This is a genomic window from Enterobacter sp. ENT03 (assembly GCF_019218745.1).
Lineage (GTDB): Bacteria > Pseudomonadota > Gammaproteobacteria > Enterobacterales > Enterobacteriaceae > Enterobacter_D.
The window spans coordinates 57,672-161,805 of the sequence record NZ_JAHUXA010000010.1; the positions used below are offsets into that span (position 1 = coordinate 57,672).

Below are 104,134 nucleotides of genomic sequence, written 5' to 3' on the forward strand. Positions count from 1 at the left end.
GAACGCGTCCTGCTCACTGACATAATTCGCCGTCCCCTCAGTCAGCGTGGCGTAAATCGCATCGTACACCCGGCCATAATCACCCTTCACAGCGGGAAGCTGTTCGGTATGGCTGTGGCCTTCGTCGTCGATATAGTCCAGTAACGCGCACTGCTGATCCGCGGCAAAATCAGGATGGTCAGGCATGATGCCGTTTTTCAGGCAGGTCTCCTGCTGATCGATCTGATAGCACACCACGCTTCCTTTGGTGCCATGCACAATAAACCGCGGATACGGTACTTTTACGAGGTGGCTGGTTTTAATGATGGCTTTCAGATCGCCATAAAATAGCTGTGCTTCGAAGGTATCGTCCGGGTTGCCCGGCTGTCGTAAATGGCGCAGATGATAAGCCACCTGCTGCGGGCGGCCAAAAAGCGAGAGGATCTGATCCAACGTATGGACGCCAAGGCCATAAAATGCGCCTTCAAACACCGATCCAGGCTGTGGCGCAGCGTCCGGGCGGAAATAATCAAAGTGGCTTTCAACTTCAATAATTTTCCCCAGTTTGCCGCTTTCAATAGCCTGTTTTATGGTCAAAAAACAGCTGTCAAAACGGCGGTTTTGATAGGGCGTCACCAGCAGGTTTTTCTCCCGCGCCAACGCGAATAAGATTTTTGCTTCTTCCAGCGTGGGCGTAAATGGCTTTTCTACCAGAACGTTTTTGCCGTGCTCCAGGCAGAGCTTCGCATAATAAAAGTGGCTGTCTGGCGGTGTGCAGACGGTGACTAACGTGACCTGCGGATCGTTTAAAATCGTCTCTACACAATCGGTAAATTCAATGCCCTGATATTGCGTGAGCTTTTCTTTTTGCGGATCACGAACGTTGTCAAAAATATAGCTGACCTTAAATTTATCTTTTCGTGCCAGCACATAGGGTAAATGATAACGGGTGGCACTTTTGCCAAAACCAATAAATGCATTATTTATCACAATAATTCTCCATTACATTTTAAAATATTGCAGCGTATCCAGCACCGCAGATTTGCCATCCAGCTTGCTGAAATAACCTTTATCCAGTAATCCAACGGCACAATGCTGATTAATCTGCTGGCAAATACTCTCCTGCATATAAGCCAGTTGCGGGCCTAACAGGATCAGATCGGCTTTCTGATATTCGTCCTGTAAACGCCCCATGTTGATGGCAAAAATAGTGAACGGATAATTTTCTGCCTGCGCATACTGGCTCATTTTTTTCGCCATAATGGAGGTGGACATTCCCTCATTGCACATCAGGATAATCGTTTTAGGCTGTGAAAATACCGGAGCCGATAAATCCGCCTCCACGACAGGATTTATCATTTCATCCACCTGTTTTTTTGTTTGTGCCGCCATAAGCGTTTTTTCATAGGCGACGAGGAATGGCAAATAGATCATTACCCCCAGAACAAGTAAACCAATTTGCAAAATAACATTACGCAGATCGCCGCCAGAACCCAGCCATCCAGAAATCAGGGGTGGAACCGACCAGGGAACAAAAGCCACAATCTTTGAAACCATCCCCCATTGCGTGGCGAAATAAGCAATGACAAAACTGATCTGCGGGTAAATGACAAAGGGGATCATCATTAACGGGTTATACAGCACCGGAAAACCGAAAATGACCGGTTCATTGATATTGAAAATACCCGGCGCAAGTACGGTTCTGGCGAACTTCTTATGACTGGACATTTTGCTGCGCAGTAACAGCGCAATCAGTAACGCCAGCGTGGTGCCGGTGCCGCCCATATGTCCGTACAGATCGCGAAACGGCAGCACAATAATATGCGGGGGAATATCGCCTTTCGCGAAGGCTGCCATATTCTCCTGCATCGCCACCAACAGCGGCGGTTCCAGTATCGGATTAATAATGCCGGAAGGATGAATGCCGAGAGAAAACAGCAGATTAGTCAGGGTGGTCAGCACCAGAAAGCCGGGCAGATTAGTGGTTAAATGTACCAGCGGTGCCTGAATCGCGTCCTGAATAATCTCGTTGATCTCTTTATGAAAAATACCCTGTACAGCCACAGCAAGAACCGCAAAGGCGAGTACCGTCAGGATGATGGAAAACATTGACTGAAAGGATTGCGCCACCATCGGTGGAACATCATCGCCTAATCTGATCTGCAAGCGCTTATTATGCGAGATCCATAAAAACAGGTTGGTGGATAATACAGCGGTCAGAATCGCGACAAATACCCCGCCAGCATTGGTGGCAGCAAACGAGATAACGCCGTTAATGGCGACCGGCGTTTCACCGTTTACGGGCAGGAGTGATAATTGCAACGGCATAAGCACCAGGAATGCCGCCAGCGATACCATCGCGGGAATGATCGGCGTCATAAACTTACGTTTGGTCGCAATATTCCAGGAAATAAGCACTACCAGCATCAATGATAAAATATTCATCGTACCATTGAGGATGCGATCACCAATATGCCGTATAGAGATCAGGGTATCGCCAGATAACCAGGAGGCTAACATTCCCTTCGGATCTAAAAAAACATAGTTCACCATAATGAACAGCCCGGCGAGCACCAGAAAAGGCACGGTGATAATAAAGCTATCCCGTAAACTTCGCAGGTGAATTTCGGATGCCAGTTTCTGCGACACGCGGGTAATGCGCGCCAGGAGATGTTCTCCACGCATAATATTTTCCTTATTTGAACTATGAAATAAGGGACAGCGCATGCTCAATAACCGCCAGCGCATTTACTCTGCCAAAATCTACAGGGCGGATCGCCGCCACCGGCACAGTCCCTTGCGTTCGCGTGCGGATGGAATCCAGTAAATAACCAATTTGCGGTCCCACCATAATAACATCGGCTTCATGGTAACGGCCTTCCAGCGCGGATTCGGGTATTGCCCATGCGTGAATAGCCAGGCCCTGTTTTTTAGCCAGCTCATTCATTTTATTACACAGAAAACCCGTAGACATACCTTCATTACAAACCAGCAGTATTTCTTTCATCAGTAGCATCCTTACTCAGGTTTTTATATTTTACTTTCCTGCATCGCAAGTAATCGCTCATAAAACATCAGGAACGGGAGATACAGTAAAACGCCTAAGACGATTAATATAAGTTGTAAAATCACATTGCGATAATCACCGCCGCTGGCAAGGTAGCCAGAAATCAGCGGCGGCACGGACCAGGGAATATAAACCACAATTTTACTCACCCATCCCAGCACGGTGGCGTAGTAAGCAATGATATAGAGAATCGCCGGTACAAAAGTAAAAGGCAGCATCAATAACGGACTGAAGATAATCGGGAAGCCAAAGATCACTGGCTCGTTAATATTAAACAGCGTTGTCGGGATCACGGTCCGCGAAAAAGAGCGATGTTCACTGCGGCGGCTTTTGATAAACACGGCGATGAGAAGGCAAAGCGTCATTCCCGTGCCGCCCATACGACCATATAAATCGCTGAAGGGTCGTACAATGATATTCGGGATGTCCCGGCCCGCCGCCCACGCATCCATATTTTGCTGCATGGCGACCAGTAAAGGGGGATCCAGCACAGCGCCAGTAATACCGCCGGGGTTTATCCCCAGCGAGAACAAAAAGTTGTTAATAATATCCAGTACCAGAAAGCCCGGTAGACTGGTGGTTAAGCCAAGCAGGGGCTTCTGGATCAAGGTGTTGATTAAATCCTGCAGTTCCAGGCCAAACATCTGCACCATTGCCCATGACGCGAAGGCAAAAACCAGTACCGTGATCATAACGGCAAACAGGGTGTTAAACGACTGAATAACGGCGGGAGGTACGTTACCCTCAATGCGTATTTGCAGACGTCGGTTCTTACTGATCCCGATAAAAAGCTCGGTGGCCAGTGCACCGCCAATCAGCGCCACAAATGTACCGCTCGTTCCCAGTAAAGCATAAGGTGCCGCGCCTTTAATACTCATCAGTTCGCCGCCGTCCAGCACAGGAAATGTATTAATAACGGGCAGTAAAACAAATACGCAACTCACGGTAACTAATGAAGCCATCAGGGGATTAATAAACTGGCGATTACGCGCCAGATTAAAGCTAAAAAGAATACCAATCAGTAATCCCAGGATATTCATGGTCCCATTAACGACTTTCTCGCCAATGCCCTGCCAGTTACGCAGCACGGCATCCTCTGTAAACCCTGACAGGATGCCGCCCGGATTAATAATGACGTTATTAATAAGTATCATCATGCCGGATAACACAAGGAAAGGTATTAATGTAATAAATGAATCGCGCATGGAACGCAGATGAACTTGCGAGCCCATCCACTGCGCCAGGAACATCATTTTCTTAAGGGCAACCTCTTTCATATTATTTTCCCTGCCAGATATGAAATAGCTCGTCGTTAATATATTCATACAATGTATATATAAAAAGTACGAGCGAAAACGTATTGCCCATGCAGAATCAAACTCCGCCAAAATAAAGTCAAGATCTTTAATTTAAAAGTAGTCTACTTTTAAATTAAATGAGATCTGGATATTGATTTCGCCAGCGGGATATAATGCCCGCCACCGCGGGAAAGGAGATTGGTTTTGCGTAGATACATTCAAATAGCAAATATAATTAAAGAAAGAATAATGTCTCGTGAATATATTGTGGGGGAGAAAATCCCCTATGGACACCAGCTTTGCGAAGAGTTCTCATGCAGTAAAATCACACTGAATAACGCGCTCGATATTCTGGTCAGCGAGGGGTTTATCACCCGCCAGCGGGGGCTGGGCACCATCGTAAAAACCGCGTCCCCGCAACATCTGCCGGTTCCGGGTAAACTTAGCCCGCCGATTCAGGGGGTGAGCCGCTTACATGAATCGCAGGGAATTGAAGTTCGCAGTCATCTTCTGGAATTTGAAATCGCACTGCCGCCCACAACGGTAGCAACACAGCTCGCCATGACGGTCGATCAATATGCGTGGCATTTCAAACGGGTGCGGTATGTTGATAATAATCCGCTTTCAATAGAAGAAACCTGGATACCAGTGAGGATCTTACCCGACTTCACCCGGCAGGATGCGCTGGGCTCGGTGTATCAGTTTGTGGAAAAATCACTGCGCAAGGTGCCGTGCAGTTCTCATACACAGTTCTATTCCCTGCCTAGTGATGATGAAGCGCAGGCGTGGCTGGCCCTTGAAGCAAACGAACCTATCAGCGTCACGCTCTCCGTGACTTATCTGAATGACGGTCAGCCGTTCGAGTATTGCACCAGCCACTACCATTATCAGCGTTTTAACTACAACGCCATTGTGCAGCGCAGTTAGTCGCGCTTACTGATCTGGTCGAAGGTCCCGCCGTTAGAGAAGTGTTCTTTCTGCGCTTTCGCCCAGCCGCCGAACTCTTCATCAATGGTGAACAGTTTCAGTTTCGGGAACACGCTGTCGTATTTCTTCGCCACCTCGGCGTTACGCGGACGGTAGAAATTTTTCGCTGCGATCTCCTGACCTTCCGGTGAGTAGAGATACTTCAGATAGGCTTCGGCCACCGTTTTGGTGTCTTTCTTCTCGACCACTTTGTCGACCACGGAAACGGTCGGCTCGGCCAGAATGGATTCGCTCGGGGTGACGATTTCAAACTTGTCTTTGCCCAGCTCATTGGTCGCCAGCAGCGCTTCGTTTTCCCAGGCAATCAGCACGTCGCCGATACCGCGCTCCACAAAGGTGTTGGTCGCGCCGCGTGCGCCGGAATCCAGCACTTCAACGTTTTTAAACAGCGACTTTACGAAGTCCTGCGCTTTAGCCTGATCGTTGTTGTTGTGATGCAGAGCGTAGCCCCATGCCGCCAGATAGTTCCAGCGTGCGCCGCCGGAGCTTTTCGGGTTCGGCGTGATCACCGACACGCCTGGTTTGATCAGATCATTCCAGTCGTGAATTTGTTTCGGGTTGCCTTTACGCACCAGGAAAACAATGGTGGAGGTGTACGGCGCGGAGTTATCCGGCAGGCGCTTGATCCAGTTTTTGTCGATACGACCACGTTCCGCAATCGCATCCACGTCATAAGCCAGTGCCAGCGTCACCACATCGGCTTCAATGCCGTTGATCACGGATGTGGCCTGTTTACCCGACCCGCCGTGCGACTGGCGGATCACGACGTTATCGCCGGTTTCCTGTTTCCAGTGAGCACTGAACGCTTTGTTGTACTGATCGTACAACTCACGCGTTGGATCGTAAGACACGTTTAATAACTGAATATCCTTCGCCAGAACACTGCCGGATGCCAGCAGTAAAGTTAATCCCACGCCCCATTTGTTCATTGCTCACTCTCATATGCTGTTGTGTTGTGATGAAAGCAGCGTGCCAGAAAGCGAACCAATGATTAAAGAATAAAAAAAGATTGGCTATAACTATCCAGAATATAACAGGGGCTGAAAGCGCGTTGCCCGCGCCTGTTAGTCCATTATCTCCGGCGGGTTATCGTGAATAAAGGCGACGGCGTCCTGCAACAAGATGGAGGTGTGCGGCAAGATGCCCACTTTATCCATAAAGGCATGCACCATGCCGTTGTAGCGGATGAACGTCACCTCGCCGCCTGCCTGGCGCGTTTTATCGACAAAGGCTTCCACTTGCAGGCGTAAAGGATCAAATTCACCGCAGCAAATCAGTAATGGCGGCAACTGAGCCAGCAGTGCAGGCGCGGCGAAAAGAGGTGAAATAAAGGGCTGACAGCACGCGTTGTCCCCGGCATACCACTGCGCGACCTGCCCCATTGAGCCATAAAAATCATTGAGATAAGCGTCTATAAGCGCTTTATGTTCACGCGCCGGATACTGCGAGGTATCCGCCAGCGTCGCATCACGGCTTAGCGAGGTTGCCGGATAAAACCCGATGAGGCGCGAGAGATATTTCGTTCCCAGCGTGACATCCAGCAAACCGGTCGCGAGGCTCAGGTTGCCGCCTGCGGAATCGCCGGCAATGGTAATATTCGTCCGATCAATACCATATTCGTCTCCCTGCTGATGCACCCAGCGCAGGGCGGTGTAGCAGTCCAGCAAAGCCCCCGGCCAGGGGATTTCGGGGGCCAGCGCATAATCAACCGAAACCACCACGACATCGCCAAGATCCGCCAGTGCGCGGCAGGGATACTCGACATTATCCAGCGAGCCGCCAAAAAAACCGCCACCATGCAGGAACAGCACCACGGGTAGCGGCCCCTGGCTATCGGTGCAGCGATAAATACGCACATTGACATGACCGTCGATAATTTTATTGCTCACGGTCAGAGGGCGGGTACGAATGTCCTTTGCGGGCCAGCCCATGGCGTCCCGCAACGACAGCAAATCCCCGCCTGCTGGCGTGTGGCCTGCCATCGCCTGAAGTTCTTCTACTGCCTGTGGATGTAAGGTTTGCGCCAGTGAAGCGTACTGTACATAGTCACGCATAATTTTTAACGCCTTTTAAATAACGGTTAGCGAGATACCCGGCATGAAGTAATGCCGTGGCGATAAACAGCCAGCCATACACGTTAATCGGAAATAACAGATCGCTGCGGCTTCCCTGCGCCTGGATCATACGAATGATCCAGGGATGGAGAAATACGCCAAAGTTAATGCCGATGAGCAGAATGGAAGAGGCCACTGTTTGCGTCGCTGGCGTACTGATGGCCGCGGCACAATTAAAGAAATGCGGAATAATAAAGGCGAAAACAAACCCGGCCGCCAGGATCAGGATGGCTGTCAGCGCGAGGCTGGAAGAAAGCGTTAACAGGATCAGTGCGATGCCAATAACCAGTAACGACAGCGGCAGAATAGCCGGTCCAAGCTTTTTGCTGGCTTTACCAAAAAGTAATCCGCCAGGAAACGAAATAACCGTGGATAGCGTGATCAGCAGGCTGGCCCATGCCGCATCACCATAACCAATAAAGGTCATAACCGTCGCCAGTTTGAAAATCAAAATCATATAACCGGCGAAGATGTAAAACAGATACAGCGCATAGGCGGGAATGCGCCAGTTAATACGCCACGTCGTCGCCACCGCGTCCGCCTGCGGTGCATTACAGGTTGCCGGAATATGAATGCTAAATAATATGAGCGGGATCAGCGCCATAAAATAAATGATGAAAACACTGTGCCAGCCATAATGAATCAGCACGCTGATTAGCAGCGTCATAAGCGCGCTGCCGAAGGCGGAAACCGCCCCCTGGAAGCCTAATAACGTGCTCCGTTCATCGCCAGAAAAATACTGGCAAATCAGGCTGTAGGAGAGCGAATTGAACAGCCCAATCCCGCATCCCAGCGCAAAACGCGAACTCAGTAGTAGCCAGTAACTGTTGCTGAATATCGGCATACACCCCGCCACCAGCGCCAGCAGTAGCCCGGCGATCACCGTTTTTTTATCGCCAAAACGGCGGACAAAAAATGGCGCCAGAATGACCAACAGCAGAATACCGAAATTCGTCACCGAGACGGTCAGTTCAATATCGGCGAGCGTACGTTGCGGAAATGCCTGGGCCATCAGCGGGATCGCCGCGGCGACTGCCGGGCCAGACATATTAATTAGTGAGACAGATAAGAGTGATGTTTTAAAAAGCCTGCGCTGTTGCTGCTGCATATTTCCGCCCTGAGCCTGTGCCCGAATTCATTGGCGGCAGAATAATTGGCCTGTGGAAGTGCAGAAAGGCGATTTTTTAGCGAAAAAAAGGGCAAATAATACTTTTGATGGCGCGCTCACATCTCCGGCTGACGTCGCGATTTGCGGTACTGCAACGGCGTCATACCAAACGCCTGCTTAAAATAGTTTACGAAAGATTTGAAGTTCGGAAATCCGCTGCGCTCAGCCACAATTTGCACACGCAGATTGCTGTCAAACAGCATCGTCATCGCCGCATTCAGTCTTACGGATACCAGATATTGATGGAACGTTTTGCCGACATGCTGCTTAAACAGGTGGGAAAACCAGGTTTCTGAAATATAAAAATGTCGCGCAACCGCCGCGCTGGTAAGCCGTTCATGGAAATGACTGTCGATCCACGCCGTCACCCTGACAATTTTCTCGCAAGGATTACTGTTCTGATACTGGTATTTATTTTTGTCATCAGAAAAGGCGTACACCAGCCAGTACAGGAGTTGATAAACCATCGAACTGAGCAGGAGCGTGTCGCAGGCTGAGGGAGGTGCAGAGGCGGTAATCTCCGCTGCGCGGTTAAGCAGATGCTGTAACTTGCGATAGGCTTTGCGCTGAAGCGGCGTAAAGTGCGCCGGACTATTCAGATCGAAAATTAGCGTGTCCAGCCCTGGCACCACATTTTGCAAAAACTGATACGGAAAAATGACCGTCAGCCCCTGCGCCTGCCGCTCCGGAGAGGTTTCTACCGCATGAACTTCATTAGGATTTACGATCAGGATTTGACCGGATGACGTCGCATACGCGCGGCCATTGATCTCAAAGCGGGCAATGGAACCACTGAGGGTATAACTCAGCTCAAGGGATTTGTGCCAGTGACGGGCGACCGGGTCGGATTTACCCGCGTGCCAGATAAAATGCGCAAGCGTCTGGGCATCGGTGGCAATTATTTCGTGTCGATAGGGCGCAGACATTCGCAGTCCTCGCGTTAATTAACAAAACGGGCACGTGAGCGCGCCCGTTTCGTCTCTGCGCCATTAATACAGTTTTTTCGCGCAGTCCAGCCAGTCGCCTTTGAACGGACGCTTCATGTTCTCGATAGCGTCAACGATGTCGTGGTGCACCATTTTTTCGTTCTGGATACCGACGCAACGTCCGCCGTGGCCCTGCAACAGCAGCTCGATGGCGTAGCTGCCCATACGGGAAGCAAGGATACGGTCGTAAGGCACCGGTGAACCGCCACGCTGAATGTGACCCAGCACCGTAGCGCGGGTTTCACGCTGCGTTTCTTCTTCGATGTATTTCGCCAGTTCATCGATGTCGCAGATGTGCTCGGTGATCGCCACGATGGCGTGTTTTTTACCTTTCGCGATACCGGCTTTGATTTCGTTCACCAGGTCTTCACGATTGAATTCCACTTCCGGCAGCACGATGAACTCGCAGCCGCCTGCGATAGCCGCAGCCAGCGTCAGGTCGCCGCAGTAACGGCCCATGACTTCAACGATAGAGATACGCTGGTGAGAAGAAGAGGTGTCACGCAGACGGTCGATCGCTTCTACGACCGTATGCAGCGCGGTGAAGTAACCGATGGTGTAGTCAGTACCCGCCACGTCGTTATCGATGGTGCCTGGCAGACCGATGCACGGGAAGCCCATTTCAGTCAGGCGTTTCGCGCCCATGTAAGAGCCGTCGCCGCCGATAACGACCAGTGCGTCGATACCGCGTTTTTTCATGTTTTCGATAGCCACCGCGCGGATGTGCTCTTCACGGAATTCCGGGAAGCGTGCGGAGCCCAGGAAAGTGCCGCCACGGTTGATCATGTCGGACACGCTGTAACGGTCGAGCTGCACCATACGATCTTCGTAAAGACCCAGGTAACCGTCATAAATACCACAAACTTCCAGGCCTTCTGTTAATGCCGCACGGACGACGCCACGAATTGCAGCGTTCATGCCCGGCGCATCACCGCCACTTGTCAACACACCGATTTTCTTAATCATGACTACCTCTGAACTTTGGAATGCAAAATGAATTCTGTTGCCCGAAGCGACTCCCCCGAAGGAGTGAACAACGATGTTGCGAATAGTATATCAATATCTCTGTGCTGAATTGATTCAGGTCAGGCGAAATGGCGCTAACTTCTGTACAAAAAAGTGGCCTGACTCACTCTTTTACAACCGATCACAAAGCATTGATTGACGTACCCTTTTCCTGGGGCACTACCGAACAAGGATCCTGATGGATGATGACATCTGAGCCTGGGAAGCGTTGCAAAATCGCCTGCTCAACCTGTTCAGCCACCAAATGCGCCTGAACAAGGGGAAGATTGTCATCCATTTCCAAATGAATCTGTATAAAGCGGGTCGGCCCTGACTGCCGCGTGCGAAGGTCGTGCGCGCCGCTGACCCCAGGCCAGCGAGTGACGATTTCGAATATTTCCTGACGTTCGATGTCAGGCAACGCCCGATCCAGCAATGACTGGACCGCTTCATAGCCCATGCGTAGCGCGCTGTACAATATATAAACACCAATACCTAATGCAAATAACGCATCGGCACGATGCCAGCCATACCAGGACAGGCCAAGGGCAATGAGAATAGCGCCATTCATCATAACATCAGACTGATAATGAAGCATATCCGCCCGTACCGCCTGGCTTTGGGTTTTTCTTACTACCCAGCGCTGAAAGGTGACGAGAATAATCGTACTCAGCAACGCAATCACCGTGACGATCACCCCAATCCCTGGCGCATTCAGCGGTTCCGGGCGCGCCAGATGCTGTATGCCGGTCAAAAACAGGAACAGCGCCGAGCCGGAAATAAACATACTTTGCGCCAGCGCGGCCAGCGATTCGGCCTTACCGTGACCAAATGTGTGCTCGTCATCCGCAGGTTGTAAGGAGTAACGCACCACCAGCAGGTTAGTAAGAGAGGCCGCAATATCGACCAGCGAATCCACCAGCGCCGCCAGAATACTGACCGAACCGGTGTGCCACCACGCGACGATTTTGATCAGTAATAACAGGCTGGCGAGGATCGTCGCCGCGACCGCCGCCCGGCTAACCAGCCTTCCATAAGATTGATTCATAGAGACTCCTGCAGAATGCAGAAACCAGTATAACGGATGTAAAAAGCCTCATTGTGATGAAAAGGCACATCGTAAAGCGTGAAATTGCCGGTTCAGCGGGGATCGGGGGGTAAATTTCAGGCAAAAAAAACCCCCACATCATGTGGGGGAAGACAGGGATGGTGTCTATGGCAAGGAAAACAGGGTGTTACTGATTACTACTGTGACTGCTGCTACTCGATAACTTCAGCGACGAACTTTGCTGCATTCGCGCGACATCGCGCAGTTGTTCCATTCGCTGATCGTGTTTCTTGTGTAAAACCGCTTGCTGCTCCGGCGTTAGCAGGTGGTACATCTGGTTACGAACCCTGGCCATTTCGACCTGGCGAGCAACCTGTTCCTGCGCCATTTTTTCTGCCTGAGCGCGTACAGCGCTTTCATCAAATTTTTGTGCGGTGACAAGGTCATGCATTGTCTCCACGTCGCTCACATTCACCGGCGGCTGATCGTGCCGTGCCCGCTGCATGAGATCGCGTAACTGCTGTCGCTGATGTTCGGTTAAACTAATTCCATCAAACATGGTGCTCTGGCTGCTACGCTGAGTAAGTCCCTCTGTCGGATGCCAGTTGCCGCCTGTTACATCTGCAGTTGCCTGGCTGGCTGCACTGAATGCCAGGCTTGAGGCCATGACGGCAGCGGTAACATTGCGCATCACTTACTCCCAAAATCTTTTGTTTCGCGATTCAACGAGAGCCAGTGTACGGTTCAGGCTGAAAACTAGCGTCAGGGGGTGTAAAACAACGTAAAGTCATGGATTAGCGCGCCTTGATGACGTAATTTCTGCCTCGGAGGTATTTAAACAATGAATAAAATCCTGTTAGTTGATGATGACCGAGAGCTTACATCCCTGTTGAAGGAACTGCTCGACATGGAAGGTTTTGACGTGTTGGTTGCCCATGACGGGGAACAAGCGCTTGACCTCCTTGACGACAGTATCGATTTACTTTTGCTCGACGTGATGATGCCGAAGAAAAACGGTATTGATACACTTAAAGAGCTTCGTCAGACACACCAGACGCCCGTTATTATGTTGACTGCACGCGGCAGCGAACTCGATCGCGTACTCGGCCTTGAGCTGGGCGCAGACGATTATCTGCCTAAACCTTTCAATGACCGCGAGCTGGTTGCGCGCATCCGCGCCATCCTGCGCCGTTCACACTGGAGCGAGCAGCAGCAAAACAGCGATAACGGTTCCCCTACTTTAGAAGTCGACGCCTTAAGCCTCAATCCAGGCCGTCAGGAAGCCAGCTTTGATGGTCAGTCGCTGGAACTTACCGGCACCGAATTCACGCTGCTTTATCTGCTGGCGCAACATCTGGGCCAGGTCGTTTCCCGTGAACATCTGAGCCAGGAAGTGCTGGGTAAGCGCTTAACGCCGTTCGATCGCGCCATCGATATGCACATTTCCAACCTGCGCCGTAAATTGCCGGAACGCAAAGACGGACACCCGTGGTTTAAAACCCTGCGCGGTCGCGGCTATCTGATGGTTTCCGCTTCATGATTGGAAGTTTGACTGCACGCATCTTTGCCATTTTTTGGTTAACGCTGGCACTGGTGTTGATGCTGGTACTGATGGTGCCGAAGCTGGACTCCCGTCAGATGACGGAGTTGCTCGACAGCGAACAGCGCCAGGGCGTGATGATCGAACAGCATGTCGAAGCGGAACTGGCCAATGACCCGCCGAACGACCTGATGTGGTGGCGCAGATTATTCCGCGCGATCGACAAATGGGCGCCGCCGGGACAACGCCTGTTGCTGGTGACCAGCGAAGGCCGCGTGATTGGCGCAGAACGTAGCGAAATGCAGATCATCCGTAACTTCATCGGGCAGGCGGATAATGCCGACCACCCGCAGAAGAAAAAGTACGGTCGGGTAGAGCTGGTAGGGCCATTTTCCATCAGGGATGGGGAAGATAATTACCAGCTCTATCTCATTCGTCCGGCCAGCAGCTCGCAGTCAGACTTTATTAACCTGCTTTTTGACCGCCCGTTATTACTGCTGATTGTCACCATGCTGATCAGCTCGCCGTTGCTGTTATGGCTGGCGTGGAGTCTCGCCAAACCGGCACGTAAGCTGAAGAACGCCGCAGATGAAGTAGCACAGGGTAACCTGCGCCAGCATCCGGAACTGGAAGCCGGGCCGCAGGAATTTCTCGCCGCCGGGGCCAGCTTTAACCAGATGGTGACGGCCCTTGAACGCATGATGACCTCGCAGCAACGTCTGCTTTCTGATATTTCGCACGAGCTGCGTACCCCACTGACGCGCCTGCAACTGGGCACCGCCCTGCTGCGCCGCCGTAGCGGTGAAAGCAAAGAACTGGAGCGCATCGAAACCGAAGCGCAGCGGCTCGACAGCATGATCAACGACCTGCTGGTGATGTCGCGCAATCAGCAGAAAAACGCGCTGGTCAGCGAAACCATGAAAGCGAATCAGCTGTGGAGCGAGGTGCTGGACAACGCCGCCTTTGAAGCCGAACAGATGGGTAAGACGCTGACGGTGACATTCCCGCCGGGGCCATGGCCGTTGTACGGTAACCCGAACGCGCTGGAAAGCGCGCTGGAAAACATCGTGCGCAATGCGCTGCGGTATTCTCACACGCAGATTGAAGTCGGATTTGCCGTGGATAAAGACGGCATCACCATTAACGTGGATGATGACGGTCCGGGCGTCAGCCCGGCAGATCGCGAGCAGATTTTCCGGCCGTTCTACCGTACTGACGAGGCCCGCGACCGCGAGTCCGGCGGCACGGGGCTGGGGCTGGCAATTGTTGAAACCGCCATCCAACAGCATCGCGGCTGGGTGAAGGCGGACGACAGTCCGTTAGGCGGCCTGCGCCTGACCATCTGGCTGCCGCTGTATAGCAAACGGGCCTGACCCCTCACCCCGGCCCTCTCCCCACTCACCGGGAGAGGGTTTGGCTGAGGGGGCAACGCCTGCTACCCGCGCAAACGCCGCGAACTGTCTTCGATCCTGCCGCTAATACGCCGTTTCTGCATCGTTCTTGCCCAGCTTACCGACAGCCCTGCCGCTGACAGCAAACGATGATACTGCTCATCATCGAACGGAGTATGCCAGGCAATCACCCCTGCCTCGTGGACGCTAATATCGCTGCAACGGGATACCAGCTCCAGCGGCGCATCGCTAAACACCTGCCCGCCCGCCACAATACGGTACAGCCAGCCGGTGTGACCGCGATCCTGCATCAGCGTCGCCATATTCGGGATGCCGAAGTGGAAGTTAAGTTTGAAGCACGGCGAGCGCGGCTGCGTCACCTGGATCAGCGCGTCGCCCCAGCGGAAGATGTCGCCGATGTACACGTTCTTTTCCGTCAGCCCGACGGTCGACAGATTCTCGCCAAACGCCGGGGCGACAAACAGCGCCGCCTGCTCCGGGAAATCCCGCGCCCACTGGGCGTAATGCTCGCGCGGATAGTGGCATAACGCCCGGTCCGGGCCGCCGTGGATCTTTTTCTCCGCCTGCTGGTCATCCTTCAGACCGCGATCTGTCAGCGTCAGTTCGCCATCTACCTGCACTTTCGCAATGGCGCTCGGGCGGCTGCCCGGATAATCGCGCACCTTGCCGGAAAACACCTCCATCGGATATTGCATATCGTCTCCCTTTGTCATGATCCCACAGCTGTTCAGGCTCGCCGGAAAAGCCGCGAAATACAATATTTTTGCGGCGTCAGCGCGCAAAAAAAGTACATCACCGGCGTGAAAGGGATCAAGCCGTGCTATCACTTAGCTAACTTCTGAAACACCATTTCACATTCAAGGAGCCAACAACATGTCCAGTGCAGCGCGTTTTACCGGCGTCTGGTGCCCGGCCATTACGCCGATGGAAACCGACGGCAAGATCGATCTCAACGGGCTACGCCAGCATCTCGCCCGCCTGACCGACGCCAAACTCGATGTCATTTTACTGATGGGCAGCATCGGCGAATTCGCTTCTTTTACGCTGGAGGAGCGGTTGCTCCTGATCCGCGAAGCGCGGGCCATGTCGTCATTGCCGATGGTGGTGAATGTCTCCTCCACCTGCGTGAGCGACATACTGCGCCTGGCGCAGGCGTCATATGTAGCGGGTTACGAGGCGGTGATGATCCTGCCGCCCTACTACTACGGCCAGACATCTGCGCAACTGCTTAGCTACTACCGCGCACTCGGGCAGCAGCTGGCGGGCAAATGGTTCGCCTATAACTTTCCGGCGCGTACCGGCTGCGATCTGACGCCGGAACTTATCGCCACGCTGGCGGCGGAATTCCCGGACTTCGCGGGCATTAAAGACACGGTGGATTGCCAGTCGCACACCCGCACGATGATCCTCGCCACCCAGGCGGTGAGGGATGATTTCGCCGTACTTTCCGGCTATGACGAGTATTTTATTCCCAACAAACTGGCGGGCGGTGCCGGGGTGATTTCCGGGCTGAATAACATTGTGCCGGAACTGTTTGTGCAGGCCCGCGAGGCTTTTGCTTACGGCGATCTGCAAAGATTACAGCAAGTTCAGCAGGAAATAGGTCGACTGTCGGCGATCTACGCCATCGGCGATGATTTCGTCACCACCATCAAAACCGTGGTGTCCCGCAAGTTTGGTTACTGCGGGACGACATCCCGTAACGCAGGCGGCACGCTGAGCGACGCGCAGACGCGGGCGATCGACGAGGTTTTCGGTCTGTAGCGGGCAAAAAAAAGCCCCCGTCGGCTGACCGACAGGGGCTGGATACGTTCACCAGGCGGTGATCAGGACTTATTTTTTAGCTGCGAAACGTGCCGCGGCTTCGTCCCAGTTAACCACTTCCCAGAACGCCTTGATGTAATCCGGGCGTTTGTTCTGGTATTTCAGGTAGTAAGCATGTTCCCACACGTCCAGGCCGATGATCGGGAAGCCGGATACGCCAGAGATCGCTTCACCCATCAGCGGGCTGTCCTGGTTGGCAGTAGACACTACAGCCAGTTTGTCGCCTTTCAGTACCAGCCACGCCCAGCCGGAGCCGAAACGGGTGGCAGCAGCTTTCTCGAACTCTTCTTTGAATTTCTCAACAGAGCCGAAATCACGTTCGATAGCCGCTTTCAGGTCGCCCTGCAGGGTGGTACCGGTTTTCAGGCCTTTCCAGAACAGGCTGTGGTTAGCGTGACCACCTGCGTTGTTACGCAGTACGGTTTTTTTGTCTGCTGGCAGCTGATCCAGTTTGGTGATCAGCTCTTCAACCGGCAGGTTAGCGAATTCAGGCAGACTTTCCAGCGCTGCGTTAGCGTTGTTTACATAGGTCTGGTGGTGTTTGGTGTGATGGATTTCCATCGTCTGCTTATCGAAATGCGGTTCTAAAGCGTCGTATGCGTATGGCAGGGATGGCAGTGTATAACTCATATTCATCTCCATTATTGTCGGGCGGCTGAAGTGTTAACGCCGCGTAAGCAGTTGGTTCATTATAGTTAATTAAGTGGTATTGAAAATGTTTATCAATGCCGTACTTTCCGTGTGGTTATAACTTTTCGTTATGACACTGTCAATTTTTGCGCTAAGCGCTGCCGCCACTGGCTCGGCGTCGCGCCCGTTTCGCGGGTGAAAACCACCGAGAAATAGTTGCTGTCTTCGAAGCCGCAGCACATGGCGATTTCGCCGATCAGCAGCTCCGTGTGTTGCAGCAGATACTGGGCGTGGCAGATGCGCAGCTGCCGCAGATAGTTGTTGATGGTCATGCCGGTCTGGGTGCGGAACTGCTGGCGCAGTGCGCGTTCGCTGCACTGGTTTTGCTCGCAGAACGCCTCCAGCGCAAAGGCCCGGTTCAGGCTGCCTGCCAGCGCCGTGAGGAGCCTGTCGAGCAGCGCCTCGCTGGCGGTGGCCGACAGATTATCCGTGGCGTAGCGATGCCGTCTGAGCGTCAGGATCAGCTGCGCGAACAGCGCCTCCGCCAGCGGGTTCGCCAGCTCATCGGTTCGGGCGCTCTCCTGCTCCAGTTGCGTGATCACCTGTCGCGCCTGCGTCATACCCGTGCTGCCAAGCCGCCAGTGGGGCGATGCCGCACCGCCCTGCAACCCCGGAATATGCGCCGACCAGTCGAGCGCCAGCGTCAGGCGTTCCGGGCAGTAGATGATGTTTTGCAGCACGAGGTCATTGACCGAGGCGTACGAATGACGATCTTCCGCGCGAATATAAAACAGATCGCCGCGGGTGATGCGATAAGGCCGGTCGTTCAGAATGTGCAGCCCGTTGCCGCGCCACACCAGCACCAGTTCATTAAACTCGTGGGAGTGTTCCGCAAAGACGTTTTGCGGGTAGCGATCTGCCACCGCCACCGCTTGTGCGGTACGGGCAAAAAAGTCGGCTTTACGGAGAATTAGCTGGCCTGCCACAGGGTCACCTCAACAGCGATTAACCTTTCATTAGTAGCTGTTTTCTGGCGAAAATACGGTGATAAGACTCTCGTTACGGGCAGCTACTGCAACAGGGTATCGCGTCCCTGGCGAATATCACGCGGCGACCAGTCAAATTCGCGGCGGAAAAGCGTCGAAAAGTGGTTACTGTCGCCGAAACCGCAGCGAAAGGCGATGTCGGTAACGCTGTGGTCACTGTGGCGCAGCAAATGACGCGCTTTGATCAGCCGCAGGCGGTTCAGATAGCGCTGCGGCGTCATGCCGGTGTACTGCTTAAGCTGACGGTGCAGGGTGCGCAGCGACAGCGAGAACTGATCCGCCAGCGACTCCCAGCATACGTCCTCCGCAAAGTGATCTTCCAGCCATGACATCAGCTGATTCAGGCGCGCGTCATTATTCGCCGCCCCTTCCATCTGACTGCTGCGGCGCAGCAGGACCAGCAACTGCATAAAGAGGATCTCACGGTTCGCCAGCGACGCCATGTCGTTACCCTCCTCCGCCGTTTCCATCTGCCCGACAATCTGCCGTATCTGTTGCAGCACGCCCTGATTCACGCGCCAGTGTGACGGGTAGTGGCCGTCCTGCTCCTGAGGCAACAACTGGTTTAAGCCGGATAAGAACTGGAAAGCGTCCGGCGAACGATACAGCACATTGGTCAGGCACAGATTATCGGTGTGCTCATAGAGATGCCGATCATGATCGGCGCACAAAGCATACCGTACCGCCGCTGATGGTGTAGGGCTGACCATTGAAGACATGAATGCCGGTGCCGTGCTCAACGATCACAATCTCATGAAAATCATGATGATGTTCCGGGAACGCCGCCTGGGGCAGCCGGGGTTCGATAGCAACAGGCGTATAACCTGATGGAAAAAAGTCCACGCTGTGTAATACGGTCATAGTTACCCCTGTCGATGAGAAACGTTCTCAATATAGTAATTAACGCCCTCGGTTCTCACCTTGAATTTTTGACAGCAAAGCGCGCAAAGCCTGTCGATTTTTCAAGAAACTGTCGGAAAGTTCAGGAAATGCGGCGGCGGTCACAGCCCCTGAAAAGTCGCTGATAAACGCAAACTGTGAACTCTCTCACGTTCATCTTTGGTTTCTTGCCAGCGGCGGTTTGGGCCTGTCACTGGCAAGAAGGTGATCCTGCTGGCCCTTTTTTAGACTGACGGCAATGACTCACCAGAGGATCGCTCCATGACTTTTCGCCATTGCGTCGCTGTCGATTTAGGCGCATCAAGCGGCCGCGTAATGCTCGCCCGCTTCGACGTTGAGCCGCGCACCCTTACGCTTCGCGAAATCCATCGCTTCAGTAACTGCCTGCAAAAAATTGACGGCGTCGAGTGCTGGGACATCGACAGCCTGGAAGCGGAAATCCGCTGCGGGCTGGATAAAGTCTGTCAGCAGGGCATCGCCATCGACAGTATCGGCATTGATACCTGGGGCGTGGATTACGTGCTGATTGATGCGCAGGGCGAGCGCGTCGGCCAGCCGGTTTCCTACCGCGACGGCCGTACCGATGGCGTGATGGCGCAGGCCATAGCGCAACGGGGTAAAGCCGATATTTATCGCCGCAGCGGCATTCAGTTTTTACCCTTTAACACGCTTTACCAGTTTAAAGCGCTTGGTGAACAGCAGCCGGACCTGACGGCGCGCGTCGCCCATGCCCTGCTGATCCCCGACTATTTCAGCTTCCGGCTGACCGGCAAGCTCAACTGGGAATACACCAACGCCACCACCACGCAACTGGTGAACATTCACACCGACAACTGGGACGAGACGCTGCTCGACTGGGCGGGCGTGCCCGCCGCCTGGTTCGGCACGCCAACGCATCCGGGTAATGTGATCGGTCACTGGGCTGGCGTGCCGGTGGTCGCCGTCGCCAGCCATGACACCGCCAGCGCAGTGATCGCCGCGCCGCTGGCCGGAAAAGACGCGGCTTATTTATCCTCCGGCACCTGGTCGCTGATGGGCTTTGAAAGCAAAACGCCTTACACCAGCGATGAGGCACTGGCCGCCAACATCACCAACGAAGGCGGCGCAGAAGGCCGTTATCGCGTGCTGAAAAACATCATGGGTCTGTGGCTGCTGCAACGGGTACTGAAAGAGCAGAACGTCAGCGATTTGCCGGATCTGATTGCCCGCACCGCGACCCTGCCCGCCTGCCGTTTCGTGATCAACCCGAACGACGATCGCTTTATCAACCCGGAAAACATGAGCCGCGAAGTGCAGGCCGCCTGCCGGGAAAACGGCCAGCCCGTACCGCACACCACCGCCGAACTGGCGCGCTGCATTTTTGACAGCCTGGCGCTGCTGTATGCCGATGTACTGCGTGAGCTGGCGCAGCTTCGCGGCAAGCCGTTCAGCCAGCTGCATATCGTCGGCGGCGGCTGCCAGAACCAGTTGCTCAACCAGCTTTGCGCCGATGCCTGTGGCATCACCGTCGTCGCAGGCCCTGTTGAAGCCTCGACGCTTGGCAACATCGGCGTGCAGTTAATGACGCTGGACGAGCTAACCAGCGTCGACGCGTTCCGTGAGGTGGTGGCGTCCAGTTACGCCCTCACCACCTATGCCCCTCATCCTGATAATGAAATTGCTCGCTATGTTGCGCAGTTTCAGCAAAAACGACCCACAAAGGAGCTTTGCGCATGACCACTCATCTTGAACAAGCCTGGGAACTGGCAAAACAACGCTTCGCCGCGGTAGGCATTGATGTCGAGGCGGCGCTGAGCCAGCTCGATCGCCTGCCGGTGTCCATGCACTGCTGGCAGGGCGATGACGTCGCCGGGTTTGAAAACCCGCAGGGCGGTCTGACGGGCGGCATTCAGGCGACCGGTAACTATCCGGGCAAGGCGCGCAATGCGGCTGAGTTACGCGCCGATCTGGAGCAGGCGCTGAGTCTGATCCCAGGCCCCAAACGGCTGAATCTGCACGCTATCTATCTGGAATCCGACGAACCGGTGGCGCGCAATGCCATCAAGCCGGAACACTTCGCAAACTGGGTGAAATGGGCAAAAGAGCATCAGCTGGGGCTGGATTTCAATCCGTCATGTTTCTCGCATCCGCTGTCAGCCGATGGTTTTACGCTGTCCCACGCTAACGATGAGATCCGCCAGTTCTGGATCGACCATGTGAAAGCCTGCCGTCGCGTGTCGGCGTATTTCGGCGAGCAACTGGGCACGCCGTCGGTGATGAACATCTGGATCCCGGACGGCATGAAAGATGTCACCGTTGACCGCCTCGCGCCGCGTCGACGCCTGGTCGCCGCGCTGGACGACGCGCTGAGCGAGAAGCTGAGCCTGGCGCATCACATTGATGCGGTAGAGAGCAAGCTGTTCGGCATCGGTGCCGAGAGCTATACCGTCGGCTCTAACGAGTTTTACATGGGCTATGCCACCAGCCGTCAGACCGCGCTGTGCCTGGACGCCGGTCACTTCCACCCGACCGAAGTCATCTCCGACAAAATCTCCGCCGCCATGCTCTATGTGCCGCACCTGCTGCTGCACGTCAGCCGCCCGGTGCGCTGGGACAGCGATCACGTGGTGCTGCTGGATGACGAAACCCAGGCCATCGCCAGCGAGATTGTCCGCCATAACCTGTTCGACCGCGTACACATTGGCCTCGATTTCTTTGATGCCTCCATCAACCGCATCGCCGCCTGGGTGATCGGCACCCGCAACATGAAAAAAGCCCTGCTGCGCGCCCTGCTGGAGCCAACCGATGAGCTGCGCCGTCTGGAAGCGAGCGGCGATTACACCGCGCGACTGGCGCTGCTGGAAGAGCAGAAATCGCTGCCGTGGCAGGCGGTGTGGGAAATGTATTGTCAGCGCAACGACACGCCGGTCGGCAGCCAGTGGCTCGACAGCGTGCGGGCGTATGAGAAAACCGTGTTAGCGGAACGAAGCTGAGGGCCACCCTCACCCCGCCCTCTCCCTGAGGGAGAGGGCGAAAGGTAAGTCCGAACTCGATCAGTCCCCTCTCCCCATGGGAGAGGGTTAGGGTGAGGGGAAACGTACCCTCGCCACATTTACAGGAATACAAAGACTATGCAGAACATCACCAACGCCTGGTTTGTCCAGGGGATGATCAAAGCCACCACCGACGCCTGGCTGAAAGGCTGGGACGAGCGTAACGGCGGCAACCTGACGCTGCGCCTGGATGAGGCCGACATCGCCTCTTTTACCGCGGATTTCCATAAAACACCGCGCTATATCACGCTGAGCCAGCCAATGCCGTTGCTGGCTAACACACCCTTTATCGTCACCGGTTCCGGTAAATTCTTCCGTAACGTGCAGCTCGATCCCACCGCTAACCTCGGCATCGTTAAAGTGGACAGCGATGGCGCGGGTTACCACATTCTCTGGGGCCTGACCAACGACGCGGTGCCAACCTCCGAATTGCCCGCGCACTTCCTGTCACACTGTGAGCGCATCAAAGCGACCCAGGGTCGCGATCGCGTGATCATGCACTGCCACGCCACAAATCTTATCGCCCTGACCTACGTGCTGGAAAACAGCGCCGACTTTATTACCCGCAAACTGTGGGAAGGCAGCACCGAATGTCTGGTGGTGTTCCCGGACGGCGTCGGCATTCTGCCGTGGATGGTGCCGGGCACCGACGAAATCGGCCAGGCGACCGCCGCGGAAATGACGAAACATTCGCTGGTGCTGTGGCCGTTCCACGGCGTCTTTGGTAGCGGCCCGACGCTGGATGAAGCCTTTGGCCTGATTGACACCGCCGAAAAATCCGCTGAAGTGCTGGTGAAGGTGTACTCGATGGGCGGCATGAAACAGACCATCACCCAGCAGGAGTTAATCGCCCTCGGCAAGCGCTTTGGCGTAACGCCGATGCAGTCCGCTTTAGATTTGTACAAATAACAACATCGCGCCCCGCTCACGCAGACGGGGCGAATACCACCTGCCATCCCTACAAAACTCACTCGTGGAGTACAAGCAATGAAAATTAAAGCAAGCTTAATCCTCACCGTTGCTGCACTAGCGTTGTCCGGTTCCGCATTAGCAGAAGTCAAAATCGCCCTGGTAGCAAAATCCCTGGGCAATGGTTTTTTCGAAGCAGCAAACGTCGGCGCGCAGGAGGCCGCCAAAGAGTTAGGTGATGTAAAAGTGATTTATACCGGCCCGACCACCACCACCGCCGAAGCGCAGATCGAAGTGCTGAACGGCTTGATCGCCCAGGGGGTGGATGCGATCGCCATCTCCGCCAACGATCCTGACGCCGTCGTACCGGTGCTGAAAAAAGCGATGCAGCGCGGTATCAAAGTCGTCTCCTGGGATTCCGGCGTGGCGAAAGCCGGTCGCCAGATCCACCTGAACCCGTCGAACAATGCGCTGATTGGCGAAACCAACGTTAAGCTCGCCGCCGACGCGCTGAAAGCGCTGAACGTCGAGAAAGGCGATGTGGCGATCTTAAGCGCCACGCCGACCTCCGCGAACCAGAACACCTGGATTGCGGAAATGAAAAAAGTGCTGCCGAAATATCCGTCCGTCAATCTGGTGACCACTGCTTATGGCGACGATCTGTCTGACAAGAGCTACCGCGAAGCGGTCGGCCTGCTGAAAACGTACCCGGATCTGAAAGTGATCGTCTCGCCCTCCTCGGTTGGCATCGTGGCGGCTGCGCAGGCGGTGAAAGATCAGGGCAAAATCGGCAAAGTGTACGTAACCGGTCTGGGCCTGCCGTCTGAAATGGCGGGCGCGGTGAAATCCGGCGCGACGAAAAGTTTTGCCATCTGGAACCCGATTGACCTGGGCTATGCCGCCACTTACCTGGCGGATGATTTAGTGAAAGGCAGCGCCACCAAAACCGAGGCCAGCATGGGCAAACTCGGCAAGGTGAAACTGGATGCAGACGGCAGCGGCGCGATGGCTGAGCCGTTCGTCTACGATGCCAGCAATATTGATAAGTTCTCGAAGATCTTTTGATGCGGTTTGTAGGCCGGATAAGCGTAGCGCCATCCGGCAAAAGGCGGGTGGCGCTGCCGCTTACCCGCCCTACAAATTCCCCTGACCAGGAGAACTATCATGACCCCATTGCTACAGCTTTCCGGCATCACCAAGGTTTTCCCTGGTGTGCGCGCCCTTGAGAACGTGCAGCTTGATCTCTGGCCCGGCAAAGTCACCGCCCTGATCGGTGAAAACGGCGCGGGCAAGTCAACGCTGGTCAAAGTGATGACCGGCATCTATCAGCCTGAAGAAGGCGAGATCCTCTACAAAGCCATTCCGATTAACCTGCCGGGGCCGGAAGCGGCGCACAAAGTCGGCATTACCGCGATCCATCAGGAAACCGTGCTGTTCGACGAACTGTCGGTGACGGAAAACATTTTTGTCGGTCAGTATCTGCATAAAGGCTTCCTGAAGAAGCTGGACTGGCCCGCCATGCACCAGAAAGCGCAGGCCATTCTGACCCGCCTGGAAGTGCAGATCGATCCGCGGGCGACGCTGAAAACCCTGAGTATTGCCCAGCGTCATATGGTCGCCATCGCCCGTGCGCTCTCCTTTGACGCGCAGGTGGTGATCCTTGATGAACCCACCGCCGCCCTGTCGCAGCACGAAATTCTGGAGTTTTATCAGATCGTTGAACGCCTGAAGCAGGAAGGCAAAGCGATCATGTTTATCTCACACAAGTTCGATGAAATCTTCGAGCTGGCGGATCACTACACCATTTTGCGCGACGGGGTGTACGTCGGCTCCGGCGCAATGAGCGACATCACCGAAGAGCGCATGGTGGCGATGATGGTAGGCCGCGCCATTACCCAGACCTACCCGAAAGTGGCCTGCGAGCCGGGCGACACGGTGCTGGAGGTCAACGATCTCTGCCACCCTACCGAATTCGCGCACATCAATTTTTCCCTGCGCAAAGGGGAAATTCTTGGCTTTTACGGGCTGGTGGGCGCGGGGCGAACCGAACTGATGCAGGCGCTCTCCGGCGTGTCGCGTCCGTCGTCCGGCGAGATCGTGCTGAACGGCAAAACGGTGCAGTTCCACCAGCCTGCCGATGCCATCAACGCCGGTATCGTCTGCGTGCCGGAAGAGCGCCAGAAACAGGGGGCGATCATCGAACTGCCCATTGCCCAGAACATCAGTCTGCCGCAGCTCAGCAAGCTTAATCCCAACGGTGTGCTGAACGACGCCAGGGAGTGGGCGCTGGCGGACGACTACGCTCGTCGCTTGCAGGTGAAAGCTTTTAGCTGGAAACAGCCGGTGGAAACCCTCTCCGGCGGCAACCAGCAGAAAGTGGTGATCGGCAAATGGCTCGCCACCCATCCGGACGTGATCATCCTTGATGAACCCACCAAAGGCATCGACATCGGCTCCAAAGCTGCCGTGCACCAGTTTATGTCCGAGCTGGTCGGGCAAGGCCTGGCGGTGATCATGGTGTCGTCAGAGTTGCCGGAAGTGATGGGCATGGCCGACCGCATTATCGTCATGCATGAAGGGCTGATGGTCGCAGAATACCGCGCCGGCGAAGCCACGGCAGAAACCATCGTCAGCGCCGCCAGCGGTGCGGGTCAGGAGGCAGCATAATGTGGCAACACCTGCTTAAAAACCGTGAAGCGCTGCTGGCGGCGGTGATCGTGCTGATGGTCGCGGCCATCGGCAGCCGCGTACCGTCGTTTATCGCTCCCGCCAATCTGGTGGAGATTTTCAATGACACCGCCATCCTGGTGATCCTCGCGCTCGGTCAGATGATGGTGCTGCTGACCAAAGGCATTGATTTGTCGATGGCGGCAAATCTGGCGCTGACCGGCATGATCGTCGCCCTGCTCAACTTCCACTATCCGGCCATTCCCGTCTGGGCGTTACTGCTGCTGGCCACCGGGCTGGGGCTGGTAATGGGCATCATTAACGGCCTGCTGGTGTGGAAAATGGGTATTCCGGCGATTGTGGTGACCCTTGGCACCATGAGCATCTACCGCGGCATTATTTTTCTGCTCTCCGACGGCGGCTGGATCAACTCTCACCAGATGAGCAGTGATTTTCTCGGCCTGCCGCGCGCTGCCGTGCTGGGGCTGCCGCTGCTGAGCTGGTGCGCCGTCGCCGCGCTGTTGCTGGTGGGCTACTTCCTGCGCTACAGCCGCACCGGACGTGCGCTCTACACCGCAGGCGGCAACGCCACCGCCGCGTATTACACCGGCATCAACGCTGGCAAGATGCAGTTCGTCAGCTTCTGCTTATCCGGGGCGCTGGCCGGTTTCTGCGGCTATCTGTGGATCTCCCGTTTCGCCGTGGCCTATGTCGATGTGGCGAATGGTTTCGAGTTACAGGTGGTCGCCGCCTGCGTCATCGGCGGCATCAGCACCATGGGCGGCACCGGGCGCGTGCTCGGCTGTCTGTTCGGCGCGCTGTTTCTGGGCGTCATCAACAATGCGCTGCCAGTGATCGGCATCTCGCCCTTCTGGCAGATGGCAATTTCCGGGGCGGTGATCGTCATTGCGGTACTGCTGAACGAGCGCGGCAACACGCGCAAAGGGCGGCTGATCCTGCGCGACGCCGCACTGGCGCGTCAGAAACAGGCGGTGAAAGCATGAGCAAAATAATGACCATTGACGAGATGAATACCAGGCCCGCTACCACACCCTGGCTGAAACGCCTGCTGTGCTGGGAGGGATTTTTACTGGCAGTGACGGCGGCGGTCTTTATCGCCAATGCCCTCGCGTCGCCCTACTTCCTCAACATCTGGAACCTGTCGGACGCCACCTTCAACTTTACGGAAAAGGCGATCATCGTGCTGCCGATGGCAATGCTGATCATCGCCCGTGAAATTGACCTGTCCGTCGCCTCGACCATCGCCCTCAGCTCCACGGTAATGGGATTCTGCGCTCAGGCGGGGGTCGATACACCGCTGCTGGTGTGCGTCGGGCTGGGCGTCGGTCTGCTGTGCGGGCTGTTCAATGGCGTGCTGGTGACGCGCTTTAACTTGTCCTCCATCGTCATCACCATCGGCACCATGAGCCTCTACCGCGGCATCACTTACATTTTGCTCGGCGATCAGGCGCTGAATGCGTATCCGGAAAGTTTTGCCTGGTTCGGTCAGGGCTATGTGTGGGGCGCGCTGTCCTTTGAGTTTGCCCTGTTCATCGTGCTGGCGGGTGTGTTTGCTTTCGTATTGCACCGCACCAACTTTGGCCGCCGGACCTACGCCATCGGCAATAACCCGACGGGTGCCTGGTATTCCGGCATCAATGTGAAACGTCACAACCTGGTGCTGTTTGCGCTGGTGGGCCTGATGGCGGGGCTGGCCTCGGTGCTGCTCACCTCGCGCCTCGGCAGTACGCGCCCGACTATCGCCACCGGCTGGGAGCTGGCGGTGGTGACCATGGCGGTGCTCGGCGGCGTCAATATTCTCGGCGGCTCCGGCAGCATGGTCGGCGTAATTATTGCTGCCTTCCTGATGGGGCTGGTCACCTTTGGCCTCAGCCTGCTTAACGTGCCGGGCATCGTGATGTCGATCATCATCGGCGCAATGCTGATTGTGGTGATTTCCCTGCCGATTATTACGCGACGGATTATGCAGCGAAGACGAATTTAATAGCCGGGTGGCACTGCGTTTACCTGGCCTACGATGTAGGCCCGTGCAAGCGCAGCGCCGCCGGGCATAAAAAATCACAGCACTCTAAGGAGATTTATCATGAGCTTTATGTTGGCACTTCCCAAAATCAGCCTGCATGGCGCGGGGGCAATCGGCGACATGGTTAACCTGGTCGCGGGCAAAGCATGGGGTAAGGCGTTGATCGTTACCGACGGGCAGCTGGTAAAGCTGGGCCTGCTGGACAGCCTGTTTACCGCGCTGGACGCGCATGAAATGTCTTACCATCTGTTCGATGAAGTCTTTCCGAACCCGACCGAAGCACTGGTGCAGGCAGGTTTTGCCGCCTACCAGGATGCTGAATGCGATTACCTGATCGCCTTTGGCGGCGGCAGCCCCATTGATACCGCGAAAGCGATAAAAATCCTCACCGCTAACCCCGGCCCGTCCACCGCCTATTCCGGCGTCGGGAAAGTGAAAAATCCGGGCGTGCCGCTGGTCGCCATCAACACCACGGCTGGCACCGCCGCCGAGATGACCAGCAACGCGGTGATCATCGATTCTGAGCGTCAGGTGAAAGAGGTGATTATCGATGCCAACATTATTCCCGATATTGCCGTTGACGATGCCAGTGTGATGCTGGCGATCCCGGCCCCCGTCACCGCCGCGACCGGCATGGATGCACTGACCCACGCGGTGGAAGCCTATGTTTCCCTCGGCGCGCACCCGCTCACCGATGCCAACGCGCTGGAAGCCATCCGCCTGATCACGCAATGGCTGCCGAAAGCCGTAGATGACGGGCATAACCTCGAAGCCCGCGAGCAGATGGCCTTCGGGCAGTATCTGGCGGGGATGGCGTTTAACAGCGCCGGACTGGGGCTGGTGCACGCGCTGGCGCATCAGCCGGGGGCGACGCACAACCTGCCGCACGGCGTCTGTAACGCCATTCTGCTGCCGATCATCGAAAACTTTAACCGCCCCAACGCCGTGGCGCGTTTTGCCCGCGTGGCACAGGCGATGGGCGTCGACACGCGCGGCATGAGCGATGAGCTCGCCAGCGAAGAAGCCATTATCGCCATTCGCGCACTGAGCGCTCGCGTCGGTATTCCGTCCGGCTTCAGCCAGTTGGGCGTCACCAAAGACGACATAGAAGGCTGGCTGGATAAAGCCCTCGCCGATCCCTGCGCGCCGTGCAACCCGCGCACCGCCAGCCGCGATGAAGTGCGTGAGCTGTATCTGGAGGCATTATGATCCGCAAAGCCTTTGTGATGCAGGTTAATCCTGAGGCCCACGAGGAGTACGAGCGCCGCCATAATCCCATCTGGCCGGAGCTGGAGTCGGTGCTGAAAGATCACGGTGCGCACCATTACGCGATTTACCTCGATAAAACACGCAACCTGCTGTTTGCCACCATCGAGATCGAATCCGAAGAGCGCTGGAACGCCGTCGCCAGCACGGAAGTGTGCCAGCGCTGGTGGGAATACATGTCCAGCGTGATGCCATCAAACCCGGACCACAGCCCGGTCAGCAGCGAACTGAAAGAAGTGTTTTATCTGGCGTAAGGTTTGTTATTCCTCCTCCTGCCAGGAGGAGGAAATCAGCACGCTGTCAGGCGTCATTTTTCCTGGTCAGTCGTTTTTCAAGCTGCTCAAGTTGTTTCAGTTCAAGATGGTCGGCCTCACGGGCATCCGCCGTTTTTCTGTGGTTATCAAACAAGGTATAACGTTCATGCGCCAGGCACCCCTGACCGTAAGGGGTGTACGGGACGATCAGGCTATCCGTTTCTGGTTTTGCCTACTTTCGTATAGAGCGGTGGCATGGTGTACGTATTCGCTCGATTTCGGACACAGAAACTCTGTAGTCCTGTAATCCGAAGGATCGCCAATAACCGTTTGGTTAATCCAAGCGGCCCCCTTTAACGCTGGCGAAGGACTTAGAGCAGAAATCGAAAGCGCAGCAGCAGAGTACCGGCGAGATGCTGAAAGCCGCATTCAGCGAGCACGAGAAGTCTGTCAGAGCGGAACTGAGCGAAAGCGAGAAGAGAATCAGCGCCGCCATCCTCGACCACGACCGGAAGCTGTCCTCAGCCATGAGCCAGCGCACGAAAGGGATGCTGCGCATGGTCAGCCAGACGTGGCTGACCATCGTGCTGGTCTCCGCGCTGTCGATAGCCGTCAGCTCGGCCATTCTGTGGTGGCAGGGGAACCGGATAATCGAGAACTACACGACCATCCGGAAGCAGAAGAACACGCAGGCCATACTGTCAGAGAGGAACAGCGGCGTACAGCTCACGACCTGCGGAGAGCAGGGACGCCGCTGCGTGAGGGTGAACCCGCAAGCGGGGACATTCGGAGAGGATTCGAGCTGGATGATACTGGCGGGGAAATAGCACATGACGGAGCTGGAAAAACAGTTGCTGAGCGCATTAGAGCAGCTACAGCAGGACTACTCGAAAAGGCTGGACGAGTGGGAGAACGCCTTCGCGGAATGGCGGACAATGTCTGGACTTATGCAACGGGAGAACGCGGCGCTGAGCGAGCGCGTCACGGGCTTGAGCAGGCAGATACAGAGTTTGAGCGAGCAGCTGCGCCGGTTGTCGTGAGGCTGAGCGGGATAGAGGCGCACCGGGAGCAGGAGCGAGCGGCGCAGCATCAGAAAGCGCTGGAGCTGGAGCGATCGCAGCGACAGCGGACGTATGACGGTCCATCGCTGGGGTAAAGATCAGCCCTAGTGGCTGATCTTTGTTAATAAGACAAAGTTTTCATTATGGAGACAATACGATCTTCTCCACGTAAACCTGTAGAATTTATTAATGCCTTATCTATTTTTTCGCTAACGAGGAAGTAAAGCATTTCCATATTATTCATATATAGAGTGTTGTATAGCTGAGGGGAAATTGTTCTTAGTTTTCTTGCTGCTAACGCTGCTGTTTGAACTTTTCCGTAAAGAGAAGCGGCGGTAACTATTACGAAGCTGTATCTATTTAGCTGAACCATAACTTCATTCTTAAACCCGAATGAATTAACAACGATGATAGATAGGGTGTTTGCGATTGCCATTTTTGTTAATCGGCTGCTTCGATAGTTAGCCAGGTATTTAGTTAGCTTAACGTCAAGTGATTTTATCTGGCTGTCGCTTACGTATTTGAGTTCATCTTCAATGTACATTCTAATTATGTCAGCGATGATGTCTTTTCGCTTATATACTTCATATATGCACTTAATAAATCGTTGGTCTTCAGTTGATAGTTCTTTACAGACATCCTTATACTTATCGAAAAGGCATGAACTATACCATGAAGCTCGTTCTACCCCTGAACGTACATCTTCTAGAGTGCTACCACTGCTTTGCATGACTCCTTTCACTGCTCGGTCAAGTGCTACGGCTGCACTTCTGTCTGTTTCTAATTTGAATTTTACTATTGAAGATATAAACATTGTCGGTTTTCCTTTCCTATGTTAAATATTGCAATAGATGTTCTATATCAGGAGGATTTAACCTTGAAAAAATGGATTTTATCTATTATCTCTCTTTTTCTTTCTTTTGTTGTATTGGTTGTCTTGGTTTTTGAGTTTTCATTCCGGTTTTTGACGGCTGATAGTGTCATTGATTTTATGAATAGGTTGGGTTTCTTAGGTGTTGGGCCTTTATTTGACTCATGGGTTGTTTTTTTAGTTTTACTGTCCCTTTTAGTGTCTTTAGTTGTTGCTGGTGTTGTGTTCTATAAATTAAACAGGGCTGAGAAATGAGTATGTTTTCATCCTTTTTTAAGGAAATACTAGAAGACTTGACTGTTTATGCAGTGGTTGTACTTCTTTTTGTTTTTTACTATCTCGTTGTTCCTGATTATTGGTTTTTGTGTTCCTTGCTAACAATCTTAATTTTTGCGGCTGTTAAGATTTTGCGGGCATATAAAAAATAGAGTTAAATATGATGAGTAATTATTCTTCCCATGTGTATGACATATGAGAAATATATTGTGTCTTTTTATGGGAAGTAAATGAAAGCGAAGGATCTTCTTGAGACCCTTTTGGTGTAAGCGTAATCTCATGCCCTGTAAACGAAAAAACCACCCGGCAAGGTGGTTTTTCGAAGGTTCGCAAGAGTTGACGCTCTTTTGAACCGCGGTAACTGGCTTGGAGGTATCTATGAAGTCCCTGCAAGGATATTAAATAAAGGGGAGCAGTGGCAGAAAAGAGCCAACGCCTTCATTTTCATCATTCCATTCTCCGTACAAATCAGGAAATGACCAATGAAGGTTGGTCTTTTCCATATACCGTAACTGGTTCTTCTTCCTGATAAAAAATCTAATTATTAATCAGTTTACGATATGATATGCCTGTCAGGCAGGTTCGCATCTGCACTGAAAACGAGTTGCCTGGGCAAGCACAGCGCAGCCTAATCCCCAGCAAAGAGAGAAATCTTATGCTCAGAATAAATCGTATTTTTAGTGAGAGGAATAATGGCCAAAACGTCAAAATCAGAGGGAAACCCAAACAGTGAAGTAAATCAGCATGCTGACATTTCTGTAAGCACGGTAATGAGCGAACCTTTAAAGCTTGTCAGATTCATATTCGCTTTCGAGGCATCAGCTCGTTGCACAACCAACTCTGCCGCAGTAAAACCCGTTACTGCGAAAAACAATTTATTCTGTACCTCGGCAAAAAGTAGCCCCTTCTCTTTTTCATTTGCACGATAACCTTCCGACAGGGCGAATAAATCGCGGATTTTTTGATAAAAGCGAAGCTCGGATGAGCGTATATCGCGTATGCGCTCCAGTAACTCGTCAAAATAGTCCCATTTGGGATCTTTAAGACGTTCGTCATCCATGGCGAAGCCTTTGAGCATATATTCACCCAGCGTACGCGTTGCCCATTGACGATACTGGACCGCTCTTGGAGAACGTACCCGGTAGCCGATAGCAATAATCATGGGCAACGAGTAGTGCGTAAGCTGACGCTTAATATCACGCGCGCCCTCACTTTGAACTGTCAAGTAATCCTTGACGGTTGCCTCCGGACTCAACTCACCGTCAGTAAAAATGTTCTTAATATCTACGGCACCGTTCTTACCCCCACCTCCCCCGTCTCCAGATTGATATGGAAATTACGCGCCGGGTTGCCGTGCAGGTAAGTGTTGATCACCGAAAAAAGCGTACCGATGCGAAGCCGGAAAATATCCTCAAACGCGCTGTGCGGGGTGATCTGTAAATCGGCGGGCGATAAACCGCTCGCCAGCGCGCCCGTCAGCAGCTGGTATTGGCGCAGACGGTCGGCGGAAATATCCTGTAGGGCCAGTTCATCCGCATTGCGTAACCGGTAAACATCCACCGCCAGATCGAAACCGTTCCAGCGGGCAAAGTCCTGCCGATTTAAACCCGCCCGTTGGGCCAGCGCCTGCGCTTTTTTCCGCGCCTTTTCCCAGGCCGCACCGCTTTTTTTGCCATCGTATTCGCCTTTATTGAGTTGACTGATGATCAGCATCTCCTCGCCGTTCAGCGTAAACAGCATCTGGCGCAGATCCTCCGGCCACTCCTCCGGCAGAAAACGCAGGCGGGCGAGCTCGGTGATATGCCAGTTGGTGAAGGCATAGTAGCTGTCGGCCTCCAGAATGGCGCGGTTCCACAGGTGCGGAGAGTGCGTGGCATTGAGGTGATCCCACTCCTGCTGATAGTGCTCAAACAGTTCGTTAAAGCGCGGAACCTCTTTGACGATCACCGTTTGCACGTCGATCTGCGTCGGGCTGGAAAAATTCAGGATTTTATAGGCCGGGACGTAGGCCGCCAGCGACGGGGCCTGAATGTTGAACAGCAGGCTGCCATCGGCATAACGTCGCACACCGGTATCGTTAAAATGCATATGCCCGCCGACATGCACGCCAATCCCGGTTTTTGCCAGCGCGTGGCTGGTGTCTTCATGCGGTGCGCGGGCAAGCTGGAATTTGCCTTTACCAAAAATCGCTTCCAGATCCTGGGCCGCGCCGTTATCAAATTCCACCATCGGGAAGTGGCTGAAGGTGATGAGCGTTTTGTTGAGCGCTTTTGCCCGCTGCGCCACATCCGCCATCCAGGCAACGGTCTGCTGTTTGTGGGTCAGCATGGTGTTGTATCCGGCATCGCCGGAACCTGAAAATTGCGGGTTTGCTGCATCCGCGCCCGCTTTTGGCAGATAGACATTAGCATCCACCGCCATCAGCCACAGGCCCGGAACCGGCTCCACCAGATAACTGCTGTCAGCGACGGTAAAACACGGGCCATAGCCCGGCTTTTTATAGATCCCGCCCGTTCCCTGCGCACAGATTTCATACTGCCGCTGGCTGAAATCACTGGCCTTCAGCGCCGCCTGATAACGGTAATTCTCCATGCCATAACGCGAGTACGGCGTTTCCCAGTACACGTCTTGTGGCGAGGGGTTGATGCCAAACCCGCCCATCGCCGCCATGATTTCCTGATAGCCGCTGCTGGCCATCTCTTCACTGCAAATCGTTGGCAGTTCGGCGTCAGTTTTTATCACCGCCGTTGCGCCCTGATAACCTTTGCACTCCTGCGCACCCCGGCTGAAAATGCGCTGAATTTTACCCCCTTCGCCAAGAAAATCCTCCTCACCGCCGGGCACGGTAAACGGGCGGTTCGGATCGTGATTGCCGGGGGTGGCAAAAAAGCGCATACCGTATTTTTGCTCATATTCATGCAGCAGTTTTACCAGCCCGCGCACGTGGTATGGCTGACCGTCGTCGCTGAAATCGCCCGGCAGTGCCACCCATTTAATACCCTTCTGCCCGGCATCATCCAGCGCGGCGCGCAGCGCAAAATAGTTCTCATTGAACAGCCGCGTGGAGGTCAGTTGCGCATACATCGTGCGGATAATGGCGGGCTTGCCGGGTTTGCTGTTTTTCAGGCCGCTAAAGGCCTGATCCGCAAATTCGCCGTACACATCGTGAAAGTGAATATCGGGCATAAAGGCGACACGGTACTGATAGGTTTCCGCCGCCGGTGACGTGCCGCTGGCGATCAGCAGCAAAGACGCGCCCAACCTGAGTAACCTTTTCATATATCCTCCGGATGCAGTTCAAGCCGCCAGCTGACAGGCGTGCCGGGCGGTACGTCACCGTCCCCAGGCTGCGCGGGGGTTTCTGCCAGGGTGATTTTTTGACACGAACCCGCCACCTCCGGCGCGGTATCCGCCCGTGGTTGCAGGCCGGGATTCCAGCCGCGTAAGACCAGCGCCTCGCCCTGCTGGGCTTTTTTCAACGTGCTGAAATGCAGGGCGCAGTCCCAGGTAAGCAGGCTGTAATGCGCGGGAAAGCGCATGCCGTGCGGATTGGTGCGAAAACGTGACCAGCCCGAATCCAGATAGCCGCTGGCCGGGGTGCGCCAGTGCTCCACCGCGCGCCAGAAATCCTCACTCTGCCCCTGCGCCATCGGCAGCACGGCAAAATGAAAATGCAGCATTCCCTGAATTTGCGAGTCGGGCGACGGCAGCACCATGCCCGACGCGCGCCCTGGCCGCCAGGGAAGATCCGGCAGACCGAGCCAGCCGACGCTGCGAAACAGCGTGAGGGCGATAACCCCCGTCTGTTCCGCCGGGAGCTCATATTCCCGTAACCCCGCCGTCACCACCGCCAGCCCGCGCGCGTCATTGTGCAGCATCACCAGGCTTTGCATCGGCCACAGCGAAGCGGGCGCTTCGGTCCAGTTTTCCGCCTGCCAGCGTTGCAGCGCGGCGGGCCGGTTTTCGCGTTTGATCAGGCCAAAGGGTTGATCGGCAAAGTGGAACGTCTGCGCGATGCCCACCGGGATCTCCACCTGTAAGCGGTGATCGCGCAGGGTATTGTTGACCGCAATGGCGACGTCGAGCCACGGGGCGTCATGGGGCATCGTCACCGTCATCGTCACGTCCAGCAGGCCGTTGCACGTATGCGCCTGACGCGCCGTGGCATCGGCCGGGGCCGGGATCAACCAGCGCAGCGTCAGGGTATCGTTTAACGGCCCGCGCTCGCCGTGCACCTCCTGCAAACTGCCGTCGCTGGTGACGCGCCAGTCCTCTTGCGGCGGCGAATAGTTGTAGTTATCCCCGGCGTCGCCACCGTCCACCAGCCGCAGCACCTGCGGGTAACGCTGCTGGCTGCGTTTATCGATAAGCGTCAGCTGGTCGCCGTCGATCTCCAGCCGCAGCCACGGGTTTTCCAGCGCGCGCAGGGGTTCACAGGTCTGGTCAAAGCCCGCGGGCTGCCCCTCCTGCAAATAGAGCGTGCGATAGCCGCAGGCGGGCAACGCCTGTGCCGCCAGCACAATTTCACATTGACGATACCAGGTCGTAGTCGTGCTGTTCGCCAGTTCCTGCACGATGATCGACATATCCTGCGGGGTGTCCCGCAGCAGTTGCCAGCGGCAAGGGGTGCCGTCTTCCTCAACGAGGCGAAAATCCTCATGTGGGGTGTAAAGCGTCAGCGTCACCTGCGCATCCCGGACGTGGGGCAGCGGATTAAAGAGAATGATTTTTTTGCCGTCCTGCCGGGCGGTGATCCCTTCAGCGAGCATCTTCATATTCAGCTCAAAGAGCTGCTGCGCGCTTTCCAGCCCGTCCGTTAACCGCGCTTTCACCATGCTGTTGACGCGATCGGCGTTACAGCCGCCGATGCTGTCATGGGCATGGGATTTCATCGCCTCACGCCAGATCGTCTCCAGCGCCTGCTGCGGATAGGGCAGCCCAAGCTGCCTGTTCACCGCCAGCAGCGGCTCCAGCGTCTGGCTGACGAACTGCTCCAGCCGGGCGTTGAGCAGCTTGATGTCCATGCGCGTGGAAAAAATACCGCGATGAATACGCATATATTTCGGGCTGAGCAGCTCGCCCTGGAATTCGGGCAGCGGTTTTTCACCGTCGCGCAGCCCGGCAAAAAAGGCGCTGAAGCTGCTGCGGATAAAGCGGTAATCCTGCTGACAGGTATTAAGCCGATCCAGCATCGCCGGGACGGCATATTCGAAAGGCGACTGATCGTTACCGTTCGGCAGCAACAGCGCGTCGGTGCGTGAAAAGCGCGCCTGTTTTTCGAGGATGGCGGGCAGCACACGCCCCGCCTGCTCTGCGTCGTCCGGCAGCCATTTGGCGCAGCCGTATCCCCACGGCAGCACGGCGGTGGTGACGCGACTGCCGCCCTGCGCCAGCCAGCTGAATTCGCTGCTGGCAACATCGTGCTCGCACCAGCCGCGCCAGATCACCGCCGCGTCGATGGCGAATTCCTGTAAAAACAGCGGCAGTTGCGCGCTCTGCCCGAAGGAGTCCGGCACGTAGCCCACCGGCATCGCCCGGCCTCCCCACGCCTCGCAGTCGGCTTTGCCCAGCAGCAAGTTGCGCGTGATGGATTCCGCGCCCACCACCAGAAAATCCGTCTGCGTATACCACGGGCCGATGAGAATGCGCCCCTGATGGATCAGCGTCTGTAGCCGGTCGCGCTGTTCCGGGGCGACGCGCAGATAGTCCTCCAGCACCACCGTTTGCCCGTCCAGCACAAAAGGGCCGAGGGTGGTGTCCTGCTCCAGGCGATTGAGCAAGTCATGCATAAAGTAATAAAGCACCATGCGCGAGTCGTTCTCGGTGAAATACCATTCGCGATCCCAGTGGGTGTGCTGAATTAAATGTACGGTCTTCATTACGAGTACCTTTAACGTATATTCGGGCGAGGCTTAGCGACCGGCTTTAAATGTCGGCGCGGCGGCAACGGATTTATTTTCCGCGTCGTTTTCACTGCGAAAGACCAGCAAGGAGCCGACGGCAATAATCGCCGCGCCGGTGGCAATCGACAGCACGTATACCGGCCAGTGACTTACCGCCAGCCAGCCATAAAAGCCGGAGATCGGCGCATGGTTGACCGCCCCCAGCCCGACGGCCATCGCCGCGCCAGTGGCCGATCCGACGACGTTAATAATGATGATTTTCGGGTTGGCGAGGGCAAAGGGGATCGCCCCTTCCGAGACGCCGATAAGCCCCATCAGCGTTGACGCTTTGCCGGCTTCTCGCAGGGATTCCGGAAAGCGCTTCGCCCACAGCAGCGTGGCAACGCCCAGGCCAATGGGCGGCACGATAATCGCCACTTGCGCGGCGGTATTGGGATCGTAAATACCCGAGGCCAGCAGCGCCATCGCCGTGGTCACCGCCGCTTTGTTGACCGGCCCGCCGAGATCGAAGCCGACCATGCCGCCGACCACCGCCGCGAGGATAATTTTGTTCGCGCCGGACATCGCCAGCAGCCAGTTTTCCATGCCGTGATTGAGCGCCGCCAGCGGCGTGCCGATGATAAACGCCATCACTAAACAGGTGAGCAGCGTGCCGCCCACCGGCAGGATAAATATCGGCCCGGCAGAGGCTAAGGCTTTAGGTAAACGCACCCGGCGGGTCAGGGCGCGCACGATATAGCCTGCGACAAAGCCCGCCGCCAGCGCACCCAGAAAACCGGTACCCAGATTGCTGGCGAGTAACCCGCCGACCATACCGGGGGCCAGCCCTGGCTTATTGGCTATCGCAAAGCTGATGTAGCCCGCCACCACCGGCAGCATCAGCGACAGTGCCATGCCGCCAAAACCGTCAAATTTATGCAGTAGTTGCACCACCAGGCTCGCCGCCTCGCCGTGGCTGGCATCCCAGATATTATCAATGCCATATAGAGAGGCGCCGATACGCGCGATGCCCATGATCACCGCCCCGGCGATGACAAATGGCAGCATCCAGGAGACGCCGGTCATGATGGCGTTTTTGATTTCGGTGCCCGCTGACGGGCCGCTTCCGCCGTTGAACTTAGCCATGAGCGTGCTCCTGCTCCAGGGCGTCAAATACCGCATCGCCAAACTTGATGGGATCTGAGACGCTGCACTCCAGCTTGATCATGCCGTCGAAGCGCGCTTTGTCGGTAATGGCGACATCCGCGGCGATGATCACCCCATCCGCCCGTGCCAGATCGTCTTCGGTAATCGCATTTTCGATCCCCATGCTGCCCTGGGTTTCGACTTTGATTTCATGACCGCGCTGACGCCCGGTTAGCTCAAGCGCTTCGGCTGCCATATAGGTATGAGCAATGCCTGTCGGGCAGGCGGCGACGCAAACAATAAACATAGAAACTCCTTACAGGGTCAGATTGAGGCAATAAAAAAAGCACAATGGCGAAGGCGCGCATTGTGCTTTGAGGGGAAACCAATAACCGAAACGCGGCGTCGTCCGACGCGCCGCTGGCGTGATGACAGGCCATCCGCTGGTGCAGGCTGGAAATACGGAACAGGAAGGCCAGCTCGTGACGTTTACGGCTGTGCAGGCGGGCGGCGTAGCCCATGCGGTGAGACATTTTTATTAACGGCGCGGCGGGGCGATAAACTGACGCGCAGAGTTTTCCGGCGCTTGACCATAATTGCGCCCAGCCGACGACGGTATTTTCATCCAGCGCATCATGAATTACGGCGTCATCTTTTTCGAGGGAAGGAACAGACGTAAACCAGCAAATTTTACGCAGCCATGCACGAACAGCGCTATCGCAAAATAGCCCTGTCATCATGCACTGTAATAGCCGCTGAATATTATTCACTGACATCTTCCACCGTTAAAATATCAGCGGAGTATAGGCCAGCGAATTAAATGCGAATGTGATTGTTCACACAGTAAACGGCGTTAACTATTGCGTTTAACGCCGTTTATTTACCGTTCCGCGACGCGGCCCACCATGCGACCAAACATCGGTTTGCCGGTGAGCGTAAAGGCGGAGAGGATCGTCACCACCAGCACGATGCTGCCGAGGATCAGATAGGTGTCCTGGAAACCAATCCGGTCATACATATTCCCCGCAAAGGCTGACAGAAAAATCGCCGCCATCTGTTTGGCAAAGTTAAAGCCAATCAGGTAGATCGTGGCAGACAGACGGGTGTCGAACACGCCCGTGATGTATTTAAATGCGCCCACCAGCAGGAACGGCACTTCCAGCGCATGCAGCATTTTCAGCGCCACCACTTCCACCACGGTGGTGGCAAAGGCGGAGCCGATAATTCGCGTAGCCATGATCGCCCCGGCAATCAGCAGGGTATTTTTCGCGCCGATGCGGTTAATGATCCACGGCGAGCAGAACATGATGATGGCGTTGCACATTTCTCCGGCGGTGGTTGCAAAACCAAAGGCCTGCGTACCCGCCTGCGGAGTGGCAAAGAAGGATTTAAAGAAGGTGGCAAATTGCTGATCGAACACGTCATACACGCAGGCAACGCCAATCACGTAAAAGATGAACATCCACATTCTGCGCTGGCGGAACAGGCTGAAGACCATTTTCGCGCTGATTTGCGGCTGGTTAGCGCCCAGCGCATTCATCACCTGCGCGGTCTGGTTTTGCTGTGGTCGGGCGATAAACAGTAACAGCATCAGCACCAGCGCCGCCGCCGAGCCCATCCAGAACACCCATTCCGGGTTGACGCTGAACAGCATCCCCGCCGTCGAGGCGCACAGCCCCCAGCCGAGGCAGCCGAACATCCGCGCTTTGCCGTACTCAAAATGGCTGTTGCGACTGACGCGCTCCACGTAGGCTTCAATCGCGCCGGAGCCTGCCGAGAAAACAAAGCCGATATACACCCCGCCGCTCAGCGCCCCCAGCCAGATATTGGTTTTCAGCAGCGGCGCGAAAACGTAGAGGAAAAAGGGCGCAAATAAAAACAGCAGCACCGAGATCACCCACAGCAGGTTTTTCTTCAGGCCGAGCTTATCGGAGATCACCCCCAGCACCGGTTGAAAGGCGATGGCAAACAGCGAAACGCAGGAGAAGACGATGCCGGTTTCCGTTTTGGTCAGGCCGATAATGTCGGACAGCCAAATGGGCAGAAACGGAAAACAGGTCGCCATGATGAAGAAATAGAGGAATACGAACAGGCCAAAAATCCAGAAATTAGGGTTATTTTTATGGGTAGAGTCGGTGGTATTCATGTTAATCCCTCAGCTACGGGCCGCGTGGCGGCCCTGCACGATCATACGCGTTCGAAACCAATCAGAATGGCGCTTTCCGGATCGAGAACCGGTAAGGCCAGACCCGCCACTTTCAGCCATTCACCGCTGACGGTTTGCTCTGTTGTCATCCATGCCGGGAGTTTGCGCATGGTATGGCCGCCCGCCCCGGTCAGCTGAATGTTGGGATCGTCCAGCAGCGTGATGCGATAACGCGCCCCGCTCTCCAGACCCGGCACCCGCAACGGCATCATCAGGCTGTAATCCGGCATCGCTAACTGGCTGACCAGGAACAGCCCTTGCTGCTTATCCTGGCTGACCACCCCCAGCACCTGGGTCGTGGCGTCCGGCATGTCTACGCGCCAGTGCGTGCCGGAATGGATCAGACCCCGCCACTGCTTATAGAGCGCCGCGTAATGGCGATAGCCTGCACGTTCCTCTTCCCCGGCGCACACCGGATCCAGCTCCAGCCCCATATGGCCGAACAGCGCCGTCAGGCCGCGGAACGCGATGCTGTGCTGGCGGAAAGTGGCGTGGCAGTGACGATTGCCGATGTGCGCGCCCATCACTTCCGGCGGGAAGAAATAGCTCATGCCGCGCTGGATCGTATTACGCTCCAGCGCATCGTTGTTATCGGACGCCCAGAAACGGTGGCAGCGGGTCAGCACTTCGTAATCAATACGCCCGCCGCCGGAGGCGCAGGATTCAAATTCCACGTGCGGGAAGCGGCTGCGCAGCGCGTCGAGCAGACGGTAATACTGGCGGGTTTGCGCGTCGGCGGCGGCTTTGCCCTGATGGCCTGGCTGCACCAGCTCGCGGTTCATGTCCCACTTCACATAGTCGATGTCGTGCTCGCCCAGCAACCAGCTCATGCGTTCCAGCAGATAATCGAAGGCTTGCGGAATGTTCAGGTTCAGCACCAGCTGATGACGGCCAGTGGCCTGCGGATAACCCGGCAGCGCCAGCACCCAGTCCGGATGGGCGCGATAGAGATCGGCGTTGGGGTTAATCATCTCCGGCTCGACCCAGATGCCGAACTCCATGCCGAGATGCTTAACGTGATCGATAACCGGCTTCAGGCCGTCGGGGTATTTTTGCTCGTCGAGATACCAGTCTCCCAGCGCCGCGCGGTCGTCGTTGCGGCCTTTGAACCAGCCATCATCAATAATAAAACGCTCAACGCCAAGCGCCGCCGCCTCGTCGGCCATCTGCATGATATAGGCCGGCGAGTGGTTGAAATAGATGCCTTCCCAGGTGTTGAGGTGCACCGGTCGCGGCTTGTCCTGCGGGAAGCGGATCAGCTCCTCGCGCAGGAAACGGTGGTACTGCTGACTCATGCCATTCAGACCGGCTACCGAATAGCTGGCGTACAGCCACGGCGTCCACAGGGTATCGCCCTCGGCAAGCGCCATCTCTCCCGGCAGATAGAGCGCTTCCGCCTGCAAATAGCGGCGGCCATCGGTTTTCACTTCGCAGCGCATACGGTGATTACCGCTCCAGCCGAGATGCGCCCCCCACACGTCGCCCTGCATTTCGCTGAAGGCGGGGCTGCCGACGATCAGCGCCGGGAAATGTTCGTGTGAACTGCGCCCGCGGCGGCTTTCCAGCACAAAGCTGTCGTGTGAGAGTGTGGTGCGGTGCGGCTGGAATTCGCGGATCCAGCGGCCATGGAACGCCATCACCTCCTGCGCGCGCTCGGCGATCGGCAATGTCACCGCCAGGCGATCCACCTGCCAGTCGCCCGCGCGGTTATTGGTCAGTCCGTGGCGGATTTTCAGCACGCCGCTCGCCGACAGCGCGATCTCGCTGCGCAGTTGCAGGCCCGCCTGCGTGTCTTCGCTGATGATAATCAGCGTCTGGTCATGCTGTTCGACCTGCGTGGTGGTAAACACCGGGGAACCGTCCAGCCCGCTGCGATGGCCTTCGATACCCGGCGAGCCAAACAGACCGTGACCCAGCTCCGCCATCAGCGTGACCGGGGCATCGACATCCAGTTTGCCATTGGCCACCGGGCGCTCAAGGCTGGCCGCATCCTGCGGCGAAAAGTCGGCAAGATGCGCGCCCCAGTAGAGAATTTCGGCGAACGGCCGGGTTTTGATCACCACATCCACCGTGGCGCTTTGCAGGCGTAAAATCGACGTTTCCATGCATCATCTCCTGAGTGTTGATGATGTCATCGTTGATCCGAAACGTTTCGGATGCCAACCAAAACGATTCGGATTTGTGATCGGCGTGGGAATTTAGCGTAAAGAAAGCTGTGTCAGGCGGTGACACCCGGACGGAATTCCGGCTGCCACAGCACCTGTAATGTGGCGAGATCTTCACCGGCAATCAGCCGCCGCACCATACCGGCGATCTGACGGCCCACGCCCTGGCGGGTGGACTGGATCACCGCCGCCACGTCCACCTCGACAATGCTGTCAGCAGGCAAACCGTCGTAGACAATCAGCGCGATGCGATTGTCGCCGGTCAGACGCCCGGCATGTGCCAGCGCCATCGCCGCGCCGTCGCCGTGGGTGTTGCAGTCGGTGATGATGGCGGTAGGCGGCTGCGGCAACGCCAGCAGTTCACGGGTGGCGTTATACCCTGCGCGACGCGACGGCGGCATGACGCGCAGCCACTCGCGGGAAAGGCCGCTTTCATTGAGCGCGTTGAGATAGCCGTTTCGCCGCTGGGTGATAAAAGCCTGAGTATTATTTTCCCCCAGCAGCGCAATGCGCTGATGCCCCTGGTCGATCAAATGGCGAGTGGCACGCCAGGTACCGGCATGGTTATCGAAATCAAACCAGGCGTAAGGCTCGGAGAGCTGGCTGCGGCCCAGCGCCAGAAAAGGAAAACGCGCGGCCTGTAACTGCTCAAGACGCGGGTCGTTATCCAGCGTATGGGCGACGATCAGCGCATCCACGCGGCGGCTCTGCACCATGCGCATGTAGCTGTGCTTGTCTGCCAGATCGTCATCGGCAATCAGCAGCAGATCGATTTCATGCTGCGCCAGTTCGTGGCTGATCTCCCCCACCATATCCATGAAAACGCTGTTGTTGAGCGGCACGGGATGCACCGGAAACACCAGTCCGACGGCGTCGATTTTGCCCATTTTCAGGCGGCGGGCGAAGGTATTGGGACGATACCCCCGGCGCTGCGCTTCAGCCTCCACGCGGGCGCGCGTTTCCTGCGAAACATCGTCATAACCGTTCAGAGCGCGGCTGACCGTTGTCACCGACAGGCCCAGTTCTTTGGCGATAGCTTTTAACGACATAATTTTCCGTGTCAGAGGCTGATGAATGCCGCTAGTGTCCCGCAACGTTATCGGGTCGTCCAGCCTCAAAACCGCTGACATAAAAAATGCCTGCGGGTGAAGGCAGGCATTTTGACGGTTCTCGCTTCAGACAAATTTAGAAATAGTATTTGAAGCGCACACGGGCACCGTAACGATCATCATCGTCGGAGCGATGCTCCGCACTCTCATCGCTGTCGAGGATGGAGTAATACGCCCCCAGATAGATATTAAAGTTCTGCATATTCATTACGTTCGGGATTTGATAAGAGGCGTGAACAGTATGAATATCGTAGGTGCCTTCATCGTTGATAAAGCAGTTCTCATCGCGGCAGATGATGCCGGCATAATCATCAATTTTGTTATGCGCATAGATGTAGCCCAGTTCAAAGCGCTTCCACAGCACGTTAGCCGCCGCCGTGAAATCCTGCTCTTCGTCGGCATCCATATACGCGGCGTTCAGGTTAGCGACAATGCCGTTATCCGGGTCATTTTTCAGCCCGTTCCAGGTCATGGTTAAGCCATAACCGGTACGATTGGACTGATCGACAAATTTGCCTGTATGATCGTCGGTATAACCGTAGGCGTTATTAACCACGTTGCTTTCCATCGCTGCAGCGACAGAGAACGCATCTTGCGACCAGGCGATAACCGGACGCATGTAAATGACGTTTTTCTCATGTTCCACATCGCGGCCATGATAACCGTCTTCGTTAAACAGCGAGGTACCGTTTTCCAGCAGGGAGTTCAGCTCGAAATACCAGTTATCAATCTGTTTGCTGACCAGGAAGTTGCCGCCCGCATCAGAACGACCACGGCCTTCTTTCATCATATAGATGTAGCCACTGCCATCGTCATACAGATCGTTGGCGGTGTTACCAGAGTGCTCAACAAAGGTATCCTGGTTCAGCGGGAACATATCGTAGGCTTCGAAACGACCCATTTTCACCGCCCAGTCGTCTTTCTGACCGAAGAAGAACATGGCGTCATCCAGGTCCATGGTGCCCGTCATATCTGCCAGCGGCTCGGCACGGAAACCGGCGAAATAGCCGTTATCTAAAGTGCGATTACCTTCAAATCCCACTTTAATACGACCGTTCAAATCCCACTGTTCATTGGTCGGGTCATTCTGGAGATCGGCATTGGTCATGGCGACTAAGCCATGGTTACTTTCAGCATCCATGTTGAATTCAACATCACCATAGATTTTCAGATCGCCATACCCTGCCAGAGACAATGCTGGTGATGTCGCATTTTTACGGACTTCCTCTTTAGAGGCTTCGACGGCTTCAACACGAATACTGCCTTGTGCCGCTTTGACCTCTTTGATTTCCGCTGCCTGTTTAACTTTAAGCTGCTGAACCTGATTTTCTGCCGCCGCCGCACGGTTTTCCGCGGCGGCCAGACGCGCTTCAAGCTGTTGTAAACGCTGCTCAATACTGCTGTTACTGGTTTTTGCCCAACCGGAACCCGCACACATACTTAATCCTATTGCCACTGCCAGGATTCTTTTCTTCATTATTTACATTCCTTGAAATAAAGTAGAGTTCGGTGTCGCTGTAATAAGCGATGCCTTGATGTCAAAATAATTACGATGAATGATATTTTGTATTTATTGATTTAAACGAAACATAAAAACTCCGCTTTACCTCAGGGCGTTCACGTTTTGTATTAATATCAATGCAGGTGAAAAAAATAATATGATCACATCAGGGTGATGTAAACGCTTACAATATAAGGATCGTGAGCGAGATAACATAAGTACCAGATTTGGAAATCTGTGTTTTATTAAATCATAAATATGCCGGATGAATTATGGCTATTTACCGATAAAATTAGCGGAATCAATAATATTTTTATATATAAATTAAAATAAGGCATAACTCTTACATGCTGTTGTATTTGTCGTTTTAATAATCAGGACGGGATGAATAATATGATTATTAAATGTGCCCCACCTCGCAAATTTACCTTTCACCTGTAAGAAATATGTCATGCCTGACGGACATATCCCTGCTCAGCGCACCGCCCACCGCCGCTTACAATCGCGTGAACGAGATCAACGGAGTGACAAGATGGCGCAACTCACAGCAGACAACATCAACCTTAATATCAGCGGTAACAGCGCCTATTCCGTGCTGAAACAGCTGGCGGATATGGCGGAAAAACAGGGATTCATCAGCGATCGCAACGCATTTTTACAAACCCTCCTGCTGCGCGAAAAGCTGCACTCGACGGGCTTTGGCGCAGGCATTGCGGTGCCGCACGGCAAAAGCGCCTGTGTCACGCAGCCGTTCGTACTGTTTGCCCGTAAAGCGCAGGGCGTTGACTGGCAGGCCAGCGATGATGAACCCGTGCATTGTTGGATATGCCTCGGCGTGCCGCAGGCCGGAGAAGAAGATCAGGTGAAAATGATCGGCACCCTGTGCCGCAAACTCATTCATGCGGATTTTATCACGCAGCTCAAACAGGGCGGCATGGGCGACATTCTCTCGCTGCTTAATCAGACCCTGAGTGAATAAGGAGCTTTTCATGGAGACATCGTTACGCCTGGTGGCGATCACCAACTGCCCCGCAGGCATTGCGCATACCTATATGGTGGCCGAGGCGCTGGAGCAGAAAGCCCGCGCCCTCGGGTACAGCATACAGGTGGAAACGCAGGGGGCCAGCGGCGTGGAAAATCGCCTCAGCGATGAAGCGATACGTACGGCGGATTACGTCATTCTTGCCACCGGGCGCGGCCTGAGCGCCGAGGATCGCGCGCGCTTCGCCGGTAAGCGGGTCTATCAGCTCCCTATTTCGCAGGCGCTGAAAAATATCGACCAGATCTTTACCGACTTACCCGCGCAATCGCAGCTGTTCGCGGCGGATAGCAACGTGAAACTGGGTAAACAGGACGTCCAGCACGGCAGCGTCATGAGTCACTTAATGGCCGGGGTTTCCGCCGCCCTGCCGTTTGTGATTGGCGGCGGTATTCTGGTCGCCATTGCCAATATGCTGGTGCAGATGGGGCTGCCGTATACCGATATGGCGAAAAGCGCGCCCTCTTTTACCTGGGTGGTGGAGTCCATCGGCTATCTCGGCTTTACCTTTATGATCCCGGTGATGGGCGCGTATATTGCCGCGTCCATTGCCGATAAACCCGCCTTCGCGCCAGCCTTTCTGGTCTGCTACCTGGCGAATGATAAAGCGCTGCTGGGCACGCAGTCCGGCGCCGGTTTTCTTGGCGCGGTGGTGCTGGGGCTGGCGATAGGCTATTTCGTGCTGTGGTTTCGCAAAGTGAAGCTCGGCAAGGCGTTGCAGCCACTGCTCGGCTCGATGCTCATCCCCTTTGTGACGCTGCTGGTTTTCGGCGTGCTGACCTATTACGTGGTCGGCCCGGTGATGTCCGACATCATGGGCGGTCTGCTGCATTTCCTGAATACTATTCCGCCGTCAATGAAGCTCGGTGCGGCCTTTCTGGTGGGCGCGATGCTGGCGTTCGACATGGGCGGCCCGATCAACAAAACCGCGTGGTTCTTCTGCTTTTCACTGCTGGAAAAACACATTTATGACTGGTACGCCATCGTCGGCGTAGTGGCGCTAATGCCGCCCGTCGCGGCGGGCATTGCCACTTATCTGGCCCCTAAGCTGTTTACCGCACAGGAAAAAGCTGCCGCCAGCAGCGCCATCGTGGTGGGCGCAACCGTCGCCACGGAACCCGCTATTCCCTATGCGCTGGCCGCGCCGCTGCCGATGATCACCGCCAATACGCTCTCCGGCGGCATTACCGGCATGCTGGTGATCGGCTTCGGGCTGCAACGCCTCGCGCCGGGGCTGGGGGTTTTTGATCCGCTGATTGGCCTGATGTCACCGGCGGGCTCCTTTTATCTGGTGCTGGGATGCGGCCTGATGATGAATATCGTGCTGATTATTGTCCTGAAAGGATGGTGGCTGAAACGCAAAGCCACCCAACAGGAGGTGACCTGTGAACACTGAATTACTGAAAAGCCTGTGTGAAGCCAGCGCAGTCAGCGGTGACGAGCAGGACGTGCGCGCGTTGCTGATCGCCGCGCTTGCGCCGCACGTCGATGAAATCGCGTTTGACGGGCTGGGCAGCGTGATTGCCCGCAAAGGCACGCGCGGGCCGAAGGTCGCTGTGGTCGGTCATATGGATGAAGTCGGTTTTATGGTGACGCACATCAGCGAACAGGGATTTATCCGCTTCGAGACCATCGGCAGCTGGTGGAGCCAGTCGATGCTCAATCATTGCGTCACTGTCCGTACCCGCCACGGCGAGAAAATCCCCGGCGTGATCGGCTCCGTTGCGCCCCACGCGCTGTCGGAAAAACAGAAGCAGCAGCCGTTAACCTTTGACGAAATGTTCATTGATATTGGCGCGGCAAGCGGCGATGAGGTGAAAAGCCGCGGCGTTGCCATTGGCGATTTTATCTGCCCGCAGGCGAATTTTGCCCGCTGGGGCGACGACAAAATCGTTGGTAAAGCGCTGGATAATCGCGCGGGCTGCGCGCTGATGGTGGAGTTACTTACCAGCGTGGATAACCCGGACATCACGCTGTACGGCGTCGGCAGCGTCGAAGAAGAAGTCGGCCTGCGCGGGGCGCAAACCTCGGCGGAGCGTATCAGGCCGGATATGGTGATCGTTCTCGATACCGCGGTGGCGGGGGATGTGCCGGGGATCGACAGCATAAAATACCCGCTGCGGCTGGGAGATGGCCCGGCGATGATGCTGTTCGATAAGCGCTATTTCCCGAATCAGAAACTGGTGAGCATGGTCAGGGCGTGCGCTGTCCACAGCGACACGCCGCTACAGTGCTGCACCATGAAAACCGGGGCGACGGATGGCGGGCGTTATAACGTGATGGGCGGCGGGCGACCCGTGGTGGCGCTCTGTCTGCCAACACGTTATCTCCATGCCACCAGCGGCATGATCTCCGCCCGGGATTATGCCGCCACGCTGACGCTGGTGCGCGATCTGCTGTTATCGCTTACTGCCGAAAACGTCCGCGCGCTGACGGATTTTTACTGAGATCGCCTGATGCTCAACGAACGCCAGCTCGCCGTGCTGGAACATCTGGAAAACCAGCCGCTGACGCTGGCAGAACTGGCGCGCCGGGCGGGCGTATCAACGCGCACGCTGTTGCGTGATGTGGATTATCTTAACCTGACGCTTAGCGGCAAAGCGCGTATCACCACCGGTAACGGCCTCTGCCAGCTGGAGATTTTCGATCGTGGCAGCTATTTCAGGCTGTTGCAGCGCCACGACAACGACGATCGTCTGCTGGCGGAACTGTTGCTCAACGCCGTTACCACCCGCCGCGGGCTGGCAGAAGCACTGAACCTGCCGGAAACCTGGATAGCCGATAAGCTGGCGCGTCTGAAACAGCGCTATGCAAAGCGCTTTACGATTGCCGCACGCCCCGGGGCGGGCTATTTCATTGCTGAGCCGGAAGTAAAACGGGTGCTTATTCTCGCCAGCCTGCTGAAAAAAGATCCCGGTCTGCTGGCGCTGCGTAGCCATTTTCCCGCGGCGGACGAGGCGGTTGTCCTTGCCGAGTACCCCGATATTCACGGCGATTATCTGGGCTGCGTGATCCAGGCGGTGTATGCCCTGCGTCACCAGCTCGAGGCTCCACTGCCGATCCGCGTCAGCGATGCGCTCGTTTCTTGCGTGAAAGGGATGGGCCTGTCGCTGCGCCCGCCTGCGCTGCAAACCCTGACCGCCATTCTGGAGATGCTGCAATCCCGCGCCCGTAAAGTCACACCGCAGCGCATCGCGGCATTACTGGAAAAAGTTCGCGATAACCATCCGCCCGCCATTATCGACGCGACGCTTATCGACAATCTGACCGGACATTTACTTCGCTGTGCGGCCACGCCGGTATGGCTGACGGAGAGCCGGCAGCACAGTCTTAACCCTCTTAAAACCGCCTGGCCCGCCGCTTTTGATATGAGCATTCGCTTTATCGCCCTGCTGCGCGACCAGCTGGACGTGCCGGTATTCGACAGCGATCTTATCGGCCTCTATTTTGCCTGTAGCCTTGAACGTCATCAGACCGAACGCCAGCCGGTGATCCTGCTGTCCGATCAGAATGCGATTGCCACCATCAACAAAATGGCCATTGAGCGCGAAGTGCTGAACTGCCGGGTGGTTATCGCGCGCAGCCTGAGTGACGTCCATGAACTGATGCTGACACTGTCGCCGGTGTGCGTCATCAATAACAGCCATTTCCGTCCTGACGACAGCCTTAAAAACTGTGTGACCCTCAAAAACATGATCGCGCCTGCGGGCATCGCACAAATAAAAGATGCGGTGGAAACCGCTTTTATCCGCCATAACCTCACCCGGCTGTTTCCGGCGCAGGGCAGTTTTCATTATGCGAATACCCCCTCGCAACACTGGGGTGAGATCATAAAGGCCGTGTGCCGCCAGCTCAGCGCGACGGGGCTGATTAGCCATGATGAGGCGGTGCGGCTGTGTGAACGTGAACAGGAGGGCGAGAATTTGATCGTCAATCAGCTCGCCATCCCCCACTGCTGGAGCGACGATCGGGCGGCGTTTTGCGGCTATTTTATTACGCTGAATCATCCGGTGATCATCAATCACGAGCCGGTGGCGCATATGCTCATCGCCTGTGCGAGTGCAACGGCGCGGCAGGAGCTAAAAATTTTCAGTTTTGTGGCAAGCGTGATGCATCGTTATCCGGCACAGCGGATCGCGGCATTAGCGGGGTATGACGATTTTATGGCGTTGATGCAGGCGTAATGCGGGGCGGGAAGCCTGTCCCCGCTCAGCAGAGCAGGGACAGCAGCGTTGAAGACTTATTTGTTCAGTTCTGCGGTCATGTGGATCAGGTTGCCGTTGTAGGCTTCGGTGATTTTGTAAGACGATGCACCAGCCTGTTCTGCTTTCGCGGCGATCTGCGCTTCGGCACCGGACAGGGTGCTGTCAGTTACGGACACTGACTGGGCAGCGAAAGAACCAAATGATGCGGTAAGCGCGATAACTGCAACGAAAGTTTTGATGTTTTTCATGATGTCTATCCTTCAGGTTATTTGTTGAGATAAGGCGTGTCGCCTTGATGTGATAAATAGTAGACCTGTTTATCCCCAACGAATAGCGGAAGGATTTGCCGATAAACTTCAAAATTTTTGATTTACTTTTAAAGGCCTTTTACGCGCTGCGGATGGGTGTAAATCGTCGCCCGCCCCGGTTTACAAAAACCCACCAGCGTCAGGTTGCAGCGTTCCGCGACGTCTACCGCCAGGGTCGTCGCGGCGGAAACGGCAAACAGGATTTCGACGCCGCACATGGCGGATTTCTGCACCATCTCATAGCTGGCACGACTGGAAACCAGCGCCGCGCCCGGCAGCCAGCGTGCGCCTTCCTGCGCCCGACGCCCGAGCAGTTTGTCCAGCGCCACATGGCGACCCACATCTTCATGCCCGCCCGCCAGCTCGCCGGACGGCAGCAGCCAGGCCGCCGCATGCGTACAACCGGTGAGTTTGCCTACCGGCTGGAAATCTGTCAGATGGCGCAGGGCGTCGTCCAGCAAGGCAAGATCAAAAGTCTGGGTAAACGGCAGCGGCGCGACCGGTTTGCCGATGTCATTGAGCTGCTCCACGCCGCACACGCCGCAGCCAGTCCGTCCGGCCAGCGCCCGACGGCGCTCTTTCAGCCCCATAAAGCGGCGGCTGGAAAGTTCGATTTGCACTTCCAGGCCGTTGCATACCGGCACGACGTCCATGCCGTAGATCTCGTTCGGCGCGTCAATAATTCCTTCCGACAGTGAAAAGCCGAGGGCAAACTGCGGCAGATCTTTGGGCGAGGCCATCATCACCACGTGGGAGATGCCGTTGTAAACCAGCGCGACGGGCACTTCTTCTGCCAGCACGTCAGGCTGCGATTGATGCAAATCTTCACGCTTCCACAGCGCGACGGAACGGGATCCGATGAGAGCAGTCACAATTTCCTCTTCATTCACGGCACATATTGTTCACTAATTGTTAACCAAGCAGGAACAGGCCTAATGACAATGTGGTATTCTTCTGGTATTCCCCGCCGGAAAGCAGGGGATCTCATAATTCTGAACCTTTGCGGCGCCAGCCGCAAAGTATAACTACACGAGTAAATGTCGAAATAACGAAGGAGTGACCATGCAGGTCAGCAGAAGGCAGTTCTTTAAGATCTGCGCTGGCGGTATGGCAGGCACGACGGCAGCAGCGCTGGGCTTTGCCCCTGGCGTAGCGCTGGCGGAAACGCGGCAGTACAAACTGCTGCGTACCCGTGAAACCCGAAACACCTGCACATATTGCTCTGTCGGCTGTGGGCTGTTGATGTACAGCCTCGGTGACGGCGCGAAAAACGCAAAAGCGTCCATTTTCCATATCGAAGGCGACCCGGATCACCCGGTTAACCGTGGCGCATTGTGCCCGAAAGGGGCCGGTCTGGTGGACTTTATCCACTCTGAATCACGCCTGAAATATCCGGAATATCGCGCGCCAGGTTCTGATAAATGGCAGCGTATCAGCTGGGATGAGGCGTTTGATCGCATCGCTAAGCTGATGAAAGAAGATCGTGATGCCAACTATATTGCGAAAAACGCAGAAGGCACCACCGTCAACCGCTGGCTCTCGACCGGTATGCTTTGCGCATCCGCCGCCAGCAACGAAACCGGCTATTTATCCCAGAAATTTACCCGCGCACTCGGCATGTTAGCCGTCGACAACCAGGCGCGTGTCTGACACGGACCAACGGTAGCAAGTCTTGCTCCAACATTTGGTCGCGGTGCGATGACCAACCACTGGGTCGACATGAAGAACGCCAACCTCATCGTGGTGATGGGTGGGAATGCGGCTGAAGCACATCCGGTGGGATTCCGCTGGGCGATGGAAGCCAAAATCCATAATGGCGCGAAGCTGATTGTGATTGATCCGCGCTTTACGCGCACGGCCTCGGTCGCTGATTTCTATGCGCCGATCCGCCCCGGTACTGACATTGCCTTCCTGTCAGGCGTGATCCTGTACCTGCTCACCAACGAAAAATACAACCGCGAATATACCGAGGCCTATACCAACGCCAGCCTGATCGTGCGTGAAGATTTCGGCTTCGACGATGGCCTGTTTACCGGTTATGACGCGGACAAACGCCAGTACGACCGGGCGACGTGGAACTACGAGCTGGATGAGCGCGGCTTTGCAAAACGCGACACCACGCTGACGCACCCGCGCTGCGTGTGGAACATGATGAAGAAACACGTCTCCCGCTACACGCCGGACGTGGTTGAAAACATCTGTGGTACGCCAAAAGCCGACTTCCTGAAAGTCTGCGAATACATTGCGGAAACCAGCGTTCACGATAAGACCGCCTCGTTCCTGTATGCCCTCGGCTGGACGCAACACTCCGTCGGTGCGCAGAACATTCGTACGATGGCGATGATCCAGTTGCTGCTCGGCAACATGGGGATGGCAGGCGGCGGCGTTAACGCCCTGCGCGGTCACTCCAACATTCAGGGTCTGACCGACCTCGGCCTGCTGACGCAAAGCCTGCCGGGTTATATGACGCTGCCGAATGACAAACAGGCCGATCTGCAAACCTATCTGGCGGGTAACACCACCAAACCGCTGCTGGAAAATCAGGTCAACTACTGGAGCAACTACCCGAAATTCTTCGTCTCGCTGATGAAAGCCTTCTATGGCGACAAAGCGACGGCAGAGAACAACTGGGGCTTTGACTGGTTGCCGAAGTGGGACAAAGGCTACGACGTACTGCAATATTTCGAGATGATGAACGAGGGCAAGGTCAACGGCTATCTTTGCCAGGGCTTTAACCCGGTCGCCTCTTTCCCGAATAAAAACAAAGTGATCGCGTCGCTGTCGAAACTGAAATTCCTGGTGACTATCGATCCGCTGAACACCGAGACGTCTACTTTCTGGCAGAACCACGGTGAGCAGAACGACGTGGATCCGTCCACCATCCAGACCGAAGTGTTCCGTCTGCCGTCCACCTGCTTCGCGGAAGAAAACGGCTCTATCGTTAACTCCGGTCGCTGGCTGCAATGGCACTGGAAAGGTGCGGATGCCCCCGGCGAAGCGCTGAACGACGGCGAGATCCTGGCGGGTATTTTCATGCGTCTGCGCAAGATGTACGCCGCAGAAGGCGGAGCGAATCCGGAACAGGTGCTGAACATGTCCTGGAACTACCTGACGCCGGAAAACCCGTCGGCGGAAGAAGTGGCCATGGAAACCAACGGCAAAGCGCTGGCGGATATTATCGATCCGGTCAGCGGCGATGTGCTGGCGAAAAAAGGCAATCAGCTGAGTTCCTTTGCGCACCTGCGCGACGATGGCACCACCTCCAGTGGTTGCTGGATCTTCGCCGGGAGCTGGACGCCGGATGGCAACCAGATGGCGCGTCGCGATAACGCCGATCCGTCAGGCCTTGGCAATACGCTGGGCTGGGCATGGGCGTGGCCGCTGAACCGCCGCATCCTGTATAACCGCGCCTCCGCTGATCCGCAGGGTAAACCCTGGGATCCGAAACGCCAGCTGTTGTCTTACGCCAACGGTAAGTGGGTCGGGGCCGATATTCCGGACTACAACACCGCGCCGCCAGGCAGCGATGTCGGGCCGTTTATCATGCTGCAGGAAGGTGTAGGTCGCCTGTTTGCCATTGATAAAATGGCTGAAGGTCCGTTCCCGGAACACTACGAGCCGTTCGAAACGCCGCTGGGTACTAACCCGCTGCACCCGAACGTTATTTCTAACCCGGCCGCCCGTATCTTTAAAGGCGATGCGGATGCGTTAGGAAAAGCGGATAAGTTCCCGTATGTCGGCACCACGTATCGCCTGACCGAGCATTTCCACTACTGGACCAAACACGCATTGCTAAACGCCATTGCGCAGCCGGAACAGTTCGTGGAGATCGGCGAAAAACTGGCGGGCAAGCTGGGCATCACCCAGGGCGATACCGTGCGCGTCTCCTCTAACCGTGGCTATATCAAAGCCAAGGCGGTGGTGACGAAACGTATTCGTACCCTGAACGTGAACGGTCAGCAGGTTGATACCATCGGTATCCCGATCCACTGGGGTTATCAGGGCGTGGCGAAGAAAGGCTTTATCGCCAACACGCTGACGCCGTTTGTCGGTGATGCAAACACGCAAACGCCGGAGTTTAAGGCGTTCCTGGTGAACGTGGAAAAGGTGTAACGGAGACGACTCATGGCTTATCAATCGCAAGACATTATCCGTCGTTCCGCGACTAACGGTTTCACCCCCGCGCCTCAGGCGCGGGATCACCAGCTGGAAGTGGCGAAGCTCATCGACGTCACCACCTGTATCGGCTGTAAAGCCTGTCAGGTGGCCTGTTCTGAGTGGAACGACATCCGTGATGAAGTCGGACATAACGTCGGGGTGTATGACAACCCGGCGGATCTGACCGCTAAATCCTGGACGGTGATGCGTTTCTCGGAAGTGGAACAAAACGACAAACTGGAGTGGCTGATCCGCAAGGACGGCTGTATGCACTGCGCCGATCCTGGCTGTCTGAAGGCCTGCCCGTCTGAAGGGGCAATCATTCAGTACGCTAACGGCATCGTCGATTTCCAGTCGGAACAGTGTATCGGCTGCGGCTACTGCATTGCGGGCTGCCCGTTTGATGTACCGCGCATGAACCCGGACGACAACCGCGTCTACAAATGCACCCTGTGCGTGGACCGCGTAACGGTCGGCCAGGAGCCAGCGTGCGTGAAAACTTGTCCGACCGGGGCTATCCACTTTGGCTCTAAAGAGGATATGAAGAACCTCGCCGGTGAGCGTGTGGCCGAACTGAAAACGCGCGGCTACGACAATGCAGGCCTGTACGATCCGGCAGGCGTTGGCGGGACGCACGTGATGTACGTGCTGCACCACGCTGATAAACCGAATCTTTATCATGGCCTGCCGGAAAACCCGGAAATCAGCGCCACGGTGAAATTCTGGAAAGGCATCTGGAAACCGCTCGCGGCTGTCGGCTTTGCGGCAACCTTCGCGGCCAGTATCTTCCACTACGTCGGTGTCGGTCCGAACCGCGCAGAGGAAGAGGACGACAATCTGCATGAAGAGAAAGACGAGGTGCGCAAATGAGAAAACGTGACACCATCGTGCGCTACACCGCGCCGGAACGCATCAACCACTGGGTCACCGCCTTCTGCTTCGTGCTGGCGTCGGTGAGCGGGCTGGGCTTTTTCTTCCCGTCCTTCAACTGGCTGATGCACATTCTCGGTACGCCGCAGCTGGCGCGCATTCTGCACCCCTTTGTCGGTGTGGTGATGTTTGCCTCGTTCATCATTATGTTTTTCCGCTACTGGCATCATAACCTCATCAATCGCGACGATATTTTCTGGGCGAAGAACATTCGCAAGATCATCGTCAACGACGAGGTGGGCGATACCGGGCGTTATAATTTCGGCCAGAAATGCGTGTTCTGGGCGGCGATTATTTTGCTGGTGTTGCTGCTGGTTAGCGGTGTGATTATCTGGCGTCCGTACTTCGCGCCGGTCTTCTCAATCCCGGTGATCCGCTTTGCCCTAATGCTGCATTCATTTGCCGCAGTAGGGTTAATTGTGGTTATCATGGTGCATATCTACGCCGCCCTATGGGTTAAAGGCACCATAACCGCGATGGTGGAAGGCTGGGTAACCAGCTCGTGGGCAAAGAAACATCACCCGCGCTGGTACCGTGAAGTCCGCCAGAAAGAGGATAAGTCACCTGAATGAGTATTCGCATAATTCCGCAAGATGAGCTGGAAAAGAGCGAGAAACGCGCGGCGGATATGATCCCGCCGCTGCTTTTCCCCAGACTCAAAAACCTCTATAACCGCCGTGCTGAGCGGCTGCGTCAACTGGCGGAAAGCAATCCGCTTGGCGATTATCTGCGCTTTGCCGCGCTGATCGCCCACGCGCAGGAAGTGGTGTTATACGACCATCCGTTACAGATGGATCTCACCACCCGCATCAAAGAAGCCAACGACCAGAGTAAACCGCCGCTGGACATTCATGTCCTGCCGCGCGATGCGCACTGGCAGAAGCTGCTGCATTCGCTGATCGCCGAACTGAAACCGGAGATGAGCGGCACGGCGCTGGCGGTCATAGAGAACCTGGAAAAAGCATCGTCCCAGGAACTTGAGGCGATGGCCAGCGCGCTGTTTGCCACGGATTTTGCGTCAGTGAGCAGCGATAAAGCGCCGTTTATCTGGGCAGCGTTATCGCTGTACTGGGCGCAGATGGCCAGCCTGATCCCCGGCAAAGCCCGCGCGGAATATGGCGAACAACGTCAGTTCTGTCCGGTATGCGGCTCGATTCCGGTTTCCAGTATGGTGCATATCGGTACCACTCAAGGGCTGCGTTATCTGCACTGCAACCTGTGTGAAACCGAGTGGCACGTGGTCCGCGTGAAGTGCAGCAACTGCGAGCAAACACGCGATCTGCATTACTGGTCGCTGGACAGCGAACAGTCGGCCATCAAAACCGAAACCTGCGGCGATTGCGGAACTTACCTGAAAATTCTTTATCAGGAAAAAGACCCGAACGTTGAGCCGGTGGCAGACGATCTGGCCTCGCTGGTGCTGGACGCGCGTATGGAGCAGGAGGGCTTTGCCCGCAGCTCCATTAACCCGTTCCTGTTCCCTGGTGAAGGTGAGTAATGAAAGAGGTGAACCGGGCGAGCTCGCTTGCCCGGTTTTCAGCGCGCCAGGCCAAAACCCGCGCGGGTTAGAGCTTTAATATTTGTTTTTCGCATTGGGCTATCTTTACCCAGCGATAAATCAAAGCTGTTGATTACGCGGACGTATTCTGGTTTTAAATCATCGGGAACATGACGATAACCGCCTTTAATATAGTCGTAGACGATTTCTTTTTTTAACTCGTGACTTAAATCTTCCAGGTTGTTCTTACTGAAAACCAGACCAAAATCGACGGGAACCACGTTCCCCTTTGCCGTTTTTAAAAAATTGTCGGGTTTAGGATCGGCAATGAAAAAACCTTGGTTGTACATCTCTTTCACGCCAGCAAGGGTTTCTGAAAAACCAGGCCGCGTGCCGTGCAAAAACGGCATTTTTATCCCGCCATCAATCATTGTCGCAACCAGTTCGCTGCCACCGGTTTTTTTATTGTATTCGTTGCATAGCGTTACTTCATGCTGCGCTTTATGGGGATCAAAAAATTTCATTTCCTTGATGACATAATCGCCATCCCGGTACACAACGCCCCTTGCGCCGCTGCCGATAAGTGCTTTGCTACTATCAGTAAGCGCTTTGCTGCTGCCGATCGCTTCATTTTTTATTAATAACTTTTCAGCATTGTTCTGCCACAGGCCGATCTGGTTATTAATAAATGATTCACTTTTCAAGGAGGTGACTTTTTTAAGCGTATCAACTAACCGGGAAACCCCTTCATAGTTTATGTTCTTCCCGCACACACTCTTACCAAAAATAAAACCAGCTTCACCGTTATTAAATTTGTAATGCGTGTTCGCTATTTTTATCAGCTTGTTGAAAGATTTTTCAGATAACGCAGCGTTGTGCTCTTTTTTATGGATAGCACTTTGCAGGGTATCAGTATTTACGTTAATTCTGGAGCGATTAATAGTAAACATAATATATCCACATTATTATTTGGGTATCATAATGACTATTTTACTCATTCGTGCCGGTTGGGTTTTGCTCGTTCATCCACAGCTTAATGGTGTGCAAATGCACCATGACGGCATTATATTGCGTGTCGCTGTCGATTTTATGATTACCAAACGCGCTGAATTTTTCACCGGCAATAGGCTGTTGCAGCAGTGCCTTAAATGCGCTTTTATCTTCTTCAATATGATTATAGTCAGAAAGATATTGCAGATTAGTGGTAACCGATCTGATCTTATTGGTCGCATTAACTTCCGTCATGTTTGAACAGCCGAGAATGGTATCCAGATGCGCAAGTAATTCATTTTTCTTTATGGTTACCTGTTCTGGCGATTTCATATGATTAATAATTTCATCAGGTAGTCCAAGCTTACCCCCAGCACCCATCTGCGTAGCGATCTTTAAATCTTGAGCAGGGATCTGGTTGCCTTCACTGACAGACCGCCAGGAGGATTGTTTTTTACTTTCCAGTTCGACCATCATATTATTATATTTACTGGATTTTTGTAGATCATAAACATGATTTGAGTTATTAATACTTTTCAACTTTTTCGCGATTTGGGTTTGAACTTTATTAACATCAAAAGAATCCTTCATCGCTAATTCATATCTGGCATCGATATTTCTTAGCAAATGTGCTTTAACATAGGTCAGGGCGCCCATACTTTATCTCCATAATTATACCGAATAATACGCTATAATATTACAAAGCAGACAAGCTCCTATAAATTAACTTTTATATTAGCAACAATCAAAAACGGCCATGAATCGAAAAGATTAATTGGCTACATCCTGATTTTTGGCGCGATTCATCATGCAGCGCTCGTTTCAGATAAATTAATGAGCGCAACCCGGTCCATTGGCACACCGGGTTGTGGATACTCAGAGCCTAATGACCAGGCTTTTACTCTTCCTCGTTGCCGCCCTCTTTATCGTCACCAAAGCATTCGAATTGCAACTGGACGCGGGATTTTGTGAGGCGCTTTCAGAAAGCGTAATCCCCTGAGAACCTGGCGTTTACAACGGTTATCCACCCCGCTATAAGACTGTTTATACATACAGTTAATGGAGAGGGTAAAGTATGGTGCTCGAAAAAGGCATTGCGGGGTTAGTTGACGCCTTTATCGCTGATGGACGTCCATCTTCACGGGACCAACATATTGATGACCGGCGTGCAGGATATGTTGCCAGCACAGCGCTGGCGGGCGAAACCGAAACGCGCGTTAGGGTAGAAGATATTGAGCTTGACGCTATGACGTTTCGCGTCGTTTCGCCCTTAAATGCCGTCGGTTCGCTACCTTGTGTAATTTATTATCATGGAGGATGTTTTGTCAGCGGCGGATTTACCACCCACGATAACCAGTTACGCCAGCTGGCTTACTTTAGTCAATGCCGTGTCATTGCTATGCAGTATCGGCTGGCGCCTGAGCATATTTTCCCGGCGGCGCATGACGACGCGGAAAAAGGAGCAAACCTTGTCTGGCACTACGCCGGGCGCTTAGGCATTGATAAGCATAAAATTACCCTCGCGGGTGACAGTGCAGGAGGCCACCTTGCACTGGTAACGGCGTTACGCCTGAAAGCCGCGCAGCAATGGCAACCCGCTCAGTTGATGTTGATCTACCCTATGCTTGATGCGACCGCGCATTATGAAAGCTATACGCGAAATGGCCAGGATTACGTCATTACCCGAGACACACTGTTGAGCGGTTATGAAATGTATCTGCTCCATACCGATCGCATGCATCCGGAAGCCAGTCCCCTGTGGCGGGATGATTTCCAGGGCCTGCCACCGGTACACATTATTACCGCTGAATTCGATCCTTTATGTGACGAAGGGGAAGCCTTGTACCAGCGTATGACAAAGCAAGGAGTGTCCTGTACTGCACAACGCTACCTCGGCGTGAACCATGGATTCTTCCAGCTCGGTGGAATAAGCCAGGCTGCGCAAAATGCGATGCGCGACGTGGCCTGGCGTGTCGGTCGCCTCTAAAAAATATGGAAAAAGCGCACCTGAGTGTAGTGCGCTGAGTGCACCAGGCTGAAAGCAGCAGATTTAGCGAACAAACCCGGTTCAAAATCGAGCGTCAGCAATATTTTGGACGAGCGCAGAGCGCTTACGGCGCGGCATATCACCGCCCCTGCAGAACGTTTCACACGGCCTGCAAGGGCGTCATCGGCTTAGCCCTACTCTTCCTCGTTACCGCCCTCTTCCAGCGGCCCGAAAGGTTTGGCGGGCAGGACGATATAGATGCCTTCAAAAATCGCCCCCGCTTTATCGTCGCCGAAGAGTTCGACCTGCAACTGGACGCGGGATTTACGGCCACGGGCCAGACGATCCAGATCGCCGCTGAGGGAGCCTAAATCCGCGACGGCGCTCGGGCGGCCGCTGATTGGCTGGCTGTAGCGAATATGCGCATCCGCCAGAATAATGGTGCCGCCCAGATGACGCTCGCGCAGCATCAGCCAGATTAAGCCCCAGCCGGTGAGCGTGGCCAGCGAGAACAGACTGCCGGCAAATAGCGTGTTGTGCGGATTCTGATTGCCCGTCTCGGGCATGGTGGTGATAAATTTTTGCCCGGTGTACTGCTGAATACGCACGCCCATTTTTTCGCTGAGCGGAATATGCTCATACCAGGCCTGCTGTAACTGACCGCACCAGTCGCCGCGATGCAGAATGTCATCGAGCGAGGCGACGGGTTTTACCATCAAAAAATGGCGTAACGGGGTGGTCTGCGGCGCGGTGATCTCGCCCTCGTTCACAAAGCCGAGCTTGGCGAAAAACTCCACCGCGTCTTCCCGGGCGCTACAGGTGACGCGCTTTACGCCTTCCTGACGGGCTACGGATTCCAGCGTCATCGCCATCAACGTGCCAAGGCCTTTGTCCTGCACGCTGGGATGTACCGCCATAAAGCGGATCGAGGCTTCATTATCGGCATTGATGTAGAGCCGTCCGACGGCCACCAGCTTGCCGTCCTCGTCCATAACCATCTGATGATGCGCCATCGCATCCCAGGCATCGCGCTCGGAGCCGCGCGGCTGATGCAGCGGCTTACGCAACATTTCCCAGCGAAAGGCGTAATAACGTTCTAATTCTTCTTCTGTCTGCGGTACGCGTAGGTGATACATAGCGGTATTCTCTCTTGTTGACCGGGGCAACACCGCACGCTGGCTCATACCTGGAGCCAGAACGTCACGGGGCCGTCATTCACCAGCGAAACCTGCATATCGGCAGCGAATCGTCCGGTTTGCGTCACCATATCGAGGCTGCGGCAACGCGACACGAAATAGTCATACAGTGCTTCGGCACGCTCAGGTTCAGCGCCTTTTGAGAACCCCGGACGCATGCCACGGCTGGTATCGGCCGCCAGGGTGAACTGCGACACCACCAGCACGCTGCCACCCGCCTGTTTCACGTTGAGGTTCATTTTGCCGTCAGCATCGCTAAAAATACGATAGCCCAACACCCGTTCGCACAGGCGGTCGGCTTTCTGCTCGTCGTCATCTTTTTCGACCCCTAATAACACCAAAAGGCCTGGGCCGATTTCGCCCGTCACTTCATCCTCCACGCTGACGCTGGCGCGGGTAACTCGTTGAATCAATGCGATCATGGTTGGTCTGCGTGCTCTTCTTGTGCGGCTTCTTTGAGTCTGCGGTATTCCCCGAGAGTGACAGTTATTTCCGCGCCAAGCAAGACGATACACCACGTCCAGTAGACCCAGAGGAACAAAATCGGCACCACAGCCAGCACGCCGTAAATCAGCTGATAAGAGGGGAACATGGTGATGTAGAGGGCGAACGCTTTTTTGCCCAGTTCAAATAACAGGGCGGCCACCAGCGCGCCAACCACCGCATCGCGGTTCGGTACCCGCGTGGTCGGCACGATGCTGTACAGCAGCCAGAACGACAGCCAGGACAAGATCAGCGGGAAAATCCGTAGTACATCGTCAATCACGCTATCGAGATCGCTGACCCAGCGCAGAGAGAGCAAATAGGAGCTGATCGCCAGGCTCGCGCCCGCCAGCAGCGGCCCCAGCGTCAGGATCATCCAGTACACCGCAAAGGAGTAAATTTTCGGGCGTATTCGCTTGCTGCGCCAGATGACATTAAGTGCGCTATCAATGGCATACATCAATAACAATGAGGTGACGATCAGCCCGCACGCGCCTACCGCCGTCATTTTGCTGGAGTTCGCGACAAACTGTTCGATGTAACGCTGGATCACATCCCCCGTGGCGGGCATGAAATTCGCAAACACAAAGTGCCGTAGCTGGATGCTGACGTCGGTAAACATGGGAAACGCGGCGAAAAGCGCGAAAATCACCGCCACCAGCGGCACCAGCGACAGCAGCGACACATAGGCGAGGTTCCCCGCCAGCGTCGTCATATTGTCTTCATCAATACGCTGCCAGAGCAATTTGAGCCAGGCGACCACCGGTCGGCTGTGATGCCTGGCTTTATGATGAACGGTTTTTAACATAACTGCTTCGCAAAATAGGTCGGGATAGTGTCTTTGCCTGTCACCAGAATAGAGGTGATCCCCAGCTGATTCGCACCCTCTATATTATCGGCGTTATCGTCAAAAAAGACCGTATCGGCAGCACTGAATCCTTCAGCCTGTAGCACCGCCTGATAAATTCGCGCTTCCGGTTTACGCATCCCCATATCCTGGGAGAGATAAATTTGATCGGCGGCAGCGTGAATTTCCGGGTATTCATCCGGCCAGAAGGTGGTGTGCAGGCGGTTAGTATTGGACAGCACGACCACCCGGTGCCCCTGATCGCGCAATTTATGCATGATGTCGATCACCTCCGGGCGCAGGGCAACGAATACCGCCTGCCAGCCGTGGGAAAACTGCTCGTAGCTGAGCGGCAGATCCAGTTCATGGCACAGCGCCTCGGCAAAGGCTTCGTCGGTGATCTCCCCGCGCTCATGCTGATGGAAGGCCTCACCCATCGTAAAGCTCTGCTTTAGTGTCGCCAGCGGCACACGGCTGAAATCGCTCCATGTACCCAGTACCCGATTGAAGTCAATATCAACAATCACGTTACCTAAATCAAAGATATAGAGCATTTCCCTCTCCTTATCAGCCGTGGAAGGATAACTGTAGCGGGAAATGAAGAGAGTGAACAGTCGGCGGTGTAAGGGCTGTATGCGGAAGTAGCGTATGACTCACAAAACGGGCAGACAGTCAGGTTTCACCTGTATATTCTCTCTTAAGCTCTTCACTTTTACGCTATTCATCGCGATCACACTCTTTTATGGGACCATAGAATGGAAACGAAACTCCCTATAAATATCAAAGATCTACTTTCGAAGCGAACGGTAGAAAGCGAACGCATCGAATATAAAAGTGGATGGAATCCGGAATCTGTACTGCACAGCATTTGCGCTTTTGCTAATGATTTTCATAACCTCGGCGGTGGCTACATTGTTATTGGCATCGAAGAGCAACACGGCCAGCCCATCCTGCCACCCGCTGGATTAAAATCGGATCAAATAGACAGGCTCCAGAAAGAACTGCTCAACCTGGGCCACGCTGCCATCGTTCCGGCTTACCACCCTTTAAGTGCTGTCTATCGTTATATGGATAAAGACATTCTGGTGCTGTGGGTACCGGGAGGAGAATCACGGCCTTATAAATCGAAAACCACCTTATCCGATAAAAAAAATGAATGGGCGTGGTATATCCGAAAACATACCAGTACAAAAAAAGCGACCACGGATGAAGAACATGAATTAATGGGGCTAGCTGCGTCGGTTCCTTTTGACGATCGTTATCGTTTAGCAGCCTCTATGCAGGATTTATCGCCCCGACTGATTCAGGAATATTTAACGTCCATTGGCAGCGAGCTCGCTGCCGGGCACGAAGCATTGAGCCTTGATGACATTAGTCGCAGAATGAATATTGCTGGCGGGCCTGTTGAGTCGCTATGCCCTAAAAACGTTGGACTGTTGTTTTTTAATGAGCATCCGGCGCGCTTTTTCCCTGCCACGCAAATAGATGTTGTTTATTTTCCTGATGGCCCGGCAGGTGATCGTTTTGAGGAAAAAATCTTCTCCGGTCCGCTGGATAAAATTACGCGAGACGCATTAAGTTACATAAATCGAAATTACATCAAAGAGATAGTCGTTAAACACGCCGATAAACCCGAGGCCGAGCGTTTCTGGAATTTCCCACTAGCGGCAATTGAAGAAGCGGTAGTCAATGCGGTCTATCATCGCTCATATGAAATACGTGAACCTGTTGAGATCCGCATCACAGCCGAAGAGTTGATGGTATTAAGTTTCCCCGGCCCCGATCGATCAATTCGCTTGCCTGAACTGCAACAAGGGCGGGCCGTTAGCCGCCGCTACCGGAATCGTCGCATTGGTGAATTTTTGAAAGAGCTGGATCTGACGGAAGGGCGTTCAACAGGCGTTCCGAAAATATTACGAGCAATGAACAAAAACGGTTCACCACCTCCTGTCTTTGATACTGATGAAGAGCGCACTTTTTTCCTGACGCGTTTGAGTGTGCACCCCAATGCACTGACCCCGGAAGTTACCCCGGAAGTCACCCCGGAAGTTACCCCGGAAGTTACCCCGGAAGTCACCCCGGAAGAGAGAGTATGTCGAGCACTGGAAGGAGAAATGACGCGAGCACAGTTGCAGCAGGCATTGGGTCTTAAAGATACAGAATATTTCCGGACGAAATTTCTCCTGCCTGCTTTAAACGCCGGTCTGGTGGCTATGACCATCCCCGACAAACCCCGCAGCAGCAAGCAACGCTACACCCTGACAGTCGCTGGAAAAAAACGGATTAGTTAACGCTCAAAACGGCAGTCGCGTACTGTCGCGTGGCACGATCTCAAATCCGGCGTCGACGATGTCGCCCTTCCAGCTGCGGTCGGCGCTCATACGCAGCATCATTTCCGCGGTGCGGGCGGCAATAACGCTGGCGTTGAGATTCACGCTGGAGAGCGTGACCGGCGACAGCCATGCGCTGGAGGGGAAATCCCCGTAGCCCAGAATGCTCAGCTTTTCGGGTACGGCGATGCCACGGCTGTGCGCTTCCATCAGCAGTGCAGTGGCAATGGAATCGCTGGTACAAAAAATGCCGTCCAGCCCGCGCGCTTTGACCAGCGTCGGGACGAGGATTTCCCGGCTGGCCTGCCAGATATTTTCCGCACGGGGAATATCTACCAGCAGCGCGGTTTTACCCTGCTCTTTCAGCGCGCGACTAAAACCGGCGAAACGAATACGCGCCCGAATATCGTCATCAAAGCGGGTGGTAAAATACGCCAGCTCCTGGCAGCCAGCATCGAGCAGAAAACGTGCCGCCGCATAGCCAATTTCCGTGTGATTATTGCCGACCCGCGCCGGGAAAGCGCCGCCATCCACCTGCCACATCTGCACCACCGGCACACCGCTGTTACGCAGCATTTTCAGCGTCGAAGGCTTATGGTCTGCCCCGGCAATGGCAATCACTGCGGGTGACCATTGCAGAATCGAACGGATCTGTTCTTCTTCTTTATCGAGGCTGTGATCGTGGGAGGCGATGGACAACTGAAACCCCTGCACGCTCACCGTGGATTCAATGCGCTGCACCACATGGCTAAAAAAACTGTTCGCCAGCGACGGCAGCACCATTGCCATATTGCTGCTCTGCCCGCCGGTAAACTGGCTGGCGATTTTGTTATGCACGTAACCCAGGCTGTCGATAGCCGACTGGATTTTTTTGCCGGTTTTTTCCGACACGCGATCGGGCTGGCGGATATAAAGCGAAACCGTGGAGGGCGAGACGCCAGCCTTCGCGGCGACATCATCAAGTTTTACGATTTGGCGTGATCTCTGGCGCATTCCACTCCCGTTTTATTATTCCGTGTTAACAGCCACATCAGCAGCAACGCCCCGGCCCAGACGGCGGCAAGCCACCAGCCGAAACTCGCTGGTATCCCCGTTTTCGCGGCAAGGCCGAGGGGGGATAACGTCATAAATATACTGATTAAAACGGCCATCATCATAACACTTGAGGGGATGGCGTAACGCCATTTTTCCATCGGTATTCTGGCGGGTGCCACCGCTAGCTCAACCCAGCCTGCAGGCCGCAGATACCCCATCAGCAGCAGTATCGTCAGTTCAATGATGAACAGTAGCCCCATCACGTGGATATAGTGCAGAGGAATGAGTTTTTGCACGCCGCTGAAGGTATAGATCGCATAAACAACAATATGAAAAACAAGCACTATTTTCGCCGCCCGCGCCGGGACGTTGCGCGTTAAAAATCCCGCTAACACCAGGGTGATGATTGGGATGTTATAAAAGCCGGTAAAGCGGCGCATCAAATCAAAGATGCCGTTCGGCGTATGCAGCAATAACGGGGCCATCACAATGGATACCAGCGAAAACACCAGCGAAGCGATTTTCCCCACCCGCACCAGTTTTGCTTCATCCTGACAGCCAGTGAGCGGGCCATAGAGATCGATAACAAACAGCGTGGCGCTGGCGTTGATAATCGAATTGAAATGGCTGATCACCGTGCCGAAAATGGCGGCGGTAAACATGCCCGTCAGCCACCACGGCAACAGCGCTTTTACCAGCGCCGGATACGCATAATCCGCATTGCTGAACACCGGGCCAAACAGGTTGAAAGCAATCAGTCCCGGCAGCACCATCACCAGCGGCACCAGCAGTTTGATACTGCCCGCCAGCAGCACGCCCTTCTGACTTTCCGCGAGGGACGACGCCCCTAACGTGCGTTGAATGATCATCTGATTGGTGCACCAATAGAACATATTGGCGCACAGCATCCCGGTAAATACCGTGCTGAACGGCACGGATGCAGTTTCACTGCCGATGGCGTTCAGTTGCTCCGGGTGACTCAGCAGGCGCGTTGCCCCGCTGATAAAGGCACCGTCGCCCAGGGCGAACAGCCCCAACACGGGGATCAGCAATGCGGCGATCAGTAAAATCACGCCGCTGATGGTGTCGGAGATTGCCACCGCTTTCAACCCGCCCAGGGTAGCATACAGGCCACCAATCGCCCCCATCGCCAGTGCTGGCAGCGCGATGGCGCTCCAGGCGGATAGATTAAAAAAAGCCTGCAAATCAAAGATTTCATTCATGGTGATCGCGCCAAGATAGAGGCTGCACGGGTTCGCCATCACCGCATAGCCCACCAGCAGCATAATGCTCACCATCCGCCGGGTCGTCCGATCAAAGCGCGTTTCCAGAAATTGCGGCAGCGTGGTCAGTCCGCGACGCAAAAAGCGCGGCAGAAAAAACAACGCCATAATGATGGTCGCCACTGCGGCGGTGCTTTCCCAGGCCATGCCGCTAATATCAAAGCGATATGCATTGCCGTTCAGCCCCACAAGTTGTTCCGCCGAGAGGTTGGACAGCAGCAGCGATCCGGCAATGAAATAGCCTGATAATCCCCGCCCGGCGAGAAAAAACCCCTCCACGCCCGCTTCTGAAATACCTTTGGTTTTACGATATGAATATAGCGCTACGAAAATTAAGAAAAGTAAAAACGACGCGACAGAAAATAGCATCTGCATAACACCACCCTCCCTGATCATGCTGTGCCATTACTATTCCACAGCCTTTCCCCGACAAATAACGACAATAGGCGGAAAATTTGAGCTGGCCTGTCAAAAACCATACTCACGGTGAGGTAATTGCGGGGGCTATCACAAAACAGCGCTAAGCCATCTTGAATATCGTAGCGCTACGATATTACCGTATAAAGAAACCAATACCGGAGTACTTACATGATGTTCAACACAGATCGCTTACCACGCCGTGAGATCGGTGAACTCCGCAGCCAGCGCTGGTACGCCCCCGATACCATCCGGGCGTTTGCCCACCGCCAGCGCACACAACAAATGGGATTTGGCCGGGACGAGTTTCTTGGCAAACCGGTCATCGGCATTATCAATACCTGGAGCGACATGAGCGCCTGCCATGCGCATTTGCGCGAGCGGGCTGAAGCCGTGAAGCGTGGCGTCTGGGCGGCGGGCGGTTTTCCGGTCGAGCTGCCCGCGCTGTCGATGGGTGAAGTGATGGTCAAGCCCACCACCATGCTGTACCGCAATTTTCTGGCGATGGAAACGGAAGAGCTGCTGCGCCAGCATCCGATAGACGGCGTGGTGCTGCTCGGCGGCTGTGATAAATCCACACCCGGACTGCTGATGGGCGCGCTGTCGATGGATCTGCCGCTGATCTTCTGCCCCGCAGGGCCGATGACCACCGGCAAATGGCGCGGCCAGAATACCGGCGCGGGGACGCATACCAAGAAATACTGGGATCAACTGCGCCTCGGCGCCATTACGCCGCACGACTGGGTGGAGCTGGAAGGGGCGATGACGCGCTCCATCGGCACCTGCAACACCATGGGCACCGCGTCGACCATGACCTCTATAGCCGACGCCATGGGTTTTACGCTGCCGGGAGCCAGCTCCATTCCGGCAGCAGACAGCCGTCATCCGCAAATGGCGGCGCAGTGCGGCCAGGCTATAGTCGATATGGTGTGGTACGACCATAAACCGTCCCGCTGGCTGACCAAAAATAATTTTCTGAACGGCATCGTCGCGTATATGGCGCTGGGCGGCTCCACCAATGCGGCGATCCACCTCATTGCCATGGCGAACCGCGCCGCTATTCCGCTGACGCTCGCTGATATGGAAGCCATTGCCCGCCAGGTACCGGTGCTCGCTAACCTGTTCCCGTCGGGAAAATACCTGATGGACGATTTTTTCTTTGCGGGCGGTCTGCTGGCACAACTGAGAAAGCTCGCCGCTTTCTTGCATCCGCAGGCGCGGGGCGTGACCAACCAGCCGGTCAGCGCCTGGCTCGAACAGGCGCACTGCTACGACGATGACGTGATCCGCGATCTTACCAACCCGGTGATACCGCTGTCGCAGGGCTGCGCGCTGACCGTGCTGCACGGCAATTTATGCCCGAATGGCGCGGTAATGAAATCCTCCGCCGCCAGCCCGCAGCTGCGCAAGCATACCGGCCCGGCACTGGTGTTCGACAGCCATCAGGCGCTGTCAGATCAGATCGACGACCCCGATCTGGCGGTCACCAAAGATACGGTGATTATCCTGCGCAATGCCGGGCCGGTGGGCGCGCCGGGAATGCCCGAATGGGGCAATCTGCCGATCCCCAAAAAGCTGCTGCGCGAGGGCGTAACCGACATGATGCGTATTTCCGACGCGCGGATGTCCGGCACCCATTACGGCACCTGCATTCTGCACGTTGCGCCGGAAGCCGCGGTCGGCGGGCCGCTGGCGCTGGTGCGTACCGGGGATCGGGTAGCGCTCGATATTGAGGCGGGCACGCTCAATATGCTGGTGGACGACGACGAGCTCGCCCGCCGCCGCGCCGAACTTATCCCGCAGCACACTGTTTTTGCACGCTCCTGGGCGGCGCTCTACCAACAGCACGTCACCCAGGCGAATGAAGGCTGCGATTTCGATTTTCTGCAATCCGGCGGCGATGTCGCTGAACCGCCCATTTTTTAAGGAACCCTGATGAACCCTTTTAAACACGCCGTGCTTTCAGGCCAGCGCCTGCTCGGCACCTGGATGATGACCAGCAGCGATACCGTCGCCGAAGCGATGGCAACGGTCGGATTCGATTTTCTGGTGCTGGATCAGGAACATGTCGCCGTGGATACGCTGGATGCTATCCGCATTGACCGGGCAATCCGCAGCATCAGCGCCACCACCACGCCGCTCTACCGCCTCGCGGGTAACGATGTGGTGTTGATCAAACGCGCACTCGATGGCGGCGCGACGTCGCTGATGATCCCTTTTATCAACACGCCGGAAGAGGCGCAAAAAGCCGTGGAATCCGCGTATTACCCGCCGTATGGCAAACGCGGATTCGCCGCCATGCACCGCGCTTCCGGCTGGGGCGGCAATGCGCAGTTCGTGCAGGAGGCGCGGGACGAACTGTGTCTGATCCTGCAACTGGAAACGCCGGAAGCCATCGCCAGTATCGACGCCATTAATGAGGTGGACGGCATTACCGGCTTCTTTATCGGACCGGGCGATTTGTCATCGGCGATGGGGCACCCCGGTAATCCGTCGCACCCGGAGGTGCAGGCGATGATTAAACGCGGGCTGGAGGCGTGCCAGCGCCTCGGCAAACCCTGCGGTATCGTCGGCGGCAATCCGGACCTGGTGAATAAGTATCAGCAGATGGGCTTTAACTTTGTGGCACTGGCCTCGGACATGAGTTTTATGCTGGCGCGCGCAAAAGAGCAGCTGGCGGCCATTCGCGGGGAAAATCTCACCCTGCGCGGCGGCGAGGTGTACTGATGACCCGGCTTATCGAATGTAAATACGGCGATATGCATATCGCCGTCGCGCCAGCGCTGGGCGGTGCGCTTGCCTGGCTACGCTGGCGCGGGCAAGAGATCTTGCGCCCTCTCGATCCTCATGGCGTACAGCGCGCCAACATGTGTGGCAGTTATCCGCTCATCCCCTGGTCTAATCGCATCGCCGACGGGCGCTTCGTCTTTGATGACCAGCCTTTTCAGGTAACGCGCAACGTGCCGGATAACCCGCACGCGCTGCACGGCATCGGCTGGCAGCAGGCCTGGGAGGTGGTAAGCGCGAGTGAAACGCAGATTGATCTTGCGCTCACCTGCCCGGCCTCTGCGTGCTGGCCGTGGCCATGGCGGGCCAGCCAACGTTTTGCGCTGACCGAAAATGGCCTCACCGTGACGCTGACGTATCACAATCTCGTGGATCACGCCGTGCCCGCCGGACTGGGCTTTCACCCGTTTTTTGCCGATGCCGCCCGCAGCGAAGTCATGTTTCGCGCCGCCCACGTCTGGCTGAACGATGACACCAGCCTGCCGGCTGAGGACGTCGCCGTGCCGCCCGTATGGGACTACACCCATTTTAAAACGCCACTCCCCGGCTCGGTAGATAACTGCTTTACCGGCTGGAGCGGCGAGGCAACCGTGCGCTGGCCGCAGCGCGACATCCGCGCCACCTTGCACAGCAATACGCCGAATCTGGTGTTTTTTATCCCCGGCGACGGGCGCAATGTGGCGGCTATCGAACCCGTCAGCCATATCAACGACGCCATTAACCGCTTCCCGGCAGGCAGCAGCGACCAGGCGATGGATCGCATCACGCCCGGCGGCACGCTGACACTCAGCATGACGATAAGGATGTCTGAAGATGGACGTACTTTTTGACTATCACGGCGAGCTGCCGGAGTGCCCGACTTGGGATGCCGACAGCCAGACGCTGTATTGGACCGATATTCTGCGCCAGGAAATTCATCACTATCAGCCGCAAAGCGGTACACACGGCGTGATGCACTTTACCGAAGAAGTGGGCTGCTTCGCCCTGCGCGAGCGTGGCGGGTTGATTGTGGCGCTGCGTTCCGCCATCTGGCTGACCGAAGGCGAAGGCAGGCTGACGCAAAAAGTCTGCGATAACCCGAACAACCCACAACTGGCACGCTTTAACGACGGTGGCACTGACCGGCAAGGGCGCTTTTATGCGGGCACCTATTGGGGGCCGCGCGATTACAACGGCGCGTTGCTCTGCCGGGTGGACGCTGAGCTGCAAACCACAGTGTTGCAGTGCGACATCCTCGGCGCGAACGGGCTGGCGTTTTCCCCGGACGGGAAATGGATGTACACCAGCGACACACCGAACCATGTTATTTACCGCACGCCGCTGGACGCGCAGGGTGATCCAGGCCAGCGCGAGGTGTGGAAAACCTTCCCACGCGGCCACGGCAGGCCGGACGGTGCAGCCGTAGATATGGAAGGCTGCTACTGGAGTGCACTGTTTGACGGCTGGCGCATCGCGCGCTTTTCACCCCAGGGGGACGTGCTGGAAGAGCACACCCTACCCGTGCGTTGCCCGACGATGGTCTGTTTCGGCGGCCCGAATATGAAAACCTTATTTATTACGACTACCCGCGAAAATATATCTGACGAGGAAATAAAAGCCCATCCGCTTTCTGGCGCAATATTTACTCTCCCGATTTCTGTCCCCGGAATGACGAAATTAAAATTTAAAGAGAACTGAAAAATGAAAACAATTGGTTTTATCGGGCTTGGCCTGATGGGCGATGCTATGTCCAAAAACATTGTCGCTAAATTTAACGGCACGGTGCTGGTCTTTGATATTAATCAGGATGCGGTTAACCGACTGGTATTAAGTGGCGCACAACAGGCAGATTCGGTGATAGATATTGCCCGCCGTGCGGACGTAATTATCAGTATGGTTCCGCGATCGGAGCATGTGCGTGATGTTTATCAGCAGATGCTGCCGTATTTACACCAGGGGCAAATCACCATTGATATGTCCACCATCGACCCTGGAGTGTCGATTGATATTTCAAAAAAAGTGAAAAAAACCGGTGCAATAATGCTGGACGCCCCGGTGGTGAAATCCGTTCCCGCCGCGCAAAAGGGTGAACTGGGGATTTATATTGGCGGTGACAAAGCGACGTGGGAACAGGTTTCTCCGATCCTGGCGATGATGGGCAATAACCAGATCCACATGGGCGAGAATGGACGCGGACTGGTAATGAAGATGGTGCACAACCTGCTGGTGGCGGGCATTCAGAACAGCGTTAATGAGATGCTGACCGTGGCGGAACACTACGACATCAACAAAGTGGATTTTCATAAAGCGATCTCTTTTGGTGGGGCCACTAACTGGTATCTCGACAGCAAAATTAACAGCCTGATGGCCGAAGACTACCGTGCCGCGTTTTCGCTTCAGAATATGGCGAAAGACGTCACCATTATGAAAGCCATGCTGATTGAATCTGGCTTGTATTTACCCGGCGTCAACGTTGTAAAAAATGTCTATGACCAGGGAATGGAAGAGGGCCTCGGCGGGGAAGATTTTTCCGCCACGCTGAAAGTCGTTAAAAAAAGTGCCAGCAAATAATGGGGAGTCATGAAGATGAAAGACGTAATTTATAAAAGCCTGAAAGAAAAAGTGGTCGTTATTACCGGCGGAGCCAGCGGTATTGGTGAGGAATATGTGCGCGCCTTTGTGGATCAGGGTGCGCAGGTGGCCTTTCTCGATTTTGACGCCAACGCCGGGGAAAAACTGGCGGCGGAACTCGGCTGCTATTTTTTATTTTGCGACGTGACAAATATTTCACAGCTTAAAACGTGCTTCGAAAACATTATCGGCAAATTAGGCGACGTCGATATTTTAATTAATAACGCGGGCAGTGACGATCACCACACTATTGATGATTTAACCGAAGACTATTTCAACAACCGTATTAATGTGAATTTGCGCCATCATCTGTTCGCCATTCAAGCGGTGATTCCCGGCATGGCGCGCAAAGGCAGCGGCAGCATTATCAATATGGGCTCGATCAACTGGATGCGCGGGCGTCCGGGACGAGTGTGCTATTCCCTGTCGAAAGCGGCTATTCACGGTTTTACCCGTACGCTGGCGCAGGAGCTGGGGCCGCGCGGCATCCGGGTGAACAGCCTGGTGCCGGGGGCGATCCGCACCGCGAAGCAGGACGCGATGTGGGCGAAACTCGATCCAGCGGCGGTGAATCAGTTTGTCGAATTACAGGCGCTGAAATTCCGTCTCGACGGCACGCACTGTGCGCGGCTGGCGCTGTTTCTGGCGTCCGACGAATCCTGCGGCTGCACCGGGCAGGACTTTATTGTCGATGCGGGATTGTCGCTGAACTAAGGGGCAGATATGGACTTCTTTACCTTACTCACCCCTGATGGCGTGACGCTGGAAACCAGCGCGATCCTGATCGTGGTCGCGGTGATGTTTCTTTACACCTTCGTCGGCATTTGCGCGGGCTTTGGCGGCGGGCTGACCGCCATGCCGCTGATCACGATGGTGCTGCCGTTAAAAATGGCCGCGCCGATGTCGGTGATGGTCGGCACAGCAACGGCGCTTTACGCCACCTGGCTGTCGCGCAAGGAAACCGACTGGAAATCCGCGCTGGTGCTGATTGCGTTTTCGCTGGCGGGCATTCCGGTGGGGCTGTATGCCCTGTCGTACCTGCCCGACCACATTATGAAAATTGGCCTCGGCGGTTTTATTATTCTCTATTCGTTCTACAGCCTGTTTATTCCGCGCCTGCCGGTGTACGACAAGCGCTGGATCGCAGCACCTATGGGTGCGGTTGCCGGGGCGCTGGGCGCGGCATTTTCCACCAACGGGCCGCCGGTGGTGATGTACGGCATGCTGCGTAATCTGGCTCCCGCCGCTTTTCGCGGTACGCTGAACGCCTTTTTTACGGCGAACAATATCGCCATTATCGGCGGGCTGGCCACCAGCGGTATTCTGACCATTTCCACCGTCAAGCTGGTGATGTTTTGTATCCCGACTATGATCCTCGGCTCGCTGGTCGGGCAGTACGTTCATAAGCGGATTTCGGTGAAGGTGTTCCGCATCATGGTGTTTTTACTGCTGATTGCGTCAGGCGCGATGCTGATAAAAGGCGCGCTGGGTATATCGGCGCTGACCACCCTGCTCCCGGCGTTTGGGATGCTGGCGCTGTTGCACCTGGCGTTTGGCAAGAAAGTTGCGGCGATCCGCGCGGCGGATGAAGCACAAAAAGTGCAATAATCAACAAGCGCACCGAAGAGTGTAATTGAACAAGGATATTCCAAAACTCGATAAACACCCTTATGGGTAATATCTATAAGGGTGTTTAGTTTTAGCGCTTCTTAATTAATGCTGTCAAATATACTAAGATTGCGACTATCAATAGTGATGATACACATAAAAATAGAAAGTAATATTTGTCCCACGTATCACCAGGTATAACGTCCGTATACATTCTAATGAGGCTGTACACTTTAACCTCTGGCATCAACGCATATATCAGTACTAACACCACTGTAAACAGCAATGCTTCTCCAATCCATAGTAGTGCGTAGTGTATTGGCTTCATTAGTACACCTGTATTGTACCAAACGCTGTTAATGAGGCTGTTACCTGGATTGTGGGTGTACTGAGTAAAAGATTACGTAACAACATAAAATCGGATAAGCTAAGTAGTGTAATACAACCTTCACTAATCCCTTTATATCCTGCCGGATGTAGCCTAAAGTGCCCTCTCTCCACCTGACCAATAAATGTTAGATCATCAATCTGTGAATCTTGTCTGTATAGGGCAAACCATAGTGATCTATCCGAACCAGAAGCAAACGACGCAAAAGTATCCCTTAACGCCGTAAGTAAGCCACCAGTCCCGCGCGTAACTATATAATACACTCCTGGAGGTAGCGGGCCGATTGATGGGATGGCTATATCATTAGCATTGTTACGTGATGATCCTGTACCAGAATAGGCAGGAAAAAAACCAATGCCAGGGCAACTGAGATTACTCAACTGATTGCCATTCAAATAGAAAGTGCACCGAATCATCGATCATTCCAGCTATCTGAGTAAATAATATTACCATCACAATGTTTCCATGTGATTTTCTCATACCGTAATGAAACGCTTTCTAAGTGATTATGTTTTTCAGTTGCTGGATTTTTACAATCATGCATCAATGGGCAAATAGAGATTACTTTAACGTTTTCGAGTAACATATTAAAGTATTCTTCCTCTTGCCCGCCATGGTTGATTTTATACCATTTAATCTCCACTTTTTTTAGCGTTTGCCCTTGCGCTACCGCTTTATAAATGTATGGGCTTGACGAATCAAATTCTTTTTGAAAAGTTAATGGAGCATGTAATCGCGTCCCAGTGATCTTACCGGTACTGTTATCAGTGGGTAAATGTAATCCATGACTGAAACCGAAGACTTCGATACTTCCTTCACGGTCTTTAACATCAACTGCACCCTTAATATCAGCACCGCCATCGTCCTGCATCCATAAATATGCCGGAATTGCCATTTTAAACATCCTTTTCACTGTTGTTCATTTAAATGGCATTATAAAAGGAGCCTGTGTATTACAAATTGATAAATTCCGAAAATAATCAGGCTTTATAATTAAAAAAATATAAAGCCTTTACGAATAATTATCATAAAGCGCACCTTTGGTGCGCCTGCTACATCTCATCGTCCGGCGAGGCCAGAATCAATTCAATCTGCTTATTCTTCAGTAGACTGTGTAGCGCCTGAGGCGGGGTTTTATCGGTGAACAGTGCGGTCGCCTGGGTGACGTTGCCGATCTCCACGGCGGCGGAGGCGGTGAATTTGGTGTGATCCACCGCCACCAGGATTTGCCGGGCGTGGGTCATCATGGCGCGGGCGACGCTGGCTTCATTGACGTCAAACTCCAGCAAGGTGCCGTCATTTTCAATCGCGCCGAGACTGGTGATCAGGTAATCCGCCCGAAACCCTTCCACAAACGACACCGCGTGTGGGCCGATGATACCGCTGTTGTGCGGTCGCAGCGTGCCGCCAGGCACCATCACTTCAAAACGGGTATTTTTGTAGAGAATATGTGCCACCCGCAGGCTGTTGGTGATGATGCGCAGGTGATTGTGATTCAGCAGCGCCCGCGCAATATGTTCCACCGTGGTGCCAATGGTAATGAAAATGGTCGACCCGTCGGGGATGTAATCGGCGATGGCTTCGGCGATGGCTTTTTTCTCGGCGGTCAGCGAGATTTCCCGCTCCTCAAACGCCGTGTTGACCACGCTCGACGCGCGGCCAGCGCCGCCGTGATGGCGGGTGATCAGTCCCTGCTCGCTAAGTTTGCGAATATCACGCCGTACCGTCTGCGTAGAGACATCCAGCAACTGCGCCAGTTCATCAATGTTCATGTAACCGCGTTCTGCGATCAACGCCAGCAGTTGATCGTGGCGCGGATTGCCGGTCAGCTCGGTGGCACTCATGCGTTTCCCTCGTAACCTCATCGTTAATGGGTCATTTTATACATAAAGTGACAAAAAAGACCGGACTTGATCACAATCAGGAATGCCGTCCCGTCCACCGGGGCGGGTGCATTTGAGCGCTGCTACGCCGCTGGCGAAACGAACGGCATCGTTAATGGGCTGCTGTTGCGCAAGGCTGAACGCCAGCGCGCCGTGAAAGACGTCTCCCGCGCCGGTGGTATCGACGACGTTCACGCGAAAACCCGGCTGATGTCTGAAGTCGGCTCCGTCGAACCAGTAACAGCCCTGCGCGCCGCAGGTGACGTAGACCTGTCCATTTGTGAGCGCTTTCGCATAATACAAACCCTCAAGCGGATCTTCATGTCCGGAGAAACGGCGCAGCCCCGGCGCAGAAAACGCGGCGTGATCGCACAGCGCCACTAAATCACCAATCCCCTGCGGCGTCACGTCTGCGTCCAGCACCGTCATCACTCCGGCTTTTTTCGCCAGCGTAAAAGCGCGTTTCGCCCCGTCATGCCAGCGCACATCCGCCAGCACCACGTCCCACTGTGAAAAATCCAGCGCGTCCAGCCAGTCGGCGTCGGGCGGCAGATCCGGGCCAGGATAGTTAATAATGATCCGCTCGCCCTGCGCATCCACCAGCACGGCAGACTGCGAGGAACTGGCGTTTTTGACGCGCCGACAAAAGCGGGTATTTACCCCCAGGGACTCCAGTTCCGCGAGAAGCTTGTCGCCAGTAGCGTCATCGCCGGTGCGGCCAATAAAGTCCACCTGCGCCCCCAGTTTTGCCGCCGCCACTGCCGCCGTAGCTGCCGGACCGCCACCCACTTCCCGATAGTGATGTGCCACATATTTGCCTCCCTCCGTGGGCAGCGCTTCAACATTGTAGATCCGGTCCATAACGGTTATGCCGACGCAAACAATACGCACCATGGTCATTCCTTAAACGAGTAACGATGCCGCCATTTTAATTTTCTGAATTGTTAAAAGAGTGACGGCTGTCAATTTTTTGACCATAAATTACAAATACGATCAAAAACAGACACAAAAGAGCACGATGAACGACATAATCTGACAACCAGTAACGACAGGAGAGTGAAATGGCCAGCATTGCGTTTATTGGATTAGGGCAGATGGGCGCGCCGATGGCGACAAACCTGCTGAAGAAAGGACATCACGTCTGGGCGTTTGATGTGGATCCGGCGTCAATGGAGAGCGTGATCCGCGAAGGCGCGGTAGGGTGCAGCTCTCCGGCACAGGCGGCGGAGTTTGCCGAGTTCGTCATCACTATGCTGCCAAACGGCGATCTGGTGCGTCAGGTGCTGTTCGGCGACGGCGGCATCTGCGAAACCCTCTCCACCCGCGCGCTGGTGATCGACATGTCCACCATTCATCCGTTACAGACCGATGCCCTGATCCGCGATATGCAGGCAAAAGGTTTTCAGATGATGGATGCCCCGGTGGGACGCACTTCCGATCACGCGGTGGCCGGTACATTGCTGTTACTGGCCGGCGGCACGGCTGCGCAGGTAGAGCGCGCCAGCCCAGTACTGCTGGCGATGGGCAGTGAGCTTATCAACGCGGGCGGGCCGGGGATGGGCATCCGCGTGAAGCTTATCAACAACTACATGAGCATCGCCCTGAACGCCCTCTCCGCTGAAGCCGCAGTGCTGTGCGAAGCGCTGGGCCTGTCGTTTGACGTGGCGCTCCAGGTGATGAGCGGCACCCCGGCGGGCAAAGGGCATTTCACTACGTCATGGCCGAACAAGGTGCTGAAAGGCGATCTTTCCCCGGCCTTTATGATCGACCTCGCCCATAAGGATCTGGGGATCGCCCTCGACGTGGCCACTCAGTTGCATGTGCCAATGCCGCTCGGCGCGGCGTCGCGTGAAGTCTATAACCAGGCGCGTGCCGCCGGACGCGGTCGTCAGGACTGGACCGCCATCTTAGAGCAGGCCCGCATCAGCGCTGGCCTCACTCCTCTCGTATCCCAGTAATGCTGTAAAAGGACTGAAGTATGACGACTTACACGCTTAAAGACATTACCCGACCCTCCGGCGGCTTTGCGATGCTGGCCGTTGACCAACGCGAAGCGATGCGCCTGATGTTCGCGGCAGCCGGTGCGCCACAGCCGGTAGCCGATGGAGTGCTGACGGATTTCAAAGTTAATGCCGCCAGAACCTTATCCCCCTTTGCATCGGCGATCCTCGTCGATCAGCAGTTCTGTTACCGCCAGGTGGTGGAGCAGCAGGCGATCGCGCCATCCTGCGGGATGATCGTCGCCGCCGATGCGTTTATTCCCGGCAACGGTATTCCGGTGGACAGCGTAATCATCGATAAGACGGTCGATCCGCAGGCGGTGAAACGCGACGGCGCAAAAGCGCTGAAACTGCTGGTGCTGTGGCGCCGTGATGAAGACGCCGATCAGCGTCTGGCAATGGTGCGGGAATTTAATCAGCTGTGCCATGCCAACGGCCTGCTCAGCATCATTGAACCGGTGGTACGCCCGCCGCGCCGTGGCGATAAATTCGATCGCGAGCAGGCGATTATTGATGCGGCGAAAGAACTGGGCGACAGCGGCGCCGATCTCTACAAAGTGGAAATGCCGCTGTGCGGCAAAGGCGATACGCCGACGCTGCTCGCCGCGTCCCAACGGCTGAACGATCACATCGCCATGCCGTGGGTGATCCTCTCGTCCGGCGTCGATGAAAAACTCTTCCCCCGCGCCGTGCGGGTGGCGATGAGCGCGGGCGCGTCCGGTTTTCTGGCGGGTCGCGCGGTGTGGTCGTCGGTGGTCGGGCTGCCGGACACTGCACTGATGCTGCGGGATGTCGCCGCGCCTAAGCTGCAACGCTTAGGGGACATTGTTGACGAGATGATGGCGGCGCGCTGAGGAGAGACACATGAAATGGTTTAACACGCTAAGCCACAACCGCTGGCTGGAACAGGAAACGGACCGCATTTTCGACTTCGGCAAAAAAGCCGTGGTGCCGACCGGTTTCGGCTGGCTGGGCAATACCGGTCAGGTCAAAACGGATGTGGGCACCCACCTGTGGATCACCGCCCGCATGCTGCATGTGTACGCCGTGGCCGCCGGAATGGGCCGCCCCGGTGCCTATGAACTGGTGGATCACGGCATTAACGCGCTGAACGGCGCGCTGCGCGATAAGCAGTACGGCGGCTGGTACGCCTGCGTCAATGACGAAGGGGTGATGGATGCCTCCAAGCAGGGTTATCAGCATTTCTTTGTGCTGCTGGGCGCGGCGAGCGCGGTGACCACCGGACATCCTGGCGCGCGGGCGTTACTGGATGATGCCATTGCGGTGATCGAGCGCTATTTCTGGAGCGAAACGGAGCAAATGTGCCTCGAGTCCTGGGATGAAGCCTTCAGCCAGACCGAAGCGTACCGTGGCGGCAACGCCAATATGCACGCGGTGGAAGCCTTTCTGATTGTTTATGACGTTACCCAGGATCGCAAATGGCTCAACCGGGCGCTGCGCATCGCCTCGGTGATTATTCATGACGTCGCCAGAAAGAGTGAGTACCGCGTCAACGAGCATTTCGACACCCAGTGGAACCCGATCCGCGATTACAACAAAGACAATCCCGCCCACCGCTTCCGCGCCTATGGCGGCACGCCCGGCCACTGGATCGAATGGGGTCGTCTGATGCTGCATCTGCGCGCCGCGCTGGAAGCCCGCGGTGAGACGCCACCCGACTGGTTACTGGAAGACGCGAAAGGCCTGTTCCACGCCACGATCCGCGACGCCTGGGCACCGGATGGCGCAGATGGTTTTGTCTATTCCGTCGGCTGGGACGGCAAGCCGATTGTGCGCGAGCGCGTGCGCTGGCCGATCGTCGAAGCGATGGGCACCGCTTACGCCCTGTGGAGCGTCACGGGCGACGCGCAGTACGAAGCCTGGTATCAGAAATGGTGGGATTACTGCATGAAATATCTCATCGACTACGAAAACGGTTCGTGGTGGCAGGAGCTGGATACGGATAACAAGGTCACCACCAAAGTGTGGGACGGCAAGCAGGACATTTATCACCTGCTGCATTGTCTGGTGATCCCTCGCCTGCCGCTGGCTCCCGGCCTCGCTCCTGCGGTCGCCGCCGGGCTGCTGGATTGCAACGCTAAATAAACAATAAAACCGACAGAGGTCATTATGCGTACCCTACACCCTGACTTATCTGCTCTGGCGCTGACCACCAGCCCGGGCGGCTTTTCTTTAACCTACCAGCAGCGGTTGATCCTGCGTCATACGCCGGACGCCGCCTGTTTATGGACCGGCGCAGGCACGGCGGATATTGAGATGTTCCGCGGCAACTTCAGCATTCAGGATCGGCTCAATGAAAAAATCGCCCTGACGGATGTCACTGTTCAGGCCCATGACGCGGGCTGGACGGTGCGCTTCGGGCGCGGCGATGCGGTGAGCGCGACGCTGAAAATCGGCGTCGATGACGCGGGGCGTCTGCAACTGACGCTGCAAAACGATGACGCGGCCCATAACCGCATCTGGCTGCGGCTGGCGGCCAATCCTGAGGATCATATTTACGGCTGCGGCGAGCAGTTTTCGTATTTCGATCTGCGCGGCAAACCCTTCCCGCTGTGGACCAGCGAGCAGGGCGTGGGCCGCAATAAGCAAACGCTGGTCACCTGGCAGGCAGACTGCAAAGAGAATGCGGGCGGCGATTATTACTGGACCTTCTTCCCGCAGCCGACCTTTGTCAGTACGCAGAAGTATTACTGCCACGTGGACAACAGCTGCTATATGAATTTCGATTTCAGCGCGCCGGAGTATCACGAACTGGCGATCTGGGAAAATCAGGCCACGCTGCGTTTCGAGTGCGCGCCCACCTACATTCAGCTGCTGGAAAAACTCACCGCGCTGCTGGGCCGTCAGCCGGAGCTGCCGGACTGGGTGTATGACGGCGTGACGCTCGGCATTCAGGGCGGTACGGACGTGTGCCAGCAAAAGCTCGACACCATGCGCAACGGCGGCGTGAAGGTGAACGGCATCTGGGCGCAGGACTGGTCCGGCATCCGCATGACGTCCTTTGGCAAGCGCGTGATGTGGAACTGGAAATGGGACAGCAATAACTATCCGCAGCTGGATTCCCGCCTCGCGCAGTGGAAGGAAGAAGGCGTGCAGTTCCTCTCCTATATCAATCCTTATGTCGCCAGCGACCGCGAACTGTGCGCGGAGGCGGCGCGCCTCGGCTATCTGGCGAAAGATCGCGACGGCAATGATTATCTGGTGGAGTTCGGCGAGTTTTACGGCGGCGTGGTGGATCTGACCAACCCTGCCGCCTATGACTGGTTCAAAAATATCATTAAGCAGAACATGATCGCGCTGGGCTGCGGCGGCTGGATGGCCGACTTTGGCGAATACCTGCCGACCGATACCGTGCTGCATAACGGCGTCAGCGCGGAGATCATGCATAACGCCTGGCCTGCGCTGTGGGCGAAGTGCAACTACGAGGCGTTGCAGGAGAGCGGCAAACTCGGCGAGATCCTGTTCTTTATGCGCGCGGGCGGCACCGGCAGCCAGAAATATTCCACCATGATGTGGGCCGGGGATCAGAACGTTGACTGGAGTCTGGACGACGGGCTGGCGTCAGTGGTGCCTGCGGCGCTGTCGCTGGCGATGACCGGTCACGGCTTACATCACAGTGACATCGGCGGTTATACCACGCTGTTCGACATGAAACGCAGCAAAGAACTGTTGCTGCGCTGGTGCGATTTCAGCGCTTTCACGCCGATGATGCGCACCCACGAGGGCAACCGACCCGGCGATAACTGGCAGTTTGATGGCGACGCGGAAACCATCGCCCATTTCGCCCGCATGACCACCGTCTTCACCACTCTGAAACCTTATATCAAAGCCGCCGTGGCGCAGAATGCGAAAAGCGGCCTGCCGGTGATGCGTCCGCTGTTCCTGCACTACGAAGACGACGCGCGTTGCTATGCGCTGAAGTATCAGTATCTGTTTGGCCGCGATCTGCTGGTCGCGCCGGTACATGAGCAGGGATGTAAAACCTGGACGCTCTATCTGCCGCCGGATGCGTGGGTCAACCTGTGGACCGGGGAAACCTGTGGCGGGGGCGATATTACCGTGGACGCGCCATTAGGTAAGCCGCCGGTATTTTATCGCGCCGACAGTGAGTGGGCCGCGCTGTTTTGTACGTTACGCGCGCTCTGAACCGCATCCTGCGAGGAACGATCATGAGTCAGTCTACCGATCCGGCAACCCTGCGGTTGCCGTTTAAAGAGAAGCTCGCCTATGGCATGGGCGATCTCGGCTCCAATATCCTGCTGGATATTGGCACGCTCTATTTACTGAAGTTCTATACGGATGTGCTCGGTCTGCCGGGAACTTACGGCGGCATTATCTTTTTGATCGCCAAGTTCTTTACCGCCTTCACCGATATGGGCACCGGCATCATGCTGGATTCACGGCGTAAGATCGGGCCGAAGGGCAAGTTCCGCCCGTTCGTGCTTTATGCCGCGTTTCCGGTGACGCTGCTGGCCATCGCCAACTTTGTCGGCACGCCGTTTGAGATCACCGGCAAGACGGTGATGGCGACGGTGCTGTTTATGCTGTACGGCCTGTTCTTCAGCATGATGAACTGCTCTTACGGCGCGATGGTCCCGGCGATCACCAAAAACCCGGACGAGCGTGCGTCGCTGGCGGCGTGGCGTCAGGGCGGCGCGACGCTGGGGCTGCTGCTGTGTACCGTGGGCTTTGTGCCGGTAATGAACCTGGTGGAAGATAATCCGCAGCTGGGCTATATCTTCGCGGCGACGCTGTTTTCAGTGTTTGGTCTGCTGTTTATGTGGCTGTGCTATCGCGGCGTCACTGAGCGTTACGTTGAGGCACCACCAGCGCACGCCGCACAAAAACCGGGCCTGTTGCAGTCATTCCGCGCCATTGCCGGTAACCGTCCGCTGTTTATTCTCTGTATTGCCAACCTGTGCACCCTCGGCGCGTTTAACGTCAAACTCGCCATTCAGGTCTATTACACCCAGTACGTGTTAAACGATCCCATTTTACTGTCGTATATGGGCTTTTTCAGCATGGGCTGCATTTTCGTCGGCGTATTTATGATGCCCGGCGCGGTCAGGCGTTTCGGCAAGAAGAAGGTCTATATCGGTGGACTGCTGATTTGGGTGGCGGGCGACGTGCTGAACTACTTCTTCGGCGGCGGTTCGGTGAGCTTTGTGGCGTTCTCCTGCCTGGCGTTTTTCGGTTCAGCCTTTGTGAACAGCCTCAATTGGGCGCTGGTGTCCGATACCGTGGAATACGGCGAATGGCGCACCGGGGTGCGATCGGAAGGGACGGTGTACACCGGCTTTACCTTCTTTCGCAAAGTGTCCCAGGCGCTGGCGGGCTTTTTCCCCGGCCTGATGCTGACGCAAATCGGCTACATCCCTAACGTCGTGCAGTCGGCCGATACGCAGGAAGGCCTGCGCCAGCTGATCTTTATCTGGCCCTGCGCGCTGGCGGTGGTGACGATTATCGCCATGGGCCTGTTCTATAACCTCAACGAAAAAATGTATGTCCGTATCGTTGCCGAAATAGAAAGCCGTAAGCAGATGGCGTAATGCAACAGACGATGACGCCCTGCGGGGCGTCATGAGGAACGATTATGACGACCCATGATCCGTTAACCCTGAAACTGAGCCTGCGTGAAAAAGTCGCCTATGGAATGGGTGATTTTGGCTCCAATTTAATGTTGTGTATCGGCACCCTGTATTTACTCAAGTTTTATACCGATGAGTTAGGGATGCCCGCCTTTTACGGTGGGCTCATCTTCCTGGTGGCGAAGTTTTTCACCGCCTTCACCGATATGCTGACCGGCGTGCTGCTGGATTCGCGGCGCAACATTGGCGCGCAGGGCAAATTCAGGCCGTTTATTCTGTACGCCGCGTTCCCGGTGGCGCTGGTGGCCAGCGCGCAGTTTATGGCGAATGACTTTACCCTGACGGTGAAAACCGCTATCGCCACCGGGCTGTTTATGCTGTTCGGGCTGTGCTACAGCCTGATGAACTGTTCATACGGCGCGATGGTACCGGCGATCACCAAAAATCCGCAGGAGCGCGCGCATCTGGCGGCGTGGCGTCAGGGCGGCGCGACGGTCGGACTTTTGCTGTGTACGGTGGGTTTTATGCCGATCCAGGCACTGTTCACCGGCAGGCCCGCACTTGGCTATCAGGTGGCGGCGCTGGTGTTTGTCATCGGTGGCCTGTTCTGCATGTGGTGGTGCTACCGCGGCGTGAAGGAGCGCTATGTCGAGGTCACGCCCGATCATCATAAACCGGGCATCATGAACTCCTTCTGCGCGATTTTCCGCAATCCGCCGTTGCTGGTGTTGTGCATTGCGAATCTGTGTACGCTGGCGGCCTTCAATATCAAACTCGCCATCCAGGTCTATTACACCCAGTACGTGCTCAACGATATTCATCTGCTGTCGTGGATGGGATTTTTCAGTATGGGCTGCATTCTGGTCGGCGTGTTTCTGGTGCCGGGCGTGGTTAAGCGCTTCGGCAAAAAGCAGGTGTATCTGGGCGGCCTGATGCTGTGGGCGGTGGGCGATGTGCTGAATTTCGTCTGGGGCAGCAGTTCGCTGCTGTTTGTGTTGTTCTCTTGCATGGCCTTTTTCGGCACGGCGTTTGTGAACAGCCTGAACTGGGCGCTGGTGCCGGATACGGTAGATTATGGCGAGTGGAAAACCGGGATCCGCGCCGAAGGGTCGGTTTACACCGGGTATACCTTTTCGCGCAAAATCTCCGCCGCGCTGGCGGGTTTTCTGCCGGGCATCATGCTGACGCAAATCGGTTATATCCCGAACGCCATTCAGAGCGCCGGTACGCTGCTCGGCCTGCGACAGCTGATCTTTCTCTGGCCTTGCGCGCTGGCCATTATCGCCGCAATCACCATGGGGCTGTTTTACAAACTCAATGAGCAACGCTTTGCGATGATTATTGCGGAGATCGGGGAGCGGAAAAAACAGGGCGCAGACGGCGCGAGGTTCGCACAAGGGGAAACACCCGCGGTAAAGGCGTAGAACGGAAATAAAAAAGCCCCGTCTTCACAGACGGGGTGATGGCTTTACACGCGATTTATTTGTTTAGTTTTTTTGCCGCAGTATTGAGCTGCTTGATGCTTTTTTCGGGCGTCGGCAGATGTTCCGGCATCGTGCCACCCAGATCCTGGATGGTTTGACGCACTTTTTTACCGACATCAAAGTGGGTCTGATTTGCATGCTGTTTTGTGCAGACGCGATCGCGACGTAATTTTTCATCCGTCTGCGTGGCGCGAAAGAGGTTTGCGGCAAGCTCCGTCGCCCCCATATGATCGAGGATGCGCTGGCTCTTTTTTAATCCTTTATGTTCGTGGATCGCCTTCTGATCCATGCCGCCATACAGTCCCTGATAGCCGTGGTTCTGGAAGACGGCGAAATCTAAAGTCGTTTCGACGCCCGCCTGCTGCGCGGTTTCAACCAGTTGCTTGTTATGCTCTTTTAACTCATTGCGTAAAAAAAGCCGCTTTTCATCCTCGCGAAGCTGTTTGAATGCGGCATCGTCGGCTAACTCCTGTCTGCGGGTTTGCAACGCAAAGTAGGTTTGACCTGCGGCAACCACAGGTTTGGTGGGATCGCCATTCTGCACCACCAGGTAACAGGCATAGCGGGAAAGCCTGACATCTTTAATTTCCCTGTGTGCACCTGATCCAATCTGGACCATTTCGAGGACATCCTCGAAATGGTCATCCCTTACATGCCCGCTATTGAGACAAGCCTCTTGTGCTCGCTTAAGGACCGGAGAAAAATGTCGATACTCGGAGTACTCCAGTAAGCGTGAAAGATCGCGTGCTGACCAAAACTCGCTGCCACTGTCGCTTATTTGTTTAAGCTGCTCGAAGGGTTGATGATGTTCGTCCATAACTCATCCTTTTCCTGTTTGTCATTGAATGGAAGTGTTGAACCGGTCTGTTCAACAGAAGCAGCATAACGCTGGCAGAGAGCATAAAAAAAGCCCCGTCTTCGCAGACGGGGCTTCGTTTTTAGTACGAAATCGGCTTACGCGTCTTTCGGACCGCGCATCGCGCGTTTACGGTCGTTTTCGGTCAGGTGACGTTTACGAATACGAACCGACGTCGGGGTAACTTCTACCAGTTCGTCGTCATCGATAAACTCAAGCGCCTGCTCCAGAGACATCTTCAACGGCGGAACCAGCGTGGTTGCTTCGTCAGTACCAGAAGCACGCATGTTGGTCAGCTTCTTACCGGTCAGACAGTTCACTGTCAGATCGTTAGAACGGCTGTGAATACCGATGATCTGGCCTTCGTACACTTCTGCACCGTGACCCAGGAACAGCTTACCGCGATCCTGCAGGCTGAACAGCGCAAACGCGACTGCTTTACCCTGACCGTTGGAGATCAGCACGCCGTTCTGGCGCTGGCCGATTTCACCCGGTTTAACATCATCGTAGTGGCTGAAGGTGGAGTACAGCAGACCGGTACCGGAGGTCATGGTCATGAACTCGGTACGGAAGCCGATCAGGCCACGAGCTGGGATCAGGTAATCCAGACGAATACGGCCTTTGCCGTCAGGGATCATGTCTTTGACATCGCCCTTACGCTCGCCCATTGCCTGCATTACCGCGCCCTGGTGCTGTTCTTCGATGTCCAGCGTCACGTTTTCGAACGGCTCTTGCAGACGGCCATCGATCATACGGTTGATAACTTTCGGACGGGAAACCGCCAGCTCAAAGCCTTCACGACGCATGTTTTCGATAAGCACGGACAGGTGCAGTTCGCCACGACCGGATACACGGAACGCATCCGCATCTTCAGTTTCTTCAACGCGCAGTGCCACGTTGTGCACCAGCTCTTTGTTCAGGCGGTCAAGGATCTGACGAGAGGTAACGAATTTACCTTCTTTGCCACAGAACGGAGAGGTGTTGACGTTGAAGAACATGGTTACTGTCGGTTCATCAACAGACAGCGCCGGCAACGCTTCGACATTCTGCGGATCGCAGATGGTGTCGGAGATGTTCAGTTCGCCCAGACCGGTGATGGCGATGATGTCGCCCGCTTCAGCTTCAGTGGCTTCGATACGTTCCAGACCGAGGTGGCCCAGGACTTTACCCACTTTACCGTTACGCGTTTTACCTTCGCTGTCGATAATGGTCACTTGCTGGTTCGGTTTCACCTTGCCGCGTTTGATGCGGCCGATGCCGATAACACCAACATAGTTGTTGTAATCCAGCTGGGAGATTTGCATCTGCAACGGACCATCAAGGTCAACGTTCGGTGCAGGTACATGGTCAACAATCGCCTGGTACAGCGGGGTCATGTCTTCCGCCATATCAGTGTGATCGTTACCGGCGATACCCATCAGTGCAGATGCATAGATGATAGGGAAATCGAGCTGCTCGTCAGTCGCGTCGAGGTTAACGAACAGGTCAAATACCTGATCAACAACCCAGTCCGGACGCGCGCCAGGACGGTCAACTTTGTTAATAACAACAATCGGCTTCAGGCCGTGTGCAAACGCTTTTTTGGTAACAAAGCGAGTCTGCGGCATTGGGCCATCCATTGCGTCAACCACCAGCAGCACGGAGTCTACCATGGACATAACACGTTCAACTTCACCACCGAAGTCGGCGTGACCCGGGGTATCAACGATGTTGATACGGTAGTCATTCCATTTAATAGCGGTGTTTTTAGCGAGGATGGTAATCCCACGCTCTTTCTCCAAATCGTTGGAGTCCATCACGCGTTCGGTAGCTTCAGCACGTTCGTTACTGAAAGTACCGGATTGCTGCAGGAGCTTGTCAACCAGGGTAGTTTTACCGTGGTCAACGTGAGCAATGATGGCGATGTTACGCAAATTTTCGATCACAACTTTGCCTCAGGCATTAGAAATAGCGCGTTATTGTACACGTATTAATCGCAGTACAGAACAGGATCACAAAGATCTCTTACAAACAATACGGAAAGTAAGGCTTTGTGATCGCTTTCACGGCGCGGTAAAGGGGTGCCTTAACGAAAATTGCACCAATATAGTGCTTCATGTTCATCCCGAAGCACTATACTGGTGCAATGTTTCCATCGTGGTGCAGCCCTTTTGCACTATGACATGCATGATAACGCCTTTTGGGGGTGTTTTAAAAGTTGGCACAGATTTCGCTTTGTATATTTCAGAGCAACAATGCCAATTATAAGCAGTGTTTTCTGACCTCGTTACCACGACGACTATGACAAAATCCGGGAGAGTTAAGTATGTCCGCTGAACACGTTTTGACGATGCTGAATGAACATGAAGTGAAGTTTGTTGATTTGCGCTTCACCGATACTAAAGGTAAAGAGCAGCACGTCACTATCCCGTCCCATCAGGTTAATGCCGAATTCTTCGAAGAAGGCAAAATGTTTGATGGCTCCTCGATTGGTGGCTGGAAAGGTATCAATGAATCCGACATGGTGTTGATGCCTGACGCGACTACCGCTGTTATTGACCCGTTCTACGAAGAAACCACCCTGATCATCCGCTGCGACATCCTGGAACCAGGCACGCTGCAGGGCTATGACCGTGACCCGCGTTCCATCGCTAAACGCGCTGAAGAGTACCTGCGTTCTACCGGGATTGCCGACACCGTACTGTTCGGGCCAGAACCCGAATTCTTCCTGTTCGACGATATCCGCTTCGGCAGCTCCATCTCCGGTTCTCACGTGGCTATCGATGACATCGAAGGCGCATGGAACACCGGCACCAAATACGAAGGCGGTAACAAAGGTCACCGTCCGGCAGTAAAAGGCGGTTACTTCCCGGTTCCACCGGTCGACTCCGCACAGGATCTGCGCTCCACCATGTGTCTGGTGATGGAAGAGATGGGCCTGGTCGTTGAAGCTCACCACCACGAAGTGGCCACCGCCGGTCAGAACGAAGTGGCAACCCGCTTCAATACCATGACCAAAAAAGCGGATGAAATTCAGATCTACAAATATGTGGTGCACAACGTCGCACACCGCTTCGGTAAAACCGCGACCTTTATGCCGAAACCAATGTTCGGTGATAACGGCTCCGGTATGCACTGCCACATGTCCCTGTCCAAGAACGGCACCAACCTGTTCTCTGGCGACAAATATGCCGGTCTGTCTGAACAGGCTCTGTTCTACATCGGAGGCGTGATCAAGCACGCGAAAGCGATCAACGCCCTGGCGAACCCGACCACCAACTCTTACAAGCGTCTGGTCCCGGGTTACGAAGCACCGGTTATGCTGGCTTACTCTGCCCGTAACCGTTCTGCCTCTATCCGTATTCCGGTTGTTGCTTCACCGAAAGCGCGTCGTATCGAAGTGCGCTTCCCGGATCCAGCGGCTAACCCGTACCTGTGCTTCGCTGCACTGCTGATGGCCGGCCTTGACGGTATCAAGAACAAAATCCACCCAGGCGAAGCGATGGACAAAAACCTGTATGACCTGCCGCCGGAAGAAGCTGCAGAGATCCCACAGGTTGCAGGTTCTCTGGAAGAAGCACTGAATGCGCTGGACGCAGACCGTGAGTTCCTGACCGCAGGCGGCGTATTCACTAACGACGCGATCGATGCTTACATCGCTCTGCGTACCGAAGAAAACGACCGTGTGCGCATGACGCCGCACCCGGTAGAGTTTGAACTGTATTACAGCGTTTAATTATTAAGACTCGGTGAATTTCTTGTCGCAGCAAGGCGGCAACTGAGTGAATCCCCGGGAGCATAGGTAACTATGTGACCGGGGTGAGCGAAGGCAGCCAACACAGCTGCGGCGAGAAAGACGCCAGAGAATTTTTTGTTGCCGTGGAACTTTAGCCCATCTCAGGATGGGCTTTTTTCTCCACGCCAGGCGCATATTTGCGAACAATTCACCGACTTACACTTATAATGCACTGTATTGGTGCACACTAAGGAGACTGCTGAATGGCAACAGGCGTGGTGCCCGATGCTGGGCAGATCCTCAATTCTCTGATCAACAGTATTTTGCTGGTCGATGATGACCTGGCAATTCACTATGCGAATCCGGCCGCACAACAGTTGCTGGCCCAAAGTTCACGCAAGCTATTTGGCACGCCGTTACCCGAGCTACTGAGTTATTTTTCGCTGAATATTGGCCTGATGCAGGAAAGTTTGCAGGCCGGACAAGGCTTTACTGATAACGAAGTGACGCTGGTGATCGATGGCCGCTCACATATTCTTTCCCTGACAGCGCAACGCCTGCCAGAAGGTCTGATCCTGCTGGAGATGGCGCCAATGGATAATCAGCGACGCCTGAGCCAGGAGCAGTTACAGCACGCCCAGCAGATCGCCGCTCGCGACCTGGTACGTGGTCTGGCTCATGAAATTAAAAATCCGCTGGGCGGTTTACGCGGCGCAGCGCAGTTGCTCAGCAAAGCGCTGCCTGACCCGTCGCTGATGGAATACACCAAAGTCATTATTGAACAGGCAGACCGGCTACGAAATCTGGTGGACCGCCTGTTAGGTCCACAGCAGCCGGGCATGCACGTCACGGAAAGTATCCATAAGGTGGCGGAGCGCGTGGTGAATCTGGTGTCGATGGAGTTGCCGGAAAACGTCACTCTGGTACGCGATTATGATCCCAGCCTGCCTGAATTACCGCACGATCCCGACCAGATAGAGCAAGTTTTACTGAATATTGTGCGCAATGCCCTGCAGGCGCTTGGCCCTGACGGGGGCGCGATTGTGCTGCGCACCCGGACGGCCTTCCAGCTGACCTTGCACGGCGTGCGCTATCGCCTCGCCGCCCGCATTGATGTTGAAGATAACGGGCCGGGCATACCGTCGCATTTGCAGGACACGCTGTTTTACCCGATGGTCAGCGGCCGTGAAGGCGGTACCGGGCTTGGGCTATCCATTGCCCGCAATTTGATTGATCAACACTCCGGCAAAATTGAATTCACCAGTTGGCCAGGACATACCGAATTCTCGGTGTTCCTGCCTATTCGGAAGTAGAGGTATTTATGCAGCGAGGGATAGTCTGGATCGTTGATGACGATAGCTCCATCCGCTGGGTGCTGGAACGCGCGCTCACCGGGGCTGGCTTGACTTGTACGACCTTTGAAAGTGGCAATGAAGTGCTTGATGCACTGACCACAAAAACCCCGGATGTCCTGTTGTCGGATATTCGAATGCCCGGAATGGATGGTCTCGCCCTGCTCAAACAGATCAAACAACGGCATCCCATGCTCCCGGTCATCATAATGACGGCGCACTCCGATCTGGATGCGGCGGTCAGCGCCTATCAGCAAGGGGCGTTTGATTACCTGCCGAAACCCTTTGATATTGATGAGGCCGTGGCGCTGGTTGAACGGGCGATCAGCCATTATCAGGAACAGCAGCAGCCGCGCAATGTGCCGGTCTTCGGCCCGACTACCGATATTATTGGCGAAGCGCCGGCGATGCAGGACGTGTTCCGCATTATTGGCCGTTTGTCGCGCTCATCCATCAGCGTGCTGATTAACGGTGAGTCCGGGACCGGTAAAGAGCTGGTTGCCCATGCTCTGCATCGCCACAGCCCACGCGTGAAAGCACCGTTTATCGCGCTGAATATGGCGGCCATCCCCAAGGATTTGATCGAATCCGAACTCTTTGGTCATGAGAAAGGTGCCTTTACCGGGGCAAATACCATTCGTCAGGGGCGCTTTGAGCAGGCCGATGGCGGCACGTTATTTCTCGATGAGATAGGCGACATGCCGCTGGATGTACAGACCCGCTTACTGCGCGTGCTGGCAGACGGGCAGTTCTACCGCGTCGGGGGGTTCGCGCCGGTCAAAGTCGATGTGCGTATTATCGCCGCCACGCACCAGAATCTGGAGCTGCGCGTGCAGGAAGGAAAATTCCGCGAGGATTTATTCCATCGCCTGAACGTGATCCGCGTGCATCTGCCGCCGCTGCGCGAACGTCGGGAAGATATTCCGCGTCTGGCGCGTCATTTCTTACAGGTCGCCGCCCGCGAGCTGGGTGTGGAAGCCAAGCAACTGCATCCAGAAACGGAAGCCGCCCTGACGCGCGTGGCCTGGCCGGGTAACGTGCGGCAATTAGAAAATACCTGTCGCTGGCTGACGGTGATGGCAGCAGGACAGGAAGTGCTGATTCAGGATCTGCCGGGAGAGCTGTTCGAAAGCACTATTCCCGACAGCCCATCGCAGACGCTGCCTGATAACTGGGCCACGCTGCTGGCGCAATGGGCCGATCGCGCGCTGCGTTCCGGTCATCAAAACCTGCTATCGGAAGCACAGCCGGAGATGGAGCGCACGCTGCTCACCACGGCATTGCGCCATACGCAGGGGCATAAACAGGAAGCTGCCCGCCTGCTCGGCTGGGGTCGTAATACCCTCACGCGCAAGCTGAAAGAGCTCGGTATGGAATGATTTTCGGCGTGTATGTAAAGATGGCTTCATAGCCGCAAATTGCTGCTATTTTGAGCTTTACTGTGCGGATGAGATGAGTATGATCGGGCGCGTTTATGCGGGAGAGAGATCATGCTGGGATCATTAATTCATTTTGTATCAAGCGGCGCAGACGTCACCGCTGCAGCCAGCCAGACGCCCCATACGGCAATCGCGGCCGTGCTGTGCGCGGCGCTGGTCGGGCTGCTCAGTTAAACCGTATCCCCTCCTGGCGAGGGGATACGCTTATATGACGCGTGAAAACTGCTGCATTCGCGCTTTCTGACGCAGATAGGCATCGAAGCACATGCAGATGTTGCGGATCAACAGACGGCCCTTGGGCGTCACCTGAATCCCCTTTTCATCCACATCCACCAGCCCGTCTTTCGCCAGCGGTGCGAGCAGTTTTAAATCCTCAGCAAAATAGTCCTGGAAATCTACATCCCATGCGCGTTCGACGGCGGCGTATTCCAGGCGGAAATTGCAGATCAGCGCTTTGATGACATCGCGGCGGATACAGTCGTCACGGGTGAGCGCGATGCCACGCCACAGGGCGTTACCGGTTTCATCGACCTGCTGATAGTAGCGCTTCAGCTCTTTCTGGTTTTGCGCATAGCTGTCGCCAATCATGCTGATGGCCGAGACGCCAAAGCCAAGCAGATCGGTATCGCCCTGCGTGGTATAACCCTGGAAGTTGCGGTGCAGCACGCCTTCACGCTGCGCCACGGCCAGCTCGTCATCCGGGCGGGCAAAGTGGTCCATACCAATAAATTGATAGCCTGAATCAGTCAGCGATGAAATCGTCGCCTGCAGAATATCCAGTTTCTGCTGCGCGGTCGGCAGATCCGCATCTTTGATTTTGCGCTGGGCGGCGAAGAGCGTTGGTAAATGCGCGTAGTTGAACACGCTCAGGCGATCAGGGCTGAGCTCCGCCACGCGTTTGAGTGTGAAGGCAAAGCTTTCCGGCGTCTGCTTCGGCAGGCCATAAATCAGATCGATATTGGTCGAGGTAAAGCCGATGTCGCGCGCGCGTTTGATCAGCGCAAAGATAAATTCTTCATCCTGCTCACGGTTTACCAGGCGCTGCACTTCTTTGTTGAAGTCCTGCACGCCCATGCTCAGGCGGTTAAAGCCTTCGTGACGCAGGTGGTCGAGCACATCAAGTTCGATTTCACGCGGATCAACTTCAATAGAGATTTCGGCATCCGCATTAAAGCTGAACTGCGAACGCAGGATCTGCATCAGGCGGCTGATCTGGGCTTTATTAAGATAGGTTGGCGTACCGCCACCCCAGTGCAACTGGCTGACGTGACGCCCGGCAAACAGCGGCGCACGGTGGATAATTTCCTGCTCCAGCGCATCCAGGTATTGATCGGCTTTATGCTGCTGGCGGGTGACAATTTTATTGCAGCCACAGAAATAGCAGAGCTTGTGGCAAAACGGAATATGGACATACAGCGACAGCGGGCGCTCGGGATAGCGGGTGACAGCCTCCAGAAACTGCGGTTCACCGTAGGATTCGGCGAACTCCAGCGCGGTCGGGTATGACGTATAACGCGGCCCGGAATAGTTATATTTCTGGATCAGGGCCAGATCCCAGTCGATTAACTGCGAAGACATGCTCACTCCTTCCGGTAATGCCGTCGGCGTGTCCGGCGGCCAGGCCTGAGCCCCTGGCGGGTCATCAGCCGGTTGCGCAGCCGTTTTTGCTGCTGCGACAACCGGCGTAGTTTAACGAATAACCACGCCAGATAACATATAACCGGAAGGGTTAATAGCAGGACAGGTAAGCCCATGCAGTAACCGTTAGTTGCCACCCTTGAGCAGGCGCATCATATCTTCCTTTTTGTCTTCCTCTTCGTCGTCTTCATCATCGTCGTAGGAAAGACCCAGCTGCTGCATCAGCTCATCAATTCTGTCCAGCTTAGCATCCACCCACGCCTGATCTTCACTGCTCAGGGTATCGCCATCTTCAAGACGTTCCAGCAGCGCATCCAGGCGCTCATCCGTTTCCAGCATGTCCAGTTCAGCCTGCGGTGAAAGCATAGGTTTCTCGCTTTTAGGTTTTTGCTGACGCGCTACCGGGGCGGCGGTTTGGCTGACGCCTAACGGTACCGGAGTTTTACTGCCAATACGGGGATCTTTCTGTTTGTTCTGACCGCGGGAGCCGGAGGCGCTGTCGCTGCCTGACGCACGGCTGCCTGCCGCATTGCCGCTGTGCTTCTTCTGGCGCTTGCGATCGCGAGATTCCTGATTGATTTCATCGCGGGTTTTACGACGCGATTTTGCGGGGCCATTGCCACGCGGAGCCGACGAAGGTTTATTCATAGTGTTTGGTCTTAAGCCGTTTTATTCAGTATAGAATTGCGGCGGAATCTAGCAGAAAGCAAGCAAAGAAAAAAGGCGACAGAGTCATCTGTCGCCTTTTTTCTTGACCCACCACCCGAAACGGGCTGAACCATCCGTGTTTGCTCGCAACCTGCCCTGTCTATCCTTTAGCGGTAAACCGTCCCTGATTAAATCCCTGTCCCTGTAAAACGTCTCCAGACGTTCATTATCCTTAAAATCCCGGTCTTCGCCTCCTGGCGCTCCAGACCCCTCATCCGTAAGTCGCTATCCTGTGGCGTCCTCGCCTTTGCACACTACTTTACCTTGTTGACGCAAACTCACAAGCATGTAACACGCTGTAAGCCGTGCTTTCGGAAAATTCCATACAACCAAAACGTTAAATTTCAATTGCTTATATAAAAATCACTCTGCAACTATTCCTAAATGTCCCATAACGCCTGTGGCTAATGTCTTACAAAATGAAGGGCTAATTGTGCCCCGTGGCGAGAAAACCAGCCTTTTCCTGGCGTTCAGGTATAATCCCCCAAAGCTTTATTTATGGAGACGACCGCTTTGACTAAATTGAATTATCATCAGACGCATTTTGTGATCAGTGCGCCTGATATTCGCCACTTGCCAGCCGATACCGGAATTGAAGTGGCCTTTGCAGGCCGTTCCAACGCAGGCAAATCTAGCGCGCTGAATACCCTGACTAACCAAAAGAGTCTGGCGCGTACATCCAAAACCCCCGGCCGTACCCAGCTTATCAACCTCTTTGAAGTGTCCGATGGCAAGCGCCTGGTGGACTTACCGGGCTATGGCTACGCCGAAGTGCCGGAAGAGATGAAAATCAAATGGCAGCGCGCGCTGGGCGAATACCTGGAAAAACGTCAGTGTTTGCAGGGCGTGGTGATCCTGATGGATATTCGCCATCCGTTAAAGGATCTCGATCAGCAGATGATCCTGTGGGCCGTGGAGAGCGATATTCAGGTGCTGGTCTTGCTGACCAAAGCAGACAAGCTGGCGAGCGGCGCGCGTAAGGCGCAGATCAAAATGGTACGTGATGCTGTAATGGCGTTTAACGGTGATGTGCAGGTAGAAGCTTTCTCTTCTCTGAAAAAGATTGGCGTTGATAAGCTAAGTGAAAAGCTGGATATCTGGTTTAACGGCGTGCCAACCGCAGAAGATAGCGCAGAATAAGAACAGGCGCGGCAGGCCGCTGCGCTGTGTTTTTTTACCCGTTTGCACAATAAAAAACGCCCCAGTCATTACTGACTGGGGCGGCTAAAATATTCAGCCAAATCCGATTACGTGAAGTAAAAGGTCTGAAAGATAGAACATCTTACCTCTGTACCCTACGTCGTTAACTCTACTCTTTTTTCAGACGGACACAAAGTGCTTTTTGTAATTTTTTTTCATTCTTTACATAGCGAATTCTAATGATTGTCACAAAACGTGCGGCGTTATGTTGCTTACTTACATAAACACCGCGTTATTCAGTGAACCCTTAGTGCGCCTGATCCCAGTTTTCACCGCTCCCGACTTCCACCAGCAACGGCACATCCAGTGTGGTGCTGTTTTCCATTAGCTCATGGATCTTTTTAGATACCGCCTCGACGTCATCTTTGTGCACTTCGAACACCAGTTCATCGTGAACCTGCATGATCATGCGCACGCGCGGTTTTTCCGTTTCTAACCAGCGATCGACGGCAATCATCGCCCGTTTGATGATGTCTGCGGCAGTGCCCTGCATCGGCGCGTTAATCGCCGCACGTTCAGCACCAGCACGGCGCGCGCCATTGCTGGATTTGATGTCCGGCAAATAGAGACGACGCCCGTCCAGCGTTTCCACGTAACCCTGCTCTTTGGCCTGTGCGCGGGTACGTTCCATGTATTCCTGCACGCCCGGGTAGCGCTCAAAATACAGGTCCATATACTTCTGCGATTCGCGGCGCGGAATATTGAGCTGGCGGGACAAGCCGAAGGCGCTCATCCCGTAGATCAAACCAAAGTTAATGGCTTTGGCGCTGCGGCGCTGTTCATTGGATACGCTTTCCAGCGGCACCCCGAACACTTCTGCCGCGGTCGCGCGGTGAATATCTTTCCCTTCCGCAAAGGCTGACAACAGGCCTTTATCGCGCGACAGATGCGCCATAATGCGCAGCTCGATTTGCGAGTAGTCGGCAGAGACAATCAGGTAATCTTCCGGCGCGATAAATGCCTGACGGATACGCCGCCCTTCCTCGTTGCGCACCGGGATGTTCTGCAGGTTTGGATCGGTCGAGGACAGCCTGCCCGTCGCGGTCACCGCCTGATGATAAGAGGTGTGTACGCGGCCGGTTTTAGGGTTAATCATCAGCGGCAGCTTGTCGGTGTAGGTTGATTTCAGCTTCGACAGCCCGCGATGCTCAAGAATGATTTTCGGCAGCGGGTAGTCCAACGCCAGCTCTTCCAGCACTTCTTCAGACGTAGACGGCGCACCGCCCGGCGTTTTCTTCAGCGGCTTAATACCCTGTTTTTCGAACAGGATGGTCTGCAGCTGCTTGGTGGAGGCCAGGTTAAACGGCTCGCCAGCAATGTCGTGAGCAATTTTCTCAAGCTCCGCCAGACGCAGCGTGATTTCGCCGGAATGCTTGTGCAGTACCGCCGGATCGATTTTTACGCCGTTGCGCTCAATGCGCGACAGCACTGGCACCAGCGGCATTTCGATATTGTTGAAAATATTCAGTGGACCGGCGTGCTGTTGTAGCTTCGGCCACATTTTCAGATGCAGTTGCAGCGTGACGTCAGCATCTTCAGCGGCGTAGCGACCGGCCTGCTCCAGATCGATCTGATTAAAGGTCAGCTGGTTTTTGCCTTTACCGGCAATCTGCTCAAAAGTGATAGTGGTGTGCTTCAGCCAGCGATCGGCGAGGGTATCCATATCATGTCGCCCCACCACGCTGTCCAGAATGTATGATTCCAGCATGGTATCGAAAGCGATGCCGCGCAGCTCAATACCGTAATTTTGCAGGATCCCACGGTCGAATTTCAGGTTTTGCCCGACCTTCAGCACCTTTTCATCTTCCAGCAGCGGCGTCAGCAGCTCAAGCGCGCGTTCACGGGCGATTTGCTCCGGCGCATCCAGATAGTCATGGGCAACGGGAATGTAAATCGCAACGCCGGGTTCCACTGCAAAAGAGAGTCCCACCAGATTAGCGCTGACGTTTTCCAGGCTGTCGGTTTCGGTATCAAAGGCGAGAACCGGTGCTTTTTGCAGACGCGGGATCCAGGCTTTTAATGTCTCCTCGTCGAGAATGGTCAGATAATTATCCGGGGAGAGCACGGTAGCGGGCTCATCGTCTTCTTCGACAACGACGGCGGCTTCAAACGGTCTGGCCGGGGATTTAGCGCCTCTGACCTGCAACCATTTCCCGGCTTCCAGATCGGCCGTCCAGCGTTTGAATTCGTATTTCTGGAACATCGCCATCAGCTCTTCAACGGCGGGTGCCTGGACTTCAAGCTTGTCACAGGTAAGTTCCAGCTCGACGTCCGTTTTGATGGTGGCCAGCTGATAAGAGAGGTATGCCACCTCTTTGTTTTGTTCCAGTTTCGCGGCCATGGTTTTTGCGCCACGGAATGAGAGAGCGGCAATTTTATCCGACTCGGCATACAGCGTATCCAGCCCGCCCAGGCCCTGTAACAACGCTTGAGCGGTTTTCTCACCCACGCCTGGCACACCCGGAATGTTATCCGAGGAATCACCCATCAGGGCGAGGAAGTCGATAATCAGCTCCGGCGGTACGCCGTATTTGTTCACCACCTCTTCCGGACCAAGAATAGTATTGCTCATGGTATTGATCAGCGTGATCCCTGGCGTGACCAGCTGCGCCATGTCTTTATCACCGGTGCTGATCAGCACCGGGCGGCCCATTTTTTCGGCTTCACGCGCCAGGGTGCCGATGACGTCATCGGCTTCAACACCAGACACCGCCATTAACGGCAGGCCCATTGCTTTTACCATCGCATGCAGCGGTTCGATTTGCGCACGCAGATCGTCCGGCATCGGCGGTCGGTGAGATTTGTAATGTTCAAACAACTCGTCGCGGAAGGTCTTGCCCTTGGCATCAAACACCACAGCAGCATGCGTCGGCTGGTACTGAAGGATCAGGCTTCTGAGCATATTCAGCACACCGTACATCGCACCGGTTGGTTCACCGGCGCTGTTAGTCAGCGGCGGAAATGCATGGTAAGCGCGATAAAGGTAAGACGAGCCGTCAACAAGGATAAGTGGGTTTTCTGGGATCTGAACCATGATGTCCGTGCCTGTTTATTAAATTATGGTTAAAGGATGCCACAGACCGGCGCAAACTTCAGTTTTTCGCCGAATTTGCAGTAAAAGATTTGTGGATCCACGGGATCGCTCGCAACGTTATTCTGTGGATAAGTTTGTGAATTATTTCTTGCGCTCTGGATAATTGTGCTTTTCAAACATTCGTTCTTTTAAAAATATCTTTTATATTCAATAAAATGTAAGCATTAATAAGATCGTTATTGCGGATCGATGACAATTTACTCCATGTGGATATAAGCATTTGCTCTGAGCGCAGATCGGGCCAATGGGTTGTAAAAGGAGGGAATGATCGTAAAACGCGGCGTTAGCAGGAAAAGGACAACGCCGATCGATGACCGGCGCTGTTAAAACTTACTTCAGCGAAACGAGGTGCTTAACGGTATCAGCATATTGCTGGACAAAAACGTCCATATTGCTGGTATCCATACCCTGCGGATTGAGTTGATATTTACCGTTAACGAACATGGCCGGTACGCCCTGCAGTTGCAGATCGGCGGCGGCTTTCTCCTGCTGTGCAACCAGCGATTTCACCACGAAGCTGTTTAACGCAGCATCGTAATCTTCGCCTTTCACGCCTGCATCGACAAACACTTTACGAATATCAGCAACGTTCTGCACAGTCTGGGTTTTCTGTACCGCTTCGAACATAGGGGCTGTGATTTTATCTTCCACGCCCAGCGCCATCGCGACAGCCCATGCCTGTGTTAAATCCTTGCCCAGCGGGCCGAGGAATTCCACATGATATTTGGTCATTTTGGTGCCTTCCGGCAGCGTTTTCTTCACGGCATCAGAGATGTGCCACACGCGTTCAAAATCGTAGCAGTGCGGGCAATAGAACGAGAAAAACTCCAGAACCTGAGGCTCTCCGGCTACGGGTTTATCAAGGGTCGTATATTGCTTGCCATCGGTGAACTGCGCAGCGGAAGCGCTGAATGCCAGTATCATTCCTGCCAGCGCCAGCCAAATCTTCTTCATGTTAATGCTCTCCTGGATGTTTCACGTTAATACATGGGGGTTAATTGCAGAGGCGGCTCACGAAGAACCTTAACCTGCTCAATAAAAGTCATGGTTTGCTGATGCCAGTAATCTTCCCCTGTCAGCCACGGGAAGTTTCTGGGGAACGCGGGGTCTCCCCAACGTCTGATGAGCCACGCCAGGTAATAGACCTGCCGCATGGCGCGTAATGGCTCAATAAGTGCCAGTTCGTCAGTATTGAACTCACTGAACTCTTCATAGGCTTCAATGATCATTTCCAGCTGCATGCGCTGTTCGGCTTTATCGCCGTTAAGCAGCATCCACAGATCCTGTATTGCCGGGCCGTTGCGCGCGTCATCTAAATCAACAAACAGCGGGCCATCACGCCACAGAATATTGCCGGCATGACAGTCTCCGTGCAGACGCAGCTGGGTAAAGCGGTTATGCCATTGCCCCATGACTTCGTCGATCAGCGTATCAGTAGCGCGCAGGAAAGCGTCTTTAAGCCCGGAGGGGATCAACGCGGCGTTTTCAAAAACGGCACGAGGTTCAAGCAGGTATTCATTAACGCCGATTTCCGGGCGGAAGGCAAAACACGTTTTGCGCCCGGTCTGGTGCAGTCGGCCCAGATAGCGGCCAACCCATTCCATTTGATCGAGGCTGTCGGACTCAAACTGCCGACCACCGAGGCTGGGAAAGACAGCATAATAAAAACCCTGATGGGTGAGCAGTGTCTGACCGTTAAACGAAATGGGGGCAGCAACAGGAACCTCATCGCTCAGCAGTGCCTCTGCAAACTGGTGCTCTTCGCGGATTTGATCCGCAGACCAGCGCTGAGGACGGTAGAATTTCACCACAAAGCGGCGACGATCTTCATCCTGGAACTGATAGACACGGTTTTCATAGCTGTTAAGCGGGGTGAGACCAGAATCAACCCGGATCCCCTGCGCGAACAGCGCATCCATGATGGTATCCGGGTGTAGCGTCTGGAAAGTAAAAGCGTTTTCGGTCATCCCAAGTTCCGGAAATTACGGCGAATGACTCAGAATATCATTTTGTGGCGATTTCGGTGGCGCCGCTTACAAGCTTTTACTCTTTAATTACGCCACGCGCGCGCAGCAGGGCGGTTTTGAAATCCTCTTCGTAATCTTTCTGGATCCCCGGGATCACCGCATCTTTCGCAGAATCGCGCATTTTAAGTTGGTAGATCAGAATATCGTCAGAAAGGTCAGCAAGTTCGCCTTCAAAACCTGACTCCTGCGCAAGTTTCTGCAAAAATTGCATCAGGTTAAGTTCCGGCTCTTTTTGCCAGGCTGGCTGGAGGAGTTCAATGACTTCGTTCAGGCGTTTACATTTCATGCTCAGTGCTCCTTACTTTTGATTAAAGACACGTTAGCAGGGTCAAACCCACAATAAAAGAGGCGATATTGGTGAATCAGTCTGAGGCTATCACCGGCGTTGTGCTGGCGGGCGGTAAAGCCACGCGCATGGGCGGCAAAGATAAGGGATTACTGGAGCTTAACGGCCAGCCGTTATGGCAGCATGTTGCCGGTAAACTGGCCGGGCAGGTAGATACTGTGGTCATCAGCGCTAACAGGAATCTGGCGGTTTATCAGGCAAGCGGTTATCCGGTCATTCAGGATTCATTGCCTGATTTTCCTGGCCCGCTGGCGGGAATGCTTGCCGTCATGCAGCAGGTGAACAGCGAGTGGTTTCTGTTTTGCCCTTGTGATACGCCAACCATTCCTGAGGATCTGGCAACGCGGCTGCGGGCCGGTCTTAACAGTGCGCCTGCCGTATGGGTATTCGATGGCGAGCGCGATCATCCGGCTATTGCGCTGATGCACCGGCAACTTGTCCCTTTCCTGACAGACTATCTGGCATCCGGCGAACGGCGCGTGATGGTGGCTTTGCGTCAGGCCGGGGGAAAAGCGGTAGATTGCAGCGACATAAAATCTGCTTTTATTAACGTCAACACGCCAGAAGATCTGGCCCGCAGGCAGGAACATCAATGATACCTTTACTGGCGATTGCCGCCTGGAGCGGGAGCGGTAAAACGACGCTACTGAAAGCGCTGATCCCCATCTTGTGTGCCAGAGGAGTACGTCCGGGGATCATCAAACACACGCACCACAATATGGATGTCGATAAACCCGGTAAAGACAGCTATGAACTGCGAAAGGCGGGCGCAGCGCAAACGCTGGTTGCCAGCCAGCAACGCTGGGCGCTCATGACCGAGACACCAGAAGAACCGGCGCTGGATCTGGCGTATCTCGCCAGCCGTATGGACAGCAGTAAGCTTGATATTATTCTGGTAGAGGGTTTTAAGTATGAGCCCACAGCAAAAATCGTTCTTTTCCGTAGTACTGCCGGTCACGATGTTGATGAACTGACGCTTGATGAGCATGTGGTTGCTGTTGCCAGCGATATTGCGTTAAACGTGAACATCCCTACGCTGGATTTGAATGATGTTGAGGCAATTGCAGACTTTATTCTGGCATGGATGAAAGGCTGAGATCGCCTTCATATTCATTTTTGAAACACAACGCAAAAAGGCCATCCGTGAGGATGGCCTTTCGCTTGATTTGATGCCTGGCAGTTCCCTACTCTCGCATGGGGAGACCCCACACTACCATCGGCGCTACGGCGTTTCACTTCTGAGTTCGGCATGGGGTCAGGTGGGACCGCCGCGCTAGTGCCGCCAGGCAAA

Annotated in this window: 92 protein-coding genes, 1 rRNA gene and 3 pseudogenes (1 of these 96 running past the window's edge); 47 read left to right on the forward strand and 49 right to left on the reverse strand. The window is 54.9% G+C overall.

Translation table 11 applies throughout. The annotated features are described in order from the left end of the window. The 4 genes in view from KW828_RS13790 to KW828_RS13805 are tightly spaced (at most 23 nt apart) and all read right to left on the reverse strand, a layout consistent with a single transcriptional unit that may run on beyond the window. A protein-coding gene (locus KW828_RS13790) for an oxidoreductase (protein ID WP_218336965.1) crosses the window boundary here: on the reverse strand, positions 1-972 show its 5' portion. It extends 66 nt beyond the left edge of the window; only the first 972 of its 1,038 coding nucleotides appear in the window; it begins with the start codon at positions 970-972; its stop codon lies beyond the left edge, outside the window. Between the two features lie 9 nt (positions 973-981). Then, positions 982-2,664 carry a PTS transporter subunit EIIC gene (locus KW828_RS13795; protein ID WP_218336882.1) on the reverse strand — a complete coding sequence of 561 codons (1,683 nt, stop codon included), beginning with the start codon at positions 2,662-2,664 and terminating at the stop codon, positions 982-984. A gap of 19 nt (positions 2,665-2,683) precedes the next feature. Further along, positions 2,684-2,986, reverse strand: coding sequence for a PTS sugar transporter subunit IIB (locus KW828_RS13800; RefSeq protein WP_218336883.1), 303 nt, complete (start codon positions 2,984-2,986; stop codon positions 2,684-2,686). Between the two features lie 23 nt (positions 2,987-3,009). Beyond that, positions 3,010-4,434 (reverse strand): PTS sugar transporter subunit IIC, encoded by a 1,425-nt coding sequence (locus KW828_RS13805; protein WP_256350176.1) that lies wholly within the window; start codon positions 4,432-4,434, stop codon positions 3,010-3,012. 114 nt (positions 4,435-4,548) lie between these two features. Between KW828_RS13805 and KW828_RS13810 the strand changes: the two genes are divergently transcribed. Beyond that, on the forward strand, positions 4,549-5,271 hold the full coding sequence (locus KW828_RS13810) for a GntR family transcriptional regulator (RefSeq protein WP_256350177.1): 723 nt from the start codon (positions 4,549-4,551) through the stop codon (positions 5,269-5,271). Here the strand turns inward: KW828_RS13810 and KW828_RS13815 are convergent. From KW828_RS13815 to cpxP, 7 genes are all read right to left on the reverse strand, one after another. Continuing rightward, complete coding sequence (locus tag KW828_RS13815) at positions 5,268-6,260, reverse strand: sulfate ABC transporter substrate-binding protein (protein WP_218336885.1); 993 nt, start codon at positions 6,258-6,260, stop codon at positions 5,268-5,270. The genes KW828_RS13810 and KW828_RS13815 overlap by 4 nt on opposite strands. Positions 6,261-6,395: 135 nt before the next feature. Continuing rightward, positions 6,396-7,385, reverse strand: coding sequence for an alpha/beta hydrolase (locus tag KW828_RS13820; protein WP_218336886.1), 990 nt, complete (start codon positions 7,383-7,385; stop codon positions 6,396-6,398). Next, positions 7,378-8,493, reverse strand: coding sequence for an MFS transporter (locus KW828_RS13825; RefSeq protein ID WP_218336887.1), 1,116 nt, complete (start codon positions 8,491-8,493; stop codon positions 7,378-7,380). Before KW828_RS13825 ends, KW828_RS13820 begins: the two co-directional genes overlap by 8 nt. Before the next feature lie 176 nt (positions 8,494-8,669). Continuing rightward, positions 8,670-9,539 (reverse strand): AraC family transcriptional regulator, encoded by an 870-nt coding sequence (locus KW828_RS13830; protein ID WP_218336888.1) that lies wholly within the window; start codon positions 9,537-9,539, stop codon positions 8,670-8,672. A gap of 63 nt (positions 9,540-9,602) precedes the next feature. Continuing rightward, positions 9,603-10,565, reverse strand: a complete 963-nt coding sequence (gene pfkA, locus KW828_RS13835) for a 6-phosphofructokinase (protein ID WP_218336889.1) — start codon at positions 10,563-10,565, stop codon at positions 9,603-9,605. Positions 10,566-10,746: 181 nt separating this feature from the next. After that, positions 10,747-11,652, reverse strand: a complete 906-nt coding sequence (gene fieF, locus KW828_RS13840; protein ID WP_218336890.1) for a CDF family cation-efflux transporter FieF — start codon at positions 11,650-11,652, stop codon at positions 10,747-10,749. Between the two features lie 187 nt (positions 11,653-11,839). Continuing rightward, positions 11,840-12,343, reverse strand: a complete 504-nt coding sequence (gene cpxP / locus KW828_RS13845) for a cell-envelope stress modulator CpxP (RefSeq protein ID WP_218336891.1) — start codon at positions 12,341-12,343, stop codon at positions 11,840-11,842. A gap of 150 nt (positions 12,344-12,493) precedes the next feature. Here cpxP and cpxR point away from each other — a divergent pair, with 150 nt between their 5' ends. Then, positions 12,494-13,192, forward strand: a complete 699-nt coding sequence (gene cpxR, locus KW828_RS13850; RefSeq protein ID WP_072571348.1) for an envelope stress response regulator transcription factor CpxR — start codon at positions 12,494-12,496, stop codon at positions 13,190-13,192. After that, the gene (gene cpxA, locus KW828_RS13855; protein ID WP_218336892.1) at positions 13,189-14,565 is read left to right on the forward strand and encodes an envelope stress sensor histidine kinase CpxA; all 1,377 of its coding nucleotides are present in this window, start codon (positions 13,189-13,191) and stop codon (positions 14,563-14,565) included. Before cpxR ends, cpxA begins: the two co-directional genes overlap by 4 nt. A gap of 62 nt (positions 14,566-14,627) precedes the next feature. On the opposite strand, the gene yiiM is transcribed toward cpxA, so the two are convergent. Further along, the gene (gene yiiM, locus KW828_RS13860; RefSeq protein ID WP_218336893.1) at positions 14,628-15,299 is read right to left on the reverse strand and encodes a 6-hydroxyaminopurine reductase; all 672 of its coding nucleotides are present in this window, start codon (positions 15,297-15,299) and stop codon (positions 14,628-14,630) included. A 178-nt stretch (positions 15,300-15,477) separates the two neighbouring features. Between yiiM and KW828_RS13865 the strand changes: the two genes are divergently transcribed. Further along, on the forward strand, positions 15,478-16,368 hold the full coding sequence (locus KW828_RS13865; RefSeq protein ID WP_218336894.1) for a dihydrodipicolinate synthase family protein: 891 nt from the start codon (positions 15,478-15,480) through the stop codon (positions 16,366-16,368). A gap of 69 nt (positions 16,369-16,437) precedes the next feature. Here the strand turns inward: KW828_RS13865 and sodA are convergent, their stop codons facing one another. The 3 genes and pseudogenes from sodA to rhaS (KW828_RS13880) form a co-directional block, all read right to left on the reverse strand. Further along, positions 16,438-17,058, reverse strand: a complete 621-nt coding sequence (sodA, locus tag KW828_RS13870; RefSeq protein WP_218336895.1) for a superoxide dismutase [Mn] — start codon at positions 17,056-17,058, stop codon at positions 16,438-16,440. Between the two features lie 128 nt (positions 17,059-17,186). Then, positions 17,187-18,044, reverse strand: a complete 858-nt coding sequence (rhaR, locus tag KW828_RS13875; protein WP_218336896.1) for an HTH-type transcriptional activator RhaR — start codon at positions 18,042-18,044, stop codon at positions 17,187-17,189. A gap of 83 nt (positions 18,045-18,127) precedes the next feature. Continuing rightward, positions 18,128-18,965, reverse strand: a pseudogene (gene rhaS / locus KW828_RS13880) (HTH-type transcriptional activator RhaS). A gap of 300 nt (positions 18,966-19,265) precedes the next feature. Here rhaS (KW828_RS13880) and rhaB point away from each other — a divergent pair. The 11 genes from rhaB to KW828_RS13935 all read left to right on the forward strand — a co-directional run bounded on the left by rhaB (position 19,266) and on the right by KW828_RS13935 (position 30,216). Beyond that, on the forward strand, positions 19,266-20,720 hold the full coding sequence (rhaB, locus tag KW828_RS13885) for a rhamnulokinase (RefSeq protein WP_218336897.1): 1,455 nt from the start codon (positions 19,266-19,268) through the stop codon (positions 20,718-20,720). Next, on the forward strand, positions 20,717-21,976 hold the full coding sequence (locus tag KW828_RS13890) for an L-rhamnose isomerase (RefSeq protein WP_218336898.1): 1,260 nt from the start codon (positions 20,717-20,719) through the stop codon (positions 21,974-21,976). The genes rhaB and KW828_RS13890 overlap by 4 nt, the downstream gene beginning before the upstream one ends. Before the next feature lie 138 nt (positions 21,977-22,114). Then, on the forward strand, positions 22,115-22,945 hold the full coding sequence (rhaD, locus tag KW828_RS13895) for a rhamnulose-1-phosphate aldolase (RefSeq protein WP_218336899.1): 831 nt from the start codon (positions 22,115-22,117) through the stop codon (positions 22,943-22,945). A gap of 78 nt (positions 22,946-23,023) precedes the next feature. Further along, positions 23,024-24,010 (forward strand): rhamnose ABC transporter substrate-binding protein, encoded by a 987-nt coding sequence (gene rhaS / locus KW828_RS13900; RefSeq protein WP_218336900.1) that lies wholly within the window; start codon positions 23,024-23,026, stop codon positions 24,008-24,010. 99 nt (positions 24,011-24,109) lie between these two features. Then, positions 24,110-25,612 (forward strand): sugar ABC transporter ATP-binding protein, encoded by a 1,503-nt coding sequence (locus KW828_RS13905; protein ID WP_218336901.1) that lies wholly within the window; start codon positions 24,110-24,112, stop codon positions 25,610-25,612. Next, positions 25,612-26,616 (forward strand): ABC transporter permease, encoded by a 1,005-nt coding sequence (locus KW828_RS13910; RefSeq protein WP_218336902.1) that lies wholly within the window; start codon positions 25,612-25,614, stop codon positions 26,614-26,616. Before KW828_RS13905 ends, KW828_RS13910 begins: the two co-directional genes overlap by 1 nt. Next, positions 26,613-27,617 carry an ABC transporter permease gene (locus KW828_RS13915; RefSeq protein ID WP_218336903.1) on the forward strand — a complete coding sequence of 335 codons (1,005 nt, stop codon included), beginning with the start codon at positions 26,613-26,615 and terminating at the stop codon, positions 27,615-27,617. Before KW828_RS13910 ends, KW828_RS13915 begins: the two co-directional genes overlap by 4 nt. Before the next feature lie 99 nt (positions 27,618-27,716). After that, complete coding sequence (gene fucO, locus KW828_RS13920) at positions 27,717-28,865, forward strand: lactaldehyde reductase (protein WP_218336904.1); 1,149 nt, start codon at positions 27,717-27,719, stop codon at positions 28,863-28,865. Next, entirely contained in the window at positions 28,862-29,176 is a 315-nt protein-coding gene (gene rhaM / locus KW828_RS13925; protein ID WP_218336905.1) for an L-rhamnose mutarotase, read from the forward strand. The genes fucO and rhaM overlap by 4 nt, the downstream gene beginning before the upstream one ends. A gap of 413 nt (positions 29,177-29,589) precedes the next feature. Continuing rightward, on the forward strand, positions 29,590-30,003 hold the full coding sequence (locus KW828_RS13930) for an MbeB family mobilization protein (protein WP_256350179.1): 414 nt from the start codon (positions 29,590-29,592) through the stop codon (positions 30,001-30,003). A 3-nt stretch (positions 30,004-30,006) separates the two neighbouring features. Next, complete coding sequence (locus tag KW828_RS13935) at positions 30,007-30,216, forward strand: MbeD family mobilization/exclusion protein (protein WP_218336906.1); 210 nt, start codon at positions 30,007-30,009, stop codon at positions 30,214-30,216. A 142-nt stretch (positions 30,217-30,358) separates the two neighbouring features. On the opposite strand, the gene KW828_RS13940 is transcribed toward KW828_RS13935, so the two are convergent. After that, entirely contained in the window at positions 30,359-31,051 is a 693-nt protein-coding gene (locus KW828_RS13940; protein WP_218336907.1) for a hypothetical protein, read from the reverse strand. Between the two features lie 63 nt (positions 31,052-31,114). On the opposite strand from KW828_RS13940, the gene KW828_RS13945 reads away from it, so the two are divergent. Then, positions 31,115-31,363 (forward strand): hypothetical protein, encoded by a 249-nt coding sequence (locus KW828_RS13945; protein ID WP_218336908.1) that lies wholly within the window; start codon positions 31,115-31,117, stop codon positions 31,361-31,363. A 799-nt stretch (positions 31,364-32,162) separates the two neighbouring features. Here KW828_RS13945 and rhuM read toward each other — a convergent pair. The 10 genes and pseudogenes from rhuM to KW828_RS13995 all read right to left on the reverse strand — a co-directional run. Further along, positions 32,163-32,666 (reverse strand): annotated as a pseudogene (gene rhuM / locus KW828_RS13950) (RhuM family protein); the annotation flags it as partial. A gap of 2 nt (positions 32,667-32,668) precedes the next feature. Next, positions 32,669-34,663 carry a metallophosphoesterase gene (locus tag KW828_RS13955; protein ID WP_218336909.1) on the reverse strand — a complete coding sequence of 665 codons (1,995 nt, stop codon included), beginning with the start codon at positions 34,661-34,663 and terminating at the stop codon, positions 32,669-32,671. Beyond that, entirely contained in the window at positions 34,660-37,263 is a 2,604-nt protein-coding gene (locus KW828_RS13960; protein WP_218336910.1) for a glycoside hydrolase family 38 C-terminal domain-containing protein, read from the reverse strand. Before KW828_RS13960 ends, KW828_RS13955 begins: the two co-directional genes overlap by 4 nt. Positions 37,264-37,296: 33 nt before the next feature. Further along, complete coding sequence (locus KW828_RS13965; RefSeq protein WP_218336911.1) at positions 37,297-38,412, reverse strand: PTS fructose transporter subunit IIC; 1,116 nt, start codon at positions 38,410-38,412, stop codon at positions 37,297-37,299. Then, complete coding sequence (locus KW828_RS13970; RefSeq protein WP_218336912.1) at positions 38,405-38,719, reverse strand: PTS fructose transporter subunit IIB; 315 nt, start codon at positions 38,717-38,719, stop codon at positions 38,405-38,407. Before KW828_RS13970 ends, KW828_RS13965 begins: the two co-directional genes overlap by 8 nt. Next, positions 38,649-39,188, reverse strand: coding sequence for a hypothetical protein (locus KW828_RS13975; RefSeq protein WP_218336913.1), 540 nt, complete (start codon positions 39,186-39,188; stop codon positions 38,649-38,651). Before KW828_RS13975 ends, KW828_RS13970 begins: the two co-directional genes overlap by 71 nt. A gap of 104 nt (positions 39,189-39,292) precedes the next feature. After that, on the reverse strand, positions 39,293-40,558 hold the full coding sequence (locus KW828_RS13980) for an MFS transporter (RefSeq protein ID WP_218336914.1): 1,266 nt from the start codon (positions 40,556-40,558) through the stop codon (positions 39,293-39,295). Between the two features lie 41 nt (positions 40,559-40,599). Further along, positions 40,600-42,723: an alpha-galactosidase gene (locus KW828_RS13985; RefSeq protein ID WP_218336915.1), complete on the reverse strand. Its 2,124-nt coding sequence runs from the start codon at positions 42,721-42,723 to the stop codon at positions 40,600-40,602. Between the two features lie 113 nt (positions 42,724-42,836). Next, the gene (locus KW828_RS13990; RefSeq protein WP_218336916.1) at positions 42,837-43,832 is read right to left on the reverse strand and encodes a substrate-binding domain-containing protein; all 996 of its coding nucleotides are present in this window, start codon (positions 43,830-43,832) and stop codon (positions 42,837-42,839) included. 136 nt (positions 43,833-43,968) lie between these two features. Continuing rightward, on the reverse strand, positions 43,969-45,369 hold the full coding sequence (locus tag KW828_RS13995; protein ID WP_218336917.1) for a carbohydrate porin: 1,401 nt from the start codon (positions 45,367-45,369) through the stop codon (positions 43,969-43,971). A gap of 556 nt (positions 45,370-45,925) precedes the next feature. Between KW828_RS13995 and KW828_RS14000 the strand changes: the two genes are divergently transcribed. The 4 genes from KW828_RS14000 to KW828_RS14015 are packed head-to-tail and all read left to right on the forward strand — an operon-like array spanning position 45,926 to position 50,616. After that, the gene (locus tag KW828_RS14000) at positions 45,926-46,372 is read left to right on the forward strand and encodes a PTS fructose transporter subunit IIA (protein WP_218336918.1); all 447 of its coding nucleotides are present in this window, start codon (positions 45,926-45,928) and stop codon (positions 46,370-46,372) included. Positions 46,373-46,382: 10 nt separating this feature from the next. Next, positions 46,383-47,828, forward strand: a complete 1,446-nt coding sequence (locus KW828_RS14005; RefSeq protein WP_218336919.1) for a PTS fructose-like transporter subunit IIBC — start codon at positions 46,383-46,385, stop codon at positions 47,826-47,828. After that, positions 47,818-48,879, forward strand: coding sequence for an aminopeptidase (locus KW828_RS14010; RefSeq protein ID WP_218336920.1), 1,062 nt, complete (start codon positions 47,818-47,820; stop codon positions 48,877-48,879). The genes KW828_RS14005 and KW828_RS14010 overlap by 11 nt, the downstream gene beginning before the upstream one ends. 9 nt (positions 48,880-48,888) lie before the next feature. Next, positions 48,889-50,616: a putative frv operon regulatory protein gene (locus tag KW828_RS14015; protein ID WP_218336921.1), complete on the forward strand. Its 1,728-nt coding sequence runs from the start codon at positions 48,889-48,891 to the stop codon at positions 50,614-50,616. A gap of 56 nt (positions 50,617-50,672) precedes the next feature. Here the strand turns inward: KW828_RS14015 and KW828_RS14020 are convergent, their stop codons facing one another. Both KW828_RS14020 and fdhD read right to left on the reverse strand, forming a co-directional pair. Then, positions 50,673-50,885, reverse strand: a complete 213-nt coding sequence (locus tag KW828_RS14020) for a DUF1471 domain-containing protein (protein ID WP_218336922.1) — start codon at positions 50,883-50,885, stop codon at positions 50,673-50,675. A gap of 128 nt (positions 50,886-51,013) precedes the next feature. Continuing rightward, positions 51,014-51,844 carry a formate dehydrogenase accessory sulfurtransferase FdhD gene (gene fdhD / locus KW828_RS14025; RefSeq protein WP_218336968.1) on the reverse strand — a complete coding sequence of 277 codons (831 nt, stop codon included), beginning with the start codon at positions 51,842-51,844 and terminating at the stop codon, positions 51,014-51,016. Positions 51,845-52,007: 163 nt separating this feature from the next. Between fdhD and fdnG the strand changes: the two genes are divergently transcribed. Genes fdnG through fdhE form a run of 4 tightly spaced genes read left to right on the forward strand, consistent with a single transcriptional unit; the run spans position 52,008 to position 57,531 of the window. Next, complete coding sequence (gene fdnG, locus KW828_RS14030; protein ID WP_218336923.1) at positions 52,008-55,058, forward strand: formate dehydrogenase-N subunit alpha; 3,051 nt, start codon at positions 52,008-52,010, stop codon at positions 55,056-55,058. A 12-nt stretch (positions 55,059-55,070) separates the two neighbouring features. Beyond that, positions 55,071-55,973 carry a formate dehydrogenase subunit beta gene (gene fdxH / locus KW828_RS14035; RefSeq protein WP_088222180.1) on the forward strand — a complete coding sequence of 301 codons (903 nt, stop codon included), beginning with the start codon at positions 55,071-55,073 and terminating at the stop codon, positions 55,971-55,973. Further along, the gene (gene fdoI, locus KW828_RS14040; RefSeq protein WP_218336924.1) at positions 55,970-56,605 is read left to right on the forward strand and encodes a formate dehydrogenase cytochrome b556 subunit; all 636 of its coding nucleotides are present in this window, start codon (positions 55,970-55,972) and stop codon (positions 56,603-56,605) included. The genes fdxH and fdoI overlap by 4 nt, the downstream gene beginning before the upstream one ends. Next, entirely contained in the window at positions 56,602-57,531 is a 930-nt protein-coding gene (gene fdhE / locus KW828_RS14045) for a formate dehydrogenase accessory protein FdhE (protein WP_218336925.1), read from the forward strand. Before fdoI ends, fdhE begins: the two co-directional genes overlap by 4 nt. Before the next feature lie 38 nt (positions 57,532-57,569). On the opposite strand, the gene KW828_RS14050 is transcribed toward fdhE, so the two are convergent. Both KW828_RS14050 and KW828_RS14055 read right to left on the reverse strand, forming a co-directional pair. Then, positions 57,570-58,481 carry a hypothetical protein gene (locus KW828_RS14050; protein ID WP_218336926.1) on the reverse strand — a complete coding sequence of 304 codons (912 nt, stop codon included), beginning with the start codon at positions 58,479-58,481 and terminating at the stop codon, positions 57,570-57,572. 40 nt (positions 58,482-58,521) lie between these two features. Further along, a complete protein-coding gene (locus tag KW828_RS14055) occupies positions 58,522-59,178 on the reverse strand; it encodes a hypothetical protein (RefSeq protein ID WP_218336927.1) in 657 nt (218 codons plus the stop codon). Positions 59,179-59,596: 418 nt separating this feature from the next. On the opposite strand from KW828_RS14055, the gene KW828_RS14060 reads away from it, so the two are divergent. Both KW828_RS14060 and KW828_RS21930 read left to right on the forward strand, forming a co-directional pair. Beyond that, positions 59,597-60,508 (forward strand): alpha/beta hydrolase, encoded by a 912-nt coding sequence (locus KW828_RS14060; protein ID WP_218336928.1) that lies wholly within the window; start codon positions 59,597-59,599, stop codon positions 60,506-60,508. 48 nt (positions 60,509-60,556) lie between these two features. After that, a pseudogene (locus KW828_RS21930) lies at positions 60,557-60,700 on the forward strand (transcriptional regulator); the annotation flags it as partial. A gap of 2 nt (positions 60,701-60,702) precedes the next feature. Here KW828_RS21930 and fabY read toward each other — a convergent pair. The 4 genes from fabY to yihX are packed head-to-tail and all read right to left on the reverse strand — an operon-like array spanning position 60,703 to position 63,588. Continuing rightward, the gene (fabY, locus tag KW828_RS14065) at positions 60,703-61,644 is read right to left on the reverse strand and encodes a fatty acid biosynthesis protein FabY (protein ID WP_218336929.1); all 942 of its coding nucleotides are present in this window, start codon (positions 61,642-61,644) and stop codon (positions 60,703-60,705) included. Between the two features lie 44 nt (positions 61,645-61,688). Next, positions 61,689-62,126, reverse strand: coding sequence for a D-aminoacyl-tRNA deacylase (gene dtd, locus KW828_RS14070; RefSeq protein WP_218336930.1), 438 nt, complete (start codon positions 62,124-62,126; stop codon positions 61,689-61,691). After that, on the reverse strand, positions 62,123-62,995 hold the full coding sequence (locus KW828_RS14075) for a virulence factor BrkB family protein (protein WP_218336931.1): 873 nt from the start codon (positions 62,993-62,995) through the stop codon (positions 62,123-62,125). The genes dtd and KW828_RS14075 overlap by 4 nt, the downstream gene beginning before the upstream one ends. Beyond that, positions 62,989-63,588 carry a glucose-1-phosphatase gene (gene yihX, locus KW828_RS14080; protein WP_218336932.1) on the reverse strand — a complete coding sequence of 200 codons (600 nt, stop codon included), beginning with the start codon at positions 63,586-63,588 and terminating at the stop codon, positions 62,989-62,991. The genes KW828_RS14075 and yihX overlap by 7 nt, the downstream gene beginning before the upstream one ends. 201 nt (positions 63,589-63,789) lie before the next feature. Between yihX and KW828_RS14085 the strand changes: the two genes are divergently transcribed. Further along, entirely contained in the window at positions 63,790-65,325 is a 1,536-nt protein-coding gene (locus KW828_RS14085) for a Fic family protein (RefSeq protein ID WP_218336933.1), read from the forward strand. A 3-nt stretch (positions 65,326-65,328) separates the two neighbouring features. Here KW828_RS14085 and KW828_RS14090 read toward each other — a convergent pair whose 3' ends face one another. Together KW828_RS14090 and KW828_RS14095 are read right to left on the reverse strand one after the other, a co-directional pair. Further along, complete coding sequence (locus tag KW828_RS14090) at positions 65,329-66,357, reverse strand: LacI family DNA-binding transcriptional regulator (protein ID WP_218336934.1); 1,029 nt, start codon at positions 66,355-66,357, stop codon at positions 65,329-65,331. Then, positions 66,330-68,057 (reverse strand): solute:sodium symporter family transporter, encoded by a 1,728-nt coding sequence (locus KW828_RS14095; RefSeq protein ID WP_218336935.1) that lies wholly within the window; start codon positions 68,055-68,057, stop codon positions 66,330-66,332. Before KW828_RS14095 ends, KW828_RS14090 begins: the two co-directional genes overlap by 28 nt. 213 nt (positions 68,058-68,270) lie before the next feature. On the opposite strand from KW828_RS14095, the gene araD reads away from it, so the two are divergent. The 7 genes from araD to KW828_RS14130 are packed head-to-tail and all read left to right on the forward strand — an operon-like array spanning position 68,271 to position 75,104. Then, positions 68,271-70,025 carry an L-arabinonate dehydratase gene (gene araD / locus KW828_RS14100; protein ID WP_256350182.1) on the forward strand — a complete coding sequence of 585 codons (1,755 nt, stop codon included), beginning with the start codon at positions 68,271-68,273 and terminating at the stop codon, positions 70,023-70,025. 9 nt (positions 70,026-70,034) lie between these two features. After that, positions 70,035-70,826, forward strand: coding sequence for an HpcH/HpaI aldolase/citrate lyase family protein (locus KW828_RS14105; RefSeq protein ID WP_218336936.1), 792 nt, complete (start codon positions 70,035-70,037; stop codon positions 70,824-70,826). Beyond that, positions 70,826-71,716, forward strand: coding sequence for an aldose 1-epimerase (locus KW828_RS14110; protein WP_218336937.1), 891 nt, complete (start codon positions 70,826-70,828; stop codon positions 71,714-71,716). The genes KW828_RS14105 and KW828_RS14110 overlap by 1 nt, the downstream gene beginning before the upstream one ends. Further along, complete coding sequence (locus tag KW828_RS14115; RefSeq protein WP_218336938.1) at positions 71,700-72,563, forward strand: SMP-30/gluconolactonase/LRE family protein; 864 nt, start codon at positions 71,700-71,702, stop codon at positions 72,561-72,563. Before KW828_RS14110 ends, KW828_RS14115 begins: the two co-directional genes overlap by 17 nt. A gap of 3 nt (positions 72,564-72,566) precedes the next feature. Next, complete coding sequence (locus tag KW828_RS14120; protein WP_218336939.1) at positions 72,567-73,436, forward strand: NAD(P)-dependent oxidoreductase; 870 nt, start codon at positions 72,567-72,569, stop codon at positions 73,434-73,436. A gap of 15 nt (positions 73,437-73,451) precedes the next feature. Further along, positions 73,452-74,210: an SDR family NAD(P)-dependent oxidoreductase gene (locus KW828_RS14125; protein ID WP_256350183.1), complete on the forward strand. Its 759-nt coding sequence runs from the start codon at positions 73,452-73,454 to the stop codon at positions 74,208-74,210. A gap of 9 nt (positions 74,211-74,219) precedes the next feature. Continuing rightward, entirely contained in the window at positions 74,220-75,104 is an 885-nt protein-coding gene (locus KW828_RS14130; protein WP_218336941.1) for a sulfite exporter TauE/SafE family protein, read from the forward strand. A 327-nt stretch (positions 75,105-75,431) separates the two neighbouring features. Here the strand turns inward: KW828_RS14130 and KW828_RS14135 are convergent, their stop codons facing one another. From KW828_RS14135 to KW828_RS14150, 4 genes are all read right to left on the reverse strand, one after another. Beyond that, entirely contained in the window at positions 75,432-75,908 is a 477-nt protein-coding gene (locus KW828_RS14135; RefSeq protein ID WP_218336942.1) for a DUF2778 domain-containing protein, read from the reverse strand. Further along, a complete protein-coding gene (locus tag KW828_RS14140; RefSeq protein ID WP_218336943.1) occupies positions 75,905-76,387 on the reverse strand; it encodes an Hcp family type VI secretion system effector in 483 nt (160 codons plus the stop codon). Before KW828_RS14140 ends, KW828_RS14135 begins: the two co-directional genes overlap by 4 nt. A gap of 157 nt (positions 76,388-76,544) precedes the next feature. After that, positions 76,545-77,336, reverse strand: a complete 792-nt coding sequence (locus KW828_RS14145; protein WP_218336944.1) for a DeoR/GlpR family DNA-binding transcription regulator — start codon at positions 77,334-77,336, stop codon at positions 76,545-76,547. Positions 77,337-77,372: 36 nt separating this feature from the next. Further along, on the reverse strand, positions 77,373-78,269 hold the full coding sequence (locus KW828_RS14150) for a sugar kinase (protein ID WP_218336945.1): 897 nt from the start codon (positions 78,267-78,269) through the stop codon (positions 77,373-77,375). Positions 78,270-78,436: 167 nt separating this feature from the next. Between KW828_RS14150 and yihU the strand changes: the two genes are divergently transcribed. Genes yihU through KW828_RS14180 form a run of 6 tightly spaced genes read left to right on the forward strand, consistent with a single transcriptional unit; the run spans position 78,437 to position 86,408 of the window. Next, positions 78,437-79,333 carry a sulfolactaldehyde 3-reductase gene (gene yihU / locus KW828_RS14155; RefSeq protein ID WP_218336946.1) on the forward strand — a complete coding sequence of 299 codons (897 nt, stop codon included), beginning with the start codon at positions 78,437-78,439 and terminating at the stop codon, positions 79,331-79,333. Between the two features lie 20 nt (positions 79,334-79,353). Beyond that, on the forward strand, positions 79,354-80,229 hold the full coding sequence (gene yihT, locus KW828_RS14160) for a sulfofructosephosphate aldolase (protein WP_218336947.1): 876 nt from the start codon (positions 79,354-79,356) through the stop codon (positions 80,227-80,229). A gap of 10 nt (positions 80,230-80,239) precedes the next feature. Beyond that, positions 80,240-81,481, forward strand: coding sequence for a sulfoquinovose isomerase (gene yihS / locus KW828_RS14165; protein ID WP_218336948.1), 1,242 nt, complete (start codon positions 80,240-80,242; stop codon positions 81,479-81,481). Positions 81,482-81,505: 24 nt separating this feature from the next. Continuing rightward, the gene (locus KW828_RS14170) at positions 81,506-83,542 is read left to right on the forward strand and encodes an alpha-glucosidase (protein ID WP_218336949.1); all 2,037 of its coding nucleotides are present in this window, start codon (positions 81,506-81,508) and stop codon (positions 83,540-83,542) included. A gap of 23 nt (positions 83,543-83,565) precedes the next feature. After that, positions 83,566-84,945, forward strand: a complete 1,380-nt coding sequence (locus tag KW828_RS14175) for an MFS transporter (RefSeq protein WP_218336950.1) — start codon at positions 83,566-83,568, stop codon at positions 84,943-84,945. Positions 84,946-84,989: 44 nt separating this feature from the next. Then, a complete protein-coding gene (locus KW828_RS14180; protein ID WP_218336951.1) occupies positions 84,990-86,408 on the forward strand; it encodes an MFS transporter in 1,419 nt (472 codons plus the stop codon). Between the two features lie 55 nt (positions 86,409-86,463). Here KW828_RS14180 and dinD read toward each other — a convergent pair whose 3' ends face one another. Together dinD and typA are read right to left on the reverse strand one after the other, a co-directional pair. After that, a complete protein-coding gene (dinD, locus tag KW828_RS14185) occupies positions 86,464-87,285 on the reverse strand; it encodes a DNA damage-inducible protein D (protein ID WP_218336952.1) in 822 nt (273 codons plus the stop codon). 137 nt (positions 87,286-87,422) lie between these two features. Continuing rightward, on the reverse strand, positions 87,423-89,249 hold the full coding sequence (typA, locus tag KW828_RS14190; protein WP_218336953.1) for a ribosome-dependent GTPase TypA: 1,827 nt from the start codon (positions 89,247-89,249) through the stop codon (positions 87,423-87,425). Positions 89,250-89,629: 380 nt separating this feature from the next. Between typA and glnA the strand changes: the two genes are divergently transcribed. The 4 genes from glnA (at position 89,630) to KW828_RS14210 (ending at position 94,004) form a co-directional block, all read left to right on the forward strand. Continuing rightward, on the forward strand, positions 89,630-91,039 hold the full coding sequence (glnA, locus tag KW828_RS14195; protein ID WP_218336954.1) for a glutamate--ammonia ligase: 1,410 nt from the start codon (positions 89,630-89,632) through the stop codon (positions 91,037-91,039). Positions 91,040-91,302: 263 nt separating this feature from the next. Next, entirely contained in the window at positions 91,303-92,352 is a 1,050-nt protein-coding gene (gene glnL / locus KW828_RS14200; RefSeq protein WP_218336955.1) for a nitrogen regulation protein NR(II), read from the forward strand. 8 nt (positions 92,353-92,360) lie between these two features. Then, complete coding sequence (glnG, locus tag KW828_RS14205; RefSeq protein WP_218336956.1) at positions 92,361-93,770, forward strand: nitrogen regulation protein NR(I); 1,410 nt, start codon at positions 92,361-92,363, stop codon at positions 93,768-93,770. Positions 93,771-93,881: 111 nt separating this feature from the next. Then, positions 93,882-94,004 carry a YshB family small membrane protein gene (locus tag KW828_RS14210; RefSeq protein ID WP_165304126.1) on the forward strand — a complete coding sequence of 41 codons (123 nt, stop codon included), beginning with the start codon at positions 93,882-93,884 and terminating at the stop codon, positions 94,002-94,004. A gap of 30 nt (positions 94,005-94,034) precedes the next feature. On the opposite strand, the gene hemN is transcribed toward KW828_RS14210, so the two are convergent. Together hemN and yihI are read right to left on the reverse strand one after the other, a co-directional pair. Further along, entirely contained in the window at positions 94,035-95,408 is a 1,374-nt protein-coding gene (gene hemN / locus KW828_RS14215; protein ID WP_218336957.1) for an oxygen-independent coproporphyrinogen III oxidase, read from the reverse strand. Between the two features lie 186 nt (positions 95,409-95,594). After that, positions 95,595-96,116, reverse strand: coding sequence for a Der GTPase-activating protein YihI (gene yihI, locus KW828_RS14220; protein ID WP_218336958.1), 522 nt, complete (start codon positions 96,114-96,116; stop codon positions 95,595-95,597). 573 nt (positions 96,117-96,689) lie between these two features. Here yihI and yihA point away from each other — a divergent pair. Then, positions 96,690-97,316 carry a ribosome biogenesis GTP-binding protein YihA/YsxC gene (yihA, locus tag KW828_RS14225; protein WP_218336959.1) on the forward strand — a complete coding sequence of 209 codons (627 nt, stop codon included), beginning with the start codon at positions 96,690-96,692 and terminating at the stop codon, positions 97,314-97,316. A gap of 307 nt (positions 97,317-97,623) precedes the next feature. On the opposite strand, the gene polA is transcribed toward yihA, so the two are convergent. The 4 genes from polA to KW828_RS14245 form a co-directional block, all read right to left on the reverse strand. Beyond that, positions 97,624-100,410 (reverse strand): DNA polymerase I, encoded by a 2,787-nt coding sequence (gene polA, locus KW828_RS14230; protein WP_218336960.1) that lies wholly within the window; start codon positions 100,408-100,410, stop codon positions 97,624-97,626. A 390-nt stretch (positions 100,411-100,800) separates the two neighbouring features. Continuing rightward, positions 100,801-101,424 carry a thiol:disulfide interchange protein DsbA gene (gene dsbA, locus KW828_RS14235; RefSeq protein WP_088222216.1) on the reverse strand — a complete coding sequence of 208 codons (624 nt, stop codon included), beginning with the start codon at positions 101,422-101,424 and terminating at the stop codon, positions 100,801-100,803. Positions 101,425-101,450: 26 nt separating this feature from the next. Next, positions 101,451-102,437 carry a serine/threonine protein kinase gene (locus tag KW828_RS14240; protein ID WP_218336961.1) on the reverse strand — a complete coding sequence of 329 codons (987 nt, stop codon included), beginning with the start codon at positions 102,435-102,437 and terminating at the stop codon, positions 101,451-101,453. A 76-nt stretch (positions 102,438-102,513) separates the two neighbouring features. After that, positions 102,514-102,783 carry a YihD family protein gene (locus KW828_RS14245; RefSeq protein WP_088222218.1) on the reverse strand — a complete coding sequence of 90 codons (270 nt, stop codon included), beginning with the start codon at positions 102,781-102,783 and terminating at the stop codon, positions 102,514-102,516. A gap of 71 nt (positions 102,784-102,854) precedes the next feature. Here KW828_RS14245 and mobA point away from each other — a divergent pair, with 71 nt between their 5' ends. Then, a complete protein-coding gene (gene mobA, locus KW828_RS14250; protein WP_218336962.1) occupies positions 102,855-103,439 on the forward strand; it encodes a molybdenum cofactor guanylyltransferase MobA in 585 nt (194 codons plus the stop codon). Continuing rightward, positions 103,436-103,939, forward strand: a complete 504-nt coding sequence (gene mobB / locus KW828_RS14255; RefSeq protein ID WP_218336963.1) for a molybdopterin-guanine dinucleotide biosynthesis protein MobB — start codon at positions 103,436-103,438, stop codon at positions 103,937-103,939. The genes mobA and mobB overlap by 4 nt, the downstream gene beginning before the upstream one ends. A gap of 75 nt (positions 103,940-104,014) precedes the next feature. On the opposite strand, the gene rrf is transcribed toward mobB, so the two are convergent. Further along, positions 104,015-104,130: ribosomal RNA gene (gene rrf / locus KW828_RS14260) — 5S ribosomal RNA — on the reverse strand. Positions 104,131-104,134: the final 4 nt, after the last annotated feature.

Bases quoted from the DNA above. Each gene is read 5' to 3' on its own strand.
- KW828_RS14135 (WP_218336942.1), bottom strand. From the start codon at position 75,908: ATGATTCGGTGCACTTTCTATTTGAATGGCAATCAGTTGAGTAATCTC.
- KW828_RS13915 (WP_218336903.1), top strand. From the start codon at position 26,613: ATGAGCAAAATAATGACCATTGACGAGATGAATACCAGGCCCGCTACC.
- KW828_RS14050 (WP_218336926.1), bottom strand. From the start codon at position 58,481: ATGTTTACTATTAATCGCTCCAGAATTAACGTAAATACTGATACCCTG.
- araD (WP_256350182.1), top strand. From the start codon at position 68,271: ATGATGTTCAACACAGATCGCTTACCACGCCGTGAGATCGGTGAACTC.
- KW828_RS14145 (WP_218336944.1), bottom strand. From the start codon at position 77,336: ATGAGTGCCACCGAGCTGACCGGCAATCCGCGCCACGATCAACTGCTG.
- KW828_RS14115 (WP_218336938.1), top strand. From the start codon at position 71,700: ATGGACGTACTTTTTGACTATCACGGCGAGCTGCCGGAGTGCCCGACT.
- hemN (WP_218336957.1), bottom strand. From the start codon at position 95,408: ATGTCTTCGCAGTTAATCGACTGGGATCTGGCCCTGATCCAGAAATAT.
- KW828_RS14140 (WP_218336943.1), bottom strand. From the start codon at position 76,387: ATGGCAATTCCGGCATATTTATGGATGCAGGACGATGGCGGTGCTGAT.
- yihX (WP_218336932.1), bottom strand. From the start codon at position 63,588: ATGCTCTATATCTTTGATTTAGGTAACGTGATTGTTGATATTGACTTC.
- KW828_RS14000 (WP_218336918.1), top strand. From the start codon at position 45,926: ATGGCGCAACTCACAGCAGACAACATCAACCTTAATATCAGCGGTAAC.
- KW828_RS13820 (WP_218336886.1), bottom strand. From the start codon at position 7,385: ATGCGTGACTATGTACAGTACGCTTCACTGGCGCAAACCTTACATCCA.
- polA (WP_218336960.1), bottom strand. From the start codon at position 100,410: ATGGTTCAGATCCCAGAAAACCCACTTATCCTTGTTGACGGCTCGTCT.
- KW828_RS13985 (WP_218336915.1), bottom strand. From the start codon at position 42,723: ATGGAAACGTCGATTTTACGCCTGCAAAGCGCCACGGTGGATGTGGTG.
- KW828_RS14095 (WP_218336935.1), bottom strand. From the start codon at position 68,057: ATGCAGATGCTATTTTCTGTCGCGTCGTTTTTACTTTTCTTAATTTTC.
- KW828_RS13935 (WP_218336906.1), top strand. From the start codon at position 30,007: ATGACGGAGCTGGAAAAACAGTTGCTGAGCGCATTAGAGCAGCTACAG.
- KW828_RS14120 (WP_218336939.1), top strand. From the start codon at position 72,567: ATGAAAACAATTGGTTTTATCGGGCTTGGCCTGATGGGCGATGCTATG.
- sodA (WP_218336895.1), bottom strand. From the start codon at position 17,058: ATGAGTTATACACTGCCATCCCTGCCATACGCATACGACGCTTTAGAA.
- yiiM (WP_218336893.1), bottom strand. From the start codon at position 15,299: ATGCAATATCCGATGGAGGTGTTTTCCGGCAAGGTGCGCGATTATCCG.
- KW828_RS13905 (WP_218336901.1), top strand. From the start codon at position 24,110: ATGACCCCATTGCTACAGCTTTCCGGCATCACCAAGGTTTTCCCTGGT.
- KW828_RS13890 (WP_218336898.1), top strand. From the start codon at position 20,717: ATGACCACTCATCTTGAACAAGCCTGGGAACTGGCAAAACAACGCTTC.
- fdoI (WP_218336924.1), top strand. From the start codon at position 55,970: ATGAGAAAACGTGACACCATCGTGCGCTACACCGCGCCGGAACGCATC.
- KW828_RS14055 (WP_218336927.1), bottom strand. From the start codon at position 59,178: ATGGGCGCCCTGACCTATGTTAAAGCACATTTGCTAAGAAATATCGAT.
- dsbA (WP_088222216.1), bottom strand. From the start codon at position 101,424: ATGAAGAAGATTTGGCTGGCGCTGGCAGGAATGATACTGGCATTCAGC.
- cpxA (WP_218336892.1), top strand. From the start codon at position 13,189: ATGATTGGAAGTTTGACTGCACGCATCTTTGCCATTTTTTGGTTAACG.
- rhaB (WP_218336897.1), top strand. From the start codon at position 19,266: ATGACTTTTCGCCATTGCGTCGCTGTCGATTTAGGCGCATCAAGCGGC.
- pfkA (WP_218336889.1), bottom strand. From the start codon at position 10,565: ATGATTAAGAAAATCGGTGTGTTGACAAGTGGCGGTGATGCGCCGGGC.
- glnG (WP_218336956.1), top strand. From the start codon at position 92,361: ATGCAGCGAGGGATAGTCTGGATCGTTGATGACGATAGCTCCATCCGC.
- fdxH (WP_088222180.1), top strand. From the start codon at position 55,071: ATGGCTTATCAATCGCAAGACATTATCCGTCGTTCCGCGACTAACGGT.
- KW828_RS13800 (WP_218336883.1), bottom strand. From the start codon at position 2,986: ATGAAAGAAATACTGCTGGTTTGTAATGAAGGTATGTCTACGGGTTTT.
- KW828_RS14130 (WP_218336941.1), top strand. From the start codon at position 74,220: ATGGACTTCTTTACCTTACTCACCCCTGATGGCGTGACGCTGGAAACC.
- glnA (WP_218336954.1), top strand. From the start codon at position 89,630: ATGTCCGCTGAACACGTTTTGACGATGCTGAATGAACATGAAGTGAAG.
- KW828_RS13955 (WP_218336909.1), bottom strand. From the start codon at position 34,663: ATGAAAAGGTTACTCAGGTTGGGCGCGTCTTTGCTGCTGATCGCCAGC.
- fdhE (WP_218336925.1), top strand. From the start codon at position 56,602: ATGAGTATTCGCATAATTCCGCAAGATGAGCTGGAAAAGAGCGAGAAA.
- fucO (WP_218336904.1), top strand. From the start codon at position 27,717: ATGAGCTTTATGTTGGCACTTCCCAAAATCAGCCTGCATGGCGCGGGG.
- KW828_RS13940 (WP_218336907.1), bottom strand. From the start codon at position 31,051: ATGTTTATATCTTCAATAGTAAAATTCAAATTAGAAACAGACAGAAGT.
- rhaD (WP_218336899.1), top strand. From the start codon at position 22,115: ATGCAGAACATCACCAACGCCTGGTTTGTCCAGGGGATGATCAAAGCC.
- yihU (WP_218336946.1), top strand. From the start codon at position 78,437: ATGGCCAGCATTGCGTTTATTGGATTAGGGCAGATGGGCGCGCCGATG.
- dinD (WP_218336952.1), bottom strand. From the start codon at position 87,285: ATGGACGAACATCATCAACCCTTCGAGCAGCTTAAACAAATAAGCGAC.
- KW828_RS14020 (WP_218336922.1), bottom strand. From the start codon at position 50,885: ATGAAAAACATCAAAACTTTCGTTGCAGTTATCGCGCTTACCGCATCA.
- yihT (WP_218336947.1), top strand. From the start codon at position 79,354: ATGACGACTTACACGCTTAAAGACATTACCCGACCCTCCGGCGGCTTT.
- cpxR (WP_072571348.1), top strand. From the start codon at position 12,494: ATGAATAAAATCCTGTTAGTTGATGATGACCGAGAGCTTACATCCCTG.
- KW828_RS13815 (WP_218336885.1), bottom strand. From the start codon at position 6,260: ATGAACAAATGGGGCGTGGGATTAACTTTACTGCTGGCATCCGGCAGT.
- KW828_RS13830 (WP_218336888.1), bottom strand. From the start codon at position 9,539: ATGTCTGCGCCCTATCGACACGAAATAATTGCCACCGATGCCCAGACG.
- KW828_RS13825 (WP_218336887.1), bottom strand. From the start codon at position 8,493: ATGTCTGGCCCGGCAGTCGCCGCGGCGATCCCGCTGATGGCCCAGGCA.
- fieF (WP_218336890.1), bottom strand. From the start codon at position 11,652: ATGAATCAATCTTATGGAAGGCTGGTTAGCCGGGCGGCGGTCGCGGCG.
- KW828_RS14170 (WP_218336949.1), top strand. From the start codon at position 81,506: ATGCGTACCCTACACCCTGACTTATCTGCTCTGGCGCTGACCACCAGC.
- KW828_RS13865 (WP_218336894.1), top strand. From the start codon at position 15,478: ATGTCCAGTGCAGCGCGTTTTACCGGCGTCTGGTGCCCGGCCATTACG.
- KW828_RS14175 (WP_218336950.1), top strand. From the start codon at position 83,566: ATGAGTCAGTCTACCGATCCGGCAACCCTGCGGTTGCCGTTTAAAGAG.
- mobB (WP_218336963.1), top strand. From the start codon at position 103,436: ATGATACCTTTACTGGCGATTGCCGCCTGGAGCGGGAGCGGTAAAACG.
- KW828_RS14240 (WP_218336961.1), bottom strand. From the start codon at position 102,437: ATGACCGAAAACGCTTTTACTTTCCAGACGCTACACCCGGATACCATC.
- KW828_RS14085 (WP_218336933.1), top strand. From the start codon at position 63,790: ATGGAAACGAAACTCCCTATAAATATCAAAGATCTACTTTCGAAGCGA.
- KW828_RS13975 (WP_218336913.1), bottom strand. From the start codon at position 39,188: ATGTCAGTGAATAATATTCAGCGGCTATTACAGTGCATGATGACAGGG.
- KW828_RS13910 (WP_218336902.1), top strand. From the start codon at position 25,612: ATGTGGCAACACCTGCTTAAAAACCGTGAAGCGCTGCTGGCGGCGGTG.
- KW828_RS14110 (WP_218336937.1), top strand. From the start codon at position 70,826: ATGACCCGGCTTATCGAATGTAAATACGGCGATATGCATATCGCCGTC.
- KW828_RS14060 (WP_218336928.1), top strand. From the start codon at position 59,597: ATGGTGCTCGAAAAAGGCATTGCGGGGTTAGTTGACGCCTTTATCGCT.
- KW828_RS14180 (WP_218336951.1), top strand. From the start codon at position 84,990: ATGACGACCCATGATCCGTTAACCCTGAAACTGAGCCTGCGTGAAAAA.
- dtd (WP_218336930.1), bottom strand. From the start codon at position 62,126: ATGATCGCATTGATTCAACGAGTTACCCGCGCCAGCGTCAGCGTGGAG.
- KW828_RS14090 (WP_218336934.1), bottom strand. From the start codon at position 66,357: ATGCGCCAGAGATCACGCCAAATCGTAAAACTTGATGATGTCGCCGCG.
- rhaM (WP_218336905.1), top strand. From the start codon at position 28,862: ATGATCCGCAAAGCCTTTGTGATGCAGGTTAATCCTGAGGCCCACGAG.
- rhaS (WP_218336900.1), top strand. From the start codon at position 23,024: ATGAAAATTAAAGCAAGCTTAATCCTCACCGTTGCTGCACTAGCGTTG.
- cpxP (WP_218336891.1), bottom strand. From the start codon at position 12,343: ATGCGCAATGTTACCGCTGCCGTCATGGCCTCAAGCCTGGCATTCAGT.
- KW828_RS14015 (WP_218336921.1), top strand. From the start codon at position 48,889: ATGCTCAACGAACGCCAGCTCGCCGTGCTGGAACATCTGGAAAACCAG.
- KW828_RS14005 (WP_218336919.1), top strand. From the start codon at position 46,383: ATGGAGACATCGTTACGCCTGGTGGCGATCACCAACTGCCCCGCAGGC.
- KW828_RS13980 (WP_218336914.1), bottom strand. From the start codon at position 40,558: ATGAATACCACCGACTCTACCCATAAAAATAACCCTAATTTCTGGATT.
- KW828_RS14245 (WP_088222218.1), bottom strand. From the start codon at position 102,783: ATGAAATGTAAACGCCTGAACGAAGTCATTGAACTCCTCCAGCCAGCC.
- KW828_RS13930 (WP_256350179.1), top strand. From the start codon at position 29,590: ATGCTGAAAGCCGCATTCAGCGAGCACGAGAAGTCTGTCAGAGCGGAA.
- KW828_RS13990 (WP_218336916.1), bottom strand. From the start codon at position 43,832: ATGTCGTTAAAAGCTATCGCCAAAGAACTGGGCCTGTCGGTGACAACG.
- KW828_RS13970 (WP_218336912.1), bottom strand. From the start codon at position 38,719: ATGTTTATTGTTTGCGTCGCCGCCTGCCCGACAGGCATTGCTCATACC.
- yihS (WP_218336948.1), top strand. From the start codon at position 80,240: ATGAAATGGTTTAACACGCTAAGCCACAACCGCTGGCTGGAACAGGAA.
- KW828_RS14105 (WP_218336936.1), top strand. From the start codon at position 70,035: ATGAACCCTTTTAAACACGCCGTGCTTTCAGGCCAGCGCCTGCTCGGC.
- KW828_RS14150 (WP_218336945.1), bottom strand. From the start codon at position 78,269: ATGGTGCGTATTGTTTGCGTCGGCATAACCGTTATGGACCGGATCTAC.
- KW828_RS13995 (WP_218336917.1), bottom strand. From the start codon at position 45,369: ATGAAGAAAAGAATCCTGGCAGTGGCAATAGGATTAAGTATGTGTGCG.
- KW828_RS13795 (WP_218336882.1), bottom strand. From the start codon at position 2,664: ATGCGTGGAGAACATCTCCTGGCGCGCATTACCCGCGTGTCGCAGAAA.
- KW828_RS13960 (WP_218336910.1), bottom strand. From the start codon at position 37,263: ATGAAGACCGTACATTTAATTCAGCACACCCACTGGGATCGCGAATGG.
- KW828_RS14075 (WP_218336931.1), bottom strand. From the start codon at position 62,995: ATGTTAAAAACCGTTCATCATAAAGCCAGGCATCACAGCCGACCGGTG.
- fabY (WP_218336929.1), bottom strand. From the start codon at position 61,644: ATGTATCACCTACGCGTACCGCAGACAGAAGAAGAATTAGAACGTTAT.
- glnL (WP_218336955.1), top strand. From the start codon at position 91,303: ATGGCAACAGGCGTGGTGCCCGATGCTGGGCAGATCCTCAATTCTCTG.
- KW828_RS14125 (WP_256350183.1), top strand. From the start codon at position 73,452: ATGAAAGACGTAATTTATAAAAGCCTGAAAGAAAAAGTGGTCGTTATT.
- KW828_RS14210 (WP_165304126.1), top strand. From the start codon at position 93,882: ATGCTGGGATCATTAATTCATTTTGTATCAAGCGGCGCAGACGTCACC.
- KW828_RS13965 (WP_218336911.1), bottom strand. From the start codon at position 38,412: ATGGCTAAGTTCAACGGCGGAAGCGGCCCGTCAGCGGGCACCGAAATC.
- yihI (WP_218336958.1), bottom strand. From the start codon at position 96,116: ATGAATAAACCTTCGTCGGCTCCGCGTGGCAATGGCCCCGCAAAATCG.